The 115,343-nt window shown below is 45.8% G+C and carries 87 protein-coding genes, 1 tRNA gene and 1 pseudogene (2 of these 89 only partly in view); 59 read left to right on the top strand and 30 right to left on the bottom strand.

Annotation, left to right across the window (positions count from 1 at the left end):
* From ABIE50_RS16680 to ABIE50_RS16710, 7 genes are all read left to right on the top strand, one after another.
* Nucleotides 1-552, top strand: the final stretch of a protein-coding gene (locus tag ABIE50_RS16680) for a lysine N(6)-hydroxylase/L-ornithine N(5)-oxygenase family protein (protein WP_209857443.1). It extends 783 nt beyond the left edge of the window; the window shows 552 of its 1,335 coding nt (coding positions 784-1,335); its start codon lies off the left edge, out of view; the stop codon is at nt 550-552.
* Between the two features lie 31 nt (nt 553-583).
* Nucleotides 584-2,404, top strand: coding sequence for an IucA/IucC family protein (locus tag ABIE50_RS16685; protein ID WP_209857445.1), 1,821 nt, complete (start codon nt 584-586; stop codon nt 2,402-2,404).
* A gap of 29 nt (nt 2,405-2,433) precedes the next feature.
* Nucleotides 2,434-3,840, top strand: coding sequence for an MATE family efflux transporter (locus tag ABIE50_RS16690; RefSeq protein WP_209857447.1), 1,407 nt, complete (start codon nt 2,434-2,436; stop codon nt 3,838-3,840).
* 34 nt (nt 3,841-3,874) lie between these two features.
* Nucleotides 3,875-4,117, top strand: a complete 243-nt coding sequence (locus ABIE50_RS16695) for an acyl carrier protein (RefSeq protein WP_142686714.1) — start codon at nt 3,875-3,877, stop codon at nt 4,115-4,117.
* 22 nt (nt 4,118-4,139) lie between these two features.
* Nucleotides 4,140-5,510: an AMP-binding protein gene (locus tag ABIE50_RS16700; protein ID WP_209857448.1), complete on the top strand. Its 1,371-nt coding sequence runs from the start codon at nt 4,140-4,142 to the stop codon at nt 5,508-5,510.
* A gap of 233 nt (nt 5,511-5,743) precedes the next feature.
* Nucleotides 5,744-8,173 (top strand): TonB-dependent siderophore receptor, encoded by a 2,430-nt coding sequence (locus ABIE50_RS16705; RefSeq protein ID WP_209857450.1) that lies wholly within the window; start codon nt 5,744-5,746, stop codon nt 8,171-8,173.
* A gap of 106 nt (nt 8,174-8,279) precedes the next feature.
* On the top strand, nt 8,280-8,777 hold the full coding sequence (locus ABIE50_RS16710; RefSeq protein ID WP_209857451.1) for a 2'-5' RNA ligase family protein: 498 nt from the start codon (nt 8,280-8,282) through the stop codon (nt 8,775-8,777).
* A gap of 50 nt (nt 8,778-8,827) precedes the next feature.
* Here ABIE50_RS16710 and ABIE50_RS16715 read toward each other — a convergent pair whose 3' ends face one another.
* The 4 genes from ABIE50_RS16715 to ABIE50_RS16730 are packed head-to-tail and all read right to left on the bottom strand — an operon-like array spanning nt 8,828 to nt 15,272.
* Nucleotides 8,828-9,802: a DUF5007 domain-containing protein gene (locus tag ABIE50_RS16715; protein WP_209857452.1), complete on the bottom strand. Its 975-nt coding sequence runs from the start codon at nt 9,800-9,802 to the stop codon at nt 8,828-8,830.
* A 23-nt stretch (nt 9,803-9,825) separates the two neighbouring features.
* Complete coding sequence (locus tag ABIE50_RS16720; RefSeq protein WP_209857453.1) at nt 9,826-10,515, bottom strand: hypothetical protein; 690 nt, start codon at nt 10,513-10,515, stop codon at nt 9,826-9,828.
* An 18-nt stretch (nt 10,516-10,533) separates the two neighbouring features.
* Nucleotides 10,534-11,994, bottom strand: a complete 1,461-nt coding sequence (locus ABIE50_RS16725; protein WP_209857454.1) for a RagB/SusD family nutrient uptake outer membrane protein — start codon at nt 11,992-11,994, stop codon at nt 10,534-10,536.
* 17 nt (nt 11,995-12,011) lie between these two features.
* Nucleotides 12,012-15,272: a SusC/RagA family TonB-linked outer membrane protein gene (locus ABIE50_RS16730; protein WP_209857455.1), complete on the bottom strand. Its 3,261-nt coding sequence runs from the start codon at nt 15,270-15,272 to the stop codon at nt 12,012-12,014.
* Between the two features lie 459 nt (nt 15,273-15,731).
* On the opposite strand from ABIE50_RS16730, the gene ABIE50_RS16735 reads away from it, so the two are divergent.
* A complete protein-coding gene (locus ABIE50_RS16735; RefSeq protein ID WP_209857456.1) occupies nt 15,732-16,235 on the top strand; it encodes a hypothetical protein in 504 nt (167 codons plus the stop codon).
* A 44-nt stretch (nt 16,236-16,279) separates the two neighbouring features.
* On the opposite strand, the gene ABIE50_RS16740 is transcribed toward ABIE50_RS16735, so the two are convergent.
* Nucleotides 16,280-17,026, bottom strand: a complete 747-nt coding sequence (locus ABIE50_RS16740) for an XRE family transcriptional regulator (RefSeq protein ID WP_209857457.1) — start codon at nt 17,024-17,026, stop codon at nt 16,280-16,282.
* Between the two features lie 59 nt (nt 17,027-17,085).
* Nucleotides 17,086-18,231, bottom strand: coding sequence for a redoxin domain-containing protein (locus ABIE50_RS16745; RefSeq protein ID WP_209857458.1), 1,146 nt, complete (start codon nt 18,229-18,231; stop codon nt 17,086-17,088).
* A gap of 93 nt (nt 18,232-18,324) precedes the next feature.
* On the opposite strand from ABIE50_RS16745, the gene ABIE50_RS16750 reads away from it, so the two are divergent.
* The 9 genes from ABIE50_RS16750 (at nt 18,325) to ABIE50_RS16790 (ending at nt 30,324) form a co-directional block, all read left to right on the top strand.
* Entirely contained in the window at nt 18,325-18,627 is a 303-nt protein-coding gene (locus tag ABIE50_RS16750; RefSeq protein WP_209857459.1) for a hypothetical protein, read from the top strand.
* A 77-nt stretch (nt 18,628-18,704) separates the two neighbouring features.
* A complete protein-coding gene (locus ABIE50_RS16755; protein WP_209857460.1) occupies nt 18,705-19,469 on the top strand; it encodes a LuxR C-terminal-related transcriptional regulator in 765 nt (254 codons plus the stop codon).
* A gap of 372 nt (nt 19,470-19,841) precedes the next feature.
* Complete coding sequence (locus tag ABIE50_RS16760; RefSeq protein ID WP_209857461.1) at nt 19,842-20,456, top strand: RNA polymerase sigma-70 factor; 615 nt, start codon at nt 19,842-19,844, stop codon at nt 20,454-20,456.
* A gap of 282 nt (nt 20,457-20,738) precedes the next feature.
* Nucleotides 20,739-21,752, top strand: a complete 1,014-nt coding sequence (locus ABIE50_RS16765) for a FecR family protein (protein WP_209857462.1) — start codon at nt 20,739-20,741, stop codon at nt 21,750-21,752.
* A 52-nt stretch (nt 21,753-21,804) separates the two neighbouring features.
* Nucleotides 21,805-25,311 (top strand): TonB-dependent receptor, encoded by a 3,507-nt coding sequence (locus tag ABIE50_RS16770; protein WP_209857463.1) that lies wholly within the window; start codon nt 21,805-21,807, stop codon nt 25,309-25,311.
* A 19-nt stretch (nt 25,312-25,330) separates the two neighbouring features.
* Entirely contained in the window at nt 25,331-26,938 is a 1,608-nt protein-coding gene (locus ABIE50_RS16775) for a RagB/SusD family nutrient uptake outer membrane protein (protein WP_209857464.1), read from the top strand.
* A gap of 28 nt (nt 26,939-26,966) precedes the next feature.
* On the top strand, nt 26,967-28,091 hold the full coding sequence (locus ABIE50_RS16780) for a SusE domain-containing protein (RefSeq protein ID WP_209857465.1): 1,125 nt from the start codon (nt 26,967-26,969) through the stop codon (nt 28,089-28,091).
* Between the two features lie 8 nt (nt 28,092-28,099).
* Nucleotides 28,100-29,245 (top strand): glycoside hydrolase family 76 protein, encoded by a 1,146-nt coding sequence (locus ABIE50_RS16785; protein WP_209857466.1) that lies wholly within the window; start codon nt 28,100-28,102, stop codon nt 29,243-29,245.
* Between the two features lie 14 nt (nt 29,246-29,259).
* Nucleotides 29,260-30,324 carry a glycoside hydrolase family 76 protein gene (locus tag ABIE50_RS16790; RefSeq protein WP_209857467.1) on the top strand — a complete coding sequence of 355 codons (1,065 nt, stop codon included), beginning with the start codon at nt 29,260-29,262 and terminating at the stop codon, nt 30,322-30,324.
* A gap of 371 nt (nt 30,325-30,695) precedes the next feature.
* On the opposite strand, the gene ABIE50_RS16795 is transcribed toward ABIE50_RS16790, so the two are convergent.
* The 4 genes from ABIE50_RS16795 to ABIE50_RS16810 form a co-directional block, all read right to left on the bottom strand.
* A complete protein-coding gene (locus ABIE50_RS16795) occupies nt 30,696-31,298 on the bottom strand; it encodes a T9SS type B sorting domain-containing protein (protein ID WP_209857468.1) in 603 nt (200 codons plus the stop codon).
* Between the two features lie 16 nt (nt 31,299-31,314).
* Nucleotides 31,315-31,974, bottom strand: coding sequence for a hypothetical protein (locus ABIE50_RS16800; RefSeq protein WP_209857469.1), 660 nt, complete (start codon nt 31,972-31,974; stop codon nt 31,315-31,317).
* Nucleotides 31,967-32,224, bottom strand: a complete 258-nt coding sequence (locus ABIE50_RS16805; RefSeq protein WP_209857470.1) for a hypothetical protein — start codon at nt 32,222-32,224, stop codon at nt 31,967-31,969. The genes ABIE50_RS16800 and ABIE50_RS16805 overlap by 8 nt, the downstream gene beginning before the upstream one ends.
* A gap of 627 nt (nt 32,225-32,851) precedes the next feature.
* Nucleotides 32,852-33,751, bottom strand: a complete 900-nt coding sequence (locus ABIE50_RS16810) for a transposase (RefSeq protein WP_209857471.1) — start codon at nt 33,749-33,751, stop codon at nt 32,852-32,854.
* Nucleotides 33,752-33,895: 144 nt separating this feature from the next.
* On the opposite strand from ABIE50_RS16810, the gene ABIE50_RS16815 reads away from it, so the two are divergent.
* The 6 genes and pseudogenes from ABIE50_RS16815 to ABIE50_RS16840 all read left to right on the top strand — a co-directional run bounded on the left by ABIE50_RS16815 (nt 33,896) and on the right by ABIE50_RS16840 (nt 37,967).
* Nucleotides 33,896-34,300, top strand: a complete 405-nt coding sequence (locus ABIE50_RS16815) for a carbohydrate-binding protein (RefSeq protein WP_209857472.1) — start codon at nt 33,896-33,898, stop codon at nt 34,298-34,300.
* A gap of 74 nt (nt 34,301-34,374) precedes the next feature.
* Nucleotides 34,375-34,458 (top strand) — tRNA-Leu (locus ABIE50_RS16820).
* A gap of 319 nt (nt 34,459-34,777) precedes the next feature.
* Nucleotides 34,778-35,143: pseudogene (locus ABIE50_RS16825) on the top strand (DUF1016 N-terminal domain-containing protein); the annotation flags it as partial.
* 112 nt (nt 35,144-35,255) lie between these two features.
* Nucleotides 35,256-35,495: a hypothetical protein gene (locus tag ABIE50_RS16830; RefSeq protein WP_209857474.1), complete on the top strand. Its 240-nt coding sequence runs from the start codon at nt 35,256-35,258 to the stop codon at nt 35,493-35,495.
* Nucleotides 35,496-36,058: 563 nt separating this feature from the next.
* Nucleotides 36,059-36,217, top strand: a complete 159-nt coding sequence (locus ABIE50_RS16835) for a hypothetical protein (RefSeq protein WP_209857475.1) — start codon at nt 36,059-36,061, stop codon at nt 36,215-36,217.
* The gene (locus ABIE50_RS16840) at nt 36,204-37,967 is read left to right on the top strand and encodes a glycoside hydrolase domain-containing protein (RefSeq protein ID WP_209857476.1); all 1,764 of its coding nucleotides are present in this window, start codon (nt 36,204-36,206) and stop codon (nt 37,965-37,967) included. The genes ABIE50_RS16835 and ABIE50_RS16840 overlap by 14 nt, the downstream gene beginning before the upstream one ends.
* Nucleotides 37,968-38,018: 51 nt before the next feature.
* Here the strand turns inward: ABIE50_RS16840 and ABIE50_RS16845 are convergent, their stop codons facing one another.
* Nucleotides 38,019-38,252 carry a hypothetical protein gene (locus tag ABIE50_RS16845; protein ID WP_209857477.1) on the bottom strand — a complete coding sequence of 78 codons (234 nt, stop codon included), beginning with the start codon at nt 38,250-38,252 and terminating at the stop codon, nt 38,019-38,021.
* A 21-nt stretch (nt 38,253-38,273) separates the two neighbouring features.
* Here ABIE50_RS16845 and ABIE50_RS16850 point away from each other — a divergent pair, with 21 nt between their 5' ends.
* The 18 genes from ABIE50_RS16850 to ABIE50_RS16935 all read left to right on the top strand — a co-directional run bounded on the left by ABIE50_RS16850 (nt 38,274) and on the right by ABIE50_RS16935 (nt 71,358).
* The gene (locus ABIE50_RS16850) at nt 38,274-38,813 is read left to right on the top strand and encodes a phage integrase SAM-like domain-containing protein (protein WP_209857478.1); all 540 of its coding nucleotides are present in this window, start codon (nt 38,274-38,276) and stop codon (nt 38,811-38,813) included.
* 613 nt (nt 38,814-39,426) lie between these two features.
* Nucleotides 39,427-42,984, top strand: coding sequence for a PKD domain-containing protein (locus ABIE50_RS16855; RefSeq protein ID WP_209857479.1), 3,558 nt, complete (start codon nt 39,427-39,429; stop codon nt 42,982-42,984).
* Between the two features lie 99 nt (nt 42,985-43,083).
* A complete protein-coding gene (locus tag ABIE50_RS16860; protein ID WP_209857480.1) occupies nt 43,084-45,621 on the top strand; it encodes a hypothetical protein in 2,538 nt (845 codons plus the stop codon).
* 6 nt (nt 45,622-45,627) lie between these two features.
* Nucleotides 45,628-46,731: a hypothetical protein gene (locus tag ABIE50_RS16865; protein ID WP_209857481.1), complete on the top strand. Its 1,104-nt coding sequence runs from the start codon at nt 45,628-45,630 to the stop codon at nt 46,729-46,731.
* A 2-nt stretch (nt 46,732-46,733) separates the two neighbouring features.
* Nucleotides 46,734-47,255, top strand: coding sequence for a hypothetical protein (locus tag ABIE50_RS16870; RefSeq protein ID WP_209857482.1), 522 nt, complete (start codon nt 46,734-46,736; stop codon nt 47,253-47,255).
* Nucleotides 47,252-53,773 (top strand): hypothetical protein, encoded by a 6,522-nt coding sequence (locus tag ABIE50_RS16875; RefSeq protein ID WP_209857483.1) that lies wholly within the window; start codon nt 47,252-47,254, stop codon nt 53,771-53,773. Before ABIE50_RS16870 ends, ABIE50_RS16875 begins: the two co-directional genes overlap by 4 nt.
* 18 nt (nt 53,774-53,791) lie before the next feature.
* Nucleotides 53,792-54,586: a hypothetical protein gene (locus tag ABIE50_RS16880; RefSeq protein WP_209857484.1), complete on the top strand. Its 795-nt coding sequence runs from the start codon at nt 53,792-53,794 to the stop codon at nt 54,584-54,586.
* A gap of 34 nt (nt 54,587-54,620) precedes the next feature.
* Complete coding sequence (locus ABIE50_RS16885) at nt 54,621-63,161, top strand: DUF5615 family PIN-like protein (protein WP_209857485.1); 8,541 nt, start codon at nt 54,621-54,623, stop codon at nt 63,159-63,161.
* Nucleotides 63,162-63,168: 7 nt separating this feature from the next.
* Nucleotides 63,169-63,591: a DUF433 domain-containing protein gene (locus ABIE50_RS16890; RefSeq protein ID WP_209857486.1), complete on the top strand. Its 423-nt coding sequence runs from the start codon at nt 63,169-63,171 to the stop codon at nt 63,589-63,591.
* Between the two features lie 263 nt (nt 63,592-63,854).
* Complete coding sequence (locus tag ABIE50_RS16895; RefSeq protein WP_354028049.1) at nt 63,855-64,559, top strand: RHS repeat-associated core domain-containing protein; 705 nt, start codon at nt 63,855-63,857, stop codon at nt 64,557-64,559.
* Between the two features lie 68 nt (nt 64,560-64,627).
* Nucleotides 64,628-64,858, top strand: a complete 231-nt coding sequence (locus ABIE50_RS16900) for a hypothetical protein (protein ID WP_209857488.1) — start codon at nt 64,628-64,630, stop codon at nt 64,856-64,858.
* Nucleotides 64,859-64,878: 20 nt separating this feature from the next.
* Nucleotides 64,879-65,487 carry a hypothetical protein gene (locus ABIE50_RS16905; RefSeq protein WP_209857489.1) on the top strand — a complete coding sequence of 203 codons (609 nt, stop codon included), beginning with the start codon at nt 64,879-64,881 and terminating at the stop codon, nt 65,485-65,487.
* A gap of 239 nt (nt 65,488-65,726) precedes the next feature.
* Nucleotides 65,727-66,677 (top strand): enterotoxin A family protein, encoded by a 951-nt coding sequence (locus tag ABIE50_RS16910; protein ID WP_209857490.1) that lies wholly within the window; start codon nt 65,727-65,729, stop codon nt 66,675-66,677.
* Between the two features lie 6 nt (nt 66,678-66,683).
* Nucleotides 66,684-67,088, top strand: a complete 405-nt coding sequence (locus ABIE50_RS16915) for a hypothetical protein (protein ID WP_209857491.1) — start codon at nt 66,684-66,686, stop codon at nt 67,086-67,088.
* Nucleotides 67,089-67,353: 265 nt separating this feature from the next.
* Entirely contained in the window at nt 67,354-68,886 is a 1,533-nt protein-coding gene (locus ABIE50_RS16920; protein WP_209857492.1) for a UbiD family decarboxylase, read from the top strand.
* A gap of 17 nt (nt 68,887-68,903) precedes the next feature.
* Nucleotides 68,904-69,914, top strand: a complete 1,011-nt coding sequence (locus ABIE50_RS16925; protein ID WP_209857493.1) for a methyltransferase — start codon at nt 68,904-68,906, stop codon at nt 69,912-69,914.
* 1 nt (nt 69,915) lies between these two features.
* The gene (locus ABIE50_RS16930) at nt 69,916-70,314 is read left to right on the top strand and encodes a cupin domain-containing protein (protein WP_209857494.1); all 399 of its coding nucleotides are present in this window, start codon (nt 69,916-69,918) and stop codon (nt 70,312-70,314) included.
* Nucleotides 70,315-70,335: 21 nt separating this feature from the next.
* Complete coding sequence (locus tag ABIE50_RS16935) at nt 70,336-71,358, top strand: methyltransferase (protein WP_209857495.1); 1,023 nt, start codon at nt 70,336-70,338, stop codon at nt 71,356-71,358.
* Between the two features lie 102 nt (nt 71,359-71,460).
* On the opposite strand, the gene ABIE50_RS16940 is transcribed toward ABIE50_RS16935, so the two are convergent.
* Genes ABIE50_RS16940 through ABIE50_RS16950 form a run of 3 tightly spaced genes read right to left on the bottom strand, consistent with a single transcriptional unit; the run spans nt 71,461 to nt 72,464 of the window.
* Nucleotides 71,461-71,919, bottom strand: a complete 459-nt coding sequence (locus tag ABIE50_RS16940) for a MarR family winged helix-turn-helix transcriptional regulator (protein ID WP_209857496.1) — start codon at nt 71,917-71,919, stop codon at nt 71,461-71,463.
* An 8-nt stretch (nt 71,920-71,927) separates the two neighbouring features.
* Complete coding sequence (locus tag ABIE50_RS16945) at nt 71,928-72,095, bottom strand: EVE domain-containing protein (protein ID WP_209857497.1); 168 nt, start codon at nt 72,093-72,095, stop codon at nt 71,928-71,930.
* 9 nt (nt 72,096-72,104) lie between these two features.
* Entirely contained in the window at nt 72,105-72,464 is a 360-nt protein-coding gene (locus ABIE50_RS16950; protein WP_209857498.1) for a VOC family protein, read from the bottom strand.
* Nucleotides 72,465-73,126: 662 nt separating this feature from the next.
* On the opposite strand from ABIE50_RS16950, the gene ABIE50_RS16955 reads away from it, so the two are divergent.
* From ABIE50_RS16955 to ABIE50_RS16970, 4 genes are all read left to right on the top strand, one after another.
* Nucleotides 73,127-74,401 (top strand): M12 family metallopeptidase, encoded by a 1,275-nt coding sequence (locus tag ABIE50_RS16955; RefSeq protein WP_209857499.1) that lies wholly within the window; start codon nt 73,127-73,129, stop codon nt 74,399-74,401.
* 452 nt (nt 74,402-74,853) lie between these two features.
* A complete protein-coding gene (locus ABIE50_RS16960) occupies nt 74,854-75,075 on the top strand; it encodes a methyltransferase (protein ID WP_209857500.1) in 222 nt (73 codons plus the stop codon).
* On the top strand, nt 75,051-75,377 hold the full coding sequence (locus tag ABIE50_RS16965; protein ID WP_209857501.1) for a methyltransferase: 327 nt from the start codon (nt 75,051-75,053) through the stop codon (nt 75,375-75,377). Before ABIE50_RS16960 ends, ABIE50_RS16965 begins: the two co-directional genes overlap by 25 nt.
* A 15-nt stretch (nt 75,378-75,392) precedes the next feature.
* Nucleotides 75,393-76,082 (top strand): DUF1826 domain-containing protein, encoded by a 690-nt coding sequence (locus ABIE50_RS16970; RefSeq protein ID WP_209857502.1) that lies wholly within the window; start codon nt 75,393-75,395, stop codon nt 76,080-76,082.
* Between the two features lie 24 nt (nt 76,083-76,106).
* Here the strand turns inward: ABIE50_RS16970 and ABIE50_RS16975 are convergent, their stop codons facing one another.
* Nucleotides 76,107-77,270 (bottom strand): FecR family protein, encoded by a 1,164-nt coding sequence (locus ABIE50_RS16975; protein WP_209857503.1) that lies wholly within the window; start codon nt 77,268-77,270, stop codon nt 76,107-76,109.
* A gap of 42 nt (nt 77,271-77,312) precedes the next feature.
* Nucleotides 77,313-77,858, bottom strand: a complete 546-nt coding sequence (locus ABIE50_RS16980; protein WP_209857504.1) for an RNA polymerase sigma-70 factor — start codon at nt 77,856-77,858, stop codon at nt 77,313-77,315.
* A 359-nt stretch (nt 77,859-78,217) separates the two neighbouring features.
* Between ABIE50_RS16980 and ABIE50_RS16985 the strand changes: the two genes are divergently transcribed.
* The 11 genes from ABIE50_RS16985 (at nt 78,218) to ABIE50_RS17035 (ending at nt 96,178) form a co-directional block, all read left to right on the top strand.
* A complete protein-coding gene (locus ABIE50_RS16985) occupies nt 78,218-81,595 on the top strand; it encodes a TonB-dependent receptor (protein WP_209857505.1) in 3,378 nt (1,125 codons plus the stop codon).
* An 11-nt stretch (nt 81,596-81,606) separates the two neighbouring features.
* On the top strand, nt 81,607-83,280 hold the full coding sequence (locus tag ABIE50_RS16990; RefSeq protein ID WP_209857506.1) for a RagB/SusD family nutrient uptake outer membrane protein: 1,674 nt from the start codon (nt 81,607-81,609) through the stop codon (nt 83,278-83,280).
* Nucleotides 83,281-84,732: a DUF4832 domain-containing protein gene (locus ABIE50_RS16995; protein WP_209857507.1), complete on the top strand. Its 1,452-nt coding sequence runs from the start codon at nt 83,281-83,283 to the stop codon at nt 84,730-84,732.
* A gap of 82 nt (nt 84,733-84,814) precedes the next feature.
* Nucleotides 84,815-85,855 (top strand): nitrilase-related carbon-nitrogen hydrolase, encoded by a 1,041-nt coding sequence (locus tag ABIE50_RS17000; RefSeq protein WP_209857508.1) that lies wholly within the window; start codon nt 84,815-84,817, stop codon nt 85,853-85,855.
* Complete coding sequence (locus ABIE50_RS17005; protein WP_209857509.1) at nt 85,852-87,600, top strand: hypothetical protein; 1,749 nt, start codon at nt 85,852-85,854, stop codon at nt 87,598-87,600. The genes ABIE50_RS17000 and ABIE50_RS17005 overlap by 4 nt, the downstream gene beginning before the upstream one ends.
* A 19-nt stretch (nt 87,601-87,619) precedes the next feature.
* The gene (locus ABIE50_RS17010; protein WP_209857510.1) at nt 87,620-88,612 is read left to right on the top strand and encodes a right-handed parallel beta-helix repeat-containing protein; all 993 of its coding nucleotides are present in this window, start codon (nt 87,620-87,622) and stop codon (nt 88,610-88,612) included.
* A gap of 36 nt (nt 88,613-88,648) precedes the next feature.
* Nucleotides 88,649-90,319, top strand: coding sequence for a DUF4082 domain-containing protein (locus ABIE50_RS17015; protein ID WP_209857511.1), 1,671 nt, complete (start codon nt 88,649-88,651; stop codon nt 90,317-90,319).
* A gap of 120 nt (nt 90,320-90,439) precedes the next feature.
* The gene (locus ABIE50_RS17020; RefSeq protein WP_209857512.1) at nt 90,440-91,033 is read left to right on the top strand and encodes an RNA polymerase sigma-70 factor; all 594 of its coding nucleotides are present in this window, start codon (nt 90,440-90,442) and stop codon (nt 91,031-91,033) included.
* A gap of 58 nt (nt 91,034-91,091) precedes the next feature.
* Complete coding sequence (locus tag ABIE50_RS17025) at nt 91,092-92,063, top strand: FecR family protein (protein ID WP_209857513.1); 972 nt, start codon at nt 91,092-91,094, stop codon at nt 92,061-92,063.
* 88 nt (nt 92,064-92,151) lie between these two features.
* Complete coding sequence (locus ABIE50_RS17030; RefSeq protein WP_209857514.1) at nt 92,152-95,388, top strand: TonB-dependent receptor; 3,237 nt, start codon at nt 92,152-92,154, stop codon at nt 95,386-95,388.
* 13 nt (nt 95,389-95,401) lie between these two features.
* Entirely contained in the window at nt 95,402-96,178 is a 777-nt protein-coding gene (locus ABIE50_RS17035; RefSeq protein WP_209857515.1) for a hypothetical protein, read from the top strand.
* 71 nt (nt 96,179-96,249) lie between these two features.
* Here ABIE50_RS17035 and ABIE50_RS17040 read toward each other — a convergent pair whose 3' ends face one another.
* Nucleotides 96,250-97,170: a ClpXP adapter SpxH family protein gene (locus ABIE50_RS17040; RefSeq protein ID WP_209857516.1), complete on the bottom strand. Its 921-nt coding sequence runs from the start codon at nt 97,168-97,170 to the stop codon at nt 96,250-96,252.
* Nucleotides 97,171-97,531: 361 nt separating this feature from the next.
* Between ABIE50_RS17040 and ABIE50_RS17045 the strand changes: the two genes are divergently transcribed.
* A complete protein-coding gene (locus tag ABIE50_RS17045; RefSeq protein ID WP_209857517.1) occupies nt 97,532-98,275 on the top strand; it encodes a hypothetical protein in 744 nt (247 codons plus the stop codon).
* 53 nt (nt 98,276-98,328) lie between these two features.
* Here ABIE50_RS17045 and ABIE50_RS17050 read toward each other — a convergent pair whose 3' ends face one another.
* The 4 genes from ABIE50_RS17050 to ABIE50_RS17065 all read right to left on the bottom strand — a co-directional run bounded on the left by ABIE50_RS17050 (nt 98,329) and on the right by ABIE50_RS17065 (nt 100,778).
* Complete coding sequence (locus tag ABIE50_RS17050) at nt 98,329-98,604, bottom strand: hypothetical protein (RefSeq protein WP_209857518.1); 276 nt, start codon at nt 98,602-98,604, stop codon at nt 98,329-98,331.
* A gap of 208 nt (nt 98,605-98,812) precedes the next feature.
* The gene (locus ABIE50_RS17055; RefSeq protein WP_209857519.1) at nt 98,813-99,265 is read right to left on the bottom strand and encodes an Hsp20/alpha crystallin family protein; all 453 of its coding nucleotides are present in this window, start codon (nt 99,263-99,265) and stop codon (nt 98,813-98,815) included.
* A 160-nt stretch (nt 99,266-99,425) separates the two neighbouring features.
* Nucleotides 99,426-100,430 carry an SDR family oxidoreductase gene (locus tag ABIE50_RS17060; RefSeq protein ID WP_209857520.1) on the bottom strand — a complete coding sequence of 335 codons (1,005 nt, stop codon included), beginning with the start codon at nt 100,428-100,430 and terminating at the stop codon, nt 99,426-99,428.
* Nucleotides 100,431-100,451: 21 nt separating this feature from the next.
* The gene (locus tag ABIE50_RS17065) at nt 100,452-100,778 is read right to left on the bottom strand and encodes a hypothetical protein (RefSeq protein ID WP_209857521.1); all 327 of its coding nucleotides are present in this window, start codon (nt 100,776-100,778) and stop codon (nt 100,452-100,454) included.
* Nucleotides 100,779-101,075: 297 nt separating this feature from the next.
* Here ABIE50_RS17065 and ABIE50_RS17070 point away from each other — a divergent pair, with 297 nt between their 5' ends.
* The gene (locus ABIE50_RS17070) at nt 101,076-103,460 is read left to right on the top strand and encodes an ABC transporter permease (RefSeq protein ID WP_209857522.1); all 2,385 of its coding nucleotides are present in this window, start codon (nt 101,076-101,078) and stop codon (nt 103,458-103,460) included.
* 64 nt (nt 103,461-103,524) lie between these two features.
* On the opposite strand, the gene msrA is transcribed toward ABIE50_RS17070, so the two are convergent.
* Both msrA and ABIE50_RS17080 read right to left on the bottom strand, forming a co-directional pair.
* Nucleotides 103,525-104,016 carry a peptide-methionine (S)-S-oxide reductase MsrA gene (gene msrA, locus ABIE50_RS17075; RefSeq protein WP_209857523.1) on the bottom strand — a complete coding sequence of 164 codons (492 nt, stop codon included), beginning with the start codon at nt 104,014-104,016 and terminating at the stop codon, nt 103,525-103,527.
* Between the two features lie 34 nt (nt 104,017-104,050).
* Nucleotides 104,051-105,220: an acyltransferase family protein gene (locus tag ABIE50_RS17080; protein WP_209857524.1), complete on the bottom strand. Its 1,170-nt coding sequence runs from the start codon at nt 105,218-105,220 to the stop codon at nt 104,051-104,053.
* Nucleotides 105,221-105,398: 178 nt separating this feature from the next.
* Between ABIE50_RS17080 and ABIE50_RS17085 the strand changes: the two genes are divergently transcribed.
* Nucleotides 105,399-105,920, top strand: a complete 522-nt coding sequence (locus ABIE50_RS17085) for a dihydrofolate reductase family protein (protein ID WP_209857525.1) — start codon at nt 105,399-105,401, stop codon at nt 105,918-105,920.
* Between the two features lie 242 nt (nt 105,921-106,162).
* On the opposite strand, the gene ABIE50_RS17090 is transcribed toward ABIE50_RS17085, so the two are convergent.
* The 7 genes from ABIE50_RS17090 to ABIE50_RS17120 all read right to left on the bottom strand — a co-directional run.
* Nucleotides 106,163-107,716: a RagB/SusD family nutrient uptake outer membrane protein gene (locus tag ABIE50_RS17090; protein WP_209857526.1), complete on the bottom strand. Its 1,554-nt coding sequence runs from the start codon at nt 107,714-107,716 to the stop codon at nt 106,163-106,165.
* A gap of 24 nt (nt 107,717-107,740) precedes the next feature.
* Complete coding sequence (locus ABIE50_RS17095) at nt 107,741-110,995, bottom strand: SusC/RagA family TonB-linked outer membrane protein (protein WP_209857527.1); 3,255 nt, start codon at nt 110,993-110,995, stop codon at nt 107,741-107,743.
* Between the two features lie 192 nt (nt 110,996-111,187).
* Nucleotides 111,188-112,252, bottom strand: a complete 1,065-nt coding sequence (locus ABIE50_RS17100; RefSeq protein WP_209857528.1) for a FecR family protein — start codon at nt 112,250-112,252, stop codon at nt 111,188-111,190.
* Nucleotides 112,253-112,331: 79 nt separating this feature from the next.
* Nucleotides 112,332-112,826, bottom strand: a complete 495-nt coding sequence (locus ABIE50_RS17105; protein WP_185937301.1) for an RNA polymerase sigma-70 factor — start codon at nt 112,824-112,826, stop codon at nt 112,332-112,334.
* 139 nt (nt 112,827-112,965) lie between these two features.
* A complete protein-coding gene (locus ABIE50_RS17110) occupies nt 112,966-113,919 on the bottom strand; it encodes a D-2-hydroxyacid dehydrogenase family protein (RefSeq protein ID WP_209857529.1) in 954 nt (317 codons plus the stop codon).
* Nucleotides 113,920-113,959: 40 nt separating this feature from the next.
* Nucleotides 113,960-114,676, bottom strand: coding sequence for a LytR/AlgR family response regulator transcription factor (locus ABIE50_RS17115; protein WP_209857530.1), 717 nt, complete (start codon nt 114,674-114,676; stop codon nt 113,960-113,962).
* A 2-nt stretch (nt 114,677-114,678) separates the two neighbouring features.
* Nucleotides 114,679-115,343: the 3' portion of a sensor histidine kinase gene (locus ABIE50_RS17120; protein WP_209857531.1), read on the bottom strand. It continues 358 nt past the right edge of the window; 665 of the gene's 1,023 nt are visible here — the last part of the coding sequence; its start codon lies beyond the right edge, outside the window; its stop codon occupies nt 114,679-114,681.

Here is a 115,343-nt window from a genome sequence, read left to right on the forward strand (position 1 = left end):
ATACAGAAGTCGCAGTTCAAAGGAATCAACTACGACCTGATCAACGATATCTGGGATGCGCTTTATGAGCTGAGTGTAGACGGCGAGGATACCGGAGTAAGGATACAGCCGGGTGTGCAGCTCGATAATATCCGCGAAGATAACAGCGGCGCATATACGCTGGATCTTACCGAGGTGCAGCAGCAGCAGCACTTCAGCACCTCTACCGCTTTTGTGGTACTGGGAACAGGCTACAAATACCAGGAGCCGGCTTTTCTGCAGGGTATAGCTGCCCGTATTGCGCGTGATGCCGATGGTAAGTTTGAGGTACGCCGTAATTACGCCATTGATCATGAAGGCCGCGAAATATTTGTGCAGAATGCCGAAACGCATTCGCATAGCCTTATCTCCACTGATCTTGGCATGGGCGCCTACCGGAATTCTTTCATCATCAATGAAATGGCGGGCCGCGAAATATACAGGACAGAACAGCGTATCGCCTTCCAGGACTTTGGCGTACAGGGAAGGAATACCGCTACCAGGGCCGGGCAATTGGCAGCGCTGCCGGCATAATTATTATTTAACATTATAGCTACTTGCAACAATGATTACTCACGGAATATTTGAAGGAATTTCACACCTGGAAACCACCGTATGGCAAGAGGTGAATTTAAACCTACTGGCCAAAAGCCTGGCAGAGCTTATGCATGAACAGGTGCTTACCCCCCTGGAAACGGAACGCGGTGAGAACGGGCTAACGCAGTTCCGTATTAATACCGACCGTGAAAATGTATGGTATACCTTTTCCGCCAGTCCGCGTATGCTGGACTACTGGCATGTATACAGCCACAGTATCCGGAGATGCCAGGATAACAGGTGTTTGCCCGCGGCTGATGTGCCTTTGTTTTTTACAGACATGCAGCAAACCCTCGGCATAAAGCCGTCTACCCTTGCCCGTTATATCGAAGAACTGAACAATACTTTGTTTGCCGACGCCACGATGCGCTTCCGGGGGCGACCCTCTGCAGCGGCACTGGCTGCGGCAGGCTACCAGGAAGTGGAACACCAGATGGATGGTCATCCCTGGGTGATTGTGAACAAAGGCCGTATTGGCTTTGATGCGCACGACTATCGCCGGTATGCACCGGAACATAACCGGGAAGTGCTCCTGTCCTGGATCGCCGTTCACCGCAGCCGCGCAACTTTCAGGTCGCTGGAAGAGATCAGCGAAACCGCTTTCCTGGAGCAGGAACTGGGTAAAGAAAAACTGGATGCATTTAAAAGCATACTAACCGGTAAAGGGCTTAACGCCGCCGACTATACGTTTATTCCCGTGCATGAATGGCAATGGAATAATAAAGTGTTGCTGCAGTTTTCCGGTGAAATTGCCAATAATTTCCTGGTGCCGCTGGGCACAGGCAATGATGTATATACGCCACAGCAAAGTATCCGCACTTTCTATAATGTTACGCATCCACATAAGCATTATGTAAAAATGGCGATCTCCATATTGAGTACCGGGAATATCCGGGGGTTGTCGCCGCGCCAGATGGCCATTGCCCCGCACATTACGGCCTGGGTAAAAGGTATGCTGGAAAAGGACACTGTGCTGCATAACATGGGCCTCATCCTGCTGGGGGAAGTGGCTACTGTTACTTACCTGCATCCGCATTACACCGCCATTGCCAATGCTCCTTACCAGTTTAATGAAATGCTGGGCGTATTGTGGCGGGAAAGTGCAGAGCAATTTGTACGCCCCGGAGAAACCATTGTAACCATGGCTTCCCTTTTATATGTAGATGATGAAGGGAAGAGCCTTGCCGGTGCATTGATAGCCCGCTCGGGGCTTACCACAGCTGCCTGGCTGAAGGCTTATCTCACCGCCTATCTCAAGCCATTGCTGCATATTTATTATGCGCATTCGCTTTGCGTAACGCCGCATGGTGAAAATATCATCCTGGTGATGAAGGACCACATACCTGCCCGCATTATCATCAAGGATTTTGTGGATGATATAGTGCTCACTGCAGAAGCCAGGGAGAAATTGCCGGCAGACCTGGCAGACGGGCTGATACAATCTTCCAACAAGGAGAATGTGCCCCTGTTCATCCTGCTGGGCGTATTTGACGCCTTCTTCCGTTACCTGTCGGACGTACTACATACTTGCGATGGCTTCAACGAACGCCTGTTCTGGAAGGAAGTAGCGGATACTATTGCCGCCTACCAGCAGGAACACCCGGAACTGCAGGAGCGGTTTGTAAAGTATGATCTGTACGTGGAAACATTCAAGCGGTTTTATATCAACAGCCTGCGTTTGCTGTATCATGGTTATGAAGACCGTACTGATTTTGCCATTCCCCCGAAAGGCGGCGTATTGGTGAACCCGTTGGTGGAAGTGGCTGTGGAGGCATTAAAAACAGCATAGTTGAACATTATACAGCGATTAATCAATACATGAAAACGATCCTGGCGCAAACGCGCTCTTTTTTACACCTGCTCAGGACCGCTTTCCTGGGCAAGGAAAAAACATTTACTACGGGAGGCATCAACCGGGCCATCGTATTGCTTTCGGTGCCAATGGTAATGGAACTGCTGATGGAATCGCTGTTTGTATGCACCAACCTGTTTTTTGTGAGCAGGATGGGGGCAGGCGCTGTAGCCATTGTGGGCACTGCGGAAACAGTAGTGTCTTTTGTTTATTCGGTATCCATTGGTTTGAGTATTGCCGCTTCTGCCATGGTTTCCCGGCGGGTAGGGGAAAAGCAATTTGAAACAGCGGGGCTTACGGCTATGCAGATCATTTATGTTGGATTGGTGATGTCGTTTCTGTTAAGCACGGTATTGTTTGTGTTTAACCGGGAAGTGCTTTCCCTGGCAGGCATCCCTACGGCCATGCTGCAGGAGGCGGATGTATTTTCCCGGCTGATGTTCGGCAGTGTTTTTTTCCTGATCATGCGGATTACCATGAACGGTGTTTTCCGGGGGGCGGGAGATGCCGCCACCGCTATGCGTACGTTGTGGTTATCGAACACGATCAATATCCTGTTATGTCCGCTGCTTATTTTCGGTTGGGGGCCGGTGCCTGCGCTGGGCCTGGCGGGAGTGGCCCTGGCTGCCGTTATAGCACGGGTGGTGGGCGTATTGTACCAGGTTGTTTTCCTGGCACAGCGCCGGTCTGTACTTGTTATCGGCAAAGCGCAACTGGTACCGTCGCCGGAAATTATCCGGAAAGTTGTTAAGCTGGCATTTGCAGGTACCCTCCAGTATATGATCCCTTCTTCCAGCTGGTTGCTGATGATCCGTATTATTTCTCATTTCGGCAGCGATGCACTGGCCGGTTATGTGATTGCACAGCGGATAGGATCGGTGGTAACCATGCCGGCGTGGGGAATAGGGAATGCGGCAGGGATCCTTACAGGGCAGAATATAGGCGCCAACCAGGTAGCGCGTGCAGAAGCTTCTGTATGGAAAGCGGGGCTGATCAATACCTGCTTTTTAGGGATCATAGCAGTGGTGTGGCAGTTTTATGCCGTACCGGTGGTGGGCCTGTTCACCAGTGTGCCCGCCGTATCCGGTAATGCTGTTACTTACCTGCATTACATCTCTGTTGCGTATGTGCTTTTAGGGTATACCATGGTGATTTCCCGGGCGCTGAATGCAGCTGGTGAAGTAACGGTGGTGTCACTGCTGTATATACTGATGTTTTACCTCACCCAGATCCCTTTGTCTTACTTGCTTGGCATCAGGATGGCTATGGGGCCCGACGGAATATTCCTGGCCATCCTTGTATCGGAAATTGTGCTGGCATCTGCCTGTATCATTGTTTTCCGGAAAGGAAGATGGAAATACAGGAAACTATAAGGAAAGAATTATTTAACAAACAAAAAAAGAACAAATGAGTATTTCACAACAATTCAATGAAGCAGTATCAAAAGCATTATCAGTGCCTGCAGATATGGTAACTGATGAACTGGAGTATCAAAGCATTCCTGAATGGGACTCCATGACGCACCTGGTACTGGTGGCCGGGCTGGAAACGACCTTTGGTATTGCTATCGACATGGACGACGTACTGGAGATGGGAAGTATTGGTAAGATCAAAACATTACTGAAGAAATATAACGTAGAAGTAGTTTGATAGAAAACTTAATTAAAAAAGAATGAAACTCTATGACCTGATACGGAGCAATGATAAACTTGGTTTTATCGATGCCCTGAGCGGGAAACGCTATCTAGCCAGCAGTTTTCACCGGTCGCTGGAAATAGATAACCACCGGGGCATTGTATTTATTTACTGCGATAACCTCGTGGGTTCGGTGGAAGTGCTGCTCAATTTCCTCGACAGCCGCTTTGCGGTAACCCTTTTAAGCGCACAGCTGAACAGCTCCTTTAAAGAGGACCTGGAAAACCGTTACCGGCCTTATTATATTTATGACCCGGTTAGAACAGATATAAGCGGATTTGAGTTGTTCCGGGCCGGTGAAAATATCCGGCTGTTCCGCAGCAGGCAGCGTACGCTTTACCCCGTTCATGCAGATATTAAATTACTGCTCAGCACCTCCGGCTCTACAGGTTCGCCAAAGTTTGTAAAGCTCTCGGACGATAACCTGGTGCATAACGCCCGGTCCATTCTGGATTATATGCCTATCCAGCCACACGATACCGTTCCGCTGAATGTGCCCATCGTCTTTGTGTATGGCTTTTCTATTTTCACTACCAATTGCATAGCCGGCGGTAATATCCTCTGCACCAGCCACGATGTATTAAGGAAGGAGTTCTGGGACGACTTCCATAAATACCAATGCGCTACCATTGGCGGTGTACCTTACGTGTATGAAATGCTGCAGCGCATCGGTTTTTTCCGGAAAAATTGTTCTTCGCTGCGCTATATGACCCAAACCGGCGGCATATTAAATCATACGCTCACGAAAACTATTGCCGGATACTGCGCCACCTGGAATAAGCAGTTCTATATGCAGTACGGGCAAACAGAAGCCTCCGGCCGTATGGCTTACCTCGACCCGGCCGACATCCTGAAAAAAGAAAGCTCTATTGGCTTTCCTGTGAAAGGAGGCAGGTTTGAAATAGACGACGCCACCGGTGAACTGATCTATTACGGGAAGAATGTATTTGGCGGCTATGCCACCAACTACCAGGACCTGAACGAATATCAGCATACCAATAAATTATATACCGGCGACGTAGCCAGGAAGGATGAGGAGGGATACTACTTCATAACGGGAAGGATTAAACGTATTATGAAGCTTTATGGTACCCGGATGAACCTGGATGAAGTGGAACTGATCCTTAAAAATGCACTTGGCGGGCAAACCTTTGTTTGCTTTGGGCTGGAAGATAAATACCTGGCTATACTGCACCTGAACGATGAACTGCCGGAAGATGCTATTAAACAGGTACTCAAAGAAAAAATGGGACTACATCCCGGCTCGCTTCGGGTTAAGTATGTACATGCACTGCCGCTGACCCCCAATGGCAAAGTAGATTATGCTGCTGTAACAGACCTTGTATAACAACCATAGGCGCAAACCCGGGCATTGTCCCGGGACGCCTTTTCTTCCCGGGGAAGCCCGGGCTGACTCTTTTTTCCTTTTTCGTAAATTTTTTTCCGGCTTCGTCATACCTGGTTGTTGGGAAGCCGGTAATTTTGCCGCGTTTCCGGTAAGCTGGCAGGAATCCCGCGGGGCTCCTTCTTCTTATCTCATTTTCAACCTGAACTATTAATATGAAAATTGATTCCCGATTAATGAGCAGAGCCCTTTTTACAATGATATTAATGTGCGCGATGCAGTTGTTCACGGCTGGAGTATATGCACAAACAACCCCCTCCCTGTATGGAAAAGTGGTAACTTCAGACGGGCAACCCGTGAAAGATGTAATGGTGGCGATCCTTGAAACAAGGCAGCAAACGGTGACCGGGAGTGATGGTGGCTACAGGTTTGATCATGTAAAAGCAGGCGCTTATACAATAAGGATCGCCATGCCCGGTTTACCGGCTATGAAAAAAAACATTACTGTAGCAACCGGAGCGGATAACAAGGCCGATTTTACCCTGAGCGAAAGCTCGGTGGGATTACAGGAAGTAGAGATCAGCTCCCGTAAGCTGGGCAAAGAGCTGAATAAGGAAAGCGAAACGGTGGCAAAGCTGCCGCTGAAATACCTGGAAAACCCGCAGGTGTATACCACTTTGTCTGATAAGCTGCTTACAGAACAGGTGATCACCGATCTGAGCGACGGGCTGAAAAATGCCCCGGGTATTGTGAAGATGCAGGGGAGTATTGGTCGCAGCGGTGATGGCGCCGTTTATTACAATCTTCGTGGCTTTCCTACGAGGATATCTATGGTAGATGGTTTACCGGGGCAAACAAACGGTGAAATTGACCCCGCCAATGTGCAGTCGGTTGAAATTATCAAGGGGCCATCCGGCACTTTATTCGGTGGCGCTGTAACCTCTTTTGGCGGTCTTATCAATGTAACCACCAAGAAGCCGCTGGATACTTTAGGCGGGGAGGTGTCATATACTGGTGGCAGTTATAACCTGAGCCGTATTACGGCTGATATCTATGGTCCGCTGAATAAAAGCAAAACGCTTACTGCCCGGGTGAATGCAGCTTATCATACCCGCAACAGTTTCCAGGATGCAGGATCCAGGAAATCGTTTTTCCTGGCGCCCGTCATTAATTATAAAATGAGCGATCGTACCATTATCACGCTTGGTGCAGAGTTCTTCAGCTATGAAGGAACCAACCCTTCCATTATCTTCCTTAGCCGTACCCGCAAATTTTTCGCTGCCACACCAAAGGAACTGAACTTCGACTGGAGCCGCTCCTATACCAGCGACGATATTACGCTGAAAGCCCCGTCTGTTAATGTTCACGGGCGCATCGATCACCAGCTCGGCAAAGGGTGGGTGTCCGGTACCAGCTTCTCCAGGAATACACGTAAAACAGACGGCATGTACCAATATGAGTTCATACGCGGTAATACAAGCGACGACTTACTGGAGCGTAATGTACAATTACAGAATGCGGATGCAACTACCACCAGCATCCAACAGAACTTTACCGGCGATTTTCGTATAGGCGGTATCCGTAACAGGCTGATCGTAGGATTGGATTACCTGAACCAGACGGCTAACACTAATAATTCCGCGATAGTTAAATATGATACCATCAGTGGTTCCAATCCTGATTACAAAAAATATTCGATGCTGTCGCTGGCAACAGCCACCGGTAAAATAGTAGCAGCCGGTGCTGCACCTACCAAAACCTATAGCTCCAACAATGTTTACGGTGTGTATGCTTCCGATGTTATCAATATTACCGATAACCTGCTGGCCATGCTGAGCCTGCGGCTGGATTACTTTGCCAGTAATGGAACGCTCAACTATGTAACCGGTAAAATTGTGACCGACAGCCGGTTTTATCAAACCGCCCTTTCCCCGAAGTTTGGCCTGGTGTACCAGGTGATCCCCGGAAAGGTATCTGTATTCGGTAACTATATGAATGGCTTCAGCAATGTGGCGCCGGTAACACAGCCGGTGCCTGATGTAAACGGCAACTTTAAACCGCAGCAGGCCAACCAGGCTGAAGGTGGTGTGAAACTGGACCTGCTGGATAACCGGCTTACTTTTACTGCCAGCTATTATGATATTGAAGTGAAGAATATTACACGCAGCGAGAACTATAAGTATAACGGAAGCGATTATACGATTACCGTGCAGGATGGTACACAGAAAAGTAAAGGCATAGAACTGGAACTGATGGCAGCTCCTGTCAGGGGACTTAATATCATGGCCGGCTACAGCCATAATAACAGTAAGCTGAATACCAGCGGTAAAGATGCAGATGGTACCCGGCCATCTTCCGCAGGCCCTGCGGATATTGCCAATGCGTGGATCAGCTACACGATCCCGGTGGGCAAACTACGCGGCTTTGGTATAGGCGCCGGCGGTAATTATGTAAGCGAACATGTAACCGCCAATACAGTTACTACCGGTACATTTACGTTCCCTTCGTATACTCTGCTGAATGCCACGGCATTTTACGATGCCCGCAAATTCAGGGTAGGACTGAAGTTCGATAATATCACCAATGCGGAGTATTATGTAGGGCAGGGCGTTATCAGTCCGCAGATGCCGTTTAATTTTTCCGGGAACATTACTGTGAAATTCTGAAACTAACTATCACTACTATCCCATTAAAAGGCTGTTCCGGTAAAACGGGATGGCCTTTTTAGTTTACACCGGCAGGTAACTGTCATATGCTTATCTTCGCATAGTCATGGCCTCTTACATACTTACATTGCAACTCGATCCGGCCGCCACGGAGCTCTTCAACCGCCTGCGGCGGCAGTATTATCCTGCCCATGCAAATGAAGTAGCTGCGCATCTGAGTTTGTTTTACCGCCTGCCGGCAGATGAGCCAGGCATCATAGCTTCTTTGGATACGATGCCGGCGCAGCCTTCTTTTGTACTGCAGGTGAATGATGTGCAGCGTTATACCAACGGTATCGCCTACACGCTGATGTCGGAGGAGCTGCAGGTATTACATACATCATTGCAAAAGCAATGGGAGCAGTGGCTTATTCCGCGCGACCGGCAGCCTTTGCGCCCGCATATTACCATCATGAACCAGGTAACGGCCTTTAAAGCGCAACAAGCGCATGAAGCATTGAAAGCGGCGTTTATTCCTTTCGCGGTAATCGCCACGGGAGTACAGTTGTGGCGATACCTGAAAGGGCCGTGGAAGCTGGAAAGGACTTATGGTTTCCTTACATAAAAAAAGCCTTCCGCATGAAGGGAAGGCTTTTTCGTTGATGCAGCTGGTTGTTACCTGATAATCCTGTTCACATGTTTTATTTTCACCACCACTTCATAGGTGCCTTCCTGGAAGATCTGGAACTGGAACCTTGGGTTCACGCTGTATACCTTATCGCTGGTAGGCGTGTACCCCGGGTCTATTGTTACAAACTGGCTGGGGATACGATAGTAGATCAGGTATCCGTAAGCGCTTTGCAGTAAGGGGAATGGGGTGGTTTCAAAATTGCACACCATGCTGGTATCTGTTTTCTCCAGCGGGTGAAACTGTGCATAGGTCTGGAAATCGCTGCGGTCGCCTCTCCTGATGATCTCGCCTTTGGCCGGGTTAAAGTAGCGGCCGTTCTGGTCGGCGATCTTCAGGATGATATTGGTGCCTTCATCAGAAATTTTCCGGATGGTAACGGTGGGCACACCGAGGTCGCCGTTGGCATCGCTGCCATCTTTGAACCAGGCGGCGCCGCCATCGCCCACGTGATAGGGCGGTTCATCTATCAGGGTGAAGGTGGCAATGTTCTTATATACCTTGGTGCCGTTTTGATTGGAAGCCTGGATATCAAATTCATAGGTACCCAGCGGCACTTTGATGGAAGTACCGTAAAAAGTAAAGGCGCCGGTATGCTCATTGAATTCAAAGCAGGGAGAGTTTACTTTCTGCCTTTTCTTATTCAGCAATTCTACCGTGGTATCTTTTTCCGGGTCAAATTTCCCGATCCATTCATAGCGCTCATAATTGGTGAATACAGAGTCGGCATGCGTATGCTTTTCTGCATCGCGGATGTCGAGCAGCTTATATACTACCGGTGCGCTGGAACCGTCGTTGCTTACGGGATTGGTGGATTGTATCTGTCCACGTTTTATTTTGATGGGGTTATCGACGTAGCGTATCTGGTTGCTGAGAAAACCGTTTTCCACTTTGGAGCAACCATACATAGCTGCAGTAACAGCCATCACCACGGCGCCGAATATTTTTATATTTTTTTTCATGATCATTGCGTAAAGGTGAAAACTCAGTTAAACGTATCTCCGAAATAAGTGAATGTGTGATTGTTGTTCAGCACATGCAACACCCCGTTGGTGGTGAGGATCCCGGTTGTCTGACATCGTGTTTGCAGGTATTGTTCCGGTATGGTGTTGGCCAGTTCCGCATCGGTGGTTGGCACCGGGTGACCGGGCTTGGCTACCAGTTTGGTCAGGTACAGGTATACGGGGTATTGGGTAAATACGCTGCCGTCTGTATAGTCGGTGCTTGGAATGCCCTGTATCAGTCGCAGTTCCCCGTCGTTGGCCTTATACAGTTTCCCGGTTTTGGTAGCCTTGTCTAATGTGATGATATCTTTGAAAAGATATGCCCGCAGGGAATCTCTCATTACACCAAAATCCAGCGAATCAAAAGTAAAGACATAGTTAGGATCCACTCTCCGTGTACGTTCCAGCTCCTGGCGCAGCACAATATAATTGTACAGATCGTAGTCGGTGATGGCAAAGAAAGTGCCGGTGGCGTTTACTTCTTCCTTTAAACCTGTTTTATCGATCAGCAACAGTACGGTATCAAAAAGCGGGTTGGTTTTCAGGTAATCGTAAGTCGTCATGTTCACATGCGGGTCATGCACACTGCCGCCGATCGTATAATCCTTTTTACAGGAGAATAAAACCACGGCTACCAAAGCGATGAAAGAAAGATATATTTTATGTTTCATACAGCTGATTTTATTGGTTTAAAGTTTACCTCTCCAGTAAGGAGTTTGCGTAAGGGTGAAATCGTCTTTGAACATGGTTGGATCAATGGGCCATAACCAGCCGCCATTCTGGAACTGATCGCCAGGGAAATGTTCGTTGTAATCGGTCAGTTTTTTATTACGCACCAGGTCATAATAGGCATGGCCTTCGTAGAAGAGCTCCCGCAGGCGTTCTTCCAGGATGGTAGTGGCCAGTTCGTCGCCCGCGCCTGTGTAGTTGTCAAGCCCCGCCCGTTGGCGCACCTGGTTAAGCAGCGGTAATGCGTCGCCGTCTTTTTTAAGTTTGTTCAATGCTTCAGCTCTCAGCAGCAATATATCCGCTAACCTGAAAATATTGAGGTTATTGGTCATGCGGGGATCTCTTTTCGTAGATCCGTCGGCGTAGGCAATGTTGGAATACTTGATGATCTGTCCCTGGTTACCGCCTAATCCGTAGAAGAAATCCTTAAAGCGGATATCTTTGTCGCGGTTGTCATAAATAGAGAGGTAGTTCTCGTTTACCGGCCATTCTATATAGCTTTTTCCATCAATGAAGGGCATCATCAGTGTTACGCCTGCGCCGCCATTGGTGGCGAGGGAAAGGCCTTCCGACTGGCCGTCGTTGATATTGATCTCAAAGATGCCTTCCTGTGTTTTACCGATGAACACTTTCATGTAGTTGGTGGAATCAAGAAGTGCGTAACCGCCTTTGGTGATCACTTCATTGGCAGCGGCTTCACAGCCGGCGTAATCGCCCTTCCATGCCAGGATATGTGCCTGCAGCGCGAATGCGGCGCCTTTGTTGGCCCTTACAGCACGTTCGGATTCATCTTCATAACCAAAATCAAGGTTTTGTTTGGCAATCTCCAGGTCGGCCAGGCATTGTTTCCATACGCTGTCGGCCGGGCTTCTCGGGATATTTTTTGCAGATGATACATCCAGGTCCGGCTCCAGTTTCAAAGGCACATCTCCCCAGATCCTGCTCATATAGAAGTAAGTGAATGCGCGGAGGAAATAGGCTTCCCCGATCACATGCCGTTTGTTATTGATGTTGGTGAATTTGCTGTCGTCGATACCCGGTACCTTATTGATGATCAGGTTCACCTGTTGCAACAGCTGGTAATACTGTTGCCAGTTCCAGTTGCCGCTGCCCACGTTCAGGCCCACAAATTCCCCGTTGGAAATATTGAAGTTGCCATTGTCGCGGCCACCGTCGATGCTCAGTTCCCCGGAAACAATATCGCCGTATTTATGCCAGGAGTTATCGCGGATCAGGATATTGCGCAGGATGGCATAGGCCCCGGCCAGCGAAGTTTTGGCATCCGTTTCAGTAGAAAAATAGGCGTTGGTAAAAGTAGAGTTATGCGGTTCCAGGTCCAGTATTTTGGAGCAGGACGACACCAGGGCAGCTGCGGAAATCACAGCAGCTGCATAAGCGATATATAAGCGTTGTTTCTTCATGATTTTCGTTTTGATGGTTAAAGGCTAAGATCCAGACCCAGTGTGAACTTCCTGGGAATAGGATAACCACTGCCGCTGTATACGCCAAAGGCATCTACCTGTTCAGGATCAGGGATATTCCTGGATTGTTTCAGGATGAACAGGTTGTCGGCCAGCGCATAGATCCTTAAACGTCTGAAATGGATCTTATCCAATACGCTTTGGTTGAAGGAGTAGGAGAGCGACACATTTTTCACGCGGAAGTAAGCGCCGCTTTCGATCCATGCAGAGCTCACCATGGCGTATTTATAGCGGGTACCGTTTACAGAGCTTAAACTTGGATACTGTGCATTATCTCCCGGGTTCCTCCAGTAATTGATGTTGCTCAGGTCTGGCATGGAGTGGGTGGAAAGGGAGTGATACGGATCAGGATCGCCATCGTCTGTAGGCACCAGCTGGGAGAGCTTCCCGGCGAGGTAGTCGTTGAACACTTTACGGCCTGCGGTGAAAGTACAGAATACATACAGTGTGAAATTCTTGTAGCTGAAGGTATTGCCAAAACCGCCGGTTACTTTGGGGTTAGGGTTGCCTGCTGGTATATAGTCGGTATTATCAAGCACGCCATCGCCGTTGGAGTCCTGCCAGATCGGGTCTCCGCCTTTGAAAGGATAGCCATAGAAAACGAGCGGTAAGCCGGTGGCCTTGTTAATGGGCACATCTGCATCTGTAAAGTAGATACCTGTTTTGTTGAACACGTTATAGGAGTTCAGCGGTTGTCCCTGGCGGAGCAGGTATTTATCCAGGTAAATATCGCGGCCTCCGTTTGGCAGGGAGGTAATGAGGTTATCGTTATGGGCGAGGTTCAGTAAAGCCTGCCATTGGAATTTGGAAGATGGCTTCAGGATGTTGGCAATGAGCTGCAGTTCCACACCGGTGTTGCGTATACCAATAGCGTTGGCGGTGAGGATAGAGTAACCGGTAGTAACCGGTACATTCAGGTTAAAGATACCGCCGTTGGTATTTTTAATGTAAGCATCTGCCACGATATTGAAACGGCCGTTGTATAAAGTTACATCCAGACCGAGGTTGCTTTGTGTGCTCTTTTCCCAGCTCAGGTTATTGTTGGTAAGCCCTTTGTCGAAATCGAGCGATACAGCGGGAACGCCGTTGTATGCAAAGGCATAGTTGCTACCGGTAGCAGGATTGGTGCTGCCTGCAAATTCGCCGGCGCCTACGCGGTAAGTATTATAGGAGAGGTAGTTGTCGCCTCCATCCGGTTGCCGGCCTGCTACTCCATAGCTGGCGCGCAGCTTCAGGAGGGTAAGCCAGCTGCTGGCGGATTTCAGGGCAGGCTCGTCGCTGATCACCCAACCACCGGATACAGAGGGGAAGTAGCCCCAGCGGTTATTTTTACCAAAGCGGGAAGAGGCATCGGCAGTAATTACGGCCGATAAGAGGTAACGTTCCTTGTAACCATAGTTCGCTCTCAGGAACAGCGATTGAATACCGCTCTGCAACAGGTCGGAACGGGTATCGGCCAGGTTTTTATTGAGCACAGTTACCGTGCGGATCTGGTCGTTCGGGATACCGATGGCACTTGACTGCGTGGCGCGGTATTCCCAGTACTCCGTATTTTGCCCGGCCAGGAGGTTCAGCGAGTGATTGGTATTAAACGTGGTGGTATACTGGAGGGTATTGCTCATTAAGTAGTTATTGGATTTATCTACAAAACTGACAGCTTTACCCGTTCCGTCTCTTCTCACAGCGCCGGGCGTATAGGAGTCCATCCGGCTGTTGGTTTGTGTAAAGGAGATCACCGTGGTGAAGTTGAATTTACTGGAGATCTTCCAGTCGATGATAGGGCTGATAGACAGGTTATCGTTGCTGTTCTGATCGGTGCCGCTGGTAGTGTTACCAAAGATAAAATCTTTGTTGGCCTGCGTCATATAAAGCAGGGAAGTGGGCAGTGCGCTGGAGGCGTAGTACCCGCCGTTAAACGGACCGTATCCGCCGGAAAGATCGTTGATGGATCTTGGACGGTCTATTTTTGAATAGCGGATCTGCGTATTGATCTGCAGGTTAGGGGAGAGGTTCAGCCCTGTGCTGCTGCTGAAGCTGTAGCGTTTCAGCCCGGATTTCCGGATAATGCCTTCTTCATTGTAATAGTTGAAGCCGTAGCGGTAGTTGATCAGGTTATTGCCACCGGAAATGGAGAGGTCGTAGTTATCTACGCGGCCGGTTTGATACATACCGCCCTGGTAATCGTTCGCATTGTTGAAAGCAGGGTTAAGGCTATCCGTAAGCACCTGCGGAATATTTTTCAGGGTGCCCCAGTTGCCATAGTGATTGATCAGCTCCATTTTTGCGCGGCGTTCTTCAGCGCCTATCAGCACTTTATCCAGCTGTGGCATTTCGGTGAAGCCGTGATAGGTGGCAAAATCAATTTTTGGTTTCCCGGTGATCCCTCTTTTTGTTTTGATGATGATAACGCCGCCGGCGCCTCTTGATCCGTAGATTGCGGCAGCAGAGGCATCTTTCAGGATATCGATGCTTTGGATATCGTTGATGGAAATGCCGGCCAGTACATCCGTATTGGTACCGGAGCCGTAGCTGATGGCGGCAATATCTTCTGTGGTTTGCGGTACGCCGTCGATCACGTAGAGCGGGCCGCTCAATGCGCGGGCCAGACTTGTTTTTCCGGCATTGCTGGTAAAGTCGCTGTTGATGTTGCGGCTTACGGCGGTATTACCACGCATTACCACGTTGCTTCTTACGCCGGGCTCACCGGAGTAGTTCTGTACATCCAGGCCGGGGGCGCGTCCCTGCAGCAATGCGTCCAATGTAGGCGCGGGTACATCCAGCAGGGCTTTGGGGTTCACAGAAGTCACCGCCGCCGTTACCGTTTTGCGGGATGTTTCCTGGTAACCGATCACCACTACGTCTTTCAGTACTTTTTTGTCTACCGGCAATGTAATGTTCAGGTGTGCATTGGCTTCCGTTACCGTTACTGATTTCGGAAGATAGCCCAGCATACTGAAGGTAAGTGTGCTGCCGGAGTTCATTTTAAGTGTGTAGCTGCCATCCGGCCCGGTGATAGCGCCTGATTTGCTGTCTGAAATGCTCACAGACACACCCGGCAGCGGGTTTCCGTCTGAGCCATCTTTTACCGTACCTGAAACAGTGATCTGCGTGGAAGCAGGTTTTACCTGTGCGGTACCTCCCAGGCATAGGAAGGTGAGGCAGAGCGTTAATAACATCACAGCGCTGTTACGGCTGTTTTGTGTAAAATTAACAGTCATGTAAATTGATTTGAAACTGATGAATGATACTGGTATGCTGATTATCCAGTTGTTATTATGATATTGGTTGATCTATTTTGCCCGGAATCAATAATGCTAAACGTTGACTAATTTTGGTTTGATAAAATATTGCTCTTACCGGTGGGCAACGTGTTTTACATGATGCTCCCCGCTGTTATTAAGTGAATTTTGGTCTGATAAAATACTTATATTGCTAAATCGATTTTCTAAACAAATCACAGGTCTTTGAACGTGAGGATGAAATTAGTATGAAAGGGAAAAGTAACTTGTTAATGAAATTTAAAAGATTGTAAACAATTTTAAAAAGAGCGGGCTTTGCGGCGGCCTGTATCTCCCTGTGGGCAGGCAAAGGGGGGATTTTTCCCGGCAGATGAATATATATCTTAAAAATATTATATTTACAGTGTAAAACAGATTGCCTGTACCGAAATTATACCTATGAAACAACGCTACTTTTTAATCAGCGTACTGCTGACTATTTTCAGTATCCACAGTTTTGCGCAGCAGGGCCCAAACCCGGGGAGCAGGGCCAAAGCAGCCGCAGTATTCACTAAACTGCTCAATGATGCCGCCTCCGTATATCCGCCGGAGTTATCTTACCTCACGGAGGCCGGCGCTAAAATTGAATCCTCCTTTCATGTGAGCGAAGATGGGATCCTGTCGGTGACCTTTCGTTACCCGGTGGAAACCAGTTATAGTCTTTACCGCCTCAGTGCGCCGGTGAGCGCCATTAAAGGCGTGTTTTATGACTATTACATAGGGTTGGAATTTGAAGGCGCGGTGGTAAAAATAGAAGAGAGTGAAAAGGGCAGCCGTGAGCTGAAGGAAAGTAATACGCTGGCGCTTTTTCATATTGCCAGGCCCGGCGACGGGCCACAGGGCGAGAAGTTGAAAGCCAGGATGGAGCAGGCTTTGCAGGTGTTCCGGGAGAGTTATAAGTAAAATGGATCCTGAGAAAGGGAAGGCACTCCGCCTTCCCTTTCTGTTTAATTCAAATCCGGAAACTGTTTGCTGACAAAACCAATGAAGGTCCATATCTCCAGCACTTCTCCAATGTCTACAGTGAACGGCTCATAATCACTGTTCAGCGAATGAAGTGATAGGGTACCGTTCTGTTTAATGTGGTTAACTACCACTTTAAAAACAATATCTTCTTCTCCGCCTTTCAGTACCAGGACGCAGGCAGTATTGTCTTTTAAATGCGACCAGTCCTGCAGGTATTGCGCAATAACGTGGCTGCCGTCCGGGATGGGCTCCATGGAATTCCCGATAATGGGGAACATACGGATGGTTTTGCCCCTGGGCAGGTCTGGCAGGGAGAACTTTGGCAGTGCCGAAATAAAATCCGGATCACTAAAGCCGCTGCGGTAGCCTGCACGGGCCCGTGCAGGTATAAATTCCATATTTTCCTCGTTGCTATTGTCTACAGTAATGGGAAGTATACGTATATGCCTGCCTGTTAGGTCTGTTCTATTTCCTGCTTCCAGTTCCAGGAGTTGTTCTTCCGTGAGGCTTGACAGGTCTGTTTTTATCATAACATCCAGGTCTATTTTGAAATAGCCGGAAATCAGCACCAGGTCTTCCATCCGGGGATTGCGCGTTTTACCGCTTTCCTGTGCAGTGATCTTGTTCCGGTTCAGGCCCAGCAGGCCGGATAAATGTTGCTGGGAGATCTTCTTTCGTGTCCGTAATAATTTCAGATTAGCGGCCCAGAAAAGAGACTGTTTGTCCATGTATTATATATTTATAATAAATTGTATTTATAACTAATAAGAACAAATGTATGTTTTTTTTACTCATTCTGTTTATTCAGTAAACTGTTTAATTGCTGATAGAGAGATTCTCCGGTAAGGTCTTTATTAAAGATCATGCCGGTAGAATCGATGAGGAAGTTCTGTGGGATGGCTTTCACGCCATATACCCTGGCGGCGTGGTTCCTGTCTGTTTTGGGATCGGCCAGGTTGGTCCATACCATACTATCTTCTTTAATTGCCTGCAGTAAATATTTCCGGTCGGCCGGAGGGTCGAGCGCCACGCTGATGATGGTAAAGTTTTTATCCTTGAATTGCTTATAGGCTTCCAGGATCTTGCGATGCTCGCGTCTGCAGGGCTCGCACCAGGAAGCCCAGAAATCGAGGAATACGGTTTTCCCTTTAAAATCGGAGAGCCTTACCATTTTCCCGTTCATATCCGGTACTTCAAAGTCGGGTGCATCTGAGCCTACAGTAAGGTTCCTGGCCCGGGCAATTTCTGCGGCGAAGGCTTTGCCTTCGGGAGTGTTACGTACTTCTTCCGATAATTTAAGGAAGATAGGTTCTATCATATCAGGGTTTACATCCAGGCCGGCCAGTTCTTCCAGTGCCATGAGGCTGTAGAAGGAATTGGGATTTTCCGCGATGTATTTGTGCTGGAGCAGCTTTTGCGCTTCACGCGATACCTGGTAGCGCAGGGCCAGTTGCTGCTGGAATCCTTTGTCTTCTTTTTTCGCGGCGGAGGCCCTGTTGTATTCTTTTGACAGCTGCCGGATCGATTTGAGAACAGACTTCATGGATTTTTTAAAATAATCTTCTTCATCGTTGATGGGAGAGAAGATGCGGGCATTGCTTACCCGTCCGTTTATAGTCACTTTGATATCTCCTTTTTCCAGGTAAAAGATCCTGGTATCAGCATCGGGAGGGAGCTCCATGAAATTCATGCCGCTGCCTTTGGTGTCCAGGATGAGCATGGCGCGCATAGGGCCGTCTATCGTCCCTTCAAACCGGAATCCGCCGTTTTTTACTTCTGCAGAATCCACTACCAGGGCTTCATTCACCACTTTGTTCAGGTATATTTTTGCAGGTCCGTTCTGTTTGGTGAGCTTGCCGTTCAGTATATATCTGGCGGGTTGGGCATTTACGAATATGGGCAAACACAGTGCTATAAGTGTTATTTTTTTCATAAGATCTGCTGTATGAGAGCTAAACTATCAACAAAATATATTCATTTGTATGACCAAAGCTTTGTTAAAAGCTGATTAACAAAAAATAGGGTTATGGCAAATCAAAGTAAGTCGCCGCACATTCTGAACACTTCCACCAATCTCCTGGGCTTTTGCCTGATAGTGCTTACCTCCATTAAAGTAGCGGGGTTTAATCATGCCACCGTTATAGATGATTGTACCGGTATAGCGGCTATATTGCTGATGGCAAGCTGCCTGTTATCTTTTTTATCATTGAAGAGCAGGTATGGGAAAACGAGTGAAAGGCTGGAGCAAATAGCGGATTATACATTTCTCGTGGCACTGATATGCATTAGTATCACAATTGTTTTCGTATCTTTTAATTTGCTGAGCTAACCGGTATTGACGGGATGTTTGTCAGATCGATTATTGGCAGGACTGTTTACGGTTTAATTATATTATATCCCCTTACCATGAAGATTCGCATTTATGAAGAAACCAGGAAGGTCTGGAACATATTGTCTGAGCGGAACGATCCGCCTGACCTGGCCCTGGAGATGGAGATCCATAAGAAGGTACTTAGTTTTTTCCAGGTGGGAGAGTGCTATTATTTTATATTCAATGCAGTAAGGGGAGAGCTGGATTATATGCATCCCTGCGTATACGACGTGTTGGGATATACTCCGGACGAGTGCTCTATTACCGAGATGATGTTGCGTATTCACCCGGAAGATGTGGCCAGCTTCCTGGAGTTTGAACAGGCGGCGGTTGATTTTTTTTCCCGGCTGCCGCCGGAGAAAGTATTGAAGTATAAAGTTCGTTACGACCTGCGGGTGCGTAAGGCCAATGGCGAATATGTGCGGATGCTGCAGCAGTCGACCTGCATACAGCATGACGAAACCGGCGCTGTGCTGCGCAGCCTATGCGTACATACCGATATTACGCACCTGAAGCCCACCGGCAGCCCCACCTTGTCTTTTGTAGGACTTGACGGGGAGCCTTCCTTTTCCAATGTAAAGATCAGGAAGATGTTTATGCCCGCCAGGGAAGTGCTTACCAGGAGAGAGAAGGAAATACTCCGTTTAGTCCTGGATGGTATGCCCAGCCGGGAGATTGCCATTCATTTAAACATCAGTAAGCTTACAGTAGATAAGCACCGTAAGAATATGCTGAAGAAAACAGGCATTAAGTCTGCCGCCGAACTGGTAGTACGGGCGGTGAAGGAGGGCTGGGTATAACGCGCGGATTTTGTCTGACGCGGATTTTGTCTGACTCAGGATTAAACTGATTACGCTGATTACGCTGATTTGATTACTTTGGATTTAAACTGATTTGGGGAGATTAAGCGGATACTTTCCTTATTTCTCCCGAATCTTTTAAAATCATTACAAAATCCAATCAGCGTAATCAGCGTAATCAGTTTAATCCTGAGTCAGACAAAATCCGCGTCAGACAAAATCCGCGGGATAATTGGTAATATTGATCTTTTTTTATAACATTGTTATTGTAAAAGATATCAACCAAAGATTCACAGTAAACGACCAGAACAATAAAAGAGAAACTCCGATTCTCGTTTTTTTTGTCCATTAAGCAAAAACGTTTTAGCATACATGACCATGGATGAGATTAGTGAATGGCAGATGCAGATAGCACGTTATGATGATGAACAGGCCTTTGCCCGTTTATTCCGTCATTTATACGATCGCCTATTGCATTTCTGTATCCGGTATGTACATGTAAGGGAAGCAGCGGAAGAAATAGTATCCGATGTATTTGTAAAGCTCTGGAACCGCCGCAGTGAGCTGGAGAACGTAGTAAACCTGCAGGTATACCTTTTTGTGGCGGTAAAGAATCATTCACTCAATTATCTCGAACAATATTCCCATTTGCGTATTGTTCCGCTTTCCGGGTCCGATACCGCCGACCTGCGCAACAGTATTGACCTGGAGCGTGACCTGGAATGGAAAGAGATGCGTTTTAAAATGGACCAGATAGTATCCTCACTGCCGGCCCAATGCCGCCGCATTTTCCAGCTGATCAAGGAAGACGGCTTCAAATATAAGGAGGTGGCAGAAATCCTCAATATTTCCCCCCGCACAGTGGAAACACAGCTATTCCGCGCCATGCGGCGCCTGAACGAAGGACTGGGCGCTATGGGCAAAAACAAAGGGGTGTTGCCGCCGCTGATCATCCTGATAGCTATATCTTCACTGATGCTATATTAGCTGATCGCCTTCGGCGATGCGAAATTTGTCTTGGAACACTGATTACGCTGATTTTGATGATTAGTTTGACTTTACTTTTTGGATTTTTATAATTATTAAAGGAGATAAAAGCAAGTATCCAATTATATCTCTTTTTTTTAATCGCTTAAAAAAATATCAATGAAATCATCAAAATCAGCGTAATCAGTGTTCCAGGACAAAATCCGCAAAAAAATATTTTCCGCGCTTGTAAGTAGTTTTCCCCCCGCTGCCTGTCCTTCTCTCTGAACACGATTCCATTTTATGATAAACGAAGATCATTTCGTACTACTGGTGACCCGCAAACTGGCGGGAGCAGCTACACGGGAAGAGCTGGCGGAGCTGGAGGCCCTGCTGGAACAATACCCGGTACTGAAAGAAAAATACCAGCATCTCCATCACTATTTTGAAGATCCCTTACAGGTGTCGGCAGAAAGCACAGAACAGGCCCTGCAACGAACCCTGTCTAAAATAAAACAACAAACGACTAACATCCGTCCGATGAAGCCCGAAAGGCCCGGGAGATGGAAATGGGTAGCTGCTGTTGCTGCTGCCATATTGTTACCGGTTGGCGTCTTCTGGTTGTTTAACGCTACACGAAAAACACCGGATGCCGGACGGGAACAATGGGTAAAACGCAGTAACGGGAAAGCTACCCGGTCGTTTATTGAACTGGCCGATGGCAGCAAGATCTGGCTCAATGCGGAAAGTATGATCACCTACCCGGAAAAGTTCCGGGGCGGCAGCCGCGAGATCTTCCTGGAAGGAGAGGCTTTTTTTGATGTGGCCACAAACGCCAAACGTCCTTTTATTATACACCTGAAAAAAGGCACCATCAAAGTACTGGGCACCTCCTTTAATATCCGGGCCTATGAGAATGAACCGGTGCAAACCGCCGTGGTAACCGGGAAAGTGGCCTTCATTCCCCGTTATGAAGACAATAAGAAGATCAGCGATACCATCCTCGTTACACCAGACGTAAAGGTCACCTATACCGCCAGCAGCGGCACACTGATCAAAGGCAATACCATCGGGTCGGAAGATAAGGCCTGGACGGAAGGACGACTTATTTTCAGAAACGCCACCCTGGAGGAAATAGGCGCCAGCCTGCAACGCAATTTCAACAAGCGCGTAATATTTGAAGCTAACGCACCAAAACAGTACCGGTTAACCGGGGCTTTCCATAATAACTCCCTGGAAGATATTATGTACTACCTCAGTAAATCAAAAGCATTCCACTACCGTATTACCGATTCAACACTTGTTATAGGAGAATAATAAACGTCAAGCCAACACCAATATTTATTCATTTTTTAATCACCACTACGTTATGAGAAAGGTATTATACAAGCCTTCTTTTCGTCCGCCTTTCCTGTCGCTGATCATCTGCTTATCGCTGCTGAGCGTGCTGGATCTGCATGCACAGGTGGCTTATGCAGCCGGGTTGCGCCGGCAGGTGCAACATCAGCCGGCAAAGGAACGGGAAAGACCGCCGGCTATGAACCAACTGGTCAGCTTACAGGTCGACAATGCCAGCCTGGCAACGGTACTGGAAAAAATAGAAGCGCAAACTTCCCTGGTTTTTGTGTATTCCAATGATGATATTAAAGCTGCGCAGAAAATATCCCTGAATGTAAAAGATAATAAACTGGATGATGTGCTGCAGATGATCCTGCTGCCACTGGAAATTAATTATGAGTTCATCGCCAATAAAATCATCCTGAAACATGGTGGCGCCGCTACCACTATCGGGCAACAGCAGGATATCACCATCACCGGCCGTGTAGTGGATAATCACGGGCAAACCATTCCCGGTGCGAACGTTCGTGTAAAGGGAATGAGCATCGGAACAGTAACCAATGTGGAAGGAAACTACACGCTGAAGATCCCTGCCAGCGCCGCCAATGGCACACTGGTGTTTTCTTCCGTAGGGTATGTGTCTTCTGAAATAGCCATCAACGGAAGAACCAGCATTGTTGCCATGCTGAACGTAGATTCCAAAGATCTTGGAGAGATTGTGGTGACAGCTTATGGCCAGCAGAAGAAAACACAGGTGACGGCTTCCATCAGCACCATTAACTCAAAAGATATTACCAGCAGGCCGGCAGTGAATATGTTCCAGGCATTGCAGGGCCAGGCGCCTAATCTCATCATGCAGCAAAATACGGCTGAACCGGGCGCGCCAATGACCATGAACATCCGTGGTGTTGGTAGCTTAACCGGCAACGCTCCGCTCGTGATCATTGACGGCGTGCAGGCAGGAGGTAACGGGTTACAGAACCTGAACCCCTATGATGTGGAGTCTATTTCCGTACTGAAGGATGCTGCATCTGCAGCGATCTATGGTTCACAGGCGGCCAACGGCGTGATCTATATCACCACTAAAAAAGGTAAAAAAGATGATCATCCTTCCCTTACCTACAATGGTATGTACGGCTGGCAAACGCCCACCACACTGCCCCGGCAGATGGAGGCATGGCAGTATATGACGCTGAAAAATGAAGCGCTGGTAAACTCGGGCAAAACGCCGCAGTATACGCCGGAAGATATTAAATCGTGGCACGACCGCGGCTCAGAACCAGCCATGCTTACTGAAATGCTCCGCAAATATACCCCGCAGCAAAGCCATAATTTAAGTTTAAGCGGCGGCGGCAAAACCAGCAGCTACCTGTTTTCACTGGGCTATCTCGACCAGGGCAATATGCTCCAGAACAAATATGTGCCGCAGGACTTTTACTACAAACGTTACAACGCCCGCCTCAACGTATCCGTAGATCTGAGCAAGTATGTAAAAGTAAGCGGTAACGCGGCCTATACCCGCTCTACCTATCGCACACAGGTATCTGATATCGGCTTCCTGATGCGTGATGCAATGCGTGTGCCCCGTACAACTGCTGTAAAGGATTCCCTCGGCAACTGGGTGGTACCGCCATTGACCAGTAACAGCGTGATCGCTTTGCTGGCGGAAAGCGGCTACCGTTTAAGAACCGTAGATAACCTGATGGGAGGAATTGACGTGGTGATCACACCGGCAGATCATTTCAAGATCAACCTGAATGCTTCCGGTAATTACAATATTGATAACACCGCTTACCGTATTAATAAGTTTAACTATGCTCCTTATTATACCACCGCTACGCCGCCGTTGTATAATGAAATGCATAACTCCGAGTACAAAGACCTCACCACGAACGTATATGGTACCGTAGAATATGAAAATACTTTTGGTAAGCACTATGTAAAAGGCCAGGTAGGTGTGCGCAGCGATGCGATAGATGAAGGCTATGGTTTCCGCGCGGATCGTTTTGGAACCACTAACCTGGACAACGACTGGTCTATTGGCGGTGGCTATATTCCAAAACCGGATGGCACCTACGATTACAGGGATATAGGTACTTATAATGATATGAGCAATCCCAACCTGTATGCACTGAATTCACTTTTCGGAAGATTCAACTACGCCTATAATGATAAGTACCTCGCGGAAATAACCTGGCGCTACGACGGTTCTTCCAAGCTGGCCCCCGGCCACCGCTGGCAGTTCTTCCCGGCGTTCTCACTGGGATGGCGCTTAACGGATGAAGCCTTTATGGAAACAATAAAGGACCGTATCGGCAACTTTAAACTGCGCTATTCATGGGGACAGGTGGGTAACTCCAATATCGGCGGCGGTAATTATCTGGCCAGGGTACGACTAACAGATGATCGTAATTCTCCGTTTACTACCGGCAGCTATTCCTTTAATAATACACCTGCAATTGGCGCTACTTTCTCCACTTACAACGACCTGTTGCAGTGGGAAGTTTCCACCATGAGCAACTATGGTATTGATGCAGATTTTCTCAAAGGCGCCTTAACAGCATCTTTCGATTATTTTAATAAGACGACCGACGGGATCTATCTTTTCCAGACGGTTCCCGGAACCGCAGGTACTGCCGCTCCGCTGGAAAACGTAGGTAAGGTAAATAATAAAGGCTGGGAGCTGGCTATCAACTACCGGCTTACCACCGGTCAGTTCCACCATAACTTCGGTTTTAACCTCGCTGATAACCTGAACAAGGTGATTAAATTCGGCCAGGAATCTGTACGTGGCTCTGATGTAACCTTTATCATTAAAGAAGGATTTCCTATTGCCTCTTACTATGGTTATAAATCCAATGGCTTATACCAGAACCTGGATGATATAAAGAACGCGCCAAAAGTACCGTTTGCCTACAACCAGCAGGTGATGCCCGGAGACGTGAGGTATATTGACCGTAACAAGGATGGCGTGATCGATGAAAACGACCGCTACGTGTTTGGCAATCCTTTTCCCCGTTACACTTTTGGCTTTAACTACAGCGTGAGCTGGAAAAACTTCGACCTCACTATGTTCTGGCAGGGCGTGGGCAAGCGCTCACAATTCCTGAGAGGAGATATCGTAGAAGCATTCCATAACAACGAAGACCATGCAATGGTACAGCACCTGGACCGCTGGACGCCTACCAATCCCGGCGCTACCTATCCGCGTGTAACCATTGGCGCTGCCGATGCCAACAACTTCGCCTATTCAGATTACTGGTTGTTTGATACCAAATACCTGCGACTGAAAAATTTCCAGCTGGGTTACAACCTGCCTGCATCTTTACTGAACAGGGCGCGTATCCAGGGCGTGCGGGTATATTTTACCAGCCAGAACCTGATAACGATCATGCCTAAACGCTTCCGTGAAATAGGAGTAGACCCTGAGTTTACACAGTTTGATGATAAGTTGTCCATGTCTAATTACAACCCTATTGCAGGGCGTAATTACCCGAATGCGGCCACTTTTGCTTTTGGTCTGGATGTTAAGTTTTGATGCCTAAACAATCAATTGTATGAAGAAATTAGTTTTATCAATATTAATGGCCGGCACTTTATTCAGTTGCCGTAAACTGGATCAGCCGATCACCAGGGAGTTTACCGAAACTGCCTACTGGCGCGATGCGCAGGATGCGCTCGATGCATTGACCGCCTGCTATGAGCATCTTTCAAAAGATGACTATTATTTTGGAGATGAAGCGCTGAGTGATAATGCGTATAACAGCGGCGGGGGCCTGATCAATGTAAATGCAATTGCCAACGGCGGGTACGACGGCGCCAACGGAAGGGTAGCAGATACCTGGTCCTATTACTACACAACTATACGCCGGTGCAATACCGTTACCGCCAACATAGACCGCGTGCCCAACATGGATCCCGCGCTGAAGGCCCGTATCCTGGCTGAAACCCGGTTTATCCGCGCTTACGCATATTTCCAGCTCACTGCCTGGTATGGGGATGTCCCTTTTTATACAGACCTCATCACCATCGATGCCTCCCGTACCATTGCGCGTACCGATAAGAACACGATCCAGCAGTTCATCTTAACAGAACTGGCAGAGATCCAGAAAGACCTGCCCACCAACACCCAGCAGGCGCAGAACGACCGTGGCCGTATCACCCGTGGCGCTGCCATAGCCATGAGCGCCCGCGTACATCTGTTCCGCAGCGAATGGGCAGCCGTTGTGGCAGATTGTGAAAAGCTCATCGGTAAAACAGAGAATGGCACTTATGCCCTGTTTGGTAATTACAGTAACCTGTTCACCGTAGCCAATGAGTATAACAGTGAAGTGATCCTTGACCTGCAATATGGTGGTGGCAGAACATACGACAAACAACGCTCTTTCATGCCGCAAACCATTGCTGCACTGAGAAGCGTGCTGGTGCCTACCCAGGACCTGGTAAATGATTATATCATGACCAATGGTAAAGCCATTGGTGAAGCCGGTTCCGGTTATAATGAAAACACGCCCTATGCCAACAGGGATCCTCGTTTTGAAGCCACTATCCTGCATCACGGCTCCAAGGTGCTTGATTTTAACGGCGTGGAGCAAACTATCCTGACGCAACCCGGCTCTGTTCCTGCCACCAATACGGTAGATGACCAGGGCGCATCTCCCACCGGTTATTATTTTTACAAATATTACGACCGCGCAGCCACCAATTATGCATCGGGGTTAAACCTGATCATGATCCGCTATGCCGATGTATTGCTGATGTATGCAGAAGCAAAGAATGAACTGGGGCAGATGAATGCGGCAGTATGGAATCAAACCATTCAGCCTATCCGTGTGCGAGCCGGGTTTAATGATGCAGGCGCCACCCAGTTTAACGCTGCCCTGAACCAGGATCAGCAACGCGCTGTGATCCGCCGGGAAAGAAGGGCAGAGCTGGCGTTTGAAGGGCTCCGCGTTTATGATATACGCCGCTGGAAAACTGCCGATGTGGTAATGAACAGACCTGTAAGAGGTATTAAAGTAAGCTCCGGTGCTTTCAATAAAGATCCGAATGGTTACATCATCGTTGAAAACAGGTTGTTCACCAATCCCAAGCACTACCTGTGGCCGGTGCCCACCATTGAGCGCGATCAGAACAAAAATCTTTCACAAAACCAGGACTGGTAATATCCTTCCACCTAAAAACTATAATAACATGCAAAAATACCTGATCATTATACTGAGTGTTTTATTATTTAGTTGTAAGAAAGACGATTATTCACTCAACACCAATATGCAGCCGGTGCCCAAACTCACCGCGCCGCTGGATAATAAATATATTAAGCTGCAACCTACTACCAGCGCAACTGTAAGTTTTGAGTGGGACCAGGCCCGTGCAGAAGATGGCTCGCTGGTACAGTATGAAGTGGCCTTTGATAAAGCAGGCGGCGACTTCTCTTCCCCTGTTGCAAAATTCTCTTCTGATGGTGGCGGCGTACAAAACAAGTTGACGCTGTCGCATAAAGACCTGAACAGCGTGGCAGGTAAGGCCGGCATCGCTTCCCTGGCTACCGGTAAACTGGTATGGACCGTGCTGGCATCCAAAGGATACAATATCCAGAAGGCCGCAGAAACAAAGACTATTGAAGTAGAAAGACCTAACGGTTTTGCCGAGATCCCTACGGATGTATATCTCACCGGCGAGGCTACAGAAGCAGGCGCTGATCTGTCGAAAGCCCTGAAGCTGAAATCCACTGCACCGGGAGTGTATGAAATTTATACCTCTCTCAAAAACGGTAAATACCATTTTACCAGCAGAAATACCGGTACGCCGGAAGTATATTCCATTGCGGGTACGGCCGTAAAAGAAGGCGGTGAAACAGAGCAAACTGCCGGTACCAAAGTATATCGCCTGCGCCTGGACTTTAACAATGCTGCCGCTACAGTAACGGAGATAGGCACTATTGGGCTTTGGTTTGCGCCATTGAATAAATTCCTGTTCGAGATCAACTATGCCGGCGGCGGTACCTGGAAGATCCAGAACCAGCTGATCACATTCAAACAGGAATCATGGGGCCGCGATGAGCGTTACAAATTCCGTATCAATGTAAAAGACAGCGATGGTAATGCCGGTGAGGAATGGATAGGCAGTTCCAATGCAGATAACAACCGTCCAACTGCCGCTTCGCCACTAAGTTACTGGGAACTGCGCCCTATCACGAACAACGACCAGTGGAACTATTGTTACAAGTTTGCTACAGAGGCAGACAACAAGAACTGTGATATAAATCTTTATTTCACAACAGATAAGAACTATACCCACGAAATCATCGTAAAATAAAGACTGCTATGAAGCTGATACGATATTCCCTTTTAATGCTGTCACTGGCCTTCACTGCATGTTTGAAAGAACCTGTGGATGATGGGCCAGGCCCGGGCGCCAATAAAGCGCGTTATGTGTACGACTGGGCGCAGATAGCTGATTCTTCCCTGCAGGGGCTTACCGGTAATTTCTGGAACCAGGAGAAATACTTTAACGCCAATAACGCAGGCAATACCACCTTTAACTACTGGCCCAATGCACACGCGCTGGACGTACTAACGGACGCCTATATACGTAAAAATGACCCGGCTATCAAAGCCCGTATGGACGACCTGCTGGCCGGTATGAAAACGAAAAACGGCGGCACCTATATCAACCATTTCTATGACGATATGGAATGGATGAACCTGGCCTGTTTACGTGCATACGAAGCCACCGGCGATACTAAGTACAAAGATGTGGCCGTATTGCTGTGGAACGATATCAAAGGAGGCTGGGATGATGTATGGGGTGGTGGTATCCACTGGAACAAAGACAAATCCAAAAACTATAAGAACACGCCTGCCAATGCGCCTGCATGCATTATTGCCTGCCGTATGTATGGGCTTACCCAGAACCCGGATGATATTGCCTGGGCCAAAAAGATCTACGACTGGCAGAAAGCCACGCTGGTAGACCCGGTGACCGGTCTTGTATGGGACGGTATTAACCAGGATGGCAGCGGGCAGGTAACAAAGAACTGGAACTTCACCTATAACCAGGGCGTATTTATTGGCGCCGGTGTGGAGCTGTATAAGCTCACCGGTCAGAATGTATACATCAATGATGCATTGAAAACCGCCAATAATACTTTAGCCGGCGGATTTACCAATGCCAATATCCTGAAAGATGAAGGTGGTGGGGACGGAGGTTTGTTCAAAGGAGTGCTGGTGCGTTACCTGATGTTGCTGATCACGGATGGCAGTATCAGCAGTACAGATGTGGCAAAGTATGCAGCGTTCCTGCAGCTGAATGCCGAAACGTTGTGGATGAAAGGCACTACACGCCCGCAGGTGTTATTTAACAAAGACTGGACCACCACTGCAGCCGGCAGCGACCTGACCACGCAACTGAGCGGGGCGATGCTCATAGAAGCGGCGGTGAAGCTGAAAGGCATGGGACTGATGAAGTAATGAAAATGATAAAGATGGGGAGAAGAACAGTGAGGTTTATCTTTTGGTGTTTGCTGTCTGCCGGCAGCGTATCTGCCCAAAGTAACAGGCAGAAGGCAGAGATGCTGCAGCAGGCAGTGAACAAATACCTGTATGAACGTAATACCGGTTTGTATATTCAAACCAGCGACCGCAGTGTGAATCATAACCTGCATGCCGACCTTTGGGGACTTTGCGGCCTTATACAGGCTGCCAATGAAATGGAGCGGATCCATCCCGGCAAGGCCTATATGGCGCCGGTGGTGAAGGCTATCAACCAGTACTACGACCCGGGGCCGCCTGCACCGGGATATGCCTCGTATGTGGTGAAGGAGCGGAAGGAGGACCGTTATTACGATGACAACCAGTGGATCGGCATTGCTTACCTGGACGCCTATACGCGAACCAGGAAGAAATGGTACCTGGAGAAAGGAGAGGAGATCTACCGGTTTATGATGACCGGTTTTGATACTGTTAGCGGCGGGGGCTTATACTGGAAAGAAGGAGATATTACCACGAAGAACACCTGTTCCAACGGACCGGCTATTTTATTGTCGCTCCAATTGTATGAAGCCGTTCATAAGCAGGCATACCTGGATACGGCTTTACTCCTGTACAAATGGGTGAACCGGTATTTGCGGGATGAAGACGGTGTATACTGGGATGCTATAAAACCCGCGGAGAACAACCGGATTGATTCTGCGGCATATACCTATAATACCGGTGTGATGCTGGAAGCAAATGTAAAGCTGTATCGCATTACAGGGAATGCGCAGTATTTAAGGGAAGCCCGTTACATTGCAGAGGGCAGTTACCGGCGTTTTTTCAGGAAAGGAAGGTTTCCCTCATCTTATTGGTTTAATGCGGTATTGCTTCGGGGATATGAGGCATTGTACAGGGTGGATAATAACCCTAAGTATATCCGTGCTATGCAGGAGTATGCCGATAAAGTATGGGAGCAGGACCGGAACAGCAGCAATATGCTGGGTAACCGCCCTGAGCGGGAGTTACTGGGGCAGGCTGGCATGATGGAAATTTATGCCCGGCTTGCCGGGATCTGATCCCCGTTGATCATATTATTCCGTTGATCATATTTTTGAAAGGGCCCGCAAACATTGCAAGCACTCATCACAGCCATCAACATACTTATTCCAAATAGGATTCGCTTACTCATGGTGAGGTATATTAAATGTACAGTTAAATTAAATCGTAACGATTTCAGACAAGTTATTTCTGTCAAAAAAAGCAAGGAAAAACCGTTACCGATTTTCTCCCGCTTTATATAACAACGTATAACAGCAAGCGGCTAACGTACCAAATATATAAATCCCTTGAACTCTTTTCCAGCCGGATAAGTACAATTAAAAAATTTGAGCGAATAATAATAAGTTCCCACAGGGGCCTCCTGCAAAGTCCCCTGCTTAAATCCGTCCTAGTAAGCCATACCACTGACCAGGCCTGTATTTATAAAAGCGTTCCAACCATTAGCGCCAACTTCGTTTTCAAGATTAACATAAGGCGTTCCTCCCGGGTCAACGATTGTCAGGGAGTACTTATAAGCTCCAATAGCCTTGTTAGCACTCAATGGATCTTTTGCAGCATTCGTTACTACCCACCTATCGTTTACTCCGTCAAAATTGGGGGTAAAGGCATTGGGTATAAATAGACCATCAAGAGAATTTATCATCACAGGTGCTACCGTTACTGTTGCATGGCCGATATTACTGTAATTATTCCCTTTGTCCAGTACAGTTACAATATATGTAGTAGGAACGATAGGCTGAGGGTCAATAATAATATGAGATTTATCTTCTGACTTAATAGATACTCCGGGAGTAATAGCGCCATATAAGTAGAAATAATTACCCGTACCCCCGGTAACTGTAACCGTTAAATCTCTTAAATTACAATTTTTTAAACCAGCGCCGATACCATTTGAAGTAATGCTTACCTGGCCTCTGAGATTATTAGAACTTAGAACTATTAATACAACAAGTATATAAGGTTTGAAAATATCAAAATAAATAAATTTCATATACTTTATATTTTAATTATTGAATCACAGTAATTGAGGTTGGAGCAGATAAGGAACCTGGTATAAAGACAGGAAGACTTGTAAATAAACCCAGTACACCGGTCTTTGCTTTTTCAGGAACAATAATCTCAACTATACGGTCAGAAATAAACGGCACTTTGCCTTCTAATATTTGATCTCCTCGCATGTGTTCCCACTCATTTACCGGCGGCATAAATCTAAATGCTCTTTCATCTCTACCTTCGACAAAGCCTTCCCCTTTGACTGTAATAGTGTCCCCAATGCGTACCGTTGTTGGTGCCACTGAGTAAATCCTGGGTGTCTGGCTTGAATAGAAGTAGGCCGTATCAACATAGGCCTCTCCTTCCTCTTTTAATGTGAGCTGCGCTAACAAAGTATCTGCATTACGGAATACGCCGGTGGGCAGTGTCACCTGGATCCTACCTTCCATTACATTTCCTTGTGCCGGAATGTTATTAATGGTAAGGATGTTTTTTGCAGCAACAGGATTAAAATTTTTCCCGTAAATCGTGAAGGATTGGCCTTCTTTCACGAAGAGAGGACGGATAGAGTCAATCCTGATTCTACCGCCATTGTAAATCAGGTTCTTTGGTTTCTCGCAAGCGCTCATTACAACCATCAATATGCTTAGTCCAAATAAGATTTGCTTAGTCATGATGAGGCATTTTAAATGAAATAGGCACTTGTGCTGTTTGCTGTTTATTGACAAATTTTAATAGTGCGGGATCGTCTTTTGTGGCTGTTATCGAAAGTATTTCCACTGATGTTTCAAGAGAATCTTTAGATTGCCTGGTTATAGGCGATCCTTTTGTACTATCGTTTAACAGCTTTTCTTTTTTGCATGCGAAAAGGGCTATCGTGGCAAACAAACAACAAATAGGATAATGGAGCTTAGTACTTTTCATTTGGATAGTTTTTTGTGATGTAAATACAGTTCGACTAAAACCGGGTTAAAATCATTTAAAATACTCTTCGTAACGAATTACAGAGATCCGGAGAAGTAATCCCTGGTTAGGATTATTCTCCCAGTTACCAGTACAAGTGAGAAATGTCTCCTAACTATTGTTACGGCAATAAAAGTCCATTTCCTGAAACGGGATTACGAAAAGCTTTTCTGTTGGATATATTTGACATGTTACTTGTTTTCCGAAAACAAGATTAGCCATATAATCATAGCATAGCCGTCTTACGGCTACTCCATCCGGCGGCTTGCCCCGCTGAATATTTCCAAAGTGATATTAATGCTAAATAATATACTGTCCATTAAACTTATTTAATAAATCAAACAGGCGCCGAAAAATTAATCGCCTCCGCGCCGTTTTAATGGCATTATCCCCTTATCTATTCCGGATGTGAGTATTATAGAAGGGGAGAAGGTAGATTAAAGCGCTCGTATAAGTCTTTATTTTCCACTCATAAGTGAGAAAGAAGGCGTCTCAAAACAAGAGACGTCTTCTTTTTAGTTCCTAGTAGTTTTATATTGATTTCTGGATTTTTACTTTGAGAAGGACAGGTTTAGGATGATTTTCATACTATTTTCTAAGATTGTGTGCCATTGCGATTAATCCCATTTCGATCGCCACTTTATCCTTGCCTTTCAGCATAAATCTTTTAAAACCATCATACTTCTCCAATGCTGAAGGCCAGTTACGGCGAGCATATCCCAGCTTTTGTCTGATCTGCTTATCTACAGGTTTGTCTTTGATGGCTTCATTGATAGCGGCTATTGTTTTACTGACTTTTTCGCTGTCTATTTTGTCATACCCAGATGAGTCTGTGTCATCGTCTAACTCTAAAGCTGCCACTGATTGGGCATATTTCCACAAGTCATTTAACTGCTGTTTTATTTTTTCTTTGCTATGCTTAATACCATTGCCCCAAACAAAGCTATAGCGATTGGTCTGCGCTTCTATCTTTGTCCCGTCGGTGTATAATTCTTTTATGTTTAATAAGCCTTCTTCACATAACAGTAGGACCACTTGGGTAAATATGGGCTGTAATACTTTCTGCAGGCGTTCTCCTCGGAACCTGTTAATAGTATTATGATCAGGTTTACTCATGCCACTTAGCCACATAAAGTGGATGTTTTGTCCAAGGGCTTCCTCTATTTTGCGACTGCTGTAAATGTTATTTATATACGCGTAAATAAGGACTTTCAACAGCATCCTGGGATGATAACTGCTCGTGCCTCCTGCTTTATAACGTTTTAATAATAAGGTGATGTCGATCTTTTCGATCACATTATCCACCACGCGAACTGGGTGGTTCTCTGCAATCAGATCTCCAATCTCAGCTGGAAAGAGCATCATCTGGTGTTGCAGGTGGGCTTTAAAAACTACAGAAAGTGTTTTTCCTTTTGGCACACTATAAATGCGAAAAACACCTGGATTGGTTTTATCACTCCCAAAAAAAGAGGGTACCTTTTGAGACACCCTCCTTTTTGTGCAGATGTTATTATTTTGCTATTATATTACATAATTCCTTAATTTAGAGTTTTTATTATTAATTTATTGCCGGGAACAATTATTCCTGATTCGTCGTAAAAAAAAGAGAAGAAGATAACCTATCCTATCCTTATGAGGCTGATGTTAATGCTGTTTTTTGCTTTCGTTTCCGTGTCTGTTTGCGGACAGACGGCGGCGCCGGCGGCTAAGAAGGGCAATCGTGAAACGGAGTTCCAGATGAAGGAGGGTAGTTATCTCAGCTTTGCGCAGGTGAATTTAAGTTTGGGTGAGATAGGTTTCCGCGTAGAGGTGGCATCAGAGCATAAAAAGAGTAATGCCAGGCTTGAGTTCCGGATAGATAAGCCCAAAGGTAAAATTATCGGCACTCTTGATATTCCCTATACAGGCGATAGCACCTATGCGCTGAAGTTAACTGGCAACCTGCGTCATGCAGAAGGGGTGCATGATCTGTACCTGGTAGCGAGGGGAGGAATGCCCTTCAGCATTACTGCTTTCGGTTTTATTTTTAATTATTAGTATATCCGTTCCCGTTATTTTTTGGAAATTTGAAAAAGCTGTTTATCTTTGCGCTCCCTGACACGATATCAGTTGCCCAGATGGCGAAATTGGTAGACGCACTGTGTTCAGGTCGCAGCGCCTGCAAGGGTGTGCTGGTTCGAATCCAGTTCTGGGCACAAAGGTGGACAAATCGAAAATTGCTTCGGTTTGTCCATTTTTATTTTCGCGGGAACCCGCGTTCAGCGCATATATTAGCTTGACGGCTTCTTTAAAATGAGCGGTTCGATCATTGATTTTGGCGAAAGCGAATTTTTCGAGAGAAATCGAACCACATTTCCCTTTACAATTGCATTATTCTCTCACTGCATTAACTTTCAATTAACGCTTCCCATTCTTTCCTTACCTAATTTTCATGTTATTCATTTAATATGAAAATCCAACTTCCCAAAACATACATTCATACGCCTGAATCGCTGAAGCAAAAGATACAAAAAGGCCAGATTGAAAGCTGTTCTAACGGCCAATGTCCAGCTATTGGCAACCTATTGGGAGATAGGTAATACTATATCGCAGCAAGAGGAGGATCAGGGATGGGGATCAAAATTAGTCGAGCAATTAGCGGGTGATTTGCGCATAGCATTCCCTGACTTTAAGGGACTTTCTCCAAAGAATCTTCGCTATATGAGAAACTTTGCAATAGCCTGGCCAGAACTATCAATATTGAATGACCATGACCCGGCCAGGGATATGAATTCAATTTTGCAGCAGCCTGCTGCAAAATTACCATGGTTTCATATTTGTACACTTCTGGATAAGACGGAGAAAAAAGACTTCCCTGGAACAACTGTGAATTTTAGGTAGTAATATGACCAGAATGAACAAAATGAATGAAAATGAACATAATAAACAGGCAGCTTTGCGCTATTTTTGATAACAAGTAAAATTATTTTTTGGTAACAAGTAAATTATTCATATGATAGAAAAGAACCCATTAAATCTTATAGAATTGAGTCCAGATGAATTGCAGCTGATCAATGGGGGAGGTATTATCACAGACGTGATCTCAGCTGTCGTTCCATCTGAGTATGCGGATGGGGTATTGGATTCTGTTTTCGTTTATGGCAAAGGCGTTTTTACATTAGTAATAAATCAGACTAATCTTCCTTTTTCTTTACAAGAAAAGTTAATAGGATTAGCCCATTTTCTGATATAAACAAACAATACGATTAGCATTTGTATGCATAACAATTTCGCTGCGCTGTTCAAGAGGAGTTTTATCCGACAGCGTTCCGAAAGAAGATCTGTACGCCCAAAAGAAAAGCAGCCAGACAATCTTCCGCTAGCTGCTAAGGATAGCATTTGACTGTCAGATTAAGTCATGACTATTTCAATTAAATAATTTTATATATTAAATCTTTCAGGAGATTTACGGATAAAGTGGTAGGATATGGACACACAACATTATTCACATTTTTTGAATAAAACTGTTGTTTATTAATGCCCTGAATGATTGATGGGTAGCAGGATAATATTACTGGGGTCTAGCACCTTTTGTGTCTTCAGGGTCAGCAGGAGGAGCACTTCGAAGGAGGGCGTTTGGGCCATTGATATCATTGATTTCAATTACGTCTACCTGCAATTTTCCATCCATCCATGCCTCATTGGTTCGCTGTTGCAGCAGCATCGAAGCCGGTAATTGCAACCCTATGATTTCATTAGGATTTGTTCCATGCCGAACCGGAATTAACTGCAACTTATAATCATTCAATACTTCATATGATTGCCGCTTTATTTATCAGACTGGTAGGTGAAGATGCAGAGAAAGCGTTGGAAGAACTGCACCGTTATTACTATCATCCGTTGTTAGGTTTTGTGGACGCAATGATAAACCGCCGGGAAGTGTCGGAAGAAATTGTGAATGATGCAGGGCAATAAACTGCTGCGGCAGCCGGTGCAATGGCGCCTGCTCACCAGCGATGGCATTATGCTGTTGAACGCCCAGGCGGTAAAATGGGGATCATCATCTGCAGGTACAGTGGACTGGGAAACAACCGCAATTAATGACAAAATATCGCTCACCGTGAAATACCATATGGAATTCGATGGGCATATTTCGAGTCATGCTACCGTTAAAGCCACCGGTGATATAACGTTACAGGATATACGATTGGAGATCCCTTTCAACCGGGAACAAACCGCTTACTTCATGGGGATGGGATTGCCCGGAGAAGAACTGCCCGTTAGCTACAACTGGAAGTGGAAAGGACCGCAGGACAGCTATTGGGCAGGAAATGACCAAGTTGGCCTCCACTGCGAGTTTCAGGGCGCCGCTTATACCGGTCCTTTGCTGAATCTTTATCACCCGGCGCCGCCGCCGGCATGGTATAACAATAACAATGGCGGTTTTTCTGTCTGTACAAATGATCATACGGCTACCGCTGCCGGCTATACGGGAATGTACCGGCTGGCAAAAGGACAACAGCTGGAACTGGATGCTGCTTTTTTACTTACACCAGTTAAAAAAACAGATCCGGCTGCACAGTTTACCAATCGTTATTATCATAACGGATCACAGCCGGCTCCTTCACCGGCCGACCTGCAGGCGGGTATAAAGATCACCAATGTGCATCATGCCAACGCCGTGAACCCGTATATCAATTATCCTTTTATAGCCACAGATACCATGAGGCAATTTGTAGACTACTGGCATCGGCAGGGACTGAAAGTCAAAATTTACTATACCGTTCGGGAACTTAGTAACCAGGTAGCGGAAATGTGGGCATTGAGAAGTTTGGGAGATGAAGTACTGGCCGATGGCCCGGGTGGGGGTTATCCCTGGCTGCGCGAACATCTTGTGGATCACTATAACGTACAATGGTTTACCTCCATCGACGGATATGAACAGGCAGATGCAGCTATCCTTACCAGTGGTAAATCGCGGTGGTACAATTATTACATTGAAGGGTTGCAATGGCTGGTGCGGAATGAAAATATTGACGGACTTTATCTCGATGATGTATCTTATGGAAGGGAAATGCTGCAGCGGATGCGATGTGTAATGGATGAGGTAAAGCCCGGATGCCTGCTGGACCTTCATTCCAATACAGGATTTTCAAAAGGACCGGCCAATCAATACGCGGAATTCTTTCCATATATTGATAAGATCTGGTTCGGGGAAAGTTTCGATTATAATCATATGTCGCCTGCCAACTGGCTGGTGGAAGTTTCCGGGATTCCTTTTGGCCTGATGGGAGATATGTTGCATGCCGGTGGAAATCCCTGGCGGGGAATGGTATACGGCATGACGGTACGGTATCCCTGGTTTACGGAAGGTGTGAACTGTGATCCGCGGGGAATATGGAAGGTATGGGATAGTTTCGGTATTGCCCATGCAAGGATGCATGGTTATTGGGAAGCGGGTACACCGGTTACTACTACGGATCCGCTGGTGAAAGCAACGGCCTACGTAAAAGATGACCGGCTGCTTATTGCGGTAGCCAGCTGGAAGGAAGTACCCTGCCAGGTAAAGCTGCAGGTGAACTGGCAGCAATTGGGCTGGCAGCCGGCAAACAGGGAAATGAAGTTCCCACGTATCGCTAATTTTCAGGAGCAGCGGCAATTATCTGTAAGCGACAGTATCAATGTTTATCCACAAAAAGGTTTTTTAATCATTATCCACAAATGAATATTTTAAGAGAGATATTTACTGGCGCCGGTATCTTGTTCCCTTTAACTGCTATCTCACAGGACGTATACACGTAAAGATCTTTGGCCTGGCGCCCAATACTTTTACAGATGCTACCACGCGTGTATAGCAAGCTATTGCCGCCTGTAAGGATAAGCCGGCGCTACACACCGGCAGTCGTGTACGAAAAAAAATCTTAGCAGCCTTTCTCCCGAACACTTCCAGTTGCGACACCAGCAACACATTGAATGCCGGCACGGCATCATCATTGTGCCGGGATTGCATTACCTTTAAAATGTGTGTAGTATGAATTTCCCAGAGAGAAAGACAAAAAGAGGGGATAAGATCGTTTTCTACTATGCGTTTGGTAAAGGCAAGGGGCAACGACCATCGATTGGCATTTTCGTTTATACCAATCCGAAAGATCAGACCGAAAAAAAACACAGCAAACAGGCACTTTCATTTATTGAATTAAAGAAAAGCCAGTTAATCATCTGGAGTCAGGCTATAGGTACAGACTTTATCCCGCCACATAAGTTTAAAGCAAATTTTCTGGATTACTATGAGGAGTATGTAAAGACACGTAAGCGCAAAGCCAACCGATATTTTCAGTGTAACCTTACACAGTTCAAAAAATTTATCGGCAAAGATCATATAGCGCCCGTAGAAGTAAACGAAAATATTTGCAAGTCCTTTCATTGTTACCTGCTTGATAAATATACCGGTGAACACCATCAGGTTATTACACGCGGTTTAAATGGGTATTGGTACCGGCCTAAAGATCAGCAGAGCACCATTGCGCAACTACCTACGCCGGAGTTGCTTCCATGTTTTTTAATTATATGATTCGGATAAACAAACACCTGGCAAGATGGCCGGGCATTTTTATTATGATTAATTATTGATGTGATAATGGTGTTATAGGAGATTTTACAACGCAGATCAATTTATTTTTTTAATCGTAGATTGGCCGCTGCCACTACAAATGTGACGTTTCAAATTAGGGTTGATCTGAACTTCGAATATAATTAATTACATGAAAGTGTTATTTTTTTTTGTATCCCTACCCTGTACCTTAGTCTTATGAAAACAGTCATCCAAATAAGTTAATCCAACAATGATTTTTTTTATACAATGTCATGTACCTTACCTATATAAGTATAAGATAGTAGACGTTCTGCATATTCGTGATCTTTTTGGTGCCTATATCTTCTGTATCTTATCCCCGGATAAATCCCTTGATATTGTATGATACTATTAAGTTATCTTGTTGAATAGCAATTGCAGTTTTGTACCCGTATTCCAGTTCTTAGTATCTATGATTTATATGTTTAAGTTCTATGTTATTGGTATTTTTCGTTCGGTCAAGCTGCTGATCCAGAAAACCGACAGAGGGTACTGAATGCTAAAAGAGGTACGAACGGCTACGTGATTCAAACATCCCTAAAAATACCTAATAATGAAAAAGCAATTTTTCAAGAAACTTCGAGTGTTACTAACACTCGCCTTGTTAACCATAACCCTTCTGGCTCTTGGGCAATCTACATTCAGAGTTAAGCAAGATACTGTCATGGTTGTTGGTGCCGAGCTCCAGGTAAAAAATGCTTCCAAAAATGTTCAGGGCTTTCTGTATAACCAGGGCGATGGAAATACAGTATTCAAAAAGCTTTCCCTGGAAAATATAGGAGACAGTGCTATCGCTATTGCCGGACAGGATACTATACCGGTGAGGTTCTCCGGCGGAGGAGGTGTTGGTGTGCCTGCTGTTTCGCTGGCTGCTATGTCTATTGATGCCAACAGTGTGCAGCTGAAATGGTGGCAGTCAGACAGGGAGCTGTATCAGTCGCCGAAGATCGCCCTGATTGGAGACAGCCAGGGGGCGGGGAGTTATGCCAGTACACCGGCCAACTCTATTGCCGGAAAGCTGCAGGCTTATATTTATGCAGTATCTTCCAATGCACGGCTGACGAACTATTGTAAAGATGGATATAATTCCCGCAATCTGGCGCCTACAGGAAGCAATAGCTTTGTAGACTCGACGGTAAACGTCACCAAGGCAATTGCTGATGGGAATAATATTATTATCCTCATTAATACCAGTAACGACTATGCATCTCAGGCCAGTGGCGGTGAGATGTCTACAGAAGAGTCGCTCTCTAATACTTTGCTGATAGATGAAGCCTGCAAGAAAGCTGGTGTACAGTTGTTGGTAATGAGCAGTATTCCCCGTACGGCCTTCGGTGCTTCACAGCGCCTTAAACTGAGACAAACTGCAGATAACCTGCGTAAAACTTTCGGAGCCAGATGTATCTATGCTTATCACCTCCTGGAAGACCCTGCTAATCCCGATGTATTACAACCTTCATTGCAATTCGGCGATAATATCCATTTGAATGACCAGGGATACCTGGTAATGTTTAATGCAACGAGGAATGCACTCGCCAGCTATTTTACTTCCAATACCGATGTTGTTAAGTACATTGTACAACGGAGCACTTATATAAACGGCCTCTATAATGATTTTAAAACTATTACATCACCTTATGAAAATACACTTGTTATCAGCCCTGATAGCAGCTTTTACCGAATGCGGATCTATTTCCGGGACGGGTATTTTTCCAGCTGGAGTAATGTAGTCAGAGCTACAGTTGATGATAATATCCCAGGGGGGCCGGGAGGTGATGGAATAACTGTCAATGCAGGTTTAGATCAATATTTAAATGAAAATGATAGCACTACCAATTTTTATGGAAACATAACAATCAACAATCCTTCTCTTTCAGTTGCTTCCTATCAATGGTCAGTTGTTTCTAATATAACTGGTGTTACATTTTCAAATGTAAACGGTATAAATACAGGAGTTACAGGAATTCCTATTGCTGCCAGGTCTACATATCGTTTGACTGTCACTGATAATCATGGTTCAACTTACGCTGACGATATTGATGTATCAGTTGCCAGACCATCGGAGATGTTTAGTTCAGGAGGTTATTTAGACAACAAATATGATTCTAATAACCCAAATTTGAAAACATGGGTTTACTTGCCACAAGGTTATGATTCATTAAAACCAGGTGGTTACCCTTTAATAATATTCTTGCATGGAGTTGGAGTTAATGGCGCTGAGAATAATGATGATATTAATCAATTATTACTGGAAGCTGAAGGATTACCGTACTTTTTGCATAATAAGTTGTATCCTATGCAGTGTGTTGTTGTTTGTCCTCAATTGCATGATGGGCTTTGGACTTTAGCAACCGCACAAAAAGCAGTTAATTATGCTGTTAATGGATATGCAGTTGATTCAAATAGAGTATATGTAACTGGTTTATCTTCTGGCGGCGCAGGCACAACTAACGTTGCTTTAGGTAATCCAAATCTGTTAGCTGGTGGTATCGCTTCCAATACAACTTTTAATGATGTAGCACTTACAGGGAATGGAGATATAGTAAAAGATATACCATTTTTGTTTGTCCATTCTTACAACGATACAAGAGTTCCGTTCACTTCTCAATATTCAACCTTAGATGATGTTAATAGCATCAATGCTGCCAATCCAAAAGGTATATACCCTCCATTAACGTTAATAGCCTGGAATAGTGAACATGATAATGGTACATGGAATAATTATGTTTATGATAAAAGAATTGCCCCATTTGATTTTGAAACTGACTTTTTACTTTTTCACAGCAAAAATTTAACAACTACCTGTAATAATTATGTTACAAAAGCAGAAGAAAAATTGAAGTTTTATGATTGGTCCAGGGCAAAATTAATTGTGGATAAATTGAATAATGGAACAGATAAAACGAATTTTACAAACCGATTGAATACAGTTTTGGATAGTCTGACAACTACCAAAGATCGTAAATATTATATGTTGAATCTTGGCGGTAATTCAACTTTTAACTTATATACTATCAATAACGTTACTTCAGCGGCTAACAATACAACTGTATCAAATTTGAAGGACATTAAAAATGGTACAAGTACAAAAGGTTTTACAGTAGTTAGCAACCCTGAAGGAATTACAACTGATGGACTTGATCATAATTACATGGGTATGAGTGCTGATATGTTCAAAACAGCATTCAAATACTCAAATGTTAATCCAGCGCAATGGAAGTTAACCGGACTGGATTTAAACAAATATTATGATGTAATTATATACAACTCTAATACTTCAAAAGCTTTATTTAATTCAAATAATAAAACTGGCACCAGGTCAGAATTGAACGGCAGTATCGCTCAAAGTAGATTGGAGGGTTTTAACACAATGTTTACAACAGACCATTATAATGTTAAACCTAATGCATCTGGAGAGATAGTTATGAATATGTCCGCTTTAGCTAATTTTCAATTCAATCAGAACATATCCTATTATGGTCAAACCGTTGCAATATTATTGATTGAAAAAACAGCAACGGCTAATCCAAGAACCAATTTCGGTAAATTTAATTTCGCCAGCACAAACGCTGCTTCTCATCCTGACTGGGCAACTTTAACAGGCGACCCAACAACATCAATTCAAACAGCAACAGACCCTGTATCAGGTTGGGCCATCAATACCGTTAGTACTGATCCAACTTATTGGGCAAAGTATGGTGGTAATTATGGGAATGACAATGAAGCTCCTGCTAATATTTATACCGATATTTTTCCAGCAGTTGTTTCAAAAAGTGCGAGGTTAAATTATGCTTTGAATTTTAATCCAGCTAAACAAAACTATAACTATGAAGTAATTGGTATACCTGGAATGGGCTTACCTGCCGGCACTTATAATGTGAAGATACTTTCAAGTACTACAGCTGATTTCGCACCATCAAAAATTTGGGTAAAAATGGGTAGCAGTAATGGAGTATGTGATAATACAATTGCAGGTAAGGATAATGTTAACAACTATCTTTCTTATACAGGTTATTTAAAAGATGGCGAAACTATAAAAATTGGTTGCTATATGCCGGAGGTTTGGGGTTTGTGTTTTATAAATGCAGTGATCGTTGAGAAGGTAGATTAATGTACTAATGAGGAAAATTAATCCGCAGCGGGGTTGCTTCCCCGGTAGTACCCCTGCTGCTTCCCAGATAAATAATCCCTATACCATGAAAATTTCTATATGGCAAAAGTTATAGCGGCGTGGTGTACCTGTGTGCTGCTTTCCGTCACTGTTCATGCTCAAACGGCAAAAGTAAGTGCCCCCGTTAAGCAACTGGAGGAAGAGGCCAAAAAAGCTGTGCTGCCTATGGGTAACCCTATGTTGCAGATGATGCTGGCGGACTCGCTGAACAAAAGGTCAGCCATTGCGCAGGCTAAAGCATATCTCCGGCAAAATCTTCCGGCTGTTCCGGATGTAGGCGCCGGCAAATATCTGCAGGAATCTGCCCGGCAGGAATTCTTTCAGTTTATCAGTAATTCAGCCGGTAAACAGCAGCTCATGCAGTTGCAGCAAGGCATGAGTACCATCAAAGACACTGCCCGTATCCGTCAATACATCGCGGATAAACTGCGGGGCTTCTACGCCTTACGGGATGAAACAGGCGTGAATAAGCTGTTAGATGCCGGTTCATATAGTAGCAGTCTTAAAGAAGCCAGTGCCGGTGCTTTCGCAGAAAATACGCCGGGCATGCCTATGCTGGGTGCCAGCGTTACAATAGGGGATCAGCTGATGATAAAGAATATACCCGTTAACGTGAGGTATTCAAATATTTCAGGACAAAGTACCTGGAACAATCCCTTTGCGGATCAGTCGCTCGTGAAGTTTTCATTTGATAAAGACGCTTATGTAAAACGCCTCAACAGCATAGTAGAAAAGAAATATGATCTCAAAAAATACTTTCTGAAAGACATTGATGTCAAAAGCGCGGTAAAATCCTTTGCCAGCAGCCGGTTGGAAACACTCCGGCAAAAACTCACGGGGCTTGGAGAAAAGCAGTCTGCCGCCTTCGGCCAATTGCTCAACAGCGATCATATCATCCAGCTGGATTCGTTGCAACTATGGAATGAGTTAATGAACAATAGAGTCCTGGGCATTACAGCGGAAGACCTCGAACCGGCTGTTGCGGCTTTGCAGGATAGTATCTTACTGGCACATCCGGTGGCCGACAGCAGCCTCAATGGACTGTTGGAACACTTCCGTACAGCCAGTGCAGCCAGAAAATATATGGCAGGCGTTTTTGCGCTGAAGAAAGAAGTAGGAGAAGGCCTGCAGGCTAAATCCATTATCTCAGACGAGCGGGTGGCCGGAGGAAAAATCAAGGGGCAACTGGAAGAGGAGAGCAACAAAATCAGGAACATTAAAGAATTGTTGCCATTGAGCGGTCTGCAACGCCTGTTATTAAGTGCCAAACAACTCGACATCGGTAACATTGCAGCTTCCGGAAGTAAAGGTGGGGTACAGGACCTGTTTATGTCCGGTATACAAACCAGTTTTCTGAACAACAATAAATTCCTGATGCTGGGCGCCGGAAAGCGAATCGACGGTGGAACAATAAAAGACCTTGCTTTTAATTCGTCGCTTGATCCGGGTGCTTACAGCATGCAGTTCCTGCAAATAGGCGCCGGTGATATTACGCAGCCACACAGTCATGCAGGGGTCGTGAACGCCAATACCAAAAGCGATTCCCGCCGCCAGTATAGTACCCTGAATTTACCTAGAAATACTTTTGTAGGCGCTTTTTCGGAAGATATCAGCCTGGGTAGTTATGGCCGTATCGCCGCACAATTATCAAAGTCCAATAACCAGTTTAAGAATTCGGCAGTAGGTAATGACCCGATGCTGGCCAGTAAGGCGGCTGCATTATCGCTGTTCAACGATTTCTGGGAAACCTTGTCTGTGGGGCTCGACTACAACGGGCAGGTAAGTGAGTGGAATATGAACCAACGTGCCTATGTCAGCTATTCTGGCCTGGGATATAATAACCCGGCTTCTCCCGGAGCAGGAAGAGGAACGATTCGTTACGGATTAAAACTGAAAAGAAACTGGTATAAAAATAAACTGGTACTGGGAATAAGATCTGATTTCCAGGATATCAGTTCTTCGGCATTGACTTCCAGTAAATGGAAAAACAGGCAGTTTGCTATTGATGGCCGCTGGAAACTGAATAAGAAGATCGCCTTTGATGCGCGTTTTAACCAGTCGGCCATGAAAAGCACCGGTGAAAAGGCCGCATCCTTTCAGTATTTGACCCGGCAATTATCGCTCGCTTCACAGGTGCAGGGAAAAATGGCCGCGCTTCCATACAACAGCAATATTATGCTGGGATATCAGCAGATCGATATTTTGCCACAACACAGCACCTTACTGAATATTAATATTAACCACAACCTTTTGATCAGCTCACATGTCCTTTCGTTAAACCTGTTTTACAATAAAGATATTAAGGGCGAGGCCGTGTATGCCAACCTCCTTACTGTGGAAACGGGATGGACCTACCAGGTGTTGAAGAAAATAAGCTGTAGCAGCGGTATTACCTACCTGGATAATAAGGCGGTGGTACGGCAACTGGGCCTCAGGCAAACAGCGGGCGCCAGTGTACTGCCCAGGTTAAATGTGAATATGTATGTTGACTGCCGTAAAAACCTGTTGAATACGCCACAGAATTATCTGTTCGGCAACTTCAGAAGTGAACTGGCTATTTCTTACCAATTGAATTAAATACCTATGTTAAAGATTTATCAGGGAGTGATTTTTTTGATGCTGTTTTGTACTGTTCAACTCCGTGCCCAGGTATCCTTTGTTTTTATCCCGGAACTGCATGGCCGCACATTGGATGGCCTGTTGCAGGTGAAGCTGGCGAATACCGGCAGCCAGTCGCAACTGGTAAGTCTTACCGTAAAAGTATCTGTTGCCGGTGCCGGCAATATTGTCAGTATAAAAACACCTGCCTTTCAGTTAATGCCCGGCACCAACTCCTTACCGGGCGGATTGATTGCCAGATCCGCCATCCGCTTTGCAGAAAATAAGGTGGCGACTATCTGTCGCCAGTCCGGCTACTTTACGGAAGGGGATTACGAATATTGTTTTGAATTGAATGCCGGTGATCAGTCGCACCAGGGCGAAACCCTGGGCGACCAGTGCTTCGATTATTACCTCCAGCCGTTTTCTCCCTTGCTGCTATTGAACCCGGCAGAAGAAGATAAGATCTGTAACAAGCGCCCGCCCTTTTTCTGGCAACCACTATTGCCGGCTGTTCCGGGTGTGCAATACCGGCTCGTACTCACGGAAGTGAAACCCGGACAGGCAAAGGTAGAAGCACTTAATTACAATACACCTCTGATTAACCAGCTGGGCATTAATTCTCCCATGCTTTTCTATCCTTCTCTGGCAAAAGATCTTGGGCAGGGAAAAACTTACGTGTGGCAGGTAAGCGCCTACAAAAATGATATGCTGCTGGTGAACTCCGAGATATGGGATTTTACTGTATTCTGCGAAGAGGAAACCGTGGCGGAAGTGCCGGAAAGCTTCAGGGATATCACAGATCTGACAAAAGGTAATTTTTATGTGGCCCGCGGAAAAGTGCTGTTTGCGGTAGAAAATGTGTACGACAAAGCCCCGCTGAACTATAAGATCCGTTGTATCACTAAGCCCGAACTGGAAATGCGTAAACTACCGGCGATCAAACTGAATCGGGGAAATAACCATGTGATCATACCCCTGGCAGAGAACAGGTCGTTCGTGGATGGCTACTATTACCTGCTGGAGTTGAAGCTGCCTAACGGAGAAGAAAAACAATTAAGATTTCTTTATAAAAGTGAAACGGAATAGCGATGAAATACTTAATAATATCCGTGATGATAGGATCGTTAATGTCTGCCTGTCATTCAGGAAAGAAAGAAATAAAAGCTTTTTATGCCAACAATGGCCAGGGGCTGGTTCAAGAACAGGATGCAGGAGGTATCGGGGTAAGGGCCACTTACCTGCCGGTGCAGTGGGAACGGATGCTGGGAAGGGAAAATCCGGATGCAGCAGGGGAAATGACATTTAAGTTAAACGTTGCCCTGCCAGCTTCCTCCCGGGAAGCCAACCTGAAAATGCAGGTGGTAAGTGTTGATACACTGTTCTGGCTGGTAGTAGGAAATGATACACTGGCGGCACAGTTTACACAGCGAATTCCGAATGGAAGTACCTCTTCAGCAGAATACCTGACCACTTTCAAAAGGGCCGTGCCGGCAGGAACGGCCGTATTGTATTTCGTGATGAATGATTGGATGTATACGCATCACAAGTTGGTGTTTCCCTTTCAGGTAACACAGATCAATAGTATTGACTCATTAAGCAGCAGGTTATGATTCCAGGAAACATAATATTCAGAAAGTCCATTGCAGTTTTTTTTCTAGGCTTGCTTGCCTTCCAGATATTGGTACCCTGTGCTGCATGGGCACTTACAACTGGTCCTTCTCAACCGGAAAGCAAACAGTTTGTGGAAGCAGGTACCAGTGAAACGGTCGACATGTTTACCGGTGCGTTTAAATACAATATTCCGATAATGGATATTGATGGTTATCCCGTCAATTTAAATTACCAGTCCGGTGTAGGAATGGATGATGAGGCCAGCTGGGTAGGACTGGGCTGGAATCTCAATGTGGGTGCCATTAACCGGAGCCTGAGAGGTATTCCGGATGATATGAACGGAGATAAGGTAATCACAGAACATTATACTGCGCCTAAAACAACAACCGGTGGCCGGGGATCTGTTAAAGCGGAGTTCTTTGGCGGGACGAAACTGATTGGCCTGAAAGGCTCTTTGTCGCTCGGTATCTTCAGTGATACGTATACCGGTATAGGAGCGGAGTTCGGCATAAATGCCGGTATCTCTCTTACACGCGGGAGTGGTGCCTTAACACCCGGACTGGGCGTGGGCCTGATGTCCAATACCAGTAACGGTGTGGATGTATCGCCTAATATCACGCTGGCTTTATATGATAAGTCGAATGAAAATAAGACCACGAACGTAGGGCTGTCGGCCAATCTTGGTTATAACACCCGCCAGGGGCTGAAAAGCCTTACACTGAACGGGTCTTTCGGTATAACCACGAGAGACTGGGACAATCAGCCGGGTTCCTCCAGTTTTGATGTAGGCGGCATCGGATTCACTTATAACACACCACCTTTTTATCCGCATATCGGGGTGCCATATAGGTCTACCAACCGTAGCTACAGTATAGATGTAGGACCATCCGGTGCTGGTGCTTTTGCGGGTGTAGGACTTACCGGCTACCGGTATAAACGCGAAATACTGAACAGGATTAATACTAATCCGGCATACGGATACCTGTATGCTAACCAGGGTAAAGATGTGCCCAACGCAGTAATGGATTTCATGCGGGAGAAAGATAATGCGGTGATTCCCAACATGCCAAACATTGCGATTCCTATTGCTACGGCCGATATTTTTTCCTATTCCAGCCAGCTGGGAAGCGGGCAATTCCGCCTGCATCGCGGCGGTTCAGGCGTGGTGTTTGACCCTGCCGTCAATGACGCGAATAACACCACTACACTTGGAGTAGATCTGGGTTTTGGATTATACTTTCATGGTGGGGTCACGTTTTATAAGCAGGATGTATCCAACAAAACGGGTAAGTGGACAAACGGTAACCGATTTAATGAAGTAGCTGATTATAAGAACACCGATAATACCCTCGAAGAGCATGCCTATTTTAAGCAGATGGATGAGAAGAATGTGGGCAACAATGACTATGAGACATTGATCAGAGGCGAAGACGTAGTGCGTGTGTCTTTGGATGGACTTGGCAGCAAAAGTGAACTGAAAGACGGATATAATAATACTTATCCCATATCCGCACCCAACTCGCTGACAAAGAAAACAAGACAGGTAAGACGTAATGCCATTTCCTATTTCACCGCCTCAGAAACCTACAAGGGCGGAGTGATAAGAAGGAAGGAAGATTACCGGGAGAACAAAGTAACTGGTTTTACACCCGCGCTACCTTCCGCAGTAACAGAGTCAAGATATGGTACCCATCTTTCTGAATTTACGGTCACAGGAGACGACGGGAAAAGAATGGTATACAGCCTGCCCGTTTATAACAAGGTGCAGGAGGAGTATTCATTTGCCACAGATCCGAATGCGGTGAAGGAGGAGGACAGAAACCTCGTAGGATTTTCGCTGAAACCCGATGGAGGAATTCAGCACAATTACGGCATTGATAAATATTTTCATAAGGAAACACAGCCTGCATATGCATCGGCTTTCCTGTTGTCTGCGATATTGTCGCCCGATTATGTAGATGTAACAGGCGACGGTATTTCAGATGATGACATGGGTACTGCCATTAAATTTAACTATACAAAGGTAAACGGTAATTACAAGTGGCGCTCTCCGATGAAGCCGAATAGGGCGTTGTATAACAAAGCATTGAATGCTGATCAGGATGATGATAAAAGTAGCATCGTATATGGGGAGAAGGAAATATGGCTTTTAAACTCCATCGAAACAAAAAACAAGGTCATGTTTTTCCTGTTGGACAGCAGGAATGATGCGTTAGGTGTTACCGGTATCACCGGGGCTATAGACAATACCGCCAATGGCAGACAGCGTTGTTTGAAGGAAGTCCGCCTGTATTCGAAGAAGGATCTTACGACACCCATAAAAACAGCGGTATTCAACTATGACTACACGCTCTGTCAGAAAGTACCCAACCAGGCTGTTGCCGGTAGTGGTAAACTTACCTTAACGGGTTTGTACTTTACCTATGGTACTTCTACCAAAGGGAAACATTTTCCCTATGCTTTCAAATATACGGGTAAGAATCCCGATTATGAATATCTCTCTACCGACAGGTGGGGGAATTATAAAGCGGCCAAATCCGGTTTGAATAATTTAAATAATGACCGCTTCCCTTATAGTACACAAGATAAGGTGATCGCTGATCAGAATGCCAGTGCCTGGAATTTGACGTATATCAGTTTGCCAACCGGCGGAGAGATTAGCGTAGACTATGAATCCGGCGACTACGCTTATGTACAGGATAAACCGGCGATGCAGATGGTGGAACTGACCCAGTTGGTAGATAAAGACGGTAACCAGGCCCCTGATTTCTTTTCTGCCCGCGGTTTCATGATCAATATTAAAGAAAGCCTGAAGGGAGCATCTGCGGAAGAGAAGAAAAATGATTTTATCATGCGTTACCTGAATGGTGAAAGGGATTTTTACGCTAAGCTATTTGTGAATTTGACGGATAAACCCGACAATGGTACGGCTGAAAGTAGTTGCGATTATGTTCCCTGTTATGGAAAGGTGATAGATGTGCAGGAAAAAGCCGGTGGAAATGTAGCGGTTATATTCGAAACCATGAGTGAAGGAAATGTGACCTCGAATCCCTTCATTTTTTCCGCCTGGCAGAAAATGAGATTAGAGTATCCCAAGTATGCTTATCCTGGCTACAAGAACAGGATCTCCGACGATATGCCTATACAGGCCGCATTGGGCGCCCTTGTGAACTCCATCAGTAATCTTAGTGAAATTACTGGTAACTTCTATAAAAGAGCGGAGCGGAAAAGATTTGCCCGCAATGTGGATCTGAAAAAGAGTTTTGGACGTATTGCAAAAGTGGATGGAATGAAACTGGGCGGTGCGCCCCGGGTAAAGCGTGTCAGAATATCAGATATCTGGAACACGATCAGTGGTGAGCCTTTAACAGGTGCTACTTACGGTCAGGAATATACGTATACCACTACCTGGAATGGAAAAACAATCAGCAGTGGTGTAGCCAGCTATGAGCCGGCAGTAGGTGGCGATGAAAATCCCCTGCGTTTACCGGTACCTTATACCGAAGATGTAAAGGGGGGGCTCAATAACTATTACTACCTGGAGAAACCCTTTGGAGAAACCTTATTCCCGTCACCGGTAGTGGGTTACAGCAAAGTGGTGGTAAAAGATCTGAATGCCGAAGGCGTGGTGGAAGCCGCTCCTAAAACGGGATGGGTACAGCATGAGTTCTATACTGCAAAGGATTTTCCGGTACAGGTGAGCTATGATCAAAGTCCGGATGCATATAATTATGACTCCAAAGGCTGGTTTAGTTTTATTGGTTCCAATGTAGCACATGAACTGGTGTTATCCCAGGGGTATGTGGTGAAACTAAACGACATGCATGGTAAGCCCAAAGCGGAAAGAGTATTTAACCAGTCGGGGGCAGAGATTGCCGGTACAAGTTATTACTTCAATGCAAAGCCACTGGGGGTAGGCACGCAAACGCTCGTGAATAAAGTGGATGTAGTGAACGAAAAAGGAGAGATTACACAAAACCAGGTTATAGGTAGAGAGATAGAAATGATGGTGGACATGCGGGAAGAAGAAACCAGTAACACTGGCCGGACCATCCGCGCGGGTTTTGATATGATACCCGGTTTCCCGGTACCGTGGATGATCCCACACTGGCCCATGAGTCAGAACGATGAGTATCGGTTATTCCGTTCAGCATCGGTGTTAAAAACCGTGCAATATTCCGGGGTACTGGACCGGGTTGTGAAAACCATTAATGGATCTACTGTTACCACCAAAAATACGTTGTACGATGCTATTACCGGCGATCCGGTAGTCACCACCACCAATAACGAGTTTGATGATCCCGTATACCAGGTAAATATGCCGGCATACTGGATGAATAGCGGCATGTCTGGCGCTTATAAAAATAACAATGCCCTTATCCGGAATTTCGAGACAGATTTCAAAGGGAAAATTCCATCTACGCTTACCAGCTTTGTAACTACAGGAGATGAATTGATTGATCTGAAGGAGCAGGATTCAATTTACTGGGTGGTAAAAACACTGACCAAGGGAGACCAGCATCCATCCTATAAGCTAATCAAAAGGGACGGGAATGTGGCGCGTAATTTTAAAAGCGATGTAAAGTTGGCCCGCTCCGGATACCGGAACCAACTGACTGCCCCCGGAGCTTCCGTGGTGTGTTTGAAAAACCCGGTGCAAAATGGCGCTTTCCGTTTTACAACAGATACAAATGATGAACTGGCTTCCCTGGGTGTGCTGGATGCCAATGTAACATTGTACGATCAGTCCTGGGGCGCCCGGCTTAAGATGGAGCGCATTCCAGATCCGTATGTCTATGAGCGCCTGGACAGGGGCGTGTATATCAGAAATCCTAATGCAAACGACCGCATGTGGCCCTATTATGCCCAGTACAAAGATAGCGAGGATGGGAATGACGGAACGAGCTTTTACGATCAGAATGGTGCGGAATATGGTAACAGAAAAGGTTATTTCTGGGGAGGGAATGGTAACACCGGAAGATTAACGGCCATTGGGATGTATCCCAGGTATAAGAATCCAAATGGTAATGATTTGTGGTATTCTTACAATACTGATATAACACTGGAACCAGCTGCCAACTATTCTCTGGGTCTGGGTGGTAATGATGAGGTGTATGTATATATCGATAATGTGGAAGTGAGAAAGCTCACGGAAGAGAAGCTAAGCAATCATAGAAAATGGCATGTTTTTCAATTAACGGGCCTGCTTCCCGGTAAACATAATTTCCGGATCATGGGTCGTAATTCCAAGGATCAGGAAGCCGGTTTTGCTGCAGAGATCTATAATAAATCGGCTTATGAATTATATAGCACCGGTAATTATACAAATATTATCGCTTATTCATCAGAAGATCTGATACATTATCCCGCCGATGTAGTGGAACTTCAGGGGGCGTTAAGTACGCTGATAAGTAAAGAAGATTATGTCACACCTATCATTTTCCAGATGAATCCTTTCTTGTATGGATTTCTCGGAAACTGGCGCCCAATAGAGCAGAAAGCTTTCCTGGTGAACAGGACCGGGCAACAGCTGTCTGTCCCTGATATCAGGAAGGGGGGGACTTATCAGAACTTTACTCCTTACTGGTATTTCTCAGTGACCGATAATTCGTGGAAGCCCACTTATGTCAATAATGAAAAATGGGTCAGCACCGGTACTACCACTCTTTTTGACGCCCAGGGAAATGGCCTGGAATCAAAAGACCCATTGGGAATTTTCAAAAGCGCACTGTTTAGTTTTAATAATACACTTACTGCTGCAGTGGCTTCCAATGCGATGCAGCGGGAAATATTTTACGATGGATTTGAGGATTATGAATATCGGGTGAAGGCTATTCCGGAAAATAGTAATCCGAAAGACAGCTTCAACATGTTCGTGATGATCCGCGACAAGGGACAGTATACAGACTGGCTGGACAACAAAATCGCTCACACCGGTAAATACAGTCTGAAGCTAAATAGCCCGCTGGTGTTATACACGCATCCGCATGAGAATGTGCACCATACCCAGCCTTATCTGGATTTTTCTGACCTGGGTGAATACATGCGTACGACCAGGCCTTACGTTTACCCGATGGGATTTGCTCCAAAGCCAGGTTCAGAATACATTTTTTCTGCCTGGGTAAAAGATGCACAACCTGCTGGTAGTACCTCCGATCTGAAAGTGAGTATTAATGACGTTGACCGTCCCCTCACAGTAAAAGCTTCGGTAGAAGGATGGAAGCTGGTAGAGCTCAGATTTTATGCGGGTCCGACCGCATCTTCTACTGCCCTAACCCTGTCTGCAGGCAGTGCTACAAGGATAGACGACATACGTATTCTACCGGTTGCAGCCAATATTAAAACGTTTGCCTATGATCCTCAAAACCAGCGACTCATGGCGCAATTGGATGAAAATAACCTGGCCACGCTGTATGAGTATGATGATGAAGGTACCCTGATCAGGTTAAAGAAGGAAACAGACCGGGGAATCATGACGATTAAAGAAAACCGCTCTTCCTACAGGGCGAAAAATTAACCGCTTTAATATTGAAAGATGAAGAAGTATCATATAGGTGGAAAGTTTATCATTTTATTCGTGTTGGCAGTAATGGTGGTTGGACTGGCCATAGGCGGCCGGCCTTTGCTGTATAGCTGGTGGCCTCCCGTGAAAGAGCAGACAACAGTAGCGGAAGAAGCAACCCATTTTCAACGGGAGGATGCTGTGTTGCTCGGACAGATCATTGCTATTTATAGGCGTGTTGATACGTTGTCTGTGATTGATATGGGAGGCAGTATCCGGATCAATGATCCGGCGGAGCCGACAGAAAATGTGAATACCACATTTAATTATTGCAGGAGAAATGCAGAAATGTATTATCAGCTGGGAGATAATGAAATGATCCAGCTGAAAGACGTGTGTATTTCGGCTAACCACGGAATTGAGAAACTATTCGTTTCGCCTCCCAAAGAGGTAGTGGCCGCCCCCCAGTTACCGGTGGATAGTATCATTGCACTCTGGGAAAGCGATAGCTATGCTATCAATACCACGCACACCGATAATTTAACAACCGTACAGCTGCTTTGTGAACGCCATGTTACCTGTAAGGAATTGAAAATTACCTATGATCGTAGTACCGGGAAGTTGAACAGCGTTTACATGCGTTTAACCAACCTGGAAGATCCGCTGAACAGGAAGATGGACAGGGAGATCACCACGGTTTTCAATAAATGGAATGAGGTGATTACAGATGGAAGCCGGCTTAGTTTGTCTACCTACCTGCAGAAAGAAGGAGAGAGCTGGAAACCTGCTGCTGCCTATAGTCATTTCAGATTGATATCAACACTTTAAGTGCTAACCTATTCACCATTGATGCCTTTTACCTATGGGTTATAGAAAATTAAATATTCTCTGTTACAGTGTATGCTGTGTACTGTTGCTGCTGCTGGGAACGATTCATGTGGCAAACGCACAGGTAGAGTCCTACCAGAAAAGGCTACAGGGAAAGATAAAAAAAGGCGATACCCTTGTTATTAAGGATGAAAAATTCCGGAATGATGCTTTTGACTGGAAATCGATCAATAACAAGCTTGTAAGTAACGTCGTTACTTTCGGATTGTACAGGGATTCTACTTACCGCATTGATAAGCCTTTCAAGTGTGAGCTTGATCTGAAAATAGAATACTGGAGTCAGCCGGACCAGGAAGATCCCATCACCATTGAGCATGCGCGGTTGAATATCGATTATGATACTGCGTGGCTGGCGCCCTACCAGGGAGAAAACATTTATTCTTTTACCAACGCCTATAAGGTAAAATTAACGGTCAACGATATCACGAGCAAAGAGCTGGGGACCGATCTGCCATCAATTTTTTCGTTGAAAGGAGAAGTAATAGTAGACCGGCAATATACCTCCGGTAAGGAAGAGGAATTGTCGATGACAGCATTTTTTAAATCCGGGGAAACGGAAGCTGCTCCCAAAAAACAGGGAAGAGCGGCCATGATGCCCATGGGTGCTACAGCCAATACGCCGCCTTTAACAGGTATTATAAACGTTAACTGGAACGAGATCATACCCGGTCAGGAATATGACCTGGAGTGGACCTATATTGACGATGAATCTACTAATGGTCTGTTTATTACCGCAAACCGCTCCTCGATAACAGATGCGCAACTGGAAGGCATGTTCCGGAATAATTCCACCCGGATCACCACCGATCAGCATAATTACGATATTACGCTTTTACATAGCAGCAAATATCTGTTGCTCCGTATCCGCTATGTGGTCTATGTAAATGGTTTCCGGGAAGAACATCCCTGGGTTTACCAGGTAAAGCTGGCAAGTGGAGAGGTGGCCAGGGTACTGGATCTGGATTGGCATCAGCGAGGCTTTAACTGGCAATTCAGCGCCAGTTATGCAGAGGGTGGGAAGAAGAAAGAAGTGGTCAGTTATTATGATGGGATTTTAAAGAACCGGCAAACGGTTACCATCAACAACACGGATAAGAATGCAATATTGCAGGAGAATGTGTATGACGAGTATGGAAGGGTAGCAGCCAATATTTTGCCTGCACCTATTAATGCGACTGCTTTAACATACTATGGAAGGCAAAATCTGAACCTCCTCAACAAAGTATATTCCTACAAGGATATTTATAACAACAGCACAGGTAGCTGCGTTGTAAAGCCAGCGCCGTTGGGAACAACAGGAGGAGCTGGTATGTACTATTCGTCCGCCAATCCTTTTAAAGCAACGGATGCGTCGATGAACTATGTTCCTGATGCCAACGGGTATCCTTTTGCGATTACTGCTTATACCAATGATAATACAGGTCGTGTGCGGGTAAAGGGTGGAGTGGGAGATGTAATGCAGCCTAACCAGGATGAAGCCTTGAATCATGCTACCAGGTACTTCTATGGAAAGCCTGTACAATGGGAGCTGGACCGGCTGTTCGGGTCGAACGCGGGAAAAGCTTCGCACTTTTTGAAGAATATGACCATTGACCCCAATGGGCAGATCAGCATTAGCTATCTGAATGCTTCCGGCAAGCCGGTGGCCACTGCTTTAAGTGGTGGATCGCCCGGTAATGTGTTACCTCTGGCTTCAAAAGGGGTAACTGAACTGGTGGATGTGCCGGTCCTGGAACCCGAGTCTTTTGTGTTTGATCAGCAGGAACTGAAATTGAGGGGGGCCGCTACTTATCTCTGTGCAGTGCCGGATCATAATGCCAGCATCAGATACCGGATAGATAAGCTGATTAAAAAGTATAAAGAGAATGCGGTGGAGATCTGCAGTAACTGTTACTATGAGTTGAAGATTGATGTGTATGATGATTGTAATAACAAGGTAGATGCGAATATTACACCGATTAAGATTGGCAGTCTTACCCCCAACTGTGCGGACGATGGGAGTGTAGAAAACAGCTTTGTGGTAGACCTGGGAAAGGCCGGCGAGTATACCATCCGCTTTGAATTATCGCTGAATCCCGATGTCATTGCTGCCTATACTGACGACTTTATCAAGCGTAATACCAATTTGCAGCCGGAGTTCTATTTTATTATCAACCAGTTGAGAACGACGGATTTCTCCGGCTGTGTGAGTGATTGTCATACCTGTGAAGTAGCGCTGGGTACAAAAGCGGAATTTCAGCAGAAGGTATGGCAGCGGATTGCTGACAATCAGGTCAATGCAACCTTGTACACCAATGAAATAAATAACTGGAGCGGTCCTTTGTATGACATATTGAAGATGAGGTGTACCATTGCCTTGCTGAATTGCGTACCTGATCCGTGTAGCGGGTTAAGAGAAACGATGAAGCAGGATGTAAGTCCTGGTGGGCAATATGCGCAATTCGACAGCTATGGCCGACCGTTGGAGCAGGCTGTGAATATATTGTCAATTTATTTCAGAGAAGTATTTCCGGTGGATACTATTGGTGGTTCCCGTTATGAATCAGCCAGGATTGTCAACGTTGATGGGGTAAGTATATCGCCCTGTGATGCCAATTTTACATTGGAGGACCTGGTGAAGAACTGGAGGCCGGAATGGGCAGATCTGTTTTTGCCATATCATTGGGAGTATTGTGCGTTGGAGAGCTGCGAGAGCCTGTCTGCTGTGAAGAGTTGGGATGAAAAGATCACTTCCCTGTGTTTAAAAGCGTCAGACCTTCCCAAATATGTGGGTAGTAATTATGATCGTAATAATCCTACCTGGTTACTGAATGCCGATCCTTTTGCAACAAGCACCGCAGCGCAGCCGTTCATTGGTAGTTTTGTGAACGATCTAAACAATTATTCCAGGAACCGGACGCCGTTTAAAAGCAGTACGTACAACACCAAGAATATCTGGCAGTATGTTGATTATCTGCTTTACTGTGCCGACAGCACAGGGAATACCAATGCGACTACAGATGTGACTTTTGTTTCCCGTTGGAATAACTGTGTGCCACAAACGCAATGCCGGGTACCTGACAGGGAATGGCTGGCTTATGCGGAGTATTACTTCCAGTTGAAGGAGATATATTATCAACGTATCCGCGATGCCAGGTGCGGTGATATCTGTAAAATAGGTCGACCGCTGCCAATGCTGGGAGAAAGTTGTGCCACCGTGTCCGACTTTTCATTTGCAGAAGATTCATTGGGCAATTGTAGTGCCGGAACAAAGCGGGTGCGGGTTAATTTTGAAGGAAACCGTTTTGTTACGGAAACGCGGGTGGCTGTTACATATTCCACAGGGACAACCAATACTTCAGAGATATTAATATTTGGTGCAGGAGATCGATATAAGACGATATGCATACCAGAATATCTTCCTTTGAGTGTGTTAAAAGTAGATTCGGTTTATTGCAGGAACAGTGGGGCTGTGTCTTTCCCTCCGAAAGGGCCCGTTACGCTGCCATGTAGGACCGATTATACGGTGGAGGTGGATCAAATAATACATAGTACATTAGTTTATAAGATAACATTTTTGTCTCCGCTATCAACTGATGTTGAGTATGTATTTAATCTGAAAATCGGGACAAATCCAAACAATATAGTTACTGTTAAAATGAACCCACCTAATCCGGTTTATATTGGGTCAGTCTATATTGGTACTGATAGTCCAACGCCGGCAGAACAGCAAATTACGGTACTTTCTTATACCTGTAACGACCCCACCGGCGGCTGCTCTCCTTTATTCAGGAATAAAATTTCCCGTATGGAGAGAATTGACTATGATCAGACTTTCTCCATGAATCCGGATTCTTTAAGAAACGATGGTTTTGCACAGGTAGCAAATCTGGTGGCAGACAATTGTGCCAATAATGCAGATGTATGGATGTCGCAATTGGAGGAGGGACTTAGTGGATATACTTCTGCAGCGAAAAATGTACTTCGTCAGAAATTGATTGAAGTGTGCAAACTGGGTGGGGATACTGCTCACTTAAACGGTGCGAGTGCGGCAGTGCCTGGTGCTACTGCGGAGGGTTATCGTTCCTTCAAGGATGCGATGCTGGGCGTATTGGGCGCAGGTAGTATTACAATGAAGAATAATCCCTGGATTCTTTCCGGGCCATATCCATTTAATGTGAAGGCACAAACAGCAGAAGCTGTTATCGGCAACACGAATGCGGCTATCTGCGCCCGTTTGAGTGCCTTGCAGACAACCTATAACAGCAATGCTGCGGGACGCACATTCTTCAAATACCTCACAGACACCTATGGCAGTGCGATGAATCTCAAACAGGAGGAGTTGGATCAGCTGATAAAAAGTTGTGGTAACTGCCGGTATCTGCTGGCCAGCCAGCTTACACTGCCGGTATTCCTGGAAGTAAATACAAAAGGATGTATTACACCTGCTGAGTTCACTGCCGGAATGACGGCGCTTAACCAGGAGCCATGGTCAGGTGGACTGGATAACACGAAGGATAATTATGAAACCATTGTAGCCACTTATCTGAACCATCGCTGGGGCTTTTCGCTGGGGTATTCGGATTATGATGACTACAGGCAGAAGGTAACGGCGGGTACTTCAGTGTTGCTCTGCAATGAGCCGGTATTCAGGTCAGTAACCCCTGATCCTGCTGAGTGTTTGATGGGAATGATAGATGGAGCAATTGCGGGTGGTCGTCGTCGTTATGTTGTATATATTGATTCTGTACGACAGGATTTCCGTAGACAATACGTTACCGTATGTGCTGCTACAAAAGCTACTGCTAATCTGAAAACGCAGCAGCAGCTTTATCATTTCACGCTTTATTATTATGATCAGGCGGGTAACCTGGTGAGGACGGTACCACCGGAAGGGGTGGATGTACTAAGTACGGCAAAATTGAATACCACCACCACGGAAGTTCCAGCTGACTTTACCTGTAACTACAATGGCGCCAGCGTTAATACAAGTTTGCCATTGACATTGACAGAACTGACTAATTCATTGAATATTCAGACCGGTGTATCGGTAGAAATGTGGATTAAAGGCCGGGCAACGGGAGCTACCCAGGTGTTGACACCTACTTCCAACAATAATTACTTCTTTACTACCTGTATTAGCAGCACCTATTGCTATATCTCGATTTATAAGATGAATCCGGAGACTAATGCTATCAATATCGTAACCAGTAGTCATATAGCGGTGCCCATTACGGCTTTTAAGGGTGGCGACTGGCTACACCTGGTAGTACAGGGAAGTAATTTGATGGATGGGGTGCTGAGTACCTATGTAAATGGTCAATTACTGAATAGTGATACAAAAGCACCACCGGCGCCTTGTTCCTGGGAGATTGTGGTTGGTACGGGCGGAGTATCTATCACCAATGATCTCAGTGATCTGAAGCATTTAAGAACATATAACCGTCAGCTTACGGCCGATGAAATATGGATCAACTCCCAGGAGCCTTGTATGGCACAGATGGCGGGCCTGGATGCGAGGCGATTCTGGGGTCGTTATAATGTACCGGCTAACGGTGCGCCGGGAACGGTGGGCGGTCCGAACTCCAACACTGAAGTACGTCCTATGCCAGTGCAGCCTCAACACCGGCTTGCTACCGATTATGCCTATACTTCTTTAAACCAGGTATCTAAACAGAAGACTCCGGATGCCGGTGTTAGCGGTTTCTGGTACGATTACCTGGGGAGACTGATTGCCTCACGAAATGCAAAACAGTGGGCCCGGAATAACAATTATAACTATTCAGTATATGATGCACTTGGCCGTATTATAGAGAATGGCGAGGTTTTTAGTAACGTCAGTATTTTTGAACCTGGTTTTATTATAAACTATGGGGATCTATTGGCGAGTCCCGTTTCAAATCCTGAGCGTATTTATACTTTCTACGACAGCCCCATGCTACCCTCCAGCCTGGGTACACAGGATAACCTTAGAAACAGGGTTTCAGCTCAGTACCGGTACGTTGCCGCCTCTACAGGAGGAACTACGACTGATAATTTTGTTTACAGCTATGATCTGCTTGGGAATGTGAAAACGTTCTGGCATGGGAATGGGTTGTCCGACTACAAACGGACAGATTACAATTATGACCTGATCAGTGGAAAAGTGAATACAGTTCGTTATCAGCCCGGAAAAGATGATCAGTTCTATTATTCCTATACATATGATGCGGAAAACAGGTTAGTAGAGGCAAAATCCGGTATCAGCAGCGTATCTGTCGACAAGTGGGAGATTAGTGGTGCAGTTACAGATGCCTTTTATCGCTACTATAAACATGGCCCACTCAGCCGTATGGAGTATCTTCGTAATGCCATACAGGGTATTGATTACGCCTATACATTGCAGGGCTGGTTAAAAGGTGTTAACGGCAACTATCTCTCGCCAGCATCCGATATGGGCAGGGATGGTGATCCTTCGGGAACGAAGGCGCATTTTGCCAAAGACGTAGCCTCGTATACACTGGATTACTTCCAGGGTGACTATACCCCTATTGGCAAGCCCCCCGCTGTTACGAATCCGTTCGCATTGAAATGGGAGAGTAAGGCTGCTGATATTGCAGGTCAGGATCTGTATAATGGCAACATCGCCCGTTCAGAGCTTGCCCTTAAAGGCATAAACGGAGGAAACCCGATAGGTTATAGCTACCGCTACGACCAGTTGAACCGGTTACGAACCATGCGTCAGCATACACTGGCGGGAGGGGCCACCACCTGGGAAATGGGTACTACTCCTCCAACACCCTATGCAGAAGATATTACTTATGATGCCAGCGGTAATATTCTCACGTATAACCGTAATAATATGAGCGGTGCGCCGATGGACCGGCTTACTTATAGCTATCCGCGGAATGGTGATGGGCAGCTTACCCGTAACCGGTTGAGATATGTCCGGGATGGGATCACACTGCCACTTTATCCAGGTGTCGATATTGGAAATCAGGCTCCAGCTGTAGAAACAGCAAGTGAGATTGGGAATGTAGCGGGTGACGCCTACCAGTATGACGAAATTGGTAACCTGATAAAGGATGGAAACGACGTATCTGAAATAGAATGGAATATTATTGGAAAAATCAAAAGTTTTAAGAAAGGAACGCTTAAAACAGAGTATTTTTACGATCCGGCAGGTAACAGGTCCAGGAAAGTGGTGGAAACCTCTGCGCAAAACTTTACTACCACCTTTTATGAAAGGGACGTAAATGGGAACGTGTTAGCTACCTACGAACAAAAAACAGGTTCAGCAGATATTATATGGAAAGAGCAGTATCTTTATGGTAGCAGCCGTCTGGGTGTTTGGAAGCCTAATATGAAACTGGGTTCCACCACTACAAAGGATGCCTTGTGGACCGCAGCTAATAACCGGGAATACGAGATTACGAATCACCTGGGAAATGTGCTGACCACGATTACGGACAACAAGACACCAACAGGTAGCGTGTATGATGTGACGCTTAGCAGTGCCGTGGATTATTCGCCGTTTGGAATGCAGTTGGTTGGACGGAAGATGAATGGAAGTTCTTATCGGTATGGGTTTAACGGGAAGGAAAATGATAACGAAGTGAAGGGAGAGGGGAACCAGCAGGATTATGGGATGCGCATCTATGATCCGCGGATAGGAAGGTTCTTATCAGAAGATCCATTGACTAAGCAGTTTCCACATTATACACCCTATCAGTTTTCTGGCAATACTCCTATACAGGCGGTGGATCTTGATGGATCTGAAGAAAGACATTATACTTTACTTTTCAATAAATCTGGTCAGCCGTATTTAAAAATGACGAGTGAGGAAACGGTAAAGCATCATTCTTTATTTGGGTATAAATGGACGACGCCAATACATGCAGAGAGAGCAGATGTGAATTATAATGGCACGCATTATTATATTGGGTACGCGGGGGCAAAAGGAACAGGTAATCAATATGGAATAGGAGCTTTTCATGAATGGGCAAAGAATCCAGACCCTGCTGGTCTTGCACAGTTTAATGATGAAACTAATTCCAATTGGGCGGCAGCCACAAATGCTTCTGAGGGTCTAATGTTAAGCATGTGGACCTACGGTAACCTTTTACCTACAAAATTAAACTCAGGCCCCCCTTCACCAGTAAGATCGGGTGTTAATAGTTCAGCAGGCAGTGAGTCATTGGACCTCGCGCCGATGAATGAGAACAGATTACTTGGGCGCGAACTTATTGTTGATGAGAATATATCGCCTCGTGTTATTCAACCTTTAGAGGAAGCAGGGTTTAGTATTAAGTCTTTTCCTAAAGGAACTCAAGATGCGGATATTATTAATTATGCAAAACAGGGAAACTCCATAGTACTTACAAATAATATTAAGGATTTTAGGAATAGTGGTGTTACGGCAATCAAAGTGACGCCAAAGCAGCAGCAGAATTATAGTACTATTGTTCCTTTGATGAAGACATTGGACACTAAAGTACAGGCTAATCCTTCGATATTAAGTCCAGGTAAAGTAGTTTCTTTGGCAAATCCAGAATAAGTGATTTATGAAATATGTAGAACGTAATGTTAATAGGGGATTTGGTCAGCCTGTTATTATTGGTAGAAGATTAACAGTTTTTAATGTCGTATCTAATGCCAATTACAGGGATAACATAACTGATTTTCTTAAAGACTTTGATCTCTCTATGGAAGAGTTAAGATCAGCTATATTTTATTGTAAAAATAGAGAATGTAAGGTGATTACAAGTTCACTTGATCATTATTGCGATGGATGTATTTTGCGAAGTATTAGTGAGGGATGGGTATCTATTAAAGATGACTTTACGGAATCTGATGGAGTATCAATATCTAAAGATGGAAAAACTTTTTTCTTAGGATCGACAAGTGAGCTGGAAGATACGGAGTTTGGCGTAATGGGATGGTTACTTGCAGAGGCGGTAGAAAAAAGATTAGATCATATAAAGTAAGTAAGCTATAAACAGCCCTGATGATATCGGGGGCTGTTTATTTAAGTATCGCTTGTAATTTAGATTTAGCAAGGAAAACGTCCGGGAGGAGTAAACCCCTCTTTATCTTTATCAGGAAGTTCGTTAATCTCATAAAGCCGCTTCATCATTTTAGGATCTGTAAATATGTTGGTATCGTTCGCCCCACCGAGCAAAAAGCCAACAGTTGTTTATGGGAGTTCTTTGAGCATGCCGTCAGGTAGCAGCTGGAGGGGCGGAAGTGGGTGTTGGGAGGAGTATATAGGTATGGGTTTAACGGGAAGGAGAATGATAATGAGGTGAAGGGAGAGGGGAATCAGCAGGATTATGGGATGAGGGTGTATGATCCGAGGGTGGGAAGGTTTTTGAGTGTGGATCCTTTAAGTGCAGGATATCCGTGGTATACACCATATCAATTCTCAGGTAATACGCCAATACAAGCAATAGACAGAGATGGTGCAGAAGAAGAATTAACTCAATTGACAGCAGCCTTGAAGCGTAAAGCAGCATTGCAGATGGACAACGCTTGGACAGTAAAATTGAGAAATACCGGAACAATTACTGCAACAAAGCCTAATTGGGCTGAAAAGGTTAAGAATTGGATGAATAGCAAGTCACCAACTCATACATGGGCAGTTCTCATCCGGTTAGTATATGGAACAGCTAACGATGCAAAAATTTTCTATACTTCCGCAGTTGAAGGAAAAAATAGTGCCCGGGGCTTAGATAATGCTGGAGTGACAGATTATAAAGAGCGGATAGGAGCTAGTTTAAATACAGTAGGTAATGTTACAACTTTTGCATTGAGTGCGGAATTTGCTTTGACCAGAGAAGTTAAAAGCTTTAATCCAATTGAATTCCAGTCGGCAGATATAAGTTGGAATAGGACTCATTTTTATTACCAAAGCAAGAAATTGGCTTTTATGAATACAGCTCAAATAAAGGTCTGACGTTAGAAATAAATCTTGAAGATAAGTTTAAAGAGCAAGGTATCGGATCGAAGATATTCGATGTAGCTATGGAACAAACAGAAGCTTCTAAGTTTACGGCAACTTGGGTTGAATCACCTATCTACAAAAATGGTATGTCTGATAACTTGATACAATATAGAAAAGGCTTAAGCAATAAATTAACTGATAAACAAGCTGCTTGGCAAACTTGGTCCGGCCGGCAAGCAGAGAAACATGGATTTACAAATGTTACCGTAAACAAAATTGAAAATGGAGTTCAAGCTGTTTTCACTAAATAGCAGATAGATAAATATTTTTTATGATTCGAATTTCAATTTCAAGTAATGTATCAAACAAAAACATCTCAGTTGGTTTAAATGATGTTTTATGCGTATTGCCTTCTTTCAAGTTTAATTTAAGTAACTGGCGAGAAGTACTATTTTGGGGCGAGGAATTATCATTTATTGAGCAGGCAATTATTGATCTAATAAAAGAATTAGAGAAGAAACGTGTTTTTGACAACTCTAGGTTAGTCCCTTATGTTGAATTAAATTATGGAGGTGATATTTGGAAATTGAATTATCGGAACGAAACTGACTTTAAAATAGGGATTTTTATCAGCTTATTCAATTTAACTCGACGTGCTATTGATTGTGACGGTTTTTTAATCTTATTCAATAGAACCTTTTTAGATGGGATGATTGATGGAAATGTATTTGCTATTTTGAAGGAAGGCAGAGGTGTTAGTGCTATAGATATTTATAATGAAGTTTTAAGTTTGGCGAAAAATAATAGAATCGTCTCACCAATATCTGCCGACACAATCGGACACTCTATTGAGAAGCTTCTTGACTGGGGATTCATTGACAGGGGGAAAGAGGTGGATAGTTACAAAATTACAGCAAAAGGATACATGCTTCAAATGTAGATATAGGTGTTGTCTACCTTGAAAGAAACCCTTAATTTTCTTTTCTTCAAGTTGTTTGATCAGTTCTTTGCTTCATAAATGACTTTTTCGTTTCCGGTCTGTGGGTACTTTAAAGAAGGGAAGAGTATGCCAATAAGTCAACTAAATTACAAGAGCGTGTGCAATATTAGATATAAAAGCTAGTAACGTAGTCTTGTTTTCTGATCAATGATTATCCGCAGTTTTGAATGTAGAAGAAAGTGGGCATTGGTGGAGTTTACAGGTATGGGTTTAATGGGAAGGAGAATGATAATGAAATTAAAGGAGAAGGGAATCAGCAGGATTATGGGATGCGTATCTATGACCCACGAATAGGGAAGTTCCTGAGCGTAGGTCCGTTATCGAAGAAATATCCAGAATTAACGCCGTACCAGTTCGCAAGTAATACTCCAATTTGGGCAATAGATATAGATGGTGCAGAAGGAGGGATACCTATTAGTTATGGATCGGGAAGTCAATCAACTAACGAGATAGCAGGTAATTATCATATAGGTAAAGAAGTTAGGAATTGGTGGAATGCACCTGCTAATCCAGGTCAGGCATATTCATGGAATCTTGCAGCTAACTTGCCTAAAGGAACTGTGAAGACGAATGGTGGCGTCATTGCGGCAATGGCTATCTACATGGGGAATAATTATATGAACCGTGTAGGGAATAGTAAAATTGTAGCAAAGGTAAATGCGAGTAATCTTGCACCTCAAGCGCCTAGAGCGAGTGTAGCTGTTAAAACAAGTCAGCCTGTAATAGAGACACCATCAGCAAATGAAGTTCAGTCAACAACTAATTCTCTGCCAGAACATGTATACCGATTTGACACAAGAAGTCCTGAAGAAATAAAAGCGGCAGGAGGTTTTCAGTCTTGGGGTACTAATATGAATTTGAGTGAACACATTGATGGTTCTAGTGTTAGAAATAAGACGAGTGGTTACATTGGAACTACTAAATCTACCGGAGTTGTGGATATATGGCTTGATGGCTATGAATCAGGTTATATATACGAAATCAAGACTCCATCAAATGCTGTTGAAGTCAATAAACATGCTCCACCAAACTATGGTTTCTCCTGGGAACAGGAATTTGCAATACCTTTAAAAATCCCATATAAGAATATTGTAGATTACCAATCCTTATCACTTCCACCGAGCAAATAAAAATATATGCAAACTCATTTGTTAAAATGTTTTGATGGTCTTTCCTATTTTGATGCAATTATCAGTTCAAGTGTAAATGATGGTAAGATAGAATTAGTGTTTAAGTCTAATAATTTCCATTTTACTGCTGAAGATAATTTTCCATTTTATGCATTAATTAAAATTAGATTGGATTTGGAGCCGCATAATGTAAAAATATTATGTAATGGATCAAGGGTTGACGTTTATCCTTCAGGGTTTTTAATGACAAGTTTTAAGGCTTATAAACTTGTTATAGGAGAACCTGCTACGGGAGAGGATTTATTGAATATTTTAGAAGCAACAAGTGAGCTTGAAATGATGGGAACAGTTCAAGAACAAGAAAAGTATTGGCAAGAGTGGCTTAAATCGAGTAAGGGAGAGAAAGAATAGAATTAATTTCTCGTGACCTTGTATTATCCGATTTTTTTTAAGGCTTTTGATAAATGATAAACTCCGCGCTGGCGGAGTTTATCATTTATCAAAAGCCTTTTTGGTTTTATAGTTCTGACGATGTGAAGTAACTGCAGTGTCGTTTTATAATTTCATTTATTATGAATCATCATCTGCGGAAAAAGATACCAAAGTAAGCGGATAAATAGACGTTATCGTATAGAGAGCAGCCATTATGTTTAACCCGTTACCCTATTTGTCTTATATGGAAGAAGAAAATGTACTTTCATTTCAGGAGTATGAATGTTACCCTATTTGCGATTTAAGAAGTGCCCTGGCGGCCATTGAAAAAATACCAGGTCAGTTATTGCAAACAGATGTACCAGTAAATCCGGATGCTGATTTAGCAGGGGTCTACAAATTAATTGGTGCCGGTGGCACCGTAGAACGTCCTACACGGCTCGGTCCTACCATGTTATTCAACAGTATCCAGGGATATACGGATGCAAGGGTTTTGGTAGGATTGATGGCCAGCCGCGAAAGGGTAGCTACATTGCTGCAGGCCCCGGTTGCAGAACTGGGTATTCACCTCGGAAAGGCCATTGCTAAAAGAATAGCACCGGTAGCCGTTTCGCCCGATAAAGCCGTTTGCCAGGAGATTGTGTTCCGGGCGGATGATCCGGGATTTGATATCATGAAAATAATTCCGGCTCCTACCAATGCTCCTGATGATGCAGGCCCCTTTTTTTGTTTGGGATTAGTGCTGGCCTCAGACCCGGAAACAGGCGAGAATGATGTTACCATTCACCGGTTATGTGTTCAGGGAAAAGATGAGCTGTCAATTTTTTTTGCGCCCGGCAGGCATATTGATGTATTTCGTGCGAAGGCAGAAGCCGCCGGGAAAGCCTTACCGGTTACCATTAATATGGGCCTTGACCCTGCTATTTATGTAGGCGCCTGTTTTGAAGCTCCCACCACTCCTTTAGGTTTTGACGAGTTGGCTATTGCCGGCGGATTAAGAGGCAGGCCTGTGGAACTTGCAGACTGCATTACCATTCCCCAGAAAGCCATTGCGAGAGCAGAAATTGTAATTGAAGGTGAAATTTTACCTCATGTACGCGTTAAAGAAGACCAGCACACGAATACCGGTCATGCTATGCCTGAATTTACAGGTTATGAAGGCGCTGCAAACCCTGCGTTGCCGGTGATAAAGATCAAGGCTATTACCATGCGCCGCAACGCTATTCTGCAAACCCTGGTGGGGCCGGGAGAAGAATGTACGAACCTGGCCGGCCTCCCGACGGAAGCCAGTATCTATAACGCAGTAGAGGCAGCACGGCCAGGCCTTGTCAGAAACGTATATGCACATACGGCAGGCGGCGGCAAACTGCTTTGCATTTTGCAGGTACACAAGAAAACGGCGATGGATCAGGGGAGGGAACGCCAGGCGGCCCTGCTTGCGCTGGGTGTGTTTTCAGAGCTGAAACAAATTATTATAGTAGATGAGGATGTGGATATATTTGACAGCAGTGAAGTGCTATGGGCTTTAACCACCCGCTACCAGGGAGATGCCAGCACCATCTTCATTCCCGGCGTTCGTTGCCACCCGTTAGATCCATCGCAGATCCCTGCCTATCATCCCGGTATTCGTGGGAAAGGGATCAGTTGCAAGACCATTTTCGATTGTACAGTACCTTATGAACTAAAAGCTGCTTTTAAACGTGCGAAATTCAGGGAGATAGATCCCACTCCATATGCTCCCGCACTTTTTGACAATAAGTATAAACCGAACATCTGATTATTACCTGAATAATTATGCATCCATTAGAAGCACAAGCCGGGCAAATGTACGAGTTGTCTGTTGCTCACTGGCGTTCCTGTTCGATATATGTGGCTGCCAAACTAGGCATTGCCGACATCCTGGACAAACACGGCCCCCTGTCTGCCGCTGCAATAGCTGATATTACTCATTGCCATGCGGACGCCCTTCACCGCTTAATGCGGGCACTGGCAAGTATTGAAGTTTTCAGGGAAAATGAGGACCAGCTATTTGAGCTTACCGCCCTGGGAAATACCCTTACCAGCAATGCACCGAATTCTATGTTGTGGTGGGTATTAACTATGCTGGGTGAACGCTTATTGCCCTGGAACCAGCTTATATATAGCATACAGACCGGTAAAACCAGTTTTGAGCACGTGTATCAAATGCCTGTTTGGCAATATTATGCTACACATGCTGAACAGCGCCGGAATTATATACGGGCCATGGAAAATAATACCAGGCTGTTTATTCCTCATATTCATGCAGCATACGACTTTTCACAGTTTAAGTTACTGGCAGATATAGGTGGGGGTAATGGTAGTTTGTTGCTTAGTATACTGGACAATAACCCTCATTGCAACGGTATACTCTTCGATTTACTGGCAGTAATAACAGCAGCCCGCAACAGCCTGGTACCAAACACAAGATGCAGTCTCGCGGCCGGAGACTTTTTCCAGTCGGTACCGGCAGATGCAGATGGTTATATCCTGAAAAATATTATACATGACTGGCACGACGATGCTTCTGTCCTTATTTTGAAAACCTGCATGCAGGCAATGCACCATAACAGCAGGTTATTGTTGATAGAAGCAGTACTGCCTCCGGGGAATGAAAAACATCCCGGCAAATTCATGGACATAAATATGCTGGCCATGCAGGGCGGCCGTGAACGTACCGCCGTAGAATATAAAGAATTGCTTGCCAAAGCGGGACTTCAGATCATCCAGATCATTTCTACCAACAAACCTGACTGTAGTATTATTGAATGTATAAAACAGGCATAGTATGAAAAATAAATTGTTCACCATAAACAAAATGTTTAATCAGGCTATGATAGTAGAAAATATTGAAAGCCCATTGTCAGCCATTCCCTTTCACAGGGATGTAGAGGGCATAGAACGCCTGCTTGCCAAAGACTTTCCGCTGCACCTGGCTATTCACAAGGTAAAAGATATACTATCGGTACCTGCACCATATACCCTGCCGCATGTACATGAGTTTGATGAAATTAATATTTTAATCGGAGAGGAGCTGGTATATGAGATACAGCTGGGTTTGAAAAAGTATCAACTCAAAGGTAACCATAGCATATTTATCCCGGCAGGCACCCTGCATGCGTCCAACGTTCAGACAGGCAACGGTTATTTTATTGCTTTATGGCTCCACGAAACAATTATACAATAACTTCTTTTAAAAACATACCGTATGCAGCAAAACATTCCACAGCCTTACACGCAGAAAATGCTTCACATCATTGCAAATCATTGGATTTCCTGTTGTGTTTATACGGCTGCAAAGCTTAATATTGCCGATCACCTGGCTGATGGCCCCCGGGATATCAACTTCCTGGCCAATGTAACCTCTACACACGGGCCTTCGTTATATCGGGTATTGCGTGCCCTGGCAAGTGAAGGCATATTCAGGGAAACTGAACCGGAAACGTTTGCCTTAACAACAGATGCCATTGGATTGTTGGAGGACGCTCCCGGTACCATGAAACATTTTATACTGGCTGAACTGGGCGATTTTTATGCGCCATGGGGACAATTACTTTACAGTGTACAAACCGGTAAACCTGCATTTGATCACTATTATGAGATGAACTTATGGGCATACTACACCGGGCATGAAACGGCAGGATTGAATTTTATGCAGGCAATGACCAGGCTGACGCAATTCTCTGACAAAGCTATTGCAGAAGCATATGATTTTTCAGCCTTTCAAACTATTGTTGATATTGGAGGCGGGAATGGCGCTTTGCTTATGCATATTTTACGTGCTGTACCGGATTTACAGGGAATTGTATTTGATGAACCTTATGTAGCCGCAAAGACCCAGGAACATATTTTGGAAAGTAACATGGGCAGCCAATGCAAGGCAGTAGGGGGAGATTTTTTTACTGCGGTTCCACCGGGTGCGGATGCATACATCATGAAATATATTCTGCACGACTGGCAGGAACAAGATGCCTTGCGCTTACTGAAAAACTGTTATCAGGCGATGCCTAAAGGCAGCAAGCTCCTTGCAGTGGATGCGGTAATACCAACGGGAAATACTGCACACCCGGGCAAGTTGATGGATGTGAATATGCTGGTGGTAACCGGTGGCCGTGAGCGGACGGCTGCTGCATTTCAACAATTGTTCGAACAGGCCGGGCTGCGTTTTAATGGCATTATCCCCTTATCTATTCCGGATGTGAGTATTATAGAAGGGGAGAAGGTAGATTAAAGCGCTCATATAAGTCTTTATTTTCCACTCATAAATGGGAAAGGTTTGTAAGTTATTACTTACAAACCTTTTTTACTCCTGGGATGCCAATAATTGGTGCTTTTAATTGCTGTTCCTGTCAATTAAGGTCACCATATTTTTATTGAATGCCGGAAGCCTGGTATCTAATGCAGCAAAGAAATCCAGGTCAGCTTTTTCTATTTCAATCAGCGCTTTTTGTAAAACGGCTCCACCGTCCGATGTTAGCCGGATAGTTTTTGCCCTTGTATCGGTTTCATGTTCCTGTCGTGTTATGAACCCTTTTTCTTCTAATGTTCGCAATACTTTTGACACCATCATCCTGTCTGCATTACTTTGGTTGGCAATGTCCACTTGTGTAACAGCCTTATTCTTTTTTGAAAGCCAACCCAATGCTGCCAGCAATGCAAATTGCGTCTGTGTCAGGTCTAAAGGGTCCAGCACCTTTTTTTGTTTACGCTGCCAGAGCATAGTTACCTGCCCAAGCAAATAGCCGGGGCTGTCGTTTGGGCTTTTAAAACGGAATTTAATTTCTTTAGCCATGGTGATGTTCAAGCATTTGAGATGAAATTGTTTGTTTCAATGATAAAATCGTTGGGCCTCATTCGCTTTAAAGGCGATGCTTTACCATGGCAGGTTTGTGCGATTCCTTCAGCAATCCCGTTTTTAACGTGGTCTTTTGATGCCACGATTACCCGGTATTCCGGTTCCCGTTCCATACCCAATACTTAATTTGCTTCCAAAAAAGTAAGTTTATAGCCGTCAAGGTCCTTTACGTGAAATGCCCTGCCAAAAGGTGTTTCTATGACCGGTCCTATAGTAGTTACTCCATTCGTAATGAATTTTTCTTTCAGCTCGTCTACATTTTCGTTAACAGCAAACCACAATGCCACCCCGGTTCCCAATTCTTTCTCCTCCAATGGCTCAAGAGGGGTACGGATAGCAAAACTTGATTGCCCCTGATTGTAGCTGAAAACACAGGCCTGCGGATTGGTGTTGCCAATTTCAAATCCTAATGTTTTGGTATAGAAGTCTTTTGACGCTTCCAGGTTTTTCACTTGTAGTGATGCAAATGTTAATTGTCTCATTGTAAAATCTTATTGTTGTCACAAATATAGTATATTCGACAACAATAATTATTTTTTTATTGTACCTGCCTGTTTTAGATTAGCCCGCCTGGGTGCAGCAAGGCGCTACAGGAGGTTATCTTCGACGTATGCATCTACCGCTAAGCTATCATCCTGGCAATAAGCGGCAAACCCAATCCGCCGCTTTTGCCGCTTATTGCCGGGTTTCGTGAACTTGTAATAAATTATCAGTGTTTTCCTGACTGATATTATCTGGCTGTTTATTTTTTTTTTTTTTTTTTTTTTTTTCTGCATTTTTTTTCTAATTTCATATAGAGCGCTATCGTGAGAGATTCCTTAACCTGATAAACTAAACTTGTTTTCCCAACGATACTTGACGATCCCATGATCTGCATTTTTTGATTCATTTTATCAGATTTTAATTAGTTTAATAGTAGTGGCGTTATTCCCTTTTAACAGGGAATTTGATCCCATACATCTACCATCATAAGCATGAAGCATTGCTTGTGATAAGGGAGTTGTTTGTTAGCGGGCTTTTGTTAAAGAAGCCATGACTTCGCGCAATTTTTAGGATAAATAAATATATGTGAGTACTGGTTATCGACTGACCAGTTAGGAATCCTGTTTGTTAATTTTTATCACCATAATTTAAATCAGCTTCTATGAAAAAATTAAATCTGTTGAACAGTTTTTTAGTAACAGTGGTTGTTGCTATTGCTTTAAGTTCCTGTAAAAAGAATGAGGGGGATCCCGTCGCAAACAAACCCCAACTGTCGGAAGATGTAAAGGCAGAAAGGTATAACTATCATGCCAGTGGAAACATTATCCAGGCTTATTATCGCGGTAACCTGGTGGACCTGCTTGAAATCGAAAATGGGATGTATCTATTGAGTGGTGATGTGGTATTGAAAAGAGAAGATATCAGGATGCCGGGAGATCCGCGTACAGAAAGTACAATAAATATGGTGGCATGGCCCAATAAAACCATTTATTACAGGTATGATATAAGTGCCTCTAATGATCTCAGGAATATTGTATGGCCGGCTGCAATCCAGATGTGGGCGAATGCCGGGCTTGGCCTCCAGTTTATATACGATCAGAATGGAGTACAGCCACAATATATCATGTTGAGCCAAAATAATAGCGGCTCTGCCTATTCAACCAGTATTGGTGCTCCGGCCGGAAGCATGACGATTTCAATTGACCTGAATGCTTTTGGTGCAGGGAACCTCGCCCACGAAATAGGACATGCTTTAGGACTGGAACATGAACAGACCCGTCATGACAGAAACCTTTTTGTGTTAGTAAATACTGCGGGGCTTAATCCCAACTGGGCATACCAATACGATATCAAATCCAATGCTACACCTGTTGGCTCATTCGATTTTGGCTCCATCATGTTATACCCCAGTGAGAATGACCGCCTTACCAAACTGGATGGAACAGGATGGCCAACGAATCGTAGGAACCCCTCTGTAACAGATGTATTGGGTGTCAACTACATGTATAATAAAACCACTTATACCGCTGATGGAACTTATAAATTGCAAACACAGCTCGGAAATCCCAAAGCGCTTCAGGCAGATAGCCTGCATGATGCCGTTTTTGCATATACGGTGAAAAATACATTAGCACAACAATGGAGAGTAAGGCATCAGCATAATGGATTTTACAAACTCACCGCATGGAGAGATTCTACCAAGTGCCTGACTAAATCAGTTGCAGGTGTTGTGCTGAAGGCGTTTACCGGAGATGATAGCCAGTTATGGGCTATAGTACCTTCCTATATTAATAATTATTTCAGGTTAGTTAGTAAAACTGATAATAAGATATGTATAAGTCTTGATACAACGGGAGTGGGTATTGTAAAGTCCAACATAACAGCGCAAGGATTTAAAGTGGATACAGCACAGCAATGGCAATTAAGAAAGCTATAATATAGTTGTATCGCAGTAAGAATGGAGTATAATAGAGAATAGCCCCGCAGGGGAAATTGGAAAGCATCATAAGAGGACGTCTCAAGAATAAAAGAGACGTCCTTTTATTAATGGGAGCATTACTTGAACAATAACTGGATGAATCAGATGCAGAGGAAAAGGAGCAATTAAAAGCAAAAATCAAGACGAAAAAGGAAGGGAGAAGAAAGTATGAAGCAATTGAAAGTGGTGATACTCAATCAGCACTACCGATCCCGATTTTAAAGCATTGCATGCAAACAACAACGGCACTGACGTTGGCTACTGCATTCAAGCCGCAACTGATAAGAAGCATAAACTATTTGTTCATGCGCAAATTGGAACTACAAATGACAAAAGGGAACTTGCTCCCTCAGCTACGAGTGTATTCCCACTTCTGAATTCTTATATAACAAAGATCAGGATTGCTATATATGTCCTTCTGGAGAAGTGATGAAGCGGATATTGCAGATGCATATGATTTTTCAGCCTTTCAAACTATTGTTGATATTGGAGGCGGGAATGGCGCTTTGCTTATGCATATTTTACGTGCTGTGCCGGATTTACAGGGAATTGTATTTGATGAACCCTATGTAGCCGCAAAGACCCGGGAACATATTTGGAAAGTAACATGGGCAGCCAATGCAAGGCTGTAGGAGGAGATTTTTTTACTGCGGTTCCACCGGGTGCGGATGCATACATCATGAAATATATTCTGCACGACTGGCAGGAACAAGATGCCTTACGCTTACTGAAAAACTGTTATCAGGTGATTTTCAACAATTGTTCGAGACAAAGTATACAGGAACTATCAGTGCTCAGGTGTTATCGTAACCGGCATCCCGGGCAAAACAGGCTGCCCGGGAAATTTCTATCTTTATGCCATTTAAGGGAATCCTGCTCAAACATAGCAGCTATCAGGAACATTTTATACCTTATTTTAGCAGGCCAATACTGATTTATATTAATTATCATGATAGATTCTGAGAATCAAATTCACCGTGTCACAAATTTTCAAGACCTTGTTTCCACGCCATTTAGCGGAGCAATAAATGCAATTTGCTGGGCTCGTGAATTAGTTGGTGACTTTTCTGAAATTGTTGAGAAGGTAGCGCTAAGTGGCAACATAACGACGATTGAACAAGAGGAGCTTTATGAGCTTCAATTGAGTGAACAAGGGCAGCTTGCGCGTGAAATCCTTTTAAATGATTTGAAGTTATTGAAAGCGTATGGGGCATCGCCGGCTCTTAATGTGATCAGATATTATGAGCGGGATGATGCCTATCCTTTTTTTTCAACGGATGTTTACTCTTTTCATGTGGATCGCTCTCTGGTACCGGTAGATACCTTTTTATGCACATACTATGGCGAATCGAGTGAAATATTGCCAAATTCACAGTGTGAAAAGAAAGTCCTTATACCGGAAATCCGTGATGAGCTGAGAAAGCTATATGATGGAGCAGATGAAGGTTTTGAATCGTTCTTAAGTGAAAACTTCTTTGATCTGCATTATCAGGCCAAACCCGGTGCACGTCCGGTAAGCTTAGGCCTTGGTAACCTGTGGAGGTTGGCGGTTGATCATCCCGGAAGCCCGGTGCCTCCCTGTGTTCACCGTGCGCCAAAGGAAAAACCCGGACAGAACAGGTTGTTGATGATCTGTTGACCGTAATAGGGACCGCCCTGCTACCTACTTAAAATGCAGCACACCTTCCTGGTCTATCCGCGCATCAATATGGGAGATCACTTTTAAATCCTCCAGGAAAACGGTGATAGGGTGGTTGCGGTTAATAACGCCGCTGAACCGGCGGGACAGGATCGCCGGGTTGTCAATTACGACACGGACGCCATACCAGCGGGGCACTACCCGGCTGATTTCATCGAGGCTTGCATCGTTAAAATAGAACAGTCCCTTGCGCCAACTGAGCACCTGTCGGGCCTCAAAATCAACTTGCGTGATGGGCTGGCCGGCCTGGTATATGGCTTGCTTGCCCGGCGATAGTTTGCTATTCCCGGTAGGTGCCTGCACATTAACCGACCCTTCCACCAATGCTACTTTTACAACGCCAGAATCATACGTATTCACGTTAAATTCTGTGCCGAGCACCTGCACGGTACTATGCGGCAGATGTACAACGAATGGTTTGGCGGCATCTTTTGCTATCTTCAGGTATGCTTCCCCGTAGATGGTGATCTCGCGTTTATGCTCCGTAAAGGAAAGCGGAAATTCCAGGCGGGTGGCGGAATTGAGCCAGACTTCGGACCCATCGGCCAGTTTAACCTGGTAGCTCATTCCAACCGGCACGAAAAGGCTGTTCATACCCGCAGGGGCAGTACTATTGTTACCCACCGCGTAGGTAAGGACTTTATGTTTATTGTTGAGTTGCACGGCGCCGGCATTAATAGCTCCCTCTTCCCGGGAAAGGTTAATGACCTGGCCATTCGCCAATTGTAATTCAATAGCGGGTTTTGACGGAGCGCTGGCCAGGCCGGTCTTCCCGTATTTGCGGAGCTGTTGCCAGTATATAGCTCCAACCAGCAATACGCCGATGACCATAGCGGCTGCGGCCCATCTTTTTTTATAGAAGGGGATATGCCTGGCTGTTGTTTGCGGCTGCTGTTGCTCCCGGAATTTGGCTGCGAGGTCCGGCCATGCCTGGTTTTCGTTTCGCCGGGCAAAACCTGTCTCCACATCTTCAGCCGGCAGTGTGCTGGCCAGCTCTTCATACGCCAGGCGGGCATGGGGGTTGGAAAGGAACAAATGCTGCAATGCTTCCTCTTCTTCCCGGGTAAGTGTGCCAGTCATCTTACCCAATAACAAAAATCTTTCTTCTTCAGTCAATTTGTCCATCATACTATAATGACTATTTCAAGGGGCCGTGTCACTAATCAATTATCAGATTTTTTTTAAACTTTCCCGTAACGACTTCAGCGCCCGTGTCATGTGGTTGCTGATCGTGGACGGGGTGATGTTCAGGATACCTGCGATCTTCGAATAACTCAGTTTTTCGATATAATGCAGCCGGAATACCCTGGCCGGCATGGGCGGCAATTTGTTTATAGCGGCCTCTATTTCCCGGCGCAGCTCCTGGTTTTCCAGCTGGCTATCGATGGTCACCCTGCCGCCTTCCATATCATCAAACAGCTTTTTAAACTTTTGCAGGTTCTGTTCCTTTTTCAGGATCACCAGGCTGCGATTGCGAACCGCACGGACAAGGTAGTTGACCAGGCCGGAGTGAACGTCCATGAATAGTTTGCGTTCCCAGAAATCGCTGAACAGGTCCTGTACCAGGTCCTGGGCCGCGGCCTCGTCCCTTAAAAAAGAAAACGCATAAACGAACAAACGCTCGCGGGTATGCGTATAGAGGATATCGAAAGCATCCAGGTCGGACGCCTTCAGCCGCTCCAGTAATGTATGAAAGTTCAGCCCTTCCTGCTGCACAGCGTTAGCATTTAATAGTCAAAACTAAAATAAGATATGCATTGGTTGTAAAACCGCGATGCCTTAGAGAAAATTCAAAGTAACATTGTACCTGTCCTGATGGCCATTCCCTCATCTCCTGAAAAAAAATAAAAAAAATCAAATCCGGTTAGTGACTGTCAATTAATTTTTAGTCTATAGCATAGGTAGGTCATCCGAAAAGGCCATTTTATCAACTAACTAACTGTAATATCATGAATATAGACAGCGCACCGTAGCATGCTCATAAAGGAAGAAAAGCCCCTCCCCGCCTGGACAGCATTGAAGGGGCCTGGTCAGGAACATTTCAGTAAAAAACATCTCCAAACCAAATGCAAGATATGCCAAATATCATTACAGTTTGTATTAACAGGCTGTCGCCCCCGGCCTTTTTAAAGGGTGGCGGAAAGTTCATTATGCAAATAACCACCTTCATACTCGGAGCTATTATTGCCACAGCGCAAATACTCCTGGCTGCCCCAGGGCATGCACAAGGGAATGAACAGACCATCATTTCCCTGGATTATAAAAATACTCCAATACAGCAGGTCTTTACCGCTATCGAAGTGAAAGCTGATGTAGTGATCATGTTCGAAAATACGGGTGTGCTGAAAAGCGGGAAAGTCTCCATAACTGTAAAGAACAAAAAAGTTGGCGACATCATGGACGCGCTTTTGAAAGGAAAGGGGCTGCAATGGAGCATACGCGAAAATGTAATACGGGTGGAAAAACCACAATCAACCACTATGTTTAATCCGGCGCTTTCGGGGGACACGATAAGAAGGGATACCGTTTTTTTACTTACCGGTAAGGTAACGGACAACAACGGTGAGTCATTGCCAGGCGCATCTATCGTAGTAAAGGGCACTTCCGTGAGAACGGTTACGGATGCCGGTGGTAATTACCGGTTACCCGGTGTTCCGGCGAACGGAGTCATTTTGTTTTCTTTTGTTGGAATGATACCGCAGGAATTTCCCGCCGGCAGTTCAACAGTTATGAATGTTAAACTTCAGCGGGCCATAGTGGGACTTGATGAAGTAGTGTCCGTTGGTTATGGCACGCAGAAGAAGATCAATCTGACAGGCGCCGTTGGCGCCGTTTCAGGGAAGGACCTGATGGCGAATGTTCCCACAAACACTGTGGCGGCATTACAGGGACGTTTGCCGGGAGTCACCATTACACAACCATCCGGGCAGCCGGGAGATGAAGGGGTGAGCGTGATCATCAGGGGCATTGGGACCATGAACTATGCCGGCCCTATGATCATTGTAGACGGGCTGGAATCAAGAATGGACAATATCTCACCCGGTGATATCGAAAGCGTGAGCGTGCTGAAAGATGCCTCTTCCGCTGCTATTTACGGATCAAGGGCTGCCAATGGCGTGATACTGGTAACCACCAAACGTGGGAAGAACGGCGTTTCTGAAGTCAATTACAGGGGCTTTGCCGGTTGGCAGGCTACAACAAATCTCCCTGATCATCTTCCATCTTATGAGTATGCCGGATTATACAATGAAGGTAACAGGAACCAGGGGCTGCCTCCCCGGTACAGCGATGATGATATTGCCAGGTATAAATCGGGCAGTGATCCCTATAATTTCCCGAATACAGACTGGCTGGGCCTTCTGCTGACGGAGTCGGGGCTTACCCAGGATCATAGCCTTTCTTTTGCAGGCGGTAATAATATTACCAGCTACAGGGTATCATTTGAGTATTTTGATCAAAACGGGCTTATCAAAGGCTCTACCCACAAACGCTACAATGCCAGGGTAAACCTGGACAGTCGTGTAAAGGAATGGCTGACCATTGGTACAAATATGTCGCTGTCGAGGAACAACGTGATCTACCCGATCTCGCCATTTAGCGGCGGTGAAGATTTTTTCAGACAGGCGAACTTTATACCACCTACAGTAGCCAATAAAAATGCGGATGGCACCTGGAACCGTTATACAGACGGGAATCCCATTGCCTGGGTAGATGCAGGCGGATTCAGGAATGGTACCAACTCCCATTTGCTTGGAAGCGTTTTCGGTGAACTGAGCTTATTGAAAGGTTTAACCCTGAAAGGCGTTGCCGGTGTTAACTATGACCTGGGTGACAATAAAAGACATGTGAAAACGATCGATTATTACAGCAATGGTGTGCATACTGTCCAGGGGCCGAATAGTGTAACAGATAATATTACCCGTCAGCAAACCGTCACATTGCAGGGTTTGCTGAACTATAACAGGAAGTTGGGCAAACATAATGTGAAAGGGTTGTTGGGAGCTTCCCGTGAAGCCTACCAGTTTTTCAGTAACGAAGCATTCCGGAAGAACTTTCCATCTAATGACCTGGACCAGCTAAATGGAGGATCAACCGTAGGTATGACGAACGGAGGATCCGTGATTGAGTCCCGGCTGGGGTCTGTATTTGGAAGGGCTAACTACGAATTTGATAACAGGTATTTACTGGAAGTGAACCTGCGGAGAGATGCTTCTTCAAAGTTTAACCGCGGATACAGGGTAGGTTGGTTCCCGTCGTTGTCTGCAGGTTGGAGAGTAACAGAGGAGCATTTCATGAAGGATATCAGCTGGATCGGTAACCTGAAGCTGAGAGGATCATGGGGACAACTGGGAAACAATAATATTGGCGATTACAATTATTTCCAAAGAATAAAATTAGGGCAGAACTATAATTTTGGCGGCATTGTTGCAGATGGCGCCGCCACTACTATTGCCGGCAATGAGATCATCAGCTGGGAGAAAACAACAGAGCTGGACCTTGGCTTTGATATTGATCTTTTCCGGAACAGGCTGTTGTCCATATCCGCCGATTACTACAATCGCTATACAGACGATATTCTTTCCCCCGTTCCGGTTTCAATGAGCTTCGGATTGCCTGCACCTGTTGTAAACGCCGGCGCCATGAGGAATAAAGGGGTGGAGCTGTTGCTGGAACACAATTATGCAATAGGAAATGTGCAATATACCGTGTCACTGAACGCTGCCTTCAATGAGAACAAGGTAGAGCGATATAAAAATCCTTCCAAGGGGGACCTGATCTACATGGAGGGAGAGCCATGGGGATCTTATTATGGCTACGAGGTAACGGGCATTTATCAGACAGATGCAGAGGCTTCAGCCTCCCCGCATGTTGACGGAGCGCCCGTAAAGGCGGGCGACCTGATCTTTAAAGACCTCAATAAGGATGGCAGGATCAATGGTGACGACAGGGTTGTGCTGGGCAATACTATTCCCAGGATTACTTATGGAGCCAATATAAACCTGAAGTATAAAGGGTTTGACCTGTCTGCTTTCTTCCAGGGCGCCAGTAAGGTAAGTCGCGTGATAGGCGCTGAATCATTCTGGGCATTCGATCCGAACAATGCATTCCGCATGCATCTTGACAGGACCATTGTCGAAAACGGGAAAGTCGTTAAAAACGGGTACTATCCAAGAACACTGATCACCGAAAAGCATAACCAGGTGATGAGCTCTTTTAGTGTATTAAATGCTTCCTACCTGCGTTTGAAAACTGTCCAGGTAGGGTATACGTTCCCTGCAGCATGGTTAAAGCGGGCGGGCATTACAAGAACCAGGGTATATGCCAGTGGACAGAACCTGCTGACATTTACAAAATTTCCTTCCAGCTTTGATCCGGAACTTTTATCCGGCTCCGGCAACGGCACGTATCCACAGGTTAAATTCTACACAGTAGGAATCGATGTAACATTCTAAAACGTATAAGGATGAAAAAGACACTATTTACAATACTTGCGCTTAACCTTACTATGATATATTCCTGTGGAAACAATTTCCTCGATGTGAAACCCAGGAACGAGCTAACGGATGCAACTTTCTGGAAAACAGAACAGGATGCAACACTGGCGCTGAATGGCTGCTATCGTTTATGGGAAGCCTATGCGAACATTGTGCTTTTTGATGGCGCCAGCGATAATGCTTACGAAAAATCCAATTTCGGTTTCCAGGTACTGGGCAACGGCACATTAACGGCGTCGAACTACAATGTATTGGGCAGTTGGATCGACTGGTTCCATTTCATGGATGAAAATGGCGGCGGAGACTTTGCCGCATCTGTCAACTGGTATCCTTATACGCGCATCCGCAAATACAATAATTTTCTTGCCAATATTGACAGGGTACCAATGGATGATGCAAAAAAGGCGCAATACAAAAGTGAGGTAAGATTCCTGAGAGCATATGATTATTTCTGGAAAGTAATGTTACATGGAGATGTGCCGCTTGTTACAAAAGTGATCAACGCAACGGATGAACTGCCCAGGGACCCTGCGGTAAAGGTGAAACAGTTTGTACTGGATGAGCTGTCTGCCATTATCAATGAAGGTGCATTGCCGGTTCAGAACACCATTGACTCAAAAGGGCATGTTACCCAGGGAGCTGCATTGGCGCTGAGGGCCAGGCTGGAACTGGTAACGGGAAATTATACAGCTGCCATGGCCGATGCTAAAGCGGTAATTGATATGCCTTGTTATGAGCTGTTTCCAAATTACAGGGACCTGTTCCTCGAAAAAAGCGAGAAGATCAATAAGGAGGCGATCCTGAATGTGCAATACATTGTGAATGATTATGAGCAATCACTCACGCAACTGAACCTCCCTGCCGGCGACGGCGGCTGGTCTGCCCTTAATGCCACTAAGAGTATGGTGGACGCCTATGAATGCAGTAACGGGAAAGCTATCACCGACCCAACATCCGGTTATGACATCAATGATCCTTTTAAGAATCGCGATCCCAGGATGGAAATGTCTTTGCTGCATCCAGGGCAGTTATGGAAAGGGCGTTACTATAATACTTTGGATCAATTTATGCCGGACGGCAGCCCTAACCCGGATTATAACAGGAACGAACCTGCAGCGCGCTCCGGTATGAATGTTATCAAATATATCAATAGTCTTGCTGACAGCCCTGGCGGCTGGCCACCTAATTTTGGTGGTGATATTATGGTGATTCGCCTGGCGGAAATGTATCTCACCTATGCAGAGGCAGCAGTGGAAACAAATACAAACACCGATGCTGCACTTGCATATATCAATGCTATCAGAACAAGAAGCGGCCATATTAAGGCGGCAACTTTAACAAGGGCATTGGTGCGGAATGAACGGAGAGTGGAACTGGCCTTTGAAGGGCTCAGGTACCTGGATATTATGCGTTGGGATCTTGGGCCCCAGGTACTGAACGGCCCTTTATATGGCAGTCGCAGGGGAACCATGAACTTTACGAACGGCCACATCACCTGGGTGGGAAATGGATATGATGTGAACGATGTCAATTACATTAAGCTTGAAACACGTACGTTCAATCCTGTGAGGAAGTACCTGTTCCCCATACCACAGGCAGAAATGGATGCCAATTCAAAGATGGTGCAAAACCCCGGTTATTAAATGATGCGCTGTTTTCTGATATCTGTCCTGTTCATTTTTTTAAGCCTGTATTCCCGGGCGCAGGAAGGAAAAGGAGTGTATAAGAACCGTACCTTCTTTCACCTGGAACGTTACTGGGATAGCGCAAAAGTATGCAGCAATCCACATAAAGGCTGGTTTATCCATTATTATGATAATAGTATTTCAAATTACGGAGATCGTTTGGCAGCAAATGATTCCCTGCCTGATTTCCCGGGGTTGAATGATATCTATCTGAGGCTGGCATGGTGTTATCTTGAACCGGAAGAGGGTGTGTACAATTGGAAACTGATTGATTCCATTATCAGCAGATGGACAGGGTGGGGGCATACCATTTCTTTCCGTATCACCTGTAAAGAAACAAACGGGCCTCCATATGCTACCCCTGCATGGGTGGAAAAGGCCGGGGCCAAAGGTAAAATGATGCAGGACGGCAAAGCCTGGGTGCCGGATTATGGAGATCCTGTGTTCCTTGAAAAACTAGAGAACTTTCATAAAGCCTTTGCTGCAAGATATGATGGTAAACGCTGGGTGGAATATATCGACATTGGCAGTATAGGTGAATGGGGAGAAGGGCATACCGCTTTCTCAGGTTGGGATGATGTGCCGGTGAGCGTGATTAAGCGGCATATTGATATGTATAAAAGATGTTACAAAAGATCTGTGCTGCTGATCAGTGATGACTTTATCGGCCAGCGTGATGCAGACGATGGCGCAGACTATGATATATATCATTATTGCCTGCAAAAGGGCATCGGTTTCCGGGATGATAGCGGAAATGTGAAATGGTACCAGGAGCTGGGGTTTGGCCCTTCCTGTATACGCAGTCCTGAACTGTATAGTAAAGTGTACCGCAGGATCCCTGTGGTGCTGGAATCCGATCATTATAGTGATGCGGTGAAATACGGCATGTGGAAGGATGGCGCCGGATTTGAAAAGGCTATACATGAAACGCACGCCACCCATATAGGTTTTCATTATTATCCGAGGGAATGGCTCCGGGAGAATACAGTACTGGCAGGCAGGCTGGCTAACCTGTGTGGGTATTGGTATTTCCCCAGATTCGCGATGATGCCTGATACCTTCCGTGTGCAATCCAGCCACAATTATTTAAGGATAACCTGGGAGAACCATGGTGTTGCGCCGGCCTATCACAGGTATAAACTTTCTGTGCAACTGACCAGCAGGCAAACCGGCAGGTCTTTCAGGCGGGATTTGCCCGAATCTGATAACAGAACCTGGCTGCCTTACGAAATAGTAGCTGAGCAATATAAAATTGATATAAGTAAAGACATGGACGCGGGTAAGTACGACCTGTTGATAAACATGCGCGATGCCTGCGGATTTCATAACAGGGATATTCAACTACCACTTAAAAAAGAACGCGAAACAGTGCCCGGCTGGTACAAGCTCGGTGAGGTAACGGTAAACTGATCTTAAAACGGATTTGTTCCCCCAAAAGCGTGCAGTATCTGCATGATGACCTTTTGTGTGCATAAACGAACCAATTATAACGATGAAAAAGAACATGATTTCACGACGGAAATTCCTGTCTGCCTCGGCTATGGCAGCAGGGGGCGTAACCATTGCCCCCGGTGGCTTAACAAATGTCCTGCTTGCTCCTTCCGCTTCAACCGAACGGGCAAGCAGGGAGGTATGGATTGCCAGTGTGTCTCAAATGGACATGACCGCCGAAACGCCCGAACTAATGACAGAGAAAATATTCGGGGTATTGAAAGAGGCGCTTGTTTATAAGCCAGACATCATCTGCATGCCTGAGCTCTTTAATACTTCCAATATTAAACGGAAATACACTTTTAAAGAAGAAGTGGCATTTTCTGCAGATGTCATAAAACAGTTCGCTGCCTTTGCAAAGGCCAACAATTGTTACGTGATATGCCCGGTATATACGGAAGAAGACGGGAAGGTGTACAATGCCGCGGTGGTGCTTGACAGGCAGGGATTGAGATTGGGAGAATACCGGAAAACGCATATCGTAGAGGATGAAATATCGTTTGGTATTACGCCCGGCACATTGTCGCCACCGGTGTTCCAAACTGATTTTGGCATCATCGGTATCCAGATCTGCTTTGATATACTATGGGAAGATGGCTGGCGCAAATTAAGAGAAAACGGGGCTGAAATTGTTTTCTGGCCCTCAGCTTTCGCCGGTGGCCAAATGGTTAACACCAGGGCCTGGCAGAATAAATATCATGTTGTGTCAAGCACACGGAAAGACACTACCAGGATCTGTGATATATCGGGGTTGGAAATTGCGAAGACCGGGATATGGAACAGAAACCTGGTTTGCGCTCCCATTAACCTGGAAAAGGCTTTTGTGCATGTGTGGCCGCACGTATTCCAGTTTGACAGGATAAGGGAGAAATACGGCCGTAAAATACGCATCACCATCTTTCATGAAGAAGAATGGGCCATCATAGAAAGCTTGTCGCCGGAAGTGAAAGTAAAGGATGTTTTAAAAGATTTCAACATCAGAACATTTGAACAGCATGTGCAGGATTCCGAGATAGCACAGATAAAAGCCCGTAAACAATGAGCAGAAAACTGATCCTGATCATTATTTGCGCCGGGCTGTTAAATAGCACCTATGCTCAGCAGTACTCACTGTTGAATGCATTCAGGCCCGGGTATACAGGCCAGGCTGAAAGGATTGACCTTGACGGAGATGGTGATCCTGACCTGATAAAGCTGCGGTTATTCAATAACTGCAATGCCATATGGGTGGACGATGATGATGACATGAAGGGGGAGGACAAAGAAGGTGATCCTGATAATGACTGTTTACTGATCGACAGGAATGGCGATGGCATATTTGCCGGGCCGGGCGACCTGAGCATAGACTGGATAGATACTGATCATGATGGTGAAGCAGACATCCAGCTGGTAGTGGAAAATAGTGACCTGAAGCCGGTAACCTACTGGGATTGGAGCAGTAATTACATGTGGATCATTGATGAGGATAAAGACCAGTCGTTCAATTTTGTTAACTGGAAGGAGCTGGTGCTGAGATGCTGGACACATGCAGGCGCTTCAAAATTCTTTGAAGATTATCACGGGCAAACCCTTTTCCTGAAAACACATGCTCCCAGTTATCGCATCAAAGACCTCAGGGTTAACTGGGAGAACCCGTTCCTGTTTTACGACCCGGATCAGGACGGGCTGACGGAAATGTCGGTGCGGCTGGAAGATAAAGGACATTTCACACCAGGCAGGGAGCAGGATATTTCGCTGAACGGAGTTGTGAACCGGGCTTTTGTATCTGTAGACCTGGATAATGATAATGCACCTTCCAACGAATTTGATTTTGATATGAGCCTGTACTTTGAAGGGAAAGGTTTTTCTTATAAAGACCAGGTACACCAGATCAATAACAACCACGCAGCAGGCATTGATGATCAGATCAGCCACCTGTTATATGACAAAAGATGGAGGGCTGTAAAAGAATTGGTATATACTTCCAGGGATGCTGCATTGTATAAGATTTTTAACCAGGGCGAATGGAGCCGTTGCTGGATGGTGTTTGATGAAGATGATGACTGCGAACGTTGGGAGCGGGTAGAGTTTTATGAGCCAAAAAATTTTTTCAGGATAGGGAAGAACAATAACGGGATTGATCATAATCCACAGGCAGATGCCGCAGGAGACAGGGGAGAATGGGATGAGGATAATTCGGGGAAGGGTAGCCTGTATATAGGGTTTGACGGTAAGATACATTTATACGGAGCAGAAAAAGGTTGCTGGAGGATTGACCAGAACGCCGCCTGTTACCAGGGCTGGGGCGGATTATATGAGGGGGAATACAGGCGCATTCCCGATGAGCCCAGGCAGTTTCCTACCATTACTTATGAAGATACAGACGGAGATGGTTTTTTTGACCTGGTCAAACATGATCTTGACGGTGATACCACCTTTGAAAAAATTACAGATCTGAAGGCATTGGGTATTGCTTCTTCTTATGAAATAATAAGCACCAGGCAATTCACTTATAAGGAATATCACGATCTGTTTGAAAAAGCAGCCGGACAAATGTGGAACAATGCTTTGCAATCCATCCGGGTGGCCCGGGCGATGAAGATCAATTATAAATGGTACGCTTCACTGATGACTGCAGGAAGCAGCCGGGAAAAGTATAACAACGGGTATTGGCTTCAGTTCTACATCTTCAATGATCTCCTTTCCCTTTTTGAAAAGAACGGGCAGCAGGAACTGATCAACCTGTTGATGAAAGCCTACTATGGAAGGGATTGGAACCAATTGCATAAATATGTTTTAAACAATTAACCATCTAAACAACCAAAAAATGAGACAACTACTATTGCTGTTAAGTATTGGCGCCCTTTTCAGCGGATGTTCAGCTAAAGATGCCTTACTGAAGGATGCGGATAAAGTACTCCGGGAGGATGCTTTGCTCAACGCAAAACGCAGGAACTGCAACAACCTGGCCTGGCCTGACGCCAGCAATACCGGGCTTCCCAAAGGATGGAAGCCAAAGAGAACGTATGCGAACTATACCATGCGCAATAACGAAGTGTTGAGCGATGCGCTTGTTACGGGGTACATATCTATTCCCGTATCAGTAAAACGTTGCACTATCAGGCGCTGTCGTGTCCGGGGAGATGCGACGATAGGTTTTGACCGCACGGTAATCTGGTTCCAGAATACCGCCCAGCCCAGTGTGCCGGGAGTGAACGGCGACAGGACATCTATTCTTATTGAGAACTGCGACGTAGGCCCTGAACTGGGCGGCTTTAATCCCAATGATGTGGACTGCGGGATTGCCGGATGCGCCACCAATTGTACTATCCGGAATAATAATATTCATGATGTGGTAAGAGGGATCGATGCCATGAGCCATTCATTGGTAGAGAATAACTTCCTGCATGAAATATGGGTAACACAGGATAAATCGAAACACCATGACGGAGTGTTCATATGGGGTAACTCCGGCAATGTAACTGTAAGGGGCAATAACATAGAGTTATTAGATGAATCCAACACCGCTTCTATTTTCATGCAGGGCGCCGCTTCGCGGAATGTTAGCATCACAGGCAACAGGGTAACCGGCGGGGCGTATGCCATCAGGTTAAATTTCCCGGATAACGGCGCCGGCCAGGGTGCAGGGATCTGCACAGATAACAGGGTAAGACGCAACCCACCGGACCCGGTGGCAAAAAATCCTTTGGGCGGAGACTACGGACCTGCAAGTTATTGGGAGTTTTACCCTGCTGTATGGGCGAACAATGTATGGGATGATAATGATGAGCCCTTTACCCCTGTACTTGTAAACTGGTAATGATCGTCATTTAGTATAACCTTAAAACTTAAAACCATGAAAGTCCTGAATTTATTTTTATTGGCTGCCTTACTCGTAACCGGTTGCTCAAAAACCAAAAGTCTTGAAGCCCTTGAGGGGGGCCGTGTTCTTGCAGTATCAGATGAGGAAGAAGAGACCTACAATGTGTTCACTACCCAAACCCCTACCGTATCAGATACGGATGGCCCGTATGAAATGGGTATGAAGTTCAAATCCATACTAAAGGGGAAGATCACACAGATCCGTTATTATAAATACAGCGGAGAAACGGGTACCCACACCGGGCGTTTGTGGTCGGAAACAGGAACCCAGCTTGCCAGTGTAGCCTTTACCGGAGAAACTGCTTCAGGCTGGCAAACGGCAACACTGGGCACGCCCTATGAAATATCAACCGATTCTGTTTATGTAGTAACTGTGAACTCCAATACAGTATACGGCGCTACTCCTGGTGGTTTGGCATCTGCGGTTACCAATGGCCCCTTAAGTACAGTGGTTGGCTCTAATGGTGTTTTCGGTACAACTTTAGGTGCATTTCCTACCAGCACTTATAATGGAGGCAATTACTTCCGTGATATTACTTTTGAAGTGATCCCGGATGTGACGGCACCAAGCACACCCACTTCTGTGACGGCTTCCGATATTACAGGTTACGGGGTGGATCTTAGCTGGACAGCTTCCACGGATAATGTAAAAGTTACAGGATACAATGTTTACAATGACACCGTATTGATCGCTTCTGTTACGGGTACCTGGGCTAATATCTATGGATTGACCCCCTCTACAGTTCACAGTATTAAAATAAAAGCAAAAGATGCAGCAGGTAACCTTTCTGCAGCAAGTTCCCCGCTCAGTGTAACTACAGGTGCAGCCGGCAGCGGTTTGCGGGGCTGGCAGATCGATTCAGCCAATGTTGGATTAACAGGGGTGAGTGTGAATAAAAACACGCTGCCATTGTATAGCGATCCGATTGCGGCCGGTTCAACTATCAGTCTGAAAAAACTGGTGAACCCGGATCTGAGTGCCGGTAATATTATTATAGACAGGTGCTGGATCGTTATTAGCACAGGAGGAGGTACCTGGAATGTAGGTACTGATAATGGAGCGGTGCTGATCAAAGATTCGCGTATTGAAGCAACCGGAGTTCCAGGAAAATATTTTGCAGCACCTTTCCAATCGCCATCCAATAAAGAAGTGACCTTATTAAGAAATGAAATAACAGATCATGGCGGTGGCTTCTGGCTGGATGGCGCCGCCCTGGTGAGGAACTGTTATATTCATAATCTGCCGGGATATGGTGATCCTACCACTCCTGCCGGTAACCATGTTGATGGTGGTACAAGGCGTAATGGCATTGCACAGCTGAATGTAATAGATAACCACATTGATATCCGTAGTGCCGGCAACAATGCATCCTCTGCATTTTTTATACAGCCGCTTTATGGTTTTATCGATAATATCCTGTTACGCGGTAACCTCCTGGGCGGCGGAGGATATACCGTATATGGATCAAATCATAATTATACTTACGGCAGCCACATTTACGCAGATAACAACAGGTGGTATTCAGGTGCGGCGTATGGATATGTGGGAACACCGAGCGGACCGGGATTTGGATCCTGGACAAACAACTACGTAAACAACCCGGCAAATACGGATAACAAGGGCACAGCGATCACTTATCCATAAATGATGAGATAATGTTATGATAATGCCCCGGCTAATACAGGTGCCGGGGCATTACTTTTACGTTCTTAACCTTTTGATAATATTAACTCACTATCATTGCGTGGAAATCAGTTTCCTTGCATGCATATTACTCACTCCCAACTTCCGCCTGTTACAGCTGCTGTTATATCCGCTTTCAGGGATGGGTCTGAGCGCGCGTTCAACGAGATCTTCATGGCCTATGATGCGCGCCTGATGAAGTATGCCTCCAGCATATGCGTTACCCGCGAGGACGCGGAAGAAGTAGTACAGGATGTTTTTACCAGTCTTTGGGAGAACAGGGCTTCCATAGAAGGCCCGGACATCACTGGCTGGCTGATCCGGGTGTGCCGTAACAAAGCGCTTAAACTGCTTCGCCGGCGTGTGTTCCAGGCAGACATCACCGAATTTCCGGAAAGACCTTCCGGCCAGATGACGCCGCTGGAGCAACTGTACTTTGAAGAGATAGAGAAACATATCCGTGAGATCATTCAGCAACTTCCTCCTGCCAGGAAGAGAATATTCCTCCTGCACCGCGAGGAAGGCCGGAGTTATCAGCAAATTGCCGATGAACTGGGCATTTCCGTTTTCACCGTTAAAAAACAGGTCAGCCTCGCGCTGGACCACCTGCGCACAAAAGTTACGCCCTACGCCTGCTCCCTTGCTGTCATACTGTTACCCGATATGTTAAATTAATGTTACCGGTACTACTCCGGGCGATTTTTTGGGTACTTCCTGTAAAAGCTACCCTGACATGTCTGTTTCTCCCGAACTGTTAAAGAAATTGCTTCGCAAGCAGAAAGAGAAAACCATCACCGAACGGGAAATGGTACTGCTACAGCTTTACCTGTCTACTTCGGGTGCAGAAGCTGCACTGGATGCTATCGATTTTTCGGATATGCCGGAAAGTGATGGACAGCCCGGCGCTTCCCCGGAAGAGCGTTACCAGCGTATCCTGCAAAAAACAGTCTTTGCCAGGGAACGGCGTTTCCCCTGGCCCGGTTGGGCAGCTGCCGCCGCTGTACTGCTCATCATTGGCGCCCTCTTTTTTCTCAGGGATCCGGCGCCTGCAAAGCTGCTGACATGGCGCACCGGGAACGGCGAGCTGAAAGAGATTATGTTGCCGGACAGCTCCCGTATATGGCTGGATGCGCGTTCTGTGCTGAGCTATCCTGCCGCATCTGACAGGAAAGAACGAAGGATAGTGCTGCAGGAAGGACAGGCGTTCTTTGATGTAACGCCTGATACGCGCAGGCCTTTTATTGTTGAGAATAAACAGGGCATACAAACCAGGGTACTGGGAACCTCATTTGCGGTTCGTGCAGACAGTAGTATTGCGCGTATATACGTGGCCGTTAAAAGCGGTAAGGTAAGTGTAAACTGGCAGGATAAAGAAATAGCTACGCTGTTGCCGGGTGAGCAGCTGTCGTATGATCCATCGGAACCTGCAGCACAGTTAAGCCGCATGGATGCTGCCGTGATCGGGGAATGGACCGGCGGGGAAGTGCGGCTGGCGCAGGCTGATTTCGCGACGATGGCCGCTGCCATGCAGCGGATGTACGGGATAGTTATTACTGCCGCCAATGCCGGTGTAAGCCGGAACCTCTATAGCCTTACGATCCGCTATGGGAAAAACCCGCAAAAGCTTGTAGAAGTTATCAGCGCCGTTAATGGCAACCGTTGTGAATGGAACAACCGCGACAGCACCTCCGTAATTATTCATTAAAAAGAAAAGCGCCTGTTGGAAGCAGGCGCCTTATACCCGGTATTCGAAGTACCGGCATTTATCAAAATAAAATAAACAAAGCAAAAGTATGAAATTTTTTAGTCGAACGGGATCAGGTTCCGGTTTATGGAAAGCACTGTTCCTGCTGCTTTTTGGAACACCGCTGTTTGCGCAGCAGGCAGACTCGCCGCTATCCAGGAAGATAACGGTTAGTATTGCAGGCGGGAACATCCTTGATGCCCTGCATAAAATTGAAAAGACCGCAGGTATTGAATTTGCCTTCAATGCCAGAAATATCGACAGCTACAAAGCAACTGTGATCAACTTTACTGATAAACCATTGGAGCAGGTATTAAAGGAATTGTTCCTGCACACGCCATTGACCTTCCGGAACGTGAACGGCTATATTATCATTCAGAAAAAACAGGATACACCCGCTCCCGGGAAAGTTACCGGCAGCATCACCGACGAGGGCAACGGCGAGCCTGTTCCCGGTGTAACGGTGCGGATCGGCAACCTGGGCGCTACCACTGCGGCAGATGGCTCTTTCAGCATTTCGTTGCCCGCAGGGAATTATACTGCTGTCATGAGCTCCATCGGCTATATCACCCAAAAGGTAAGTGAGATCGAAGTCAGGGAGCAGGAAATCTTCAGGCTCAACACTGCTTTGAAAAGAACGAAAGGACAACTGGCCACTGTGGAGATAACCACTTCTGCAAAAAAAGATGGGGTGGCCTCACTGTATACGCAGCAAAAGAACAATGCCGCGATCAGCGACGGCATCAGCCAGGAGCAGATACGCCGCACGCCTGATAACAACGTGGCACAGGTACTGAAGCGCATCAGTGGCCTGACAGTGCAGGACGATAAGTTTGTGACTGTACGTGGACTGAGCGAGCGGTATAATAATGTTATGATGAATGGTACCAGTCTTCCCAGCACGGAGCCTAACCGTAAAAACTTTTCCTTTGATGTGATTCCCAGCAGCCTGATTGATAATATCGTGGTGAACAAGACCGCTACGCCGGATATGCCTGCGGAGTTTGCAGGCGGGCTGGTACAGATCAATATCAGGGACATGCCTTCGGAGAATTACACAACAGTTAGCCTTGGCTCCGGTATTAATACCAATTCAACAGGTCATGCCTTTGCAGGCACCAAAAGAGGGAAGTATGATTATCTTGGTTTTGACGATGGGACCCGCAACTGGTGGAAGGATATGGATCCCCAGCACTATCGCTTCCTTATCAATACCAATAACCGTGAAGCCATCAGTGCGCAGAACAGGACCATTCCCAATAATTTCGGTTTGCGGAAATATAACTACATGCCAGTGCAGAACTACCAGTTGGGCCTGGGCCGTAAGTACCGGTTGTCTGAAGGGAAGCTGGTAGGCCTTACGCTGGCCGGCACCTATCGTCATGAAGAGTTGCAGTCGAACGAAATGCGGTATTTTCCTGCCGCCTTTTATTTCAGTGATTCCGCCAGTCGCGTGTACAACTTTACCACCACTTTAGGCGCATTGGCTAATGTTACCTATCAAACTGCCCGCCACAGGATCGCTTTCAAAAATATTTATAACCGCCGGTTCAATAATGAAACCAGTGACCTCTGGGGAATAGATTTCGATAAAGGCAGCGGTGGACAAACGGAGCTTTATACCAGCATCACCACCATCAATTCTATCCTGCACAACAGGCTGGAAGGCGAGCATACCTTTACCCGGCATAACCTGAAAATAGATTGGGCTGCAGACCTTGTCAATGTACAGCGTGATCAGCCGGATACGCGTTCTGTAAAAAGCTATGAATCGATTGGTGTGGGAGAGGGATATTATTTCCTGTCGGAGTTCCAGGGCTTCATGGTGGACGGCATTAATATTTTCAATTCAAGGTTACATGAGCAAAAGAAGAACATCGCCGTAAATTTCACTCTCCCTTTTACATTCCGTAACGAGCAGCAAAAGATCAAACTGGGTTACAGCGGATCGTTTCGTACGGCGAACTATGAAAGTCTTGCCCTGCGGCTGATGGCCGATTCGAGGAGCAATCCTGATGTTGGGGTTTACTTTGGGAAGCCCGACTACGAGCTGGCTACGCCCACCTATCTTCAGCCGGACCTGTTGTACTATAACCTGTCGGGCACGGGCTCGGTTGGCAGTAAACCGGCCGACAACTACGAGGGTGATCAAAAACTGCATGGCGCTTACCTGATGGCCGATCTGAAGTTCCTGCGCAAATTCAGGCTGGTAGGGGGTATCCGTGCAGAGCGAAATGACATGAACGTGAACGGTATTACATTCGACTATGGAACAGGGTTACCGGTGGATTCTATTATGAAAACCAGTACCACCGACTGGCTGCCTTCTGCCAACCTCACTTACCAGCTTACGGCGCTCTCCAACCTCCGTCTGGCTTATTCCAAAACCATGTCCAGGGCGGATTTCCGGGAAAGGTCGCGCTTTATGTATTACGAGTTCCGCGAGCGCAACATCTATCGCGGCGCTGCCCGTCTTGATGATGCAACTATCACCAATGTTGATCTTCGTTATGAATGGTATCCCGGTCCCGGCGAAGTGTTTTCTGTATCCGCCTTCTATAAAAAATTTGCCAGTCCTGTTGAGCAGATCGCGGCGCGCAGCAGTGGAGGGCTGATGTTCTTTTATTTTAATCTCCGCAGCTCAGAAAATAAAGGCTTTGAAATTGATTTCAGAAAATCGCTGGGGTTCATTAGTCGCACATCCAACATCCTTAAAAATATTTTCATCAATGGTAATGCTTCCATCATGAAATCGAATGTAGGTTATAATGTAGATGCGCTGCTGGCGGCATCCAACGGCGTAATAGGCGGCGGCCTCACCGAAATGCCGGCAGACTCCCGGAACAGGCCGTTGCAGGGGCTTTCACCTTATGCGGTAAATGCGGGTATCGGTTACTTTGGAGAAATCGTGGGCATCAACTTTGGCTATAACCGTTTCGGAAAACGTATTGTAGCAGGCGGTACTTACCCGGCGGAAGACCAGTATGAAAATCCAAGAGATGTATTGGATATGCAGCTGAGCACCCGTCTTCTTAAAAAGAAACTGGAGGTCCGGTTCAATATCAGCGATATCCTGCAACAGGACTTCGTCATTTACCAGAACGCGATCGTTGGCAAGCCTACTGATACGGGTGGCGGTTTCTTTTCCGGCAATCCGGATAATATCAATGATCCAAGTCCGAATAAAGATCCGAAGGGAACGAATTACAACAAACAATACGATTACACCTATAACAAAATATTCAAAGGACGGAATCTCAGCCTGAGTTTTACTTATAATTTCTAATAAGATCTATATAATGCAAAAGATATTCATTATAGCGCTTTTGGCCATAAGCTTTGGCGCTTGCAGCAAGGAAGGTGATTTCCAGGAGAAAGCCAGTATGAGGCAAATGCAGCTCCGTAGTCTTTCACTGGCGCCGGATGCGCGGTTCATTGTTATCATGAATAATACCCTGATAACCGATAGCCTTGTTAGCACAGGCGTGGTAAGCAAACTCATTAAAACCACCAGTGAAACGCAGCATGTGGTGATAAAGGATTACCGGTCGAACGCACTCCTTTATGATACTTCGTTATCCACGCCAGGTACGTCTTTTAATATAAACATCCTTCAGCTGGATGCCACCGGTACGCAGAAACCGCAGCTCATCAGTGGTGGTAAGAGTGAGGATATCCCGGAAAAGAAAGTACTGTTAAGTCTTTACTATGATGATCCCACTATGCCGGAATCCATGGCAGTGACCATTTATCGCATAAAACAAAACCCGGTAACTTTTACATATGACGGTACAGATACACTGGTCAGCTTCGCTATCGTCAGGAGGGGGCAGCTTGCCGACTTCCACCTGATGGATTTTTCGCTGGACCCTAATTTTAACCTGTATGTTTTTCAACCCAGGGACGTTACAACCGGGGAAATATTACCGGGCGCGGAAATGGATGCCGCCAGTTTTTATGCGCCGATGCTGGGGATTGGGCCAACTACCGATAAGCACATTATCTGCAATATCCTGGGCACAGATATAGGGGGAGGCGCGCATTACTTTTACGGGTCCCCGCTTATCAGCTATTGATCTGCCATTGCAGCAAAGAAACCGGTATCAAAAGAGCTCCTGTAAACAACTTACAGGAGCTCTTTTGTTTGTTAATCGGTATGCTTAGACATCCAGATGGCTCCATTCTTTGTTACCAGCTTTTCCAGCTTTCCGTTTGCCGTTAATTCATCCAGCATCTTTTCACTTTCATTTCTTGCTGTTCCTGTTAGCTCTGTAAACTCTTTTGCTGTTAATGAATGATATGATGAGAACAAAGAAGGCCAGCTTCTGTCGTATTGGCTTTTTGAAATATTGGAATGAATTTTCAGCAAAGCATTTTCATAGACGCTGTATGGTTTCGAACCATAAACCATTTCGGTTTTCCCTGTTGTATCAGTGAAGAAAATGGTTGGGAATCCTCTTACTCCTGCTTCCCTGGCTAATTGCAGATCCCTGTTAAAAAGGTCTTTTGCCTCACCTTCATAGGCTTTTTTAAACTGAACAATGTCTAATCCTACATTTTTGGCTGCCAGTTCCAGGTAGTCCCATTTTGTTATATTCTTTTTTTTCAGGAATACCATTTCCCTTATTTCACGAAGAAATAAAATTGCTTTTTCGTTGTCCTGTAGTTGGGCTGCCTTAAATGCAATGGAAGGTGGATAGGAGGAAGGTAACGGATCTTCCAGCCAGATGTCGCCATCAATGGGCATATCATAATGCAGGCTTACTTCATCCCAGTGATGGGCAACATCAGAGGGTTTGCTGATGCCGCCGCTGTTGTAACTCCAGTCGGGTAATAAACCACCCATCCTGTATTCTATTTCTATGCTTTTCCCATATTCTGATTTAAGTTTCCGTAATTGCGGCTCTATGCCCCAACAGGAAGAGCAAATGGGATCAGTGTAGTAAACGATCTTTACCGGCTTTTTTTCTGATTTAAAACTGTTGCTGTTAGCAGATGCTGCATTGTATGCAGGAATCTCACAAATACCATTTTCAGGATTGCATAATAAAGGATTATTATTCTCCATTTTCTTTTGTGTTTGAGCCTCGCAGATTTTATTGCCAGGAAGCATCATTGATATTAAAATATAAACAGGTAGCTTCATTTTTGAAATAACTGCAATGACAAATAAGTATTATTCGCGGATAAAGTTCAGCGTAATAATTTGCTCCTCCAATAAGTCATTTTTTTATGACTGCCGGAAAGAAAGTTGCGTGCAGTAAAATTCATCAGGATAGGAAGCAGCTGCTACAGGCACTAACATTTTCCGAAGCGGATTTTATTTTCATGAAAAGTTTGCCGGAGCTGATTTCCCCGGCGTTTTCCTATATTTATACTGTGAACGGGTAACATGTTGCGCCTGGATGCAATTCACAAAAAGATTCCTTATGCCAGATCATCTTATTAAAGTACTGTTTGTATTATTTCTGACTGCAACATCGGTTGATTTGTTTGCTCAAGACAATGATTTTGAACAACTTTCGAAAGTTGCTAAAGATACCGGTATTAACTTCCCGTTGGACTATAAAATTTCAAGGCCAAGAACCGAGTTCCCTAACTGGGATCGGGACTTTAATACTTATTACAATTTTCTTACGCCCGCATTAAGAAAGACCCAGCTTTCCATGAGGTTTGCCCAGAATGGTGTAGTCTCTTCAGTTACAGCCAATTCCATCATTCCGCATGCCCAGCTTGATACAGCAACAATGGTTGATGACCCGGCTAAGTTTATCGGAACCTGGCGGATGATCAGTTTCCGTTCAATAAGATATAATGACTCAGCATACATTCCAACAAAAACATATTACCGGCTTGAGGATGTGCTTTTAGCTGATAAAAGTAAGGATGAAGCTTTTGCCGTTATTTCAGATGATAATTTTAAGCTTTATGCAAAAGAAGAAGGAAAGACTGATTTCAAAAAAATGATGTCGGCCAAATATAAGATTGAGAACAGGAGATTTATGATGCTTTATAAGCTGGTGAAGTCAGGTGCGGGAGTTTCACAGATCGGAATTGATGAAAAAGGTTACCTGATCTTGAATTATCCCAAAGTGGTAGAGGATGTAAAAGAGGGCGTATATATTTCCTATTATACTGTAGTTGACCAATATATTTTTGAAAAGGTAAAGTGAAGATAACTTTTTCCACAGAGGGCTTTATCCTTCAGATGTAAGGATCAAAAGAATTACTGGCCTTTAAAATTATTTGCCTTAAATATCTCCTTGGCAATAAACCTGCTGTTTTTTTCAAATGCGATCAACGTGCACATCCTGGTACCTATCACTTCAATTCCATGGGCCACTTCAATAAGGGTTAAACGTAGCAGGCCGGTATCGTCATTAACTACCTGCTCCCATATATCCATAGCCAGTTCCTTGTCTTCACCGATTTTAAACGTGCAGAAGTTTGACCAGCCGTTTAATATTTTCATATCTGCATCGATGATGTAATAAGGTTCCATAACTTTATAGCTTGTGCCAGTCGGAAAGGCAGTACTTGCCTATTTTCCGTCACTGCCTCCCGCTGGGCTTGTAAGTGATTTTAACAGCTACCTTGTTTAAACAGGTGCAGCAATCCGGCAAGGGGTTTCATCTGCCGGTTTGCTGCACCTGGGCTGGTTTACATCCTACAGCCGGATTCAGGATAGCTTTCCGGATAATGGCCACTGTTTAGCCAATATTGATCAACCGTGGCGGCTTTTTCTTTGCCTCTTCCCGTTTTGGAATGGTGAGTTGCAACAGGCCGGCGTCATACTTCGCGGTAACGCCCTCCTGATCAACTACATCTTTGGGTAAAAGCAAAGTTCTCTGGAAAGCCTGGTAACTGAATTCCCTGCGGGTGAACTTTTCATTTTCGTTGCTTTCCATGCTGGATTCTTTGTCGCAGGTGATGGTAAGGGTGTTACCGTCCAGCTGGATTTTGAAGTCGCTTTTTTCCATACCCGGAGCAGCCATCTGTACTTCAAAATTATCCGCAGTTTCTTTGATATTGACTGCGGGAATAGTAGTGCCGCTTGATGAACCGTTGGAGTTATCCCAATTAAAGAATTCACGACTGATCGGATCATCAAACAGACTAAACAATGACGGGAAAGTTGCCCGTCTCTTTTGGATACCTGACATACTTACCTCCTTTTTTTATTTGGATTACTACTATACGGGATTTAATATCGTCCCGTAAGAAAGCGCGATCAAGTGCTGTGCCGGAGGGTAATGGAAGGAATTTTCGTCATTTTTTTCTGTCAGTTTTTCAAGACAAAATGAAAAAATTTCAGATAGCCTTCTATGGTTGTCCGCCACCGCCGGAGGCGCCGTAAATCTGCCCGTTTGCATAGCTGGCATCTGTTGCTGCAAGCTGTACATATATGGATGCCAGCTCTACAGGTTGGCCTGGCCGGCCTAACGGGGTTTGTGCGCCGAAGTTCTTTAACTTTTCCATAGTAGCGCCGCCGCTTACCTGCAGGGGTGTCCAGATGGGGCCTGGTGCAACGCCATTTACCCGTATTCCTTTAGGCCCGAGTTGTTTCGCGAGCGATTTTACATAATTCATGGTAGCGGCTTTTGTCTGGGCATAATCGTAGAGATCCGGGGAGGGATCATATGCCTGCTCGGAGGTGGTGGCAATTATTACAGACCCGGGTTTCAGATGGGGCAGGGCTGCTTTGATGATCCAGAATGGCGCATAGATGTTTGTTTTCATCGTGGCGTCAAAATCCTCTGTAGAAATATCGGCGATGGATGGTTTGGTTTGCTGCCGGGCAGCGTTGTTAACCAGGATATCGAGGCCGCCCAGGCCTTCCACGGCTTTTGATACCAGTTGCCGGCAGAATGCTTCTTCCCGGAGATCGCCGGGGATGGCAACTGCTTTGCGGCCTTCTGCTTTGATCAGCGCCACCACTTCCTGGGCATCCGGCTCTTCCGAAGGGAAGTAGTTAATGGCCACATCAGCGCCCTCCCTTGCGTATGCAATAGCGGCCGCGCGCCCCATGCCGGAGTCGCCGCCCGTGATCAGCGCTTTCCTGCCGTTAAGGCGGCCGGAGCCTTTATAGCTTTTCTCGCCGTGATCTGGTTTGGGGTTCATTTTGCCGGCAAGTCCGGGCCAGGGTTGCGATTGTTCCTCAAAAGGAGGTTTTGGATACCTGGAAACGGGATCCTGTAATCCTTCTGCATTTTTGGTATTGCGCGGCGTCGTCTGACCAACGGCAACCGGGGCAATGGCCGCCATCGCCAGGCTGGCACAGATGCCGGTAACCACGGTTCTGCGGTCTATCAAATGAGCTTCGTTCATGGCAGTGTTTTTAAGATTTGATCAGTCATTTTTATCAGTGCTGTATTCATTGTTTTCTTCATCTTCTGCGCCAATCTGTTCCTGTTCATCATCGAGCTCAGCGCCTGGCACATCAAGGCTATCAGTTTCATTAAGCGGTTCTCCGTCATCATCCCTGTTATCTACCTTGGCGCCGCGCATCCGTAGTTCTTCGGAGTAAGTGGGATCAGTGGTGGATGCTTCTTCCAGCAATTCTTTTTCTTCTTCACTTACTTCTGCGTCGAGCTCTTCTGCTGTTTGTTCTTCGGGCAGCTCGTTATTTTCTTCTTCGCCGAAGGCGTTTTCGTTTAATTCGTCTTTACTAATCATAACCGGTATTTTAGAAGTTAATAATACACTTCGTGCAACAAATCACAGACCGGGTTAAAAAGTGCTGAATACCGCGGCAATAGCCACACAGGACCGGGTAATATTTTTTTATATTAGTAGGAACGTTGGGACAAATTGTAGACCGGCCTGATCACTGTTAGTTGCCGGGCGTCCGTTTTCAGACACCGGGTGTTCATATACGGACATCTTTACGGGCCGACTTCCCGCGAATGCCGCCTGTGGCCTGCTTTGAGGGTATGGCAGTATTATTGTTTTTCATGGGAAAACCAGTTAGCTATGTTAAGAAGTCATGCCCGGATCGCGTGGCGTAACCTGCTGAAGAATAAAACTTTTTCGCTCATCAATATAGTTGGGTTATCTACCGGCATGGCTGTAGCCCTGTTGATCGGTTTGTGGATCCATGATGAGCTTACATTCAGTAAGAACCATGAAAATTACGACCGCATTGTAGCGGTGATGCAGCACCAGACCTTCAACGGCGTAAAGGGTACGCAAACGGCTAACCCTTACCTGCTGGGAGAGGAGATCAGGAATAAATACGGCAGTGATTTCAAGTATGTGATCATGTGCTCCTGGCCCTATAAACATGTACTGGCATATAACAACAATGCTATTTCCCAGATGGGCAATTTCTTTGAGCCGGACTTCCCGGAAATGCTGACGCTTAAAATGCTGAAAGGTACCCGGGCCGGGTTACAGGACCCGGCTTCCGTGCTGCTGTCTGCTTCCACGGCCAGGGCATTGTTCGGGGATACCGACCCTTTGGATAAGCTGGTAAAATTGGATAACCGTACCATGGTGAAAGTGACGGGTGTATATGAAGATCTGCCCTACAACTCTGCCTTCAGGGACCTGGCCTTTATGGCGCCCTGGGAGCTGTTCCTTCAGAGCGAGCCATGGATAAAGGAAATGGAGAACCCCTGGCGGTCCAATTTTACTCAAACCTATGCCCAGCTGGCAGATCATGCGGATCTTGAAAAAGTATCCGCCAAGATCAAAGATGTGAAACTGCATAAGGTAAGGGCAGCAGATGCTGCTTTTAAACCGGAAGTTTTTCTTCATCCCATGAGCAAATGGCATTTGTATGCCGATTGGAAGGACGGAAAGAATATAGGCGGCAGGATACAGTTTGTGTGGCTCTTCGGGATTATTGGGGTATTTGTGTTGTTGCTGGCCTGTATTAATTTCATGAACCTCAGTACTGCACGTTCGGAGAAGCGGGCAAAAGAAGTAGGGATCCGGAAGGCAATAGGCTCCTTCCGCAGCCAGCTGGTGACGCAGTTTTTCAGCGAATCGCTGCTGCTGGCCCTGATTGGTTTTATAGGCGCCCTTGTATTGGTGCAGCTGGGACTGCCGGTGTTTAATGAGATGGCGGATAAAAAGGTGAGCCTGCCGGTTGCAAGCCCTTTATTCTGGCTTGTCGGGCTTGGAGTGATGTTGTTCACGGGCCTGGTTGCAGGCAGTTACCCTGCATTGTATTTATCTTCTTTTGAGCCGGTTAAGGTATTGAAGGGAACTTTCCGCGCAGGCCGTTATGCAGCCATTCCGCGTAAGGCCCTGGTTGTGATCCAGTTTACCGTATCGGTGATCCTTATTATTGGTACCATAGTGGTATTCCGGCAGATTCATTTTGCGAAGAACCGCCCCACAGCTTACAGCAAAGAGGGATTGATAGTTATTCCCGTATCAACCGGTGCATTGAAGGATCATTTTGAAGTAATCAGGAATGAGCTGACAGCATCGGGAGCGGTGACGGAGATGGCTTATTCTTCCAGCTTACTGACAGAGATCAATGCCGTGAACAACGGTTACACCTGGAGAGGTATGCAACCCGGCGCCCAGGGGAATTTCGGGGCGATCAGCGTGACGCATGACTTTGGGAAAACAATTAACTGGCAAATACTTTCAGGACGTGATTTTTCAAGGGATTTTCCGTCGGATTCCTCCGCCATGATCCTGAACGAATCGGCAGTGAAATTTATGGGTCTTAAAGACCCGGTGGGAGAAATTGTAAAAGTGGATGGCAAGCCTTTTAACGTAATAGGCGTTGTAAAAGATATAGTGATGGAATCGCCTTATCACCCTGTTTTCCGCACTGTTTTTACGCTTAACTATGACGCTGCCAATGTGATTGATGCCAGGATCAATCCTGCCAAAACCACCGCAGATGCGCTTTCCAAAATTGAGAGTGTTTTTAAAAAATATAACCCGGGTGTTCCTTTTGTTTACACTTTTGTGGATGACGACTACGCTGTTAAGTTTGATGCAGAACAGCGTATTGGCAAACTATCGAGCTTTTTTGCGGTACTGGCCATTTTCATTAGTTGCCTGGGGCTTTTTGGCATGGCGTCTTTTATGGCAGAGCAGCGGGTGAAGGAAATGGGGGTGCGAAAGGTAATGGGTGCTTCTGTTTTCAATTTATGGAAGTTGATGACAAAGGATTTCGTACTGCTGGTATTGATTGCCTTGCTGATCGCAGTGCCGCTGGCTTATTATTTCATGAATAACTGGTTGCAGCGGTATGAGTACCGTACCGGTATATCCTGGTGGATCATTGCGGCCACTGCTGCCGGCGCGGTATTAATAGCCCTGCTTACAGTAAGTTTCCAATCGATAAAAGCAGCAATGATGAACCCGGTGAAATCCCTGAGATCGGAGTGATCATTAATTATCTTACTAAAAAAAAGGAGAAAATGAAGGTAAACTCATTTTCTCCTTTTTTATTTTAGTTCAGTTTCCAGTCGGGCCGCACAAAATGACAGGTATATCCGTGTGGATGTTTCTGGAGGTAATCCTGGTGTTCTTCTTCGGCGTTCCAGAAGGCTGTTGCCGGCACCACTTCTGTTACAATAGGGCCGGGCCATTTACCGGAGGCATTGAGCTCGGCAATTAACCCGATGGCTGTTTGATGCTGCGCTTCATCCAGGTAAAAGATAGCGGAGCGGTAAGATGTTCCTATATCATTGCCCTGCCTGTTCCGGGTGGTAGGATCATGGATCTGGAAGAAAAATTCCAGGAGTGAACGGTATGATAATACTGCCGGATCAAACTTAATTTCGATGCCTTCCGCATGTGTGCCATGATTGCGGTAGGTGGCGTTAGGCACATCGCCACCGGTGTATCCTACTACGGTGGAAACTACGCCGGGCAGCTGGCGGATGAGTTCTTCCACTCCCCAGAAGCAGCCACCTGCAAGAATCGCTTTTTCAATACTCATATGTCTTTCCTCTTTTTAACCAGGTGAAGTTAAGTTAAGCTGCTGAATCATTTGTGATCAGCATCATTTTTTTATGCGCGGTTTTTTTCCGTTGTTCCAGTACTCGCTGACGGAGCCGCAGGAAAGGCGCTTCCACCGCCTTATTCAGGATAAAAGCGCCCAGTCCGGCTACAAGCAGGCAGGCAATGAACATAGCCGTTCCTTTGGGGGCCAGTCCTGTTTTTGCCAGCAGGGGCTGTGCCAGGTGGATCACTCCTTTATGGGATAAATAGAGCGCAAAGGATAGCCTGGCAATCAGCGCGGTAACCCGGCTGTTGTACCGGTACAATAAGCAGGAAGGGCTTACCGCTGCCACCACTGCAAGTCCGTAGCCGGCCGCCACCAGGGGGTAGCCAAATACTGATGCGTAAAAGCTTTCCTGGTCCTCGCACAGGAACCAGGCACCGGTTAACACAGCCAGGGATAATAAAAGGATGGTATTCCCATGTTGGATAACCCGGTTTTTTACCGCCGGTTTGAATGCAAAGAGGGCAGCGATGGAAACGCCGGCCAGCAGGCCATCCAGGCGGGTGTAAGTAGGGTAGTACATGTGCTTGTACCAGATGATGAAAAAGTTATCTTCCCCCGCGTGAGGAGCAATCAGCGCATACCAGCAATATAGCCTGATGCCGATGCCAAACACAAATAACGCTGCCAGCAGGATGCCTGCTTTTTTCCATACATTGAAGCGCAGCAATGCTGCCAGTACCAGCGGGAACAGCAGGTAAAAATGTTCTTCCACGCAAAGCGACCATACATGTGAAAAGGTGCCGGAGCTTTTAATATCGAAGCCAAAATTCTGGGTAAAGGTGAGGAACTTCCAGAGTGGGGGCAGGGCTTCCCTTTCATGGAAGGAAGGGAAAAGAAAATAGATAGCAAGTACCACCAGATAGGCTGGAATGATCCGGAACACGCGCTTGATAAAAAATTCCGGGAGGGAGATATTTTTCCCTGCTGCCATGTTTATGAAAAGCGGGTACGATATGAGGTATCCGCTTAAAACAAAGAACAGGTCCACGCCCGTCCACCCGAAACTGATCATATTATCCAGCCATTGCGGGTGCTGGAACATGCGGTAATGGTAGAACAACACCATCAATATTGCCAGCGATCTGAGATGATCCAACCCGTAGAGCTTTTTTACCGGGATACCTGTATTTGTCATAGAGAAATGCCTGTCTTTTGAGAGTGGTAAGATAGTGTGTTTGGGAGGGATTTGCAATGCACCCCAACCAATTTCCAAAATGTCGTAATCATAACGCTAAAATGTCGTAATTATACCCTTTCCTGTAGTCATCAAGCATGTAACTTTGAAATATTAATTAACCAGAAAACGGATCGACATGAGAAAGTTAAAATTACAAATGAATATTTTACTGGGTAACAAATGGGACAGCGGAATGTCGGATTTTAGTGTCGACAACCTTAAGCATGTTGACTGCATTTTACATGGACGAAAAACAGGAGAAGGTTTTATTCCATATTGGGCCGAAGTAGCAAGCAACCCCAATGACACCGAGTATCAATTGGGAAAGTTATTCAAAGAGATTCCTAATGCCGTTTTCTCAAATACGCTCAAGGTCAGCAAGTGGGAGAATACAACAATTATAAGCGGCGATTTAAAAGAGGAAATAAACGCTTTGAAAAATAAAAACGGAAAAGATATTATTGTTTATGGGGGCGACTCGTTTGCATCCTCGTTAATTCAGCATGATTTGGTTGACGAGTTTTATTTATTCGTAAACCCTGCGGAACTTGGTAACGGACAGCAAACTTTTAATCCTTTGAAAAACGATTTAGAGCTGAAACTTGTGAATTGTAAACCATTCGCATGCGGAGCAGTTTTGCTGTATTACACGAGATAGAAAGACCTGAAACAAAAAAGGGGGTGTCTTCCCCCTGTTAGCAGTTTTCTGTGAATGAGTTATGTTAGTCGACTTTCACTATTTTGTCTTCCTATACTTATAAAATTCCTATAGCATGAAAAAAATACTACCTCATATACCTCTTGTCACAATGGTGAGTTTGATGGCAACACCGCTTAACCCAATAAAAAAGTGCCGCAGGAATTGACCCGCGGCACCCTGTAAAATTCATCCCCTCTAAATCAATACCCAGGATTCTGAATCAGCTCAGGTGCATTCCGGTCTATCTCCGTTTGGGGAATTGGCCAGAAATCATAGTTCGCTTTGTATTTCGTTTTCACGGTAGGTTGTAATGGGTTTGGCACAAAGCCATCCAGCTTTTGTACTGCAATACCCCATCTTCTCAGGTCAAAATAACGGATCCCTTCCAGGGCAAATTCGACGCGTCTTTCGTGCCGGATGCGGGTACGCATTTCAGCCTGTGAGAGCCCTGCCGGGAGGTCGGGCATATTGCTGCGGTTCCTCACCTGTTTGATCGCGGCATATACGGAAGCATCCGGGCCGGTGGCTTCATTCTGTGCTTCTGCGTACATGAGGAGGATATCGGCGTAGCGTAGAAGTACAAAATCATTGTCGTCGATGGTACCATAATCAGGGTCCACCAGGGTTGGGTCCAGCCATTTCTTTACGGCATAATAACCGGCGGTCCAGCTGTCTTTGCCGGGGGTAGCTATTGCCAGTGCGCCGGTAAAAGGCCATCCCTGGGCTTTAGTGTCGCCCGGGAAGAAGAAGGTAAGGCGCATGCGCGGATCCCGGTTTTCAAAGGGTTTCCCTTTAACATATACGGCGGAAGATGCAGTGTCTTTGCCATCTGCGGCTTCGTATTCATTAATCAGGTCCTGTGTACCTTGTTCCCCTTTCCAGCGTTGCAGGTTTACGGAAATTGCCACGTCCTGGTGCAGCATATTAGGGCGCTGGTATTTCACGGAGAACATAATTTCCTTACTGTTGCCCTGATCGGGTTTATAAAAATTGCCGGCATAATTAGCGAAGAGACTGAACTTGTTGGCCGTCATGATCTCTTTTGCCAGTGCGGCGGCTTCTGCATATCTTTTCTGGAAAAGCAGCACTCTTACTTTATAGCCTTGCGCTGTAGCTTTTACGGCGTGGCCATCTGCATAGCCGGCGTCTGGTAATGCGGCAATGGCGAGATCCAGGTCTGCCAGCACCTGTTTTAATACATCGGCCCGGTCGGATTTTGCACGGGTCGATTTATAATCCATCTGGAAAGGATCTTCCGTCACGATAACGGTATTGCCGTAGAGCTGTGCCAGCCAGAAGTAATTAAAAGCCCGCAGGAAATAGGCTTCTCCTTTGTATAATGTCAGTTTATCGCCGCTCAGTACTTTATCTACATTGGCCAGAAAAGAATTGGCGGCTGCGATTGCCTGGTAGCAGTTTGCATAATAGGAGTATACAAAGTCGCCGGATTGCGGGGTGATGCCGGAAGTAAGGGCATTGAGGCCGCCGCCGTAGTTATACTGGCCGTAGGAATCGTCTGTGAAATTGTCCCAGGCAAAAACGGTGTACTGGGAGGTGGCGTAACCTCCGCTGTTGCTATACAGGTAATTATACAGGCCGGTGAGCGCTTTGTCGGCATCTTCGGGCGTTTTCCAGAAGAAAGAGGATGCCAGTTTATCCGGTGGCGTTACATCCAGCAGATCTTTGTTACATCCGCTGAGCAGCATAAAGGCCGCACCTGTTATTATTAGTAGGTATTGCTGATACTTTTTCATAACTGAATCTTTTAACAGAGAAAATTAAAACTGAACCATGGCGCCGAATGTGAATGTTTTGGTTTGGGGGTAGGTAACATAGTTACCATCTCCTACACGTTCGGGATCGAGACCGGGAAATTTACTGATGGTAAATACATTTTCTGCGCTGAAAAATACCCGTAATGATTTTATGCTGGCCCTGGCAAGCGTGGCTGCCGGGAGATTATAGCCCAGTTGTACGTTCCGCAGCCTCAGGAAAGATGCATCTTTCAGGAAGTAGGTGGAAGCGTAGTTCTGTACCGGGGCGTATCCATCGGCTACATAGATCTTGGGCATGGTAGTGCTGGGATGTTCGGGCGTCCAGCGGTTACGCCAGTCGGTGGTAGGTACAGAGCCCTGGCGGAATGGTTCTATTCCCCAGCCGTTTACATAAATTTTCTGTCCCTGGGACCCGTAAAGCTGTGCGCTGATATCAAAATTTTTCCAGGAGGCGCCAATATTGAAAGCGTACTGGAAAGAAGGATATTTTCCTTTGGTATAGGTTCTGTCTTTGTCGTCGATTACGCCATCTCCATTCACATCCTTTATTTTCAGGTCGCCGGGAGTGGCGTCTACAGGTTGTTTGGGCGATTTGGCTATTTCATCTGCGCTTTGGAAAATGCCATCCCATTGATAGAGGTAGTATTCATCCAGCGGGTGTCCTTCTTCGCGGATAGTGGTACCGCTGATCTCCCGTTTACCAAATTCCTCGAGTACATTTTTGTACCGTTGAAAGTTAGCTCCTACATACCAGGTAAAGTCTTTCCCGATCCGGTCGTTGTACTGTACATTAAATTCAAATCCCTTGTTCCTTACTGCGCCGTTATTGATGATGGGAGGGTATAATCCCAGCCACAGCGGCACCTGTGAGGTTCGAAGAATGTCAAAAGTATATTTGTTGAACCAGTCGCCCGTAAAAGTGAGGCGGTTATCAAAGGCGGTCAGGTTAAGACCAAAGTCCAGCACCCGCGTTGTTTCCCAGGTAAGGGTAGGATCTATGATCTGGCTGCCGGTGAAGCCGGTGGATATGGAAGAGCCGAATGCATACGGCCTGTTGTCGAGGGTGGACTGGTAAGGATAAGTACCAATGTTCTGGTTACCCAGCTGGCCCCAGGAGGCGCGTAATTTCAGGTCGTTGATCCATTTGCTGTTTTTCAGGAAAGATGCTTCGGAAGCGCGCCATGCACCGGAAAAGGAATAGAACAATCCCCAGCGGGTATCTGATGGCAGCCTGGAAGTACCGTCGTATCTCACGCTGGCGCCAAAGAGGTATTTATCTTTGTAATCATAGTTGGCATTGCCATAGAAAGACCGGATAGCCCATTTGCCGGAGGTGCCGCCGTTTGTTTGTCCGTTTGTCGGACCGGCATCAAGCTCTCTCAGGAAGTTGGTAGGGAATTGTGTGCGGGTGGCATCCAGGGTATCTGCTTTATATTGTTCCTGCTGGTAACCGGCGAGGGCCGACAGGTTATGCTCCCCGAATTTCTTTTTGTAGGTGAACTGGCTGTAATAAACAGTGTATACATTACCGTAGTTACCAACATTGAGCCCTGGTGTGCCCACGTCAAGTAATCCGGCGGGGCTCATGTCGCTGAAATAGACAGTAGGTACTGCGGGTCTGAAATCATTGTATTTATAATTGTCATAGTTCATACCTGCACGGTTTTCCCATCTTAATCCATCTACGATGTCCACATCGAGCGACAGGTTGCCTTGGGCGTAGTAGTCGTTTGTTCTTATCCGTACATCTTCTTCCACAATAGCTACCGGGTTCTTGTTGCCCAGCTCATTGGAATAAGCTTTCTTAATCCATTTGCCATCGCTGGAAGCGGGGTAGAGGGGCGACTGGGCCAGAGCGGAAAGGAACATATCGCCGGCGCCGTTCTCAGGATACTTCCTGTCGGCATAGCGCATCTGCACATTGGTACCTATGGTAACCCTTTTATTAACGCGGGAGCTAAGGCCCAGGTCTAGTGTATATTTTTTGTAGTCGAAGCCGATCAATACGCCTGGCTGTGTGCTGATACCCAGGCCCAGGCTGTAGGTAGTATTATCCTTTCCGCCGCTCATGTTCAGATAATGGTTCTGGGTGTAAGCGGTATGAAAAATATCGTCCAGCCAGTTGTGATTGGGATACTTGACACGGTCGGTTGCATTCTGGTACAGGTCAATTTGCTGCTGGGTGTAAAGCGGCGCCAGTCCGGAGTTGGTTCTTGCTTCGTTAGACAGCTGCATGTATTCTGCCGAATTGGAAATAATGTCCGGCAGTTTGGCTGCTTTTGAGATACCGAGGTTATACCCGTATGTGAGCGAGAAGCCGGTTTTTCCTTTCTTTGTTTTCACCACAATCACGCCATTGGCGCCGCGGGAACCATAGATAGCCGCAGATGCAGCGTCTTTCAGTACGGAGATGGATTCGATGTCGTTTGGATTTAAAATGCTGAGATTTCCAGGCAAACCATCTATTATTACAAGCGGATCATTACCTGCACCACTGAAAGTGCTGATACCGCGGATGCGTAGCTGTATGTTTTCATTGCCTGGTTCCCCGGAGCCCTGGGTAACCTGTAAGCCAGGCAGCTGGCCCTGCAGGAGGGAAGTAGGGTTGGTAGCCACCCGCTTGTTAAGCTCAGCGCCGGAGATGGTGGCTACAGCACTGGTAAGCTTATGTTTTTCCTGGGAGCCGTAACCCACTACTACCACCTCGTTCAAACCGGATACATCTTCTTTCAGCACTATATTGAAAGAAGCCTGACCGGCAACGGGGATTTCCTGACGCAGGTAGCCGATGGCAGAAATCACCAGGGTTGCATTTTCCGGTACCTGAAGGGTAAACAATCCTTCGGGAGTTGTTAATGTGCCTGTGGTAGTGCCTTTCACCTGTACGGTGATGTTGGGCATCGGGTGCCCTTTTTCATCAACTACACGGCCTGAGATCTTTTTTGTTTGTATCCGCTCGCCGGCATTTTTAAATACCACCATGCTGTTGTCCAGGATGGTATAATGAAGCCCGGTTTTGTGCGCTACTTCATCCAGTACCGCTTTTACATCGGCTTTCTCCATGGTGAGGCTGATCCTGGGAGTTTTTTCTGTTTCGTTATTGCTGTAATAAAAAGTATAGCCTGTTTTTTTCTCAAGAGAGCGGAATACTTTTTCAATATCTGCGTTGACGAAAGAAACGGATATCGTGTTTTGCGAGAATCCTGCTGCAGATGCCTGGAAAAACAGCAGGAACAATACACCGGTAAATTTGAGCATTAGAAATAGTTTTCGTCCGTTATTAAGTAAGATAAACGTGGTTTGTTTCATTGCTTTTTTCATAACCTGGAAGGGGACTTATAAAATCAGTAAATGTGAATCTTGTGGAGGTCCATAGCGGATATTTCCGGCACAGCAAGCCCCTAGGGAGACCGCTCCCCAATGATGAACTTATTCTTCATAACTTTTGATTTACTTAATTGTCACGATATCATCCTGAATGGAATAATTGAATGGTTGAATATTCTGGAGCACCTCCAGTAGTTTTTCAATAGAAATATTATCTGCACGCCCGGAAAATCTCAACATAGCAAGCTGTTGATCTTCTATAATTATTTTTACGCCATACCAGCGTTCGAGTCGTTGTGAAAGTGAAAGCAGTGTTTCATTGCGGAATATCAGCTGGTTGCTCAGCCAGGCAGTTTCCAGCACATGAATGGTGTCTGCCGGTGAAATGACCGACAATGGCTGCCGTTCGATCTTTGTTGCCGCCTTACTGCCTGATGTATTGTTTTCCCTCATATGCCCGGCGTATGTTTTATGAAGCACCACCTTCTGGTTGGGCGTTACTTTCATCACCTTATGTTCCTCCGGCACTGTTACTTCTACCGCGCCTGAGATCACCGATGTTTCTTCGAAGTCTTCCTCTTTGTACGACCGTACATTAAACGTGGTACCCAATACCCGTATATCCATTTTTTGTGCATGGATAATAAAAGGCCGGTTGGGCGCCTGTTTTATATCGAAGTAAGCCTCTCCGCTCAGGTACACCTCCCTTTGGGCCTTGTCCAGTTTTTCCGGGTATCTTAAAGTGCTTCCGGCATTCAGCCATATGATGCTGCCATCTGACAGGCGGATCTTTGTTTTCATGCCGGCATCGGTGGATACTATTTTATACCGGTGGCGTTGCTGCGACAGGTAAATGAACGTAAGCCCGGCAGTTATTGCTATCATTATGAAGGCGATGGACACCTGGTATTTATAGGCGCCCGGGAACTTCCTGTGGGGGGCCTTCTCCAAAGGAGACGGCTCGCTGCTGCCCGGGGAGATAGTGCCCAGTACTTTATCCATCAGCGCATCTGTTTCTTCCTCTTCATGGGGAGGATGTGCTTTGTGAAAAGACAGCTGATCCAGCTGCCCCGTCCGGAGCCAGTCACCGGGATGTTGCAGTAAAAGTTCTTCCAGTTCGGCTTTTTCTTCCGTGGAAATCTCGCCGCTCCATTGCAGCGCCAGTAATTCCCATAATCGATTGGTCATTTACAGAAGTATGATTTCAGTTGATTCCCTAGTAAGACAACGCAGAAAGGGAAAACAATTAAGTGTGTAGAAAAAAAAATCAGGAGTAGGAATATTGGAGGGAAGTGCCCAGTGCAGCCCATATTTTTTTCAGGGCAAGGGTCATCTGTACATTCACAGTGGCTTTGGAAAGGTCAAGCAGGGTGGCTACCTGTTCATAGGTGAGGCCATCTTCCTTTACGAGGATAAAGATCTGGCGGCAGCGGGTGGGTAACGACCGGATAGCGGCGTTTATTTCCAGGAGCCGTTCTTTGCTGATCATCAGGTCCTGCGGGTTCTGGGGCGATACCTTGCTCACCTGGATCTCCCATTCATTATAATGCGTATGACGCCGTCCATTGCGTTTCAGATAATTAAGCGCCGTGTTCTTTACTGCTTTGAAAAGATAGTAGCGTACATCGTTGGGAGCCGTTGTTTGCTGTCTTTGCTGCCATATTTTGATAAATACATCTGCCACAATTTCCTCTGCCTCGGCTTCATTACCTGCAATACTACCGGCAAAATACTTCAGGGAAGGAGTGAACTCTTTCATCATTTGTTTAAATAACGAAAGATCCCCAGTTGGCCAAAAAGATGTATAGTCCGGATTTTGATTGCTCATAGTAATGACAAAACCAAGTTAACGCAACTTTTGATAGGTACCGTATGCAGTATTACCCAATTTTGATGTTATATTATCCATTCACAATGCCGGATGGCCTTCCCCCGATAAATCCGGCCACATTCTCAAAGGCTTTCCCGAAGTAAAGCTCATAGCTGTTTTTCTCCACATAGCCCAGATGCGGGGTACAGATCACGTTACGCATGTTCAGGAAATCAAACTCAGTATTGTACACCGGTTCCTCTTCATATACATCGAGGCCGGCAAACCCGGGGCGGCCGTTCCGCAGGCCTTGCAGCAGGGCGCCTTTTTCAATAAGCTCTGCCCGGGAGGTATTAATGAGCACAGATGAAGGTTTCATGAGAGCCAGGTCTGCAGCTTTTACGATGCCGGCAGTAGCCTCATTTAAACGAAGATGCAGGGAAACAACGTCTGCCTCCCGGAAGAAATCCTCTTTGGCAGCGGCTTTACTGAAGCCGTCGTTTACGGCGTTTTCCCTGGAGGCATCGCTGCCCCATACGAGTACCTTAGCTCCAAAGGCTTTGGCATACCCTGCCACCATTTTACCGATCTTCCCGTAGCCCCAGATCCCAATGGTTTTCCCGTGAACGGTACTGCCTATATTGATTTGCCATTGCCCGTTCTTCATGCCTTCAATGGCCTGTGGAATTTGACGCAGGGTATTCATGATCAGTATCCAGGTAAGCTCTGCTGGCGCTATGGGAGAGCCAATACCTTCCGCTACGGCTACATTATGCCTGGCGCAGGCGGCAAGATCCAGGTGGGAGGATACTTTGCCGGTCTGACTGATCAGCTTCAGCCTGGGTAATTGGGAGAGCAGCTCCTCATTTATCCGGGTCCTTTCCCTGGTGAGCACCAGCACTTCCACATCATTTAAAAGTGCCGCCAGCTTGACGGGGTTTTTCTCCGTATGGTGCAGTACTAAAACATCCTGTCCGGCTAGCAGTTTAAAGCAATCCAGGCTCCTGATAATATCCTGGTAATCGTCGAGGATGGCAATTTTCATATTCGCGGTTTACTTATATCCCTAAGTTACATCCTTTGGATCACTTATTCTTCAACAGCCGGTTATTGACTATCTTCTCCAGCAGCTCTTCCTTCTGGTATTTGCTGATAGGTACTTCATGGTTGCCCATGTGCAATACATTGCCTTCAATAGCGCTGATATGGTTGATATTAACGAGGTAGGATTTATGTGGTTGCAGGAATTGCCTGGCTGGAAGCATCTCCTGTACTGATTTCAGTGTGGCATGGGTGATCATTTTTTTATCTCCCGTATAAATAGCTACATAATTACCCAGGGCTTCTGCAAACAGAATATCGTTGAATATGACTTTTTCCAGCTTGCTGTCGGTTTTAATAAAACAGTAGGGTTGTTCTTTGCCGGCCTGCCGGGACGAAAAATAATCGAATGCTTTATTGGAGGCTTTAAGGAAGCGGTCGAATGAAATGGGTTTGATAAGATAGTCCAGTACATCCAGCTCAAAGCCCTGTATGGCGTATTGTTCGTACGCGGTGGTGAAGATCACCTTTGGCGGATTGGGATAGCTTTTCAGGAACTCGATGCCGGTGATGTAAGGCATTTCAATATCGAGGAACAACAGGTCTACCGGTTGTTGTTTCAGCAGGGTATTGAGCTGTATGGCATCTTCACAAACAGCGGTTACATGAAGAAAGGGCGTTTTTTCCGCATAGCGCTGTAAGCCTTCTGCTGCCAGTGGCTCGTCGTCGGTAATAATGCAGCGTATCGTTAATTGATCCATTATCAGGTAGCCAGTTTTAATTCCGCCAGGAAGCTGTTCTCTTTCACCTGGGCGGTAAATGAATGTTTGCCGGGATACAGCAGTTCCAGTCTTCTTTTCAGGTTATCCAATCCTATGCCTCCCTTTGCCTCGAAGCTGAGCTTATCCGGTATTGAGTTTTCCACGCGGAAGGATATTTCATCATCCTGTTTTTTCATGCAGATGTGAATATTAAAATCGCCTCCCGCATATTTAAAGGCATTTTCCACCAGCGGCAGGAACAGCAGCGGGTATACCTGTTCATTATGCAGGGCCTCATCAAAATGTACATCCAGCTGCAGGCGCCGCGACGACCTGACCTTTTGCAGTTCAATAAAATTCTGCAGGTATTGTATTTCATTCACCACGCTCACCATTTGCTGCTGATCGTACAGCTGGTAACGCAGCAGCTCCGAAAAGCGCTCCACTGTTTTCTTTGCCGCCTCCACGTCTATATCCATCTGGAAATATATGGTGTTTAGCGCATTAAATAAAAAGTGGGGATGATATTGCGCCCGCAGGAATTTAAGCTCGGTTTGCAGCTGATCGTTGGTGATTTTCTCCAGCTGCAAACGGTTATTGATATATGCCTGTAAGAAAGCATTGCTCCTGCGGACGCCATAGTATATAAAACAATACAATAAAGGGA

The organism is Chitinophaga sp. OAE865 (assembly GCF_040546735.1).
Taxonomy (GTDB): Bacteria; Bacteroidota; Bacteroidia; order Chitinophagales; family Chitinophagaceae; genus Chitinophaga; species Chitinophaga polysaccharea_A.

Coding starts and splice junctions, on each gene's coding strand:
- ABIE50_RS16685 (WP_209857445.1), top strand. CDS start 584: ATGATTACTCACGGAATATTTGAAGGAATTTCACACCTGGAAACCACC.
- ABIE50_RS16690 (WP_209857447.1), top strand. CDS start 2,434: ATGAAAACGATCCTGGCGCAAACGCGCTCTTTTTTACACCTGCTCAGG.
- ABIE50_RS16695 (WP_142686714.1), top strand. CDS start 3,875: ATGAGTATTTCACAACAATTCAATGAAGCAGTATCAAAAGCATTATCA.
- ABIE50_RS16700 (WP_209857448.1), top strand. CDS start 4,140: ATGAAACTCTATGACCTGATACGGAGCAATGATAAACTTGGTTTTATC.
- ABIE50_RS16705 (WP_209857450.1), top strand. CDS start 5,744: ATGAGCAGAGCCCTTTTTACAATGATATTAATGTGCGCGATGCAGTTG.
- ABIE50_RS16710 (WP_209857451.1), top strand. CDS start 8,280: ATGGCCTCTTACATACTTACATTGCAACTCGATCCGGCCGCCACGGAG.
- ABIE50_RS16715 (WP_209857452.1), bottom strand. CDS start 9,802: ATGAAAAAAAATATAAAAATATTCGGCGCCGTGGTGATGGCTGTTACT.
- ABIE50_RS16720 (WP_209857453.1), bottom strand. CDS start 10,515: ATGAAACATAAAATATATCTTTCTTTCATCGCTTTGGTAGCCGTGGTT.
- ABIE50_RS16725 (WP_209857454.1), bottom strand. CDS start 11,994: ATGAAGAAACAACGCTTATATATCGCTTATGCAGCTGCTGTGATTTCC.
- ABIE50_RS16730 (WP_209857455.1), bottom strand. CDS start 15,272: ATGACTGTTAATTTTACACAAAACAGCCGTAACAGCGCTGTGATGTTA.
- ABIE50_RS16735 (WP_209857456.1), top strand. CDS start 15,732: ATGAAACAACGCTACTTTTTAATCAGCGTACTGCTGACTATTTTCAGT.
- ABIE50_RS16740 (WP_209857457.1), bottom strand. CDS start 17,026: ATGGACAAACAGTCTCTTTTCTGGGCCGCTAATCTGAAATTATTACGG.
- ABIE50_RS16745 (WP_209857458.1), bottom strand. CDS start 18,231: ATGAAAAAAATAACACTTATAGCACTGTGTTTGCCCATATTCGTAAAT.
- ABIE50_RS16750 (WP_209857459.1), top strand. CDS start 18,325: ATGGCAAATCAAAGTAAGTCGCCGCACATTCTGAACACTTCCACCAAT.
- ABIE50_RS16755 (WP_209857460.1), top strand. CDS start 18,705: ATGAAGATTCGCATTTATGAAGAAACCAGGAAGGTCTGGAACATATTG.
- ABIE50_RS16760 (WP_209857461.1), top strand. CDS start 19,842: ATGACCATGGATGAGATTAGTGAATGGCAGATGCAGATAGCACGTTAT.
- ABIE50_RS16765 (WP_209857462.1), top strand. CDS start 20,739: ATGATAAACGAAGATCATTTCGTACTACTGGTGACCCGCAAACTGGCG.
- ABIE50_RS16770 (WP_209857463.1), top strand. CDS start 21,805: ATGAGAAAGGTATTATACAAGCCTTCTTTTCGTCCGCCTTTCCTGTCG.
- ABIE50_RS16775 (WP_209857464.1), top strand. CDS start 25,331: ATGAAGAAATTAGTTTTATCAATATTAATGGCCGGCACTTTATTCAGT.
- ABIE50_RS16780 (WP_209857465.1), top strand. CDS start 26,967: ATGCAAAAATACCTGATCATTATACTGAGTGTTTTATTATTTAGTTGT.
- ABIE50_RS16785 (WP_209857466.1), top strand. CDS start 28,100: ATGAAGCTGATACGATATTCCCTTTTAATGCTGTCACTGGCCTTCACT.
- ABIE50_RS16790 (WP_209857467.1), top strand. CDS start 29,260: ATGGGGAGAAGAACAGTGAGGTTTATCTTTTGGTGTTTGCTGTCTGCC.
- ABIE50_RS16795 (WP_209857468.1), bottom strand. CDS start 31,298: ATGAAATTTATTTATTTTGATATTTTCAAACCTTATATACTTGTTGTA.
- ABIE50_RS16800 (WP_209857469.1), bottom strand. CDS start 31,974: ATGACTAAGCAAATCTTATTTGGACTAAGCATATTGATGGTTGTAATG.
- ABIE50_RS16805 (WP_209857470.1), bottom strand. CDS start 32,224: ATGAAAAGTACTAAGCTCCATTATCCTATTTGTTGTTTGTTTGCCACG.
- ABIE50_RS16815 (WP_209857472.1), top strand. CDS start 33,896: ATGAGGCTGATGTTAATGCTGTTTTTTGCTTTCGTTTCCGTGTCTGTT.
- ABIE50_RS16830 (WP_209857474.1), top strand. CDS start 35,256: ATGATAGAAAAGAACCCATTAAATCTTATAGAATTGAGTCCAGATGAA.
- ABIE50_RS16835 (WP_209857475.1), top strand. CDS start 36,059: ATGATTGCCGCTTTATTTATCAGACTGGTAGGTGAAGATGCAGAGAAA.
- ABIE50_RS16840 (WP_209857476.1), top strand. CDS start 36,204: ATGCAGGGCAATAAACTGCTGCGGCAGCCGGTGCAATGGCGCCTGCTC.
- ABIE50_RS16845 (WP_209857477.1), bottom strand. CDS start 38,252: ATGCAATCCCGGCACAATGATGATGCCGTGCCGGCATTCAATGTGTTG.
- ABIE50_RS16850 (WP_209857478.1), top strand. CDS start 38,274: ATGAATTTCCCAGAGAGAAAGACAAAAAGAGGGGATAAGATCGTTTTC.
- ABIE50_RS16855 (WP_209857479.1), top strand. CDS start 39,427: ATGAAAAAGCAATTTTTCAAGAAACTTCGAGTGTTACTAACACTCGCC.
- ABIE50_RS16860 (WP_209857480.1), top strand. CDS start 43,084: ATGGCAAAAGTTATAGCGGCGTGGTGTACCTGTGTGCTGCTTTCCGTC.
- ABIE50_RS16865 (WP_209857481.1), top strand. CDS start 45,628: ATGTTAAAGATTTATCAGGGAGTGATTTTTTTGATGCTGTTTTGTACT.
- ABIE50_RS16870 (WP_209857482.1), top strand. CDS start 46,734: ATGAAATACTTAATAATATCCGTGATGATAGGATCGTTAATGTCTGCC.
- ABIE50_RS16875 (WP_209857483.1), top strand. CDS start 47,252: ATGATTCCAGGAAACATAATATTCAGAAAGTCCATTGCAGTTTTTTTT.
- ABIE50_RS16880 (WP_209857484.1), top strand. CDS start 53,792: ATGAAGAAGTATCATATAGGTGGAAAGTTTATCATTTTATTCGTGTTG.
- ABIE50_RS16885 (WP_209857485.1), top strand. CDS start 54,621: ATGGGTTATAGAAAATTAAATATTCTCTGTTACAGTGTATGCTGTGTA.
- ABIE50_RS16890 (WP_209857486.1), top strand. CDS start 63,169: ATGAAATATGTAGAACGTAATGTTAATAGGGGATTTGGTCAGCCTGTT.
- ABIE50_RS16900 (WP_209857488.1), top strand. CDS start 64,628: ATGGAACAAACAGAAGCTTCTAAGTTTACGGCAACTTGGGTTGAATCA.
- ABIE50_RS16905 (WP_209857489.1), top strand. CDS start 64,879: ATGATTCGAATTTCAATTTCAAGTAATGTATCAAACAAAAACATCTCA.
- ABIE50_RS16915 (WP_209857491.1), top strand. CDS start 66,684: ATGCAAACTCATTTGTTAAAATGTTTTGATGGTCTTTCCTATTTTGAT.
- ABIE50_RS16920 (WP_209857492.1), top strand. CDS start 67,354: ATGGAAGAAGAAAATGTACTTTCATTTCAGGAGTATGAATGTTACCCT.
- ABIE50_RS16925 (WP_209857493.1), top strand. CDS start 68,904: ATGCATCCATTAGAAGCACAAGCCGGGCAAATGTACGAGTTGTCTGTT.
- ABIE50_RS16930 (WP_209857494.1), top strand. CDS start 69,916: ATGAAAAATAAATTGTTCACCATAAACAAAATGTTTAATCAGGCTATG.
- ABIE50_RS16935 (WP_209857495.1), top strand. CDS start 70,336: ATGCAGCAAAACATTCCACAGCCTTACACGCAGAAAATGCTTCACATC.
- ABIE50_RS16940 (WP_209857496.1), bottom strand. CDS start 71,919: ATGGCTAAAGAAATTAAATTCCGTTTTAAAAGCCCAAACGACAGCCCC.
- ABIE50_RS16945 (WP_209857497.1), bottom strand. CDS start 72,095: ATGGAACGGGAACCGGAATACCGGGTAATCGTGGCATCAAAAGACCAC.
- ABIE50_RS16950 (WP_209857498.1), bottom strand. CDS start 72,464: ATGAGACAATTAACATTTGCATCACTACAAGTGAAAAACCTGGAAGCG.
- ABIE50_RS16955 (WP_209857499.1), top strand. CDS start 73,127: ATGAAAAAATTAAATCTGTTGAACAGTTTTTTAGTAACAGTGGTTGTT.
- ABIE50_RS16960 (WP_209857500.1), top strand. CDS start 74,854: ATGTCCTTCTGGAGAAGTGATGAAGCGGATATTGCAGATGCATATGAT.
- ABIE50_RS16965 (WP_209857501.1), top strand. CDS start 75,051: ATGGGCAGCCAATGCAAGGCTGTAGGAGGAGATTTTTTTACTGCGGTT.
- ABIE50_RS16970 (WP_209857502.1), top strand. CDS start 75,393: ATGATAGATTCTGAGAATCAAATTCACCGTGTCACAAATTTTCAAGAC.
- ABIE50_RS16975 (WP_209857503.1), bottom strand. CDS start 77,270: ATGATGGACAAATTGACTGAAGAAGAAAGATTTTTGTTATTGGGTAAG.
- ABIE50_RS16985 (WP_209857505.1), top strand. CDS start 78,218: ATGCCAAATATCATTACAGTTTGTATTAACAGGCTGTCGCCCCCGGCC.
- ABIE50_RS16990 (WP_209857506.1), top strand. CDS start 81,607: ATGAAAAAGACACTATTTACAATACTTGCGCTTAACCTTACTATGATA.
- ABIE50_RS16995 (WP_209857507.1), top strand. CDS start 83,281: ATGATGCGCTGTTTTCTGATATCTGTCCTGTTCATTTTTTTAAGCCTG.
- ABIE50_RS17000 (WP_209857508.1), top strand. CDS start 84,815: ATGAAAAAGAACATGATTTCACGACGGAAATTCCTGTCTGCCTCGGCT.
- ABIE50_RS17005 (WP_209857509.1), top strand. CDS start 85,852: ATGAGCAGAAAACTGATCCTGATCATTATTTGCGCCGGGCTGTTAAAT.
- ABIE50_RS17010 (WP_209857510.1), top strand. CDS start 87,620: ATGAGACAACTACTATTGCTGTTAAGTATTGGCGCCCTTTTCAGCGGA.
- ABIE50_RS17015 (WP_209857511.1), top strand. CDS start 88,649: ATGAAAGTCCTGAATTTATTTTTATTGGCTGCCTTACTCGTAACCGGT.
- ABIE50_RS17020 (WP_209857512.1), top strand. CDS start 90,440: ATGCATATTACTCACTCCCAACTTCCGCCTGTTACAGCTGCTGTTATA.
- ABIE50_RS17025 (WP_209857513.1), top strand. CDS start 91,092: ATGTCTGTTTCTCCCGAACTGTTAAAGAAATTGCTTCGCAAGCAGAAA.
- ABIE50_RS17030 (WP_209857514.1), top strand. CDS start 92,152: ATGAAATTTTTTAGTCGAACGGGATCAGGTTCCGGTTTATGGAAAGCA.
- ABIE50_RS17035 (WP_209857515.1), top strand. CDS start 95,402: ATGCAAAAGATATTCATTATAGCGCTTTTGGCCATAAGCTTTGGCGCT.
- ABIE50_RS17040 (WP_209857516.1), bottom strand. CDS start 97,170: ATGGAGAATAATAATCCTTTATTATGCAATCCTGAAAATGGTATTTGT.
- ABIE50_RS17045 (WP_209857517.1), top strand. CDS start 97,532: ATGCCAGATCATCTTATTAAAGTACTGTTTGTATTATTTCTGACTGCA.
- ABIE50_RS17050 (WP_209857518.1), bottom strand. CDS start 98,604: ATGGAACCTTATTACATCATCGATGCAGATATGAAAATATTAAACGGC.
- ABIE50_RS17055 (WP_209857519.1), bottom strand. CDS start 99,265: ATGTCAGGTATCCAAAAGAGACGGGCAACTTTCCCGTCATTGTTTAGT.
- ABIE50_RS17060 (WP_209857520.1), bottom strand. CDS start 100,430: ATGAACGAAGCTCATTTGATAGACCGCAGAACCGTGGTTACCGGCATC.
- ABIE50_RS17065 (WP_209857521.1), bottom strand. CDS start 100,778: ATGATTAGTAAAGACGAATTAAACGAAAACGCCTTCGGCGAAGAAGAA.
- ABIE50_RS17070 (WP_209857522.1), top strand. CDS start 101,076: ATGTTAAGAAGTCATGCCCGGATCGCGTGGCGTAACCTGCTGAAGAAT.
- msrA (WP_209857523.1), bottom strand. CDS start 104,016: ATGAGTATTGAAAAAGCGATTCTTGCAGGTGGCTGCTTCTGGGGAGTG.
- ABIE50_RS17080 (WP_209857524.1), bottom strand. CDS start 105,220: ATGACAAATACAGGTATCCCGGTAAAAAAGCTCTACGGGTTGGATCAT.
- ABIE50_RS17085 (WP_209857525.1), top strand. CDS start 105,399: ATGAGAAAGTTAAAATTACAAATGAATATTTTACTGGGTAACAAATGG.
- ABIE50_RS17090 (WP_209857526.1), bottom strand. CDS start 107,716: ATGAAAAAGTATCAGCAATACCTACTAATAATAACAGGTGCGGCCTTT.
- ABIE50_RS17095 (WP_209857527.1), bottom strand. CDS start 110,995: ATGCTCAAATTTACCGGTGTATTGTTCCTGCTGTTTTTCCAGGCATCT.
- ABIE50_RS17100 (WP_209857528.1), bottom strand. CDS start 112,252: ATGACCAATCGATTATGGGAATTACTGGCGCTGCAATGGAGCGGCGAG.
- ABIE50_RS17105 (WP_185937301.1), bottom strand. CDS start 112,826: ATGATGAAAGAGTTCACTCCTTCCCTGAAGTATTTTGCCGGTAGTATT.
- ABIE50_RS17110 (WP_209857529.1), bottom strand. CDS start 113,919: ATGAAAATTGCCATCCTCGACGATTACCAGGATATTATCAGGAGCCTG.
- ABIE50_RS17115 (WP_209857530.1), bottom strand. CDS start 114,676: ATGGATCAATTAACGATACGCTGCATTATTACCGACGACGAGCCACTG.